Source organism: Pectobacterium carotovorum (assembly GCA_016415585.1).
GTDB classification, from domain to species: Bacteria; Pseudomonadota; Gammaproteobacteria; order Enterobacterales; family Enterobacteriaceae; genus Pectobacterium; species Pectobacterium carotovorum_K.
Genome location: CP066552.1, coordinates 3,920,008 through 4,035,350, shown reverse-complemented (window position 1 = coordinate 4,035,350; position 115,343 = coordinate 3,920,008). Strand labels below are relative to the sequence as shown.

Annotated in this window: 89 protein-coding genes, 5 tRNA genes and 4 pseudogenes (1 of these 98 running past the window's edge); 59 read left to right on the top strand and 39 right to left on the bottom strand. The window is 52.5% G+C overall.

Features of this window, described 5'->3' with window-relative positions:
- Positions 1-79: 79 nt before the first annotated feature.
- On the bottom strand, positions 80-523 hold the full coding sequence (gene rimI / locus JFY74_18010) for a ribosomal protein S18-alanine N-acetyltransferase (protein QQG27938.1): 444 nt from the start codon (positions 521-523) through the stop codon (positions 80-82).
- Entirely contained in the window at positions 474-905 is a 432-nt protein-coding gene (locus JFY74_18005; GenBank protein QQG27937.1) for a DNA polymerase III subunit psi, read from the bottom strand. Before JFY74_18005 ends, rimI begins: the two co-directional genes overlap by 50 nt.
- A gap of 159 nt (positions 906-1,064) precedes the next feature.
- Between JFY74_18005 and rsmC the strand changes: the two genes are divergently transcribed.
- Positions 1,065-2,114 (top strand): 16S rRNA (guanine(1207)-N(2))-methyltransferase RsmC, encoded by a 1,050-nt coding sequence (gene rsmC, locus JFY74_18000; GenBank protein ID QQG27936.1) that lies wholly within the window; start codon positions 1,065-1,067, stop codon positions 2,112-2,114.
- A 21-nt stretch (positions 2,115-2,135) separates the two neighbouring features.
- On the opposite strand, the gene JFY74_17995 is transcribed toward rsmC, so the two are convergent.
- A complete protein-coding gene (locus tag JFY74_17995) occupies positions 2,136-3,128 on the bottom strand; it encodes an aldo/keto reductase (protein QQG27935.1) in 993 nt (330 codons plus the stop codon).
- Positions 3,129-3,241: 113 nt separating this feature from the next.
- Between JFY74_17995 and JFY74_17990 the strand changes: the two genes are divergently transcribed.
- The 4 genes from JFY74_17990 to JFY74_17975 all read left to right on the top strand — a co-directional run bounded on the left by JFY74_17990 (position 3,242) and on the right by JFY74_17975 (position 4,634).
- Entirely contained in the window at positions 3,242-4,147 is a 906-nt protein-coding gene (locus tag JFY74_17990; GenBank protein ID QQG27934.1) for a LysR family transcriptional regulator, read from the top strand.
- Between the two features lie 103 nt (positions 4,148-4,250).
- Positions 4,251-4,337 (top strand) — tRNA-Leu (locus JFY74_17985).
- An 80-nt stretch (positions 4,338-4,417) separates the two neighbouring features.
- Positions 4,418-4,504, top strand: a tRNA-Leu gene (locus JFY74_17980).
- Between the two features lie 43 nt (positions 4,505-4,547).
- Positions 4,548-4,634: transfer RNA gene (locus tag JFY74_17975), tRNA-Leu, on the top strand.
- 140 nt (positions 4,635-4,774) lie between these two features.
- Here the strand turns inward: JFY74_17975 and JFY74_17970 are convergent.
- Both JFY74_17970 and JFY74_17965 read right to left on the bottom strand, forming a co-directional pair.
- Positions 4,775-5,065 (bottom strand): DUF1435 domain-containing protein, encoded by a 291-nt coding sequence (locus tag JFY74_17970; GenBank protein QQG27933.1) that lies wholly within the window; start codon positions 5,063-5,065, stop codon positions 4,775-4,777.
- 105 nt (positions 5,066-5,170) lie between these two features.
- Positions 5,171-6,073: a LysR family transcriptional regulator gene (locus tag JFY74_17965; protein ID QQG27932.1), complete on the bottom strand. Its 903-nt coding sequence runs from the start codon at positions 6,071-6,073 to the stop codon at positions 5,171-5,173.
- 129 nt (positions 6,074-6,202) lie between these two features.
- On the opposite strand from JFY74_17965, the gene budA reads away from it, so the two are divergent.
- Both budA and alsS read left to right on the top strand, forming a co-directional pair.
- Entirely contained in the window at positions 6,203-6,985 is a 783-nt protein-coding gene (gene budA / locus JFY74_17960) for an acetolactate decarboxylase (protein ID QQG27931.1), read from the top strand.
- Between the two features lie 21 nt (positions 6,986-7,006).
- A complete protein-coding gene (gene alsS, locus JFY74_17955; GenBank protein ID QQG27930.1) occupies positions 7,007-8,686 on the top strand; it encodes an acetolactate synthase AlsS in 1,680 nt (559 codons plus the stop codon).
- Between the two features lie 333 nt (positions 8,687-9,019).
- Here the strand turns inward: alsS and JFY74_17950 are convergent, their stop codons facing one another.
- The gene (locus tag JFY74_17950; protein QQG27929.1) at positions 9,020-9,400 is read right to left on the bottom strand and encodes a hypothetical protein; all 381 of its coding nucleotides are present in this window, start codon (positions 9,398-9,400) and stop codon (positions 9,020-9,022) included.
- Positions 9,401-10,156: 756 nt separating this feature from the next.
- Here JFY74_17950 and gcvT point away from each other — a divergent pair.
- From gcvT to gcvP, 3 genes are all read left to right on the top strand, one after another.
- Positions 10,157-11,272, top strand: a complete 1,116-nt coding sequence (gcvT, locus tag JFY74_17945) for a glycine cleavage system aminomethyltransferase GcvT (protein QQG27928.1) — start codon at positions 10,157-10,159, stop codon at positions 11,270-11,272.
- 247 nt (positions 11,273-11,519) lie between these two features.
- Positions 11,520-11,912: a glycine cleavage system protein GcvH gene (gcvH, locus tag JFY74_17940; GenBank protein ID QQG27927.1), complete on the top strand. Its 393-nt coding sequence runs from the start codon at positions 11,520-11,522 to the stop codon at positions 11,910-11,912.
- Between the two features lie 118 nt (positions 11,913-12,030).
- Positions 12,031-14,922, top strand: a complete 2,892-nt coding sequence (gene gcvP / locus JFY74_17935) for an aminomethyl-transferring glycine dehydrogenase (GenBank protein ID QQG27926.1) — start codon at positions 12,031-12,033, stop codon at positions 14,920-14,922.
- Positions 14,923-15,163: 241 nt separating this feature from the next.
- Here gcvP and JFY74_17930 read toward each other — a convergent pair.
- From JFY74_17930 to rlmE, 6 genes are all read right to left on the bottom strand, one after another.
- Positions 15,164-15,250, bottom strand: a tRNA-Leu gene (locus JFY74_17930).
- Positions 15,251-15,274: 24 nt separating this feature from the next.
- The gene (gene secG / locus JFY74_17925) at positions 15,275-15,607 is read right to left on the bottom strand and encodes a preprotein translocase subunit SecG (GenBank protein QQG27925.1); all 333 of its coding nucleotides are present in this window, start codon (positions 15,605-15,607) and stop codon (positions 15,275-15,277) included.
- 249 nt (positions 15,608-15,856) lie between these two features.
- Positions 15,857-17,194 (bottom strand): phosphoglucosamine mutase, encoded by a 1,338-nt coding sequence (glmM, locus tag JFY74_17920; protein QQG27924.1) that lies wholly within the window; start codon positions 17,192-17,194, stop codon positions 15,857-15,859.
- A gap of 7 nt (positions 17,195-17,201) precedes the next feature.
- The gene (gene folP, locus JFY74_17915) at positions 17,202-18,035 is read right to left on the bottom strand and encodes a dihydropteroate synthase (protein ID QQG27923.1); all 834 of its coding nucleotides are present in this window, start codon (positions 18,033-18,035) and stop codon (positions 17,202-17,204) included.
- Positions 18,036-18,156: 121 nt separating this feature from the next.
- Entirely contained in the window at positions 18,157-20,106 is a 1,950-nt protein-coding gene (gene ftsH, locus JFY74_17910; protein ID QQG27922.1) for an ATP-dependent zinc metalloprotease FtsH, read from the bottom strand.
- 47 nt (positions 20,107-20,153) lie between these two features.
- A complete protein-coding gene (rlmE, locus tag JFY74_17905; GenBank protein QQG27921.1) occupies positions 20,154-20,783 on the bottom strand; it encodes a 23S rRNA (uridine(2552)-2'-O)-methyltransferase RlmE in 630 nt (209 codons plus the stop codon).
- A gap of 143 nt (positions 20,784-20,926) precedes the next feature.
- Here rlmE and yhbY point away from each other — a divergent pair, with 143 nt between their 5' ends.
- Entirely contained in the window at positions 20,927-21,220 is a 294-nt protein-coding gene (gene yhbY / locus JFY74_17900) for a ribosome assembly RNA-binding protein YhbY (GenBank protein QQG27920.1), read from the top strand.
- A 128-nt stretch (positions 21,221-21,348) separates the two neighbouring features.
- On the opposite strand, the gene greA is transcribed toward yhbY, so the two are convergent.
- Positions 21,349-21,828, bottom strand: coding sequence for a transcription elongation factor GreA (gene greA / locus JFY74_17895; protein ID QQG27919.1), 480 nt, complete (start codon positions 21,826-21,828; stop codon positions 21,349-21,351).
- Positions 21,829-22,096: 268 nt separating this feature from the next.
- Between greA and dacB the strand changes: the two genes are divergently transcribed.
- Positions 22,097-23,530 (top strand): serine-type D-Ala-D-Ala carboxypeptidase, encoded by a 1,434-nt coding sequence (gene dacB, locus JFY74_17890; protein ID QQG27918.1) that lies wholly within the window; start codon positions 22,097-22,099, stop codon positions 23,528-23,530.
- Positions 23,531-23,597: 67 nt separating this feature from the next.
- Here dacB and cgtA read toward each other — a convergent pair whose 3' ends face one another.
- The 4 genes from cgtA to rplU all read right to left on the bottom strand — a co-directional run bounded on the left by cgtA (position 23,598) and on the right by rplU (position 26,670).
- Positions 23,598-24,770 (bottom strand): Obg family GTPase CgtA, encoded by a 1,173-nt coding sequence (gene cgtA, locus JFY74_17885; protein ID QQG27917.1) that lies wholly within the window; start codon positions 24,768-24,770, stop codon positions 23,598-23,600.
- Between the two features lie 259 nt (positions 24,771-25,029).
- The gene (locus JFY74_17880; protein QQG27916.1) at positions 25,030-25,992 is read right to left on the bottom strand and encodes a DMT family transporter; all 963 of its coding nucleotides are present in this window, start codon (positions 25,990-25,992) and stop codon (positions 25,030-25,032) included.
- Between the two features lie 89 nt (positions 25,993-26,081).
- The gene (gene rpmA, locus JFY74_17875) at positions 26,082-26,339 is read right to left on the bottom strand and encodes a 50S ribosomal protein L27 (protein ID QQG27915.1); all 258 of its coding nucleotides are present in this window, start codon (positions 26,337-26,339) and stop codon (positions 26,082-26,084) included.
- A gap of 19 nt (positions 26,340-26,358) precedes the next feature.
- Positions 26,359-26,670: a 50S ribosomal protein L21 gene (rplU, locus tag JFY74_17870; protein QQG27914.1), complete on the bottom strand. Its 312-nt coding sequence runs from the start codon at positions 26,668-26,670 to the stop codon at positions 26,359-26,361.
- A 256-nt stretch (positions 26,671-26,926) separates the two neighbouring features.
- On the opposite strand from rplU, the gene ispB reads away from it, so the two are divergent.
- Positions 26,927-27,898 carry an octaprenyl diphosphate synthase gene (gene ispB, locus JFY74_17865; GenBank protein ID QQG27913.1) on the top strand — a complete coding sequence of 324 codons (972 nt, stop codon included), beginning with the start codon at positions 26,927-26,929 and terminating at the stop codon, positions 27,896-27,898.
- A gap of 77 nt (positions 27,899-27,975) precedes the next feature.
- Here the strand turns inward: ispB and JFY74_17860 are convergent, their stop codons facing one another.
- Together JFY74_17860 and JFY74_17855 are read right to left on the bottom strand one after the other, a co-directional pair.
- A complete protein-coding gene (locus tag JFY74_17860) occupies positions 27,976-28,350 on the bottom strand; it encodes a putative DNA-binding transcriptional regulator (protein ID QQG27912.1) in 375 nt (124 codons plus the stop codon).
- 249 nt (positions 28,351-28,599) lie between these two features.
- Positions 28,600-28,986: a putative DNA-binding transcriptional regulator gene (locus JFY74_17855; protein QQG27911.1), complete on the bottom strand. Its 387-nt coding sequence runs from the start codon at positions 28,984-28,986 to the stop codon at positions 28,600-28,602.
- 187 nt (positions 28,987-29,173) lie between these two features.
- Between JFY74_17855 and JFY74_17850 the strand changes: the two genes are divergently transcribed.
- Positions 29,174-29,437 carry a helix-turn-helix domain-containing protein gene (locus JFY74_17850; GenBank protein QQG27910.1) on the top strand — a complete coding sequence of 88 codons (264 nt, stop codon included), beginning with the start codon at positions 29,174-29,176 and terminating at the stop codon, positions 29,435-29,437.
- A 61-nt stretch (positions 29,438-29,498) separates the two neighbouring features.
- Here the strand turns inward: JFY74_17850 and mdh are convergent, their stop codons facing one another.
- On the bottom strand, positions 29,499-30,434 hold the full coding sequence (gene mdh / locus JFY74_17845) for a malate dehydrogenase (GenBank protein QQG27909.1): 936 nt from the start codon (positions 30,432-30,434) through the stop codon (positions 29,499-29,501).
- Positions 30,435-30,903: 469 nt separating this feature from the next.
- On the opposite strand from mdh, the gene argR reads away from it, so the two are divergent.
- The gene (gene argR, locus JFY74_17840; protein ID QQG27908.1) at positions 30,904-31,374 is read left to right on the top strand and encodes a transcriptional regulator ArgR; all 471 of its coding nucleotides are present in this window, start codon (positions 30,904-30,906) and stop codon (positions 31,372-31,374) included.
- A 68-nt stretch (positions 31,375-31,442) separates the two neighbouring features.
- On the opposite strand, the gene tsaD is transcribed toward argR, so the two are convergent.
- Positions 31,443-32,456 carry a tRNA (adenosine(37)-N6)-threonylcarbamoyltransferase complex transferase subunit TsaD gene (tsaD, locus tag JFY74_17835; protein QQG27907.1) on the bottom strand — a complete coding sequence of 338 codons (1,014 nt, stop codon included), beginning with the start codon at positions 32,454-32,456 and terminating at the stop codon, positions 31,443-31,445.
- Positions 32,457-32,683: 227 nt separating this feature from the next.
- On the opposite strand from tsaD, the gene rpsU reads away from it, so the two are divergent.
- The 3 genes from rpsU to rpoD all read left to right on the top strand — a co-directional run bounded on the left by rpsU (position 32,684) and on the right by rpoD (position 36,795).
- Positions 32,684-32,899: a 30S ribosomal protein S21 gene (rpsU, locus tag JFY74_17830; GenBank protein ID QQG27906.1), complete on the top strand. Its 216-nt coding sequence runs from the start codon at positions 32,684-32,686 to the stop codon at positions 32,897-32,899.
- A gap of 152 nt (positions 32,900-33,051) precedes the next feature.
- Positions 33,052-34,806, top strand: a complete 1,755-nt coding sequence (gene dnaG / locus JFY74_17825; protein QQG27905.1) for a DNA primase — start codon at positions 33,052-33,054, stop codon at positions 34,804-34,806.
- Positions 34,807-34,959: 153 nt separating this feature from the next.
- Positions 34,960-36,795, top strand: coding sequence for an RNA polymerase sigma factor RpoD (gene rpoD / locus JFY74_17820; protein ID QQG27904.1), 1,836 nt, complete (start codon positions 34,960-34,962; stop codon positions 36,793-36,795).
- A 98-nt stretch (positions 36,796-36,893) separates the two neighbouring features.
- Here the strand turns inward: rpoD and mug are convergent, their stop codons facing one another.
- Entirely contained in the window at positions 36,894-37,397 is a 504-nt protein-coding gene (mug, locus tag JFY74_17815) for a G/U mismatch-specific DNA glycosylase (protein QQG27903.1), read from the bottom strand.
- A 142-nt stretch (positions 37,398-37,539) separates the two neighbouring features.
- On the opposite strand from mug, the gene JFY74_17810 reads away from it, so the two are divergent.
- The 25 genes from JFY74_17810 to JFY74_17690 all read left to right on the top strand — a co-directional run bounded on the left by JFY74_17810 (position 37,540) and on the right by JFY74_17690 (position 76,881).
- Positions 37,540-37,615, top strand: a tRNA-Ile gene (locus JFY74_17810).
- 535 nt (positions 37,616-38,150) lie between these two features.
- Positions 38,151-39,074 (top strand): kdo(2)-lipid IV(A) palmitoleoyltransferase, encoded by a 924-nt coding sequence (gene lpxP, locus JFY74_17805; protein ID QQG27902.1) that lies wholly within the window; start codon positions 38,151-38,153, stop codon positions 39,072-39,074.
- A 1,065-nt stretch (positions 39,075-40,139) separates the two neighbouring features.
- Entirely contained in the window at positions 40,140-41,495 is a 1,356-nt protein-coding gene (locus JFY74_17800; protein QQG27901.1) for an NCS2 family permease, read from the top strand.
- 282 nt (positions 41,496-41,777) lie between these two features.
- Positions 41,778-43,424, top strand: coding sequence for a Na+/H+ antiporter (locus JFY74_17795; GenBank protein QQG27900.1), 1,647 nt, complete (start codon positions 41,778-41,780; stop codon positions 43,422-43,424).
- A gap of 359 nt (positions 43,425-43,783) precedes the next feature.
- Positions 43,784-44,494, top strand: a complete 711-nt coding sequence (locus JFY74_17790; protein ID QQG27899.1) for a response regulator transcription factor — start codon at positions 43,784-43,786, stop codon at positions 44,492-44,494.
- Positions 44,472-45,971, top strand: coding sequence for a HAMP domain-containing histidine kinase (locus JFY74_17785; protein QQG27898.1), 1,500 nt, complete (start codon positions 44,472-44,474; stop codon positions 45,969-45,971). The genes JFY74_17790 and JFY74_17785 overlap by 23 nt, the downstream gene beginning before the upstream one ends.
- Before the next feature lie 313 nt (positions 45,972-46,284).
- Positions 46,285-46,506 (top strand): Flp family type IVb pilin, encoded by a 222-nt coding sequence (locus JFY74_17780; GenBank protein ID QQG27897.1) that lies wholly within the window; start codon positions 46,285-46,287, stop codon positions 46,504-46,506.
- A gap of 7 nt (positions 46,507-46,513) precedes the next feature.
- Positions 46,514-47,065: a prepilin peptidase gene (locus tag JFY74_17775; protein ID QQG27896.1), complete on the top strand. Its 552-nt coding sequence runs from the start codon at positions 46,514-46,516 to the stop codon at positions 47,063-47,065.
- A gap of 46 nt (positions 47,066-47,111) precedes the next feature.
- Positions 47,112-48,056 carry a Flp pilus assembly protein CpaB gene (gene cpaB / locus JFY74_17770; protein QQG27895.1) on the top strand — a complete coding sequence of 315 codons (945 nt, stop codon included), beginning with the start codon at positions 47,112-47,114 and terminating at the stop codon, positions 48,054-48,056.
- Between the two features lie 79 nt (positions 48,057-48,135).
- Positions 48,136-49,575 carry a type II and III secretion system protein family protein gene (locus tag JFY74_17765; GenBank protein QQG27894.1) on the top strand — a complete coding sequence of 480 codons (1,440 nt, stop codon included), beginning with the start codon at positions 48,136-48,138 and terminating at the stop codon, positions 49,573-49,575.
- Positions 49,576-49,596: 21 nt separating this feature from the next.
- The gene (locus tag JFY74_17760; protein ID QQG27893.1) at positions 49,597-50,283 is read left to right on the top strand and encodes a CpaD family pilus assembly protein; all 687 of its coding nucleotides are present in this window, start codon (positions 49,597-49,599) and stop codon (positions 50,281-50,283) included.
- 14 nt (positions 50,284-50,297) lie between these two features.
- Positions 50,298-51,497, top strand: a complete 1,200-nt coding sequence (locus tag JFY74_17755; protein ID QQG27892.1) for a hypothetical protein — start codon at positions 50,298-50,300, stop codon at positions 51,495-51,497.
- A 79-nt stretch (positions 51,498-51,576) separates the two neighbouring features.
- Positions 51,577-52,980 (top strand): CpaF family protein, encoded by a 1,404-nt coding sequence (locus JFY74_17750; GenBank protein ID QQG27891.1) that lies wholly within the window; start codon positions 51,577-51,579, stop codon positions 52,978-52,980.
- A 17-nt stretch (positions 52,981-52,997) separates the two neighbouring features.
- Positions 52,998-53,978: a type II secretion system F family protein gene (locus JFY74_17745; protein QQG27890.1), complete on the top strand. Its 981-nt coding sequence runs from the start codon at positions 52,998-53,000 to the stop codon at positions 53,976-53,978.
- Between the two features lie 14 nt (positions 53,979-53,992).
- Entirely contained in the window at positions 53,993-54,952 is a 960-nt protein-coding gene (locus JFY74_17740; protein ID QQG27889.1) for a type II secretion system F family protein, read from the top strand.
- Positions 54,953-55,056: 104 nt separating this feature from the next.
- Complete coding sequence (locus tag JFY74_17735; GenBank protein ID QQG27888.1) at positions 55,057-55,908, top strand: tetratricopeptide repeat protein; 852 nt, start codon at positions 55,057-55,059, stop codon at positions 55,906-55,908.
- Positions 55,908-56,480 carry a hypothetical protein gene (locus JFY74_17730; protein QQG27887.1) on the top strand — a complete coding sequence of 191 codons (573 nt, stop codon included), beginning with the start codon at positions 55,908-55,910 and terminating at the stop codon, positions 56,478-56,480. The genes JFY74_17735 and JFY74_17730 overlap by 1 nt, the downstream gene beginning before the upstream one ends.
- Positions 56,473-57,105 (top strand): hypothetical protein, encoded by a 633-nt coding sequence (locus tag JFY74_17725; GenBank protein ID QQG27886.1) that lies wholly within the window; start codon positions 56,473-56,475, stop codon positions 57,103-57,105. The genes JFY74_17730 and JFY74_17725 overlap by 8 nt, the downstream gene beginning before the upstream one ends.
- 181 nt (positions 57,106-57,286) lie before the next feature.
- Positions 57,287-58,906: a hypothetical protein gene (locus JFY74_17720; protein QQG27885.1), complete on the top strand. Its 1,620-nt coding sequence runs from the start codon at positions 57,287-57,289 to the stop codon at positions 58,904-58,906.
- Positions 58,907-58,964: 58 nt separating this feature from the next.
- Positions 58,965-68,663 carry a beta-propeller fold lactonase family protein gene (locus JFY74_17715; protein ID QQG27884.1) on the top strand — a complete coding sequence of 3,233 codons (9,699 nt, stop codon included), beginning with the start codon at positions 58,965-58,967 and terminating at the stop codon, positions 68,661-68,663.
- Between the two features lie 129 nt (positions 68,664-68,792).
- Positions 68,793-70,583, top strand: coding sequence for a TolC family protein (locus tag JFY74_17710; protein QQG27883.1), 1,791 nt, complete (start codon positions 68,793-68,795; stop codon positions 70,581-70,583).
- The gene (locus tag JFY74_17705; GenBank protein ID QQG27882.1) at positions 70,583-71,338 is read left to right on the top strand and encodes an efflux RND transporter periplasmic adaptor subunit; all 756 of its coding nucleotides are present in this window, start codon (positions 70,583-70,585) and stop codon (positions 71,336-71,338) included. Before JFY74_17710 ends, JFY74_17705 begins: the two co-directional genes overlap by 1 nt.
- On the top strand, positions 71,335-72,690 hold the full coding sequence (locus tag JFY74_17700) for an HlyD family efflux transporter periplasmic adaptor subunit (GenBank protein QQG27881.1): 1,356 nt from the start codon (positions 71,335-71,337) through the stop codon (positions 72,688-72,690). Before JFY74_17705 ends, JFY74_17700 begins: the two co-directional genes overlap by 4 nt.
- 2 nt (positions 72,691-72,692) lie before the next feature.
- Positions 72,693-74,822: an HlyD family efflux transporter periplasmic adaptor subunit gene (locus tag JFY74_17695; protein QQG27880.1), complete on the top strand. Its 2,130-nt coding sequence runs from the start codon at positions 72,693-72,695 to the stop codon at positions 74,820-74,822.
- Positions 74,823-75,150: 328 nt separating this feature from the next.
- On the top strand, positions 75,151-76,881 hold the full coding sequence (locus JFY74_17690) for a rhamnogalacturonate lyase (protein QQG27879.1): 1,731 nt from the start codon (positions 75,151-75,153) through the stop codon (positions 76,879-76,881).
- Between the two features lie 76 nt (positions 76,882-76,957).
- Here the strand turns inward: JFY74_17690 and actP are convergent, their stop codons facing one another.
- The 3 genes and pseudogenes from actP to acs form a co-directional block, all read right to left on the bottom strand.
- The gene (gene actP, locus JFY74_17685) at positions 76,958-78,616 is read right to left on the bottom strand and encodes a cation/acetate symporter ActP (GenBank protein QQG27878.1); all 1,659 of its coding nucleotides are present in this window, start codon (positions 78,614-78,616) and stop codon (positions 76,958-76,960) included.
- The gene (locus tag JFY74_17680) at positions 78,613-78,924 is read right to left on the bottom strand and encodes a DUF485 domain-containing protein (protein ID QQG27877.1); all 312 of its coding nucleotides are present in this window, start codon (positions 78,922-78,924) and stop codon (positions 78,613-78,615) included. Before JFY74_17680 ends, actP begins: the two co-directional genes overlap by 4 nt.
- A 124-nt stretch (positions 78,925-79,048) precedes the next feature.
- Positions 79,049-81,010: pseudogene (acs, locus tag JFY74_17675) on the bottom strand (acetate--CoA ligase).
- A 900-nt stretch (positions 81,011-81,910) separates the two neighbouring features.
- On the opposite strand from acs, the gene JFY74_17670 reads away from it, so the two are divergent.
- From JFY74_17670 to JFY74_17650, 5 genes and pseudogenes are all read left to right on the top strand, one after another.
- On the top strand, positions 81,911-82,303 hold the full coding sequence (locus JFY74_17670) for a transcriptional regulator (protein QQG27876.1): 393 nt from the start codon (positions 81,911-81,913) through the stop codon (positions 82,301-82,303).
- A 736-nt stretch (positions 82,304-83,039) separates the two neighbouring features.
- Positions 83,040-83,588 (top strand): annotated as a pseudogene (locus JFY74_17665) (TonB-dependent siderophore receptor).
- Positions 83,589-83,684 (top strand): annotated as a pseudogene (locus tag JFY74_17660) (RNA polymerase subunit sigma). It abuts the pseudogene before it with no gap.
- Positions 83,681-84,628: pseudogene (locus JFY74_17655) on the top strand (DUF4880 domain-containing protein). Before JFY74_17660 ends, JFY74_17655 begins: the two co-directional pseudogenes overlap by 4 nt.
- 169 nt (positions 84,629-84,797) lie before the next feature.
- On the top strand, positions 84,798-85,808 hold the full coding sequence (locus tag JFY74_17650) for an AI-2E family transporter (GenBank protein ID QQG27875.1): 1,011 nt from the start codon (positions 84,798-84,800) through the stop codon (positions 85,806-85,808).
- Between the two features lie 451 nt (positions 85,809-86,259).
- Here JFY74_17650 and JFY74_17645 read toward each other — a convergent pair whose 3' ends face one another.
- Positions 86,260-87,786, bottom strand: a complete 1,527-nt coding sequence (locus JFY74_17645) for an MFS transporter (protein ID QQG27874.1) — start codon at positions 87,784-87,786, stop codon at positions 86,260-86,262.
- Between the two features lie 383 nt (positions 87,787-88,169).
- Between JFY74_17645 and JFY74_17640 the strand changes: the two genes are divergently transcribed.
- Positions 88,170-88,544: a hypothetical protein gene (locus JFY74_17640; GenBank protein QQG27873.1), complete on the top strand. Its 375-nt coding sequence runs from the start codon at positions 88,170-88,172 to the stop codon at positions 88,542-88,544.
- Here JFY74_17640 and JFY74_17635 read toward each other — a convergent pair.
- Positions 88,537-90,024, bottom strand: coding sequence for a fructuronate reductase (locus JFY74_17635; protein QQG27872.1), 1,488 nt, complete (start codon positions 90,022-90,024; stop codon positions 88,537-88,539). The genes JFY74_17640 and JFY74_17635 overlap by 8 nt on opposite strands.
- Before the next feature lie 321 nt (positions 90,025-90,345).
- Here JFY74_17635 and JFY74_17630 point away from each other — a divergent pair, with 321 nt between their 5' ends.
- Positions 90,346-91,626 (top strand): aminotransferase class I/II-fold pyridoxal phosphate-dependent enzyme, encoded by a 1,281-nt coding sequence (locus JFY74_17630; protein QQG27871.1) that lies wholly within the window; start codon positions 90,346-90,348, stop codon positions 91,624-91,626.
- Positions 91,627-91,689: 63 nt separating this feature from the next.
- Here the strand turns inward: JFY74_17630 and JFY74_17625 are convergent, their stop codons facing one another.
- The 4 genes from JFY74_17625 to nifJ all read right to left on the bottom strand — a co-directional run bounded on the left by JFY74_17625 (position 91,690) and on the right by nifJ (position 98,074).
- Positions 91,690-92,757 carry a L,D-transpeptidase family protein gene (locus JFY74_17625; GenBank protein QQG27870.1) on the bottom strand — a complete coding sequence of 356 codons (1,068 nt, stop codon included), beginning with the start codon at positions 92,755-92,757 and terminating at the stop codon, positions 91,690-91,692.
- A 184-nt stretch (positions 92,758-92,941) separates the two neighbouring features.
- Positions 92,942-93,739, bottom strand: a complete 798-nt coding sequence (locus JFY74_17620) for a deaminated glutathione amidase (protein ID QQG27869.1) — start codon at positions 93,737-93,739, stop codon at positions 92,942-92,944.
- A 21-nt stretch (positions 93,740-93,760) separates the two neighbouring features.
- The gene (cybB, locus tag JFY74_17615; GenBank protein QQG27868.1) at positions 93,761-94,297 is read right to left on the bottom strand and encodes a cytochrome b561; all 537 of its coding nucleotides are present in this window, start codon (positions 94,295-94,297) and stop codon (positions 93,761-93,763) included.
- A 243-nt stretch (positions 94,298-94,540) separates the two neighbouring features.
- Entirely contained in the window at positions 94,541-98,074 is a 3,534-nt protein-coding gene (gene nifJ / locus JFY74_17610; GenBank protein ID QQG27867.1) for a pyruvate:ferredoxin (flavodoxin) oxidoreductase, read from the bottom strand.
- Positions 98,075-98,450: 376 nt separating this feature from the next.
- Between nifJ and JFY74_17605 the strand changes: the two genes are divergently transcribed.
- Positions 98,451-98,876, top strand: a complete 426-nt coding sequence (locus tag JFY74_17605) for a hypothetical protein (GenBank protein ID QQG27866.1) — start codon at positions 98,451-98,453, stop codon at positions 98,874-98,876.
- Between the two features lie 72 nt (positions 98,877-98,948).
- Here JFY74_17605 and JFY74_17600 read toward each other — a convergent pair whose 3' ends face one another.
- Together JFY74_17600 and JFY74_17595 are read right to left on the bottom strand one after the other, a co-directional pair.
- The gene (locus JFY74_17600) at positions 98,949-100,517 is read right to left on the bottom strand and encodes a glycoside hydrolase 43 family protein (protein QQG27865.1); all 1,569 of its coding nucleotides are present in this window, start codon (positions 100,515-100,517) and stop codon (positions 98,949-98,951) included.
- Between the two features lie 53 nt (positions 100,518-100,570).
- The gene (locus JFY74_17595; GenBank protein QQG27864.1) at positions 100,571-102,007 is read right to left on the bottom strand and encodes an MFS transporter; all 1,437 of its coding nucleotides are present in this window, start codon (positions 102,005-102,007) and stop codon (positions 100,571-100,573) included.
- A gap of 602 nt (positions 102,008-102,609) precedes the next feature.
- Between JFY74_17595 and JFY74_17590 the strand changes: the two genes are divergently transcribed.
- Entirely contained in the window at positions 102,610-103,092 is a 483-nt protein-coding gene (locus JFY74_17590) for a GNAT family N-acetyltransferase (protein ID QQG27863.1), read from the top strand.
- A gap of 91 nt (positions 103,093-103,183) precedes the next feature.
- On the opposite strand, the gene JFY74_17585 is transcribed toward JFY74_17590, so the two are convergent.
- From JFY74_17585 to JFY74_17570, 4 genes are all read right to left on the bottom strand, one after another.
- Entirely contained in the window at positions 103,184-103,810 is a 627-nt protein-coding gene (locus tag JFY74_17585) for a hypothetical protein (GenBank protein QQG27862.1), read from the bottom strand.
- 400 nt (positions 103,811-104,210) lie between these two features.
- Entirely contained in the window at positions 104,211-105,020 is an 810-nt protein-coding gene (locus JFY74_17580; protein QQG27861.1) for a sel1 repeat family protein, read from the bottom strand.
- A 202-nt stretch (positions 105,021-105,222) separates the two neighbouring features.
- Positions 105,223-105,879 (bottom strand): DsbA family protein, encoded by a 657-nt coding sequence (locus tag JFY74_17575; GenBank protein ID QQG27860.1) that lies wholly within the window; start codon positions 105,877-105,879, stop codon positions 105,223-105,225.
- A complete protein-coding gene (locus tag JFY74_17570; protein QQG27859.1) occupies positions 105,867-106,748 on the bottom strand; it encodes an MBL fold metallo-hydrolase in 882 nt (293 codons plus the stop codon). The genes JFY74_17575 and JFY74_17570 overlap by 13 nt, the downstream gene beginning before the upstream one ends.
- A 107-nt stretch (positions 106,749-106,855) precedes the next feature.
- Between JFY74_17570 and JFY74_17565 the strand changes: the two genes are divergently transcribed.
- Positions 106,856-107,764 (top strand): LysR family transcriptional regulator, encoded by a 909-nt coding sequence (locus tag JFY74_17565; GenBank protein ID QQG27858.1) that lies wholly within the window; start codon positions 106,856-106,858, stop codon positions 107,762-107,764.
- A gap of 32 nt (positions 107,765-107,796) precedes the next feature.
- On the opposite strand, the gene JFY74_17560 is transcribed toward JFY74_17565, so the two are convergent.
- Entirely contained in the window at positions 107,797-108,720 is a 924-nt protein-coding gene (locus tag JFY74_17560; GenBank protein ID QQG27857.1) for a LysR family transcriptional regulator, read from the bottom strand.
- Positions 108,721-108,855: 135 nt separating this feature from the next.
- On the opposite strand from JFY74_17560, the gene lysA reads away from it, so the two are divergent.
- Complete coding sequence (gene lysA / locus JFY74_17555) at positions 108,856-110,118, top strand: diaminopimelate decarboxylase (protein QQG27856.1); 1,263 nt, start codon at positions 108,856-108,858, stop codon at positions 110,116-110,118.
- A 19-nt stretch (positions 110,119-110,137) separates the two neighbouring features.
- Here lysA and JFY74_17550 read toward each other — a convergent pair whose 3' ends face one another.
- A complete protein-coding gene (locus JFY74_17550; protein ID QQG27855.1) occupies positions 110,138-111,034 on the bottom strand; it encodes an EamA family transporter in 897 nt (298 codons plus the stop codon).
- Between the two features lie 175 nt (positions 111,035-111,209).
- Between JFY74_17550 and JFY74_17545 the strand changes: the two genes are divergently transcribed.
- The 5 genes from JFY74_17545 to JFY74_17525 form a co-directional block, all read left to right on the top strand.
- Positions 111,210-111,764 (top strand): helix-turn-helix domain-containing protein, encoded by a 555-nt coding sequence (locus JFY74_17545; protein QQG30578.1) that lies wholly within the window; start codon positions 111,210-111,212, stop codon positions 111,762-111,764.
- Between the two features lie 695 nt (positions 111,765-112,459).
- Positions 112,460-113,020 (top strand): NUDIX hydrolase, encoded by a 561-nt coding sequence (locus JFY74_17540; GenBank protein ID QQG27854.1) that lies wholly within the window; start codon positions 112,460-112,462, stop codon positions 113,018-113,020.
- Entirely contained in the window at positions 113,017-114,009 is a 993-nt protein-coding gene (locus JFY74_17535) for a Gfo/Idh/MocA family oxidoreductase (GenBank protein ID QQG27853.1), read from the top strand. The genes JFY74_17540 and JFY74_17535 overlap by 4 nt, the downstream gene beginning before the upstream one ends.
- A gap of 28 nt (positions 114,010-114,037) precedes the next feature.
- Positions 114,038-115,162, top strand: a complete 1,125-nt coding sequence (locus JFY74_17530; protein QQG27852.1) for an aminotransferase class I/II-fold pyridoxal phosphate-dependent enzyme — start codon at positions 114,038-114,040, stop codon at positions 115,160-115,162.
- Between the two features lie 10 nt (positions 115,163-115,172).
- On the top strand, positions 115,173-115,343 hold the 5' end (the start) of the coding sequence (locus tag JFY74_17525) for a DegT/DnrJ/EryC1/StrS family aminotransferase (GenBank protein QQG27851.1). The gene runs 1,758 nt beyond the window's last position; only the first 171 of its 1,929 coding nucleotides appear in the window; it begins with the start codon at positions 115,173-115,175; the stop codon falls past the right edge of the window.

Genomic DNA, 115,343 nt, shown 5'->3' with positions numbered 1-115,343 from the left:
GGCGCACATTATGGCACCCAATGGCACCCAATGGCACCCAATGGCACCCGCCGAGTAGCGAGCGCCGTAGGTAAAGAGGTTAGCCGAGCGGCAGCGCCATGAGAATGGCGTCTTCCCGACCCTGGGCCGTGGGGTAATAATCCCGGCGCACGGAGACTTCGTTAAATCCCAGACTCTCATAAAGCGCGATGGCTCGCGCGTTTGACTCGCGGACTTCCAGCCACAGCGTCAGAATGCCGCGGCGTTCCATTTCGTCGATCAGGTGTTCCAATAGCTGGCGACCCAGCCCTTGACGCTGGTGGTCGGGGTGTACCGCGATATTGAACAACGTCGCTTCATCCAGCACGACCTGAGTGATGGCGTAAGCGGCAAGCTGCCCGTCATGCTCCAGTTTGATGTTGAAATAACGCTCACCTTGATTGCTGACAAACGTCTTTTCCGACCAGGGAAAGGCGTGGCTGACTTGTTCAATTTTAAAGGCTTGTGCCAGATCGGCTGGCGTCAGAGAAGATATCGTGTTCATGTTCACAGATCTGTTGCCACAGCGCCCGTTTGGCGTCGGCATTTTGATAAAGTTCGGAAAGCAGAGGGCTGGAAAGCTGAACACCCTGTAGCGCAATGGGTTCCGCGATGCCCAACCGCCAGCTATGGCAGTGCGCGTCGGCGGGCAACATCTCGATCTGCTGCGGCGTCAGGCGATAGGCTTGCGCGGGAGTGAGCGCCAGACTGTGCAGAACGTCGGTCAGCAGTGGTTCATCATCGGCCAGCGGCTCGGCGGAGACAATCACCAGACGCACCTGTTCGGGCAGACTGACGGCGATTTCGCCTTGCAGCACCGTCGGGCGACGCAGCGTCCACTGCGTAATCCCCAGTTGCTGTAGCAGCCTGTCACGTCTTGATTCCATGCGTTATCCTGTCTGGCGTGCGAGAAAATGATTCGTGCCTATGCTAACAAACCCCGTCAGACTGCGCCAACGTCGGTGCGGTTATTTCCTCTCCGCTCTGCAACTTCGGGGACGAAGCGTATATAATCCCCCGTTCAATGATTAAGGAGCCGTAGCCTGATGTCCGCATTAACCCCCGCCAGTGAAGTCATACTGCGCCATAGTGACGAATTTCTTTCACGCCGAGTTCTGTTTGCCGGTGATTTGCAGGATACCCTGCCCGCACAATTTGAGGCGGCGTCAGTGCGTGTCCATTGCAACCAATATCACCACTGGCAACAGATGGCAAAGCCACTTGGGGATAACGCTCAATATGGTCTGGTCGCGGATGCGGCGCTGGTGGCGGATAGCGACACGCTGATTTATTACTGGCCGAAGAGCAAACAGGAAGCGGAATTCCAACTGCGTAACCTGCTGTCTCTGATGCCGGTCGGTACGGAAATCTTCGTTGTTGGGGAAAACCGCAGCGGCGTGCGTAGTGCTGAAATTGTGCTGTCTGACTTCGTTGAGCTGGTAAAAATCGACAGCGCACGTCGCTGCGGGCTTTACCACGGTCGGATTGATAAGCAGGCCAGCTTCACGCTGGATGAGTGGTGGGACGAGTATGTGACGGACGGCGTGACCGTCAAAACGCTTCCGGGTGTCTTCAGTCGTGATGATCTGGATCCGGGTAGCCGACTGCTGCTGTCTACGTTTGAGCCGCACATGAAAGGCAAAGTGCTGGATATCGCCTGCGGTGCGGGCGTATTGGCATCGGTACTGGCGAAACAGTCGCCGAAAATTCGCCTGACGCTGAGTGATGTCAGTGCAGCCGCTGTCGAATCCAGCAAGGCAACGCTGGCGGCGAATGCGTTAGAAGGCAGCGTGATTGCGAGTAATGTTTACTCAGACATCGACGGCCGCTTCGATATGATCGTGTCTAATCCGCCGTTCCATGACGGCTTACAGACCAGCCTGCAAGCCGCGGAAATGCTGATTCGTGGTGCGGTGACCCATCTACCGATTGGCGGACAGTTACGCATCGTCGCTAACGCCTTCCTGCCTTATCCGGCGCTGTTAGATGCCGCCTTTGGTAGCCATGAAGTGCTGGCGCAGACCGGACGCTTCAAGGTGTATCAGGCCACCGTCGGTCGTCCGCCGCGCACAGGAAGCAAAGGTCGTCGTCGGTAATCCTTATTACTGATACTTCTTCTATTGATTCAGTGCCGCCATGCTCTCCTTGCCGTAGCGTTCACCTGCTGCGGCATCGGGTGGGAAAATAGCATCAATGGCGGCCAGTTCCTCTTTCGTCAGCGTGACATCCAGCGCCGCGACGTTCTCTTCCAGATAGCGGCGGCGCTTGGTGCCTGGAATCGGCACAATATGTTCACCCTGTGCCAATACCCATGCCAGCGCCAGCTGTGATGGCGTCACCTGTTTTTCCTGCGCCAGTTGGTTAATTTTCTCTACCAGTTGCAGGTTTTTGCCGAAATTTTCCCCCGAGAAGCGTGGATTGGTACGACGGAAATCGTCGGCAGCCAGATCGTCCGGGCTGCGAATCGCACCGGTCAGGAAACCGCGCCCCAGCGGGCTGTAAGGCACAAAGCCGATACCCAGACGCTCACAGGTGGGCAGAATCTCGGCTTCCATATCGCGTGTCCACAGTGAGTATTCGCTCTGTAACACCGTAATGGGGTGCACGCGGTGCGCACGTTCCAGCGTGGCGGCGGAGGCTTCACTCAGGCCGATGTAACGAATCTTGCCTTCCTGAACCAGCTCTGCCAACGTGCCGACTGTCTCTTCAATGGGAACTGTCGGGTCGATGCGGTGCTGATAGTAAAGATCGATAACGTCCGTCCCGAGGCGCGTCAGGCTCCCTTCCACCGAACGGCGGATGTAGTCCGGTTTACCGCAGATGCCGCGTGCGTTGGGGTTTGCCGGGTCGCGTACAATGCCGAATTTGGTCGCCAGAAAGACCTGCTCACGCTTGCCTTTTATGGCTTTGCCGAGCAGCAGCTCATTGGTATGAGGGCCATACATATCGGCGGTATCCAGCAGCGTGACGCCCAGCTCCAGTGCGCGATGCAACGTGGCAATGGATTCTTTTTCATCCTGCGCGGTGGAGTAGAAATCACTCATTCCCATGCAGCCTAGCCCAATAGCCGAAACCTGCGGGCCGTCCGCACCTAATTTGCGTTGTTGCATTGTCATCTTCCTCATGTCGTTGGCAGTGAAAGCAGTCTGGTTGTTTATCCAGCAAAGATAAATACCGCTTTTTATGCAACACTATTCAAAAATAACCAACAATGGTGGCGGCGATGGATCACATTCAGGCGATGCGGGTTTTTGTGCGTATTGTCGAACTGGGCAGCTTTAGCCGCGCGGCGGAGCGACTGACGCTGCCACGCGCGACGGTGAGCAACATCATCAAACAGCTTGAAGCACGGCTGGGAGTTCGTTTGCTGCAACGTACGACTCGTCAGGTGCAGATCACCGACGAAGGGCGCGTTTACTATGAACGCTGTCTGCAATTGCTCGCGGAAATAGAAGAGATCGACACGCTGTTCACGCAGCAAAAGCAGCAGCCTATTGGCAAAGTGCGGGTGGATATGCCGCACTCGCTGGCGAGGGAAATCGTTGTTCCGGCGCTGGGCGAGTTCTACGCGCGCTATCCGCAGGTGACGCTGATGCTGAGTGCCAACGATGCGGCGATTAATGTGCTGCGTGAAGGTGTCGACTGTGTGCTGCGCGCTTGGCAGACCGACGATGAAACGCTGGCGACCCGCCATTTGCCGTCAATGCCGCAGGTAACCTGTGCATCGGCCGACTATCTGGCGCGCTATGGCGTGCCGCGTTCGCTTGATGAGCTGTCGGGGCATCAGATGGTCGGCTATTTCTCTCTGCGTACCGAATACCGTTATCCGCTGGAATTCATGTCGGGCGATGAGTGCATTACGCGTATGCTGCCCGGTGCGTTGCAGGTTAACGGCACCGATGCCTACATCGCCAGCGCGCGTGCCGGGTTGGGGATTATTCAGGCTCCGCGTCGTGGCCTGCGCCCGTTTCTGGAAAGTGGGGAACTGGTTGAGATCCTGCCGGAAATGCCGCCGCCCGCGATGCCGCTTTATGTGATGTATGCGCCCGGTCGTTTTCTCGCGCCACGGATTCGTGTGTTCATTGAATGGCTCGATGAGCTATTTACACGCAACGCCGCAGCGAGATGATGATTTTTGCAGCAAACCCCGCATTCCAGAGGAAATAATCATTGACGTGAACGTGAAAACCTCTAGAATTCGGCCCCGTAGTGATATTGCGTAAAGCAGTGTTGCGAAGGTGGCGGAATTGGTAGACGCGCTAGCTTCAGGTGTTAGTGTTCTTACGGACGTGAGGGTTCAAGTCCCTCTCTTCGCACCAACATCGCTACAACGGTTCTGGTTTGTCGAACCGAAGCAGTAAATCAGTGTTACATGACATAGTTATTGCATGACAGAGTTGCGAAGGTGGCGGAATTGGTAGACGCGCTAGCTTCAGGTGTTAGTGTTCTTACGGACGTGAGGGTTCAAGTCCCTCTCTTCGCACCATGTCGTGATAGATTTATTGTATAAGACAAACAACATTCTCAGTGCGAAGGTGGCGGAATTGGTAGACGCGCTAGCTTCAGGTGTTAGTGTCCTTACGGACGTGAGGGTTCAAGTCCCTCTCTTCGCACCATAGATTCCCTCTGTATCTTCCTGATTTTCTTCCCTGTTTATTCTCTTTTATCCCGTTTCTGGCTATGCCGCTTTTTCGCGATTATTTACCATTCTGAGTTGTGTACTCTTTCTCGTTTACTCATCTACATCCACGTACCTTTACAGGGTCGTTAGATTAAACGTGACGGACAGCGCCGCCAAGCCGCCAGCTAGCGCAATGCAGGATGGCAACAGTAAATAGTGGCGCAAACGTTGATGAAACAGCATGACAAGCGTCGCCAGCAGGGCGATGGCGATAATCACTTTTAGGTGCGTCAGGTTCAGGTTGAGCAGCGCCAGTAGCGGCATGATGACACAAGGCAGCAACACGCCCCAGGCGCTGGACAGATGCTTCCCCATACACCAGCTCACACCCCATAGCCCGCAGGCTGTGATCATTGCTGTTAGCATTTTTCCACCCGTCAAAAATGATAATGATAACTAATATCATATAAGAATTTATATCAATTACTAGTTTTTGACGAGCGGATTGTTGGAATTTTCTGCCTAATTTTGTTAATCGGGATGCTGACTGCTCAAATGTTGGCGTATCAGGTGAATCATATTCACGATAACCGGCGATCGTTCATGTTTGCGCCAGATAGCCGCAATTTGTGTATGGATTTCGGGCATGCCGATATCATGATAGGTCACATTATCCGCCTTAATACAGGCGAGAGATTCCGGCACAAGCGTGATGCCGAAGCCTGCGGCGACCATCCCGATGGTGGCCGTTAACTGCGGAGCAAATGGGCTAGGTCTGGGGCCATAGCCTGACAGATAGCAAGTGCGGATTATCATGTCATGCAGCCCTGGACACACCTCGCGTGGGAAAATAATCAGCGGTTCCTGACGCAGCTCGCTAAGCGAAACCTGCGTTTTATGGCTCAGCGCATGCCCAGCGGGTAACACTAATTTCATCGGCTCTTCAGCCAAAATCTCCCCGTTAACCTCATCGCTGAGATCGCAGGGTAAGCGCAGAAAGGCGATGTCGATATTGCGTTCTTGCAGTGCAGTTATGAGCGCCGCCGGATTTTCCTCCTTTGGCAGCGGCTGAACGTGTGGATGCCGCTGACAATAACGATGCAGTAGCGCAAGCACGGTCGGGTGGAACATGGCCGACGGCGAAAACCCTACGTTCAAGCTACCTTTCTCACCTCGCGCAATGCTCCTTGTCCGCGCGATGGCCGAATCGGTAAGCTGCAAAATCTGACGTGCATCTTCATACAGCGCTTGTCCCGCCTCCGTCATTTCTACACCGCGCGTCAGTCGCTTGAACAGCGGCGTACCGATCTCCTGCTCGAATTTCTTGATCTGCTGGCTGAGAGGCGGTTGTGACATCCCCAGATTTTCCGCCGCGCGCGTGAAATGCTTAGCTTGTGCAACGGCGACAAAATAGCGCAGATAACGTAGCTCCATTTACGTGACTCCATATGTTTCCGATCTTGAAATGACCTTAATTGCATATTGGAATTTTGTTCTCTCACGCGTCAATCTTTATCTAAATATTAGCGTTATTTAAGTAATTGGTGCGGTGAGAAGGACAGTATGAAAACGAATGTCAGTGAACAATCCTGTGAAGAATCCTTTGCTAGCTACGCCTATGATTTTCGGCGACAGCATGCAGGCAGTGTTATTTATCAAACCTCATTAATGAGTGGGCTAATAAATGGCGTATATGAAGGCAGCCGAACGATGGCTGAATTACTGGAGCATGGTGACTTTGGATTAGGAACATTTAATAGTTTGGACGGGGAACTGGTTGCCTTGAATAGCCAGATTTTCCAGCTGTTATCCGACGGCAGCGCACGGGCGGCGAAGCCGGAGCAGAAAACGCCGTTTGCGGTCATGACGTTCTTTCGCCCGACGGAAACGATCCGTTTTGATCGCTGGACTTCGCGTGAAGACGTACATCGCCAGATCGATGAGATCGTGGGAACGGACAATCTGTTCTGTGCTTTGCGGATTGATGGGCGTTTTCGCTGCATTGAAACACGTACCGTCCCCCGACAGTGCCGACCTTATAAACCGATGCAGGAAGCGGTTGAAGGGCAACCAACATTTCATTTTGAACACCGTAGCGGCAGCGTTATTGGTTTTCGTAGTCCAGCTTACACTCAGGGAATTAATGTCGCGGGTTACCACGAACATTTCATTACTGACGATCGCCAGGGCGGCGGTCATATTCTGAATTATGACGTCGAGCAGGGCACGCTGACGTTTGGTGTGATTGCCAAACTGATCATCGATCTGCCTCAGGATCGGGAGTTTCTCAATGCCGACCTGTCCTCAGAAAACCTCAACAGCGTAATCCAGTCAGTAGAGAGCTAGTCATTTCATCGGAGTCATGTCATGGAAAAGTCCACCGAACAGCAAAGCTGGAGCAGCGGAGCCGAGCTGATTGTAAAACACCTGGAAGCGCAGGGCGTGAAGCATATTTTTGGTATTCCCGGCGCAAAAATTGATCGTGTGTTTGATGAGCTGGAAGACTCGACGATCCAAACGATCCCAGTACGGCATGAGGCGAACGGCGCGTTTATGGCGGCGGCGATAGGGCGCCTCACGGGGAAAGCAGGAGTGGCGCTGGTGACATCCGGCCCCGGTTGTTCCAACCTCGTCACCGGATTGGCAACGGCAACCGCAGAGGGAGATGCGATAGTGGCGCTAGGCGGGGCGGTTAAGCGGGCAGATAAGCTTAAGCTGACGCACCAGAGTCTGGACACCGTCAGCCTGTTTCAGCCGGTCAGTAAATTCAGTGCGGAAATTACGGCTTCTTCCGCCATATCGGAAGTGTTGGCGAATGCTTTCCGGGCGGCAGAGAGTGGGCGTCCGGGTGCGGCGTTTGTCAGCCTGCCGCAGGATATCGTCAATGAACCAGTCATTAGCCCGGTGCTGGCGTGTCCGAACTTGCCGTTGCTAAACGGCGCGCCGCATAGCGACATTGCCGAAGCGGCCAAACGGCTGCGGCAGGCTAAAAATCCGGTGCTGCTGCTTGGATTAATGGCCAGCCAGCAGGAGAATGCGCAGGCACTGCGTCGTTTCCTTCACCATAGCAAACTGCCCGTGACCAGCACGTATCAGGCTGCTGGCGTGATCGATCAGCAGCAGTTCGATCACTTTGCCGGACGTGTCGGATTATTCAACAATCAGGCTGGCGATAAGCTGCTGCAACAGGCGGATGTGATCGTTACCGTGGGCTACAGCCCGATTGAGTACGATCCGGTGTTATGGAACAGCGGCAAGGCGACGCTGATCCACATTGATGTGCTGCGAGCGGAGATCGACAGCGCTTATCGTCCTGATATCGAGCTACTTGGGAATATCGCAATGACGGTGGACACGCTGAATGCGTGCATCAGCGAACCGTTTATCTTGTCTACTGATACACAGTCCGTGTTGCGGGATCGTCAGCGCCAGCGCCACGATCTCAGTACGCGCGCCATCAACATGGCAGGATTTGCGATCCACCCTTTGCGTCTGGTGCGGGCGATGCAGGATATCGTGAATGAGGATGTCACGCTGTGTGTGGATATGGGGAGTTTCCATATCTGGCTGGCGCGTTACCTGTATAGCTTCCGGGCGCGACAGATCCTGATGACCAATGGCCAGCAGACGATGGGCGTGGCGCTACCGTGGGCAATTGCCGCATCGCTGGTGCAGCCCGGAAAAAAAGTGGTGTCTGTTTCCGGCGACGGCGGGTTTATGCAGTCCAGTATGGAGCTGGAAACGGCGGTGCGCCTGAAAAGCAATCTTCTGCATATCATCTGGGTGGATAACGGCTACAACATGGTAGAAATTCAGCAGCGGCACAAATACCATCGTCCGGCGGGCGTGTCGTTTGGGCCGATTGACTTCAAAGCGTATGCGGAAGCATTCGGCGCGAAAGGATTTGCCGTTGAATCTGCGGATGAACTGGTCAGCAAACTCCGTCAGGCGATGGACGTCGACGGCCCGGCAGTCATTGCGATTCCAGTTGATTATTCCGATAACCATTGGTTGATGGAGAATCTGAATATTAGCGTGCTGATCTAATATGTCAGGATCGCGCCTGTACTTTGGTATCTATTAATATTGTAATAAGACAAGGTAAGCTGGCGGTTTGAAACCATTATTTTATCTTTTTTCCAAAAATAGAGGGTACAACATGGTGCGAGCTTACCAACATCCTTAAAAAGGAAAAGACGATAAATTTTTCGAACGGTAGGGAATGAATTTGGTTTTTTATTAATGCAGACTTACACTGTCTGCCCAGAAGAATCTGGACAGACAGTACAAGTGTAACGTCCAGGAAAGTATTCATGTTAGGACTAATATTTTTCTGTATTTTATGAAAACGAGCTCATTCAATCGTTATTAAATAGCGTACTATCTTTCTCCGTAAGTGTACTCAATCTTGTTAATTATTGATTTGAATCCATATCGTGGAAAAATTTTCTGTTGCGATGCTAAATAACTATCAGCTAACGCTTCAGCCGCAGTTCGGTAAAACTTTTCTTGGTTTTTATTATACCAGGGGTCATCATGCGGGTTGGGGGTGAATTTGTAGGTTTGATCACGTGTAACCGCCATGATACGAATTCCACGGTTAGTACCATATTTTTGCTCTGCGTAAGTAAACTCCACGCCACCTTTGTTGAATTTTCCTTTGACATCCGCCGCGAACGCATTGTCGGCAGTAAACGTCAAAAATAGAAATGCCGATGCAGCGATAGAACGTTGCAATAATGTATTAATGTTTTTTTGCATAGCTTTTATCCTATATGATTTTTAACAGGGTGAATCACATTTAAAATCTAGATGAGCATCTGGATTTATGCAATTAGCAGTCAGATACTATTAACTGCATTTTCTCTTTTTATTAGTTTAATAATAAATAGCAGTTTTAATTTTATAATCAAATCTATTATCATGATCGTCATTTTAATTAATATTAATTTGTCATGTAATTATTAATGTAATGCTGCGTGACGATCCTTCTTTACACCTTAATCCTCGTCATACTTCAAGTTGCATGTGCGTTGGTGGATCAACTTCGTTTCGGACGAATTTGATCTTTTGGCGCGGTCTGGCACTGAGGTAAAGACGCCCGAGAAGCGGTTCACAAAATCGTGATGGCGGCAGCATAAGAGAGGGAGTAAGGCTGGAAGTCGCTGTTGGTTTTTGATTGAAAAAATCTAATTTAAGCTTGTTTTTATCATTATATTATCTAATCCGAATGGTATTTTTAGTTGGGTGTCATTGTCTATGTTATCCAGTTTTAATGTCATTAATTTGTGGTTTACGCTGATTTAAATAATTTACGTGCTTAATTTCGTCAATTAATAAGCATATTACGCTGCTTTGTTTTTTGTGGGCGGCTCGACTTTCTTTGTCTTCTATATAATTTATCTTATGTCTGAGAGAGTGGTTTAGCCTGCGCTTCGGTGGTAAGTTCAGTCATAAGATATCGTTTGCGTAGTGTGTTTTATCGCCTGAACGCCATGCGCTGAAGAGGGATGAGGAATGGCAAAGCAGACCCCGTTGTACCAACAACATCTGGCCGATGGTGCCAAAATGGTGGATTTTCATGGTTGGATGATGCCACTGCACTACGGCTCCCAACTGGACGAACACCATATTGTGCGTCGGGAGGCTGGCATTTTTGATGTCTCCCACATGACTATCGTCGATTTACACGGCGCGAGAACGCGTGAATTCCTGCGTTATCTGCTGGCGAATGATGTCGCCAAACTCACACAGCCGGGCAAAGCCCTGTATACCGGCATGCTGAATGCCTCCGGCGGCGTCATCGACGATCTGATCGTTTATTTTCTCACGGAAGACAATTTCCGACTGGTCGTGAACTCCGCGACCCGTGAAAAAGATCTCGCCTGGATCGGGCAGCACGCTGCACCGTTTGGGGTTGAAATCCGCGAGCGCGACGATCTGGCGCTGGTTGCGGTGCAAGGTCCGCAGGCGCAGGAAAAAGTTCAAGAAATCTTGAAGGCAAAAGGCCTGAGTGATGCCGACGTGGCAGCGATTGCCAGCATGAAGCCGTTTTTTGGCAAGCAGGCGGGCGACTTCTTCGTCGCCACGACGGGTTATACGGGTGAAGCGGGTTATGAAATCGCGCTGCCGAATGAGCAGGTGGTCGATTTCTGGCAACAACTGCTGGCGGTTGGTGTGAAGCCATGCGGGCTGGGCGCACGCGATACGCTGCGGCTGGAAGCGGGGATGAACCTGTACGGTCAGGATATGGATGAAGGCATTTCGCCACTGGCGGCCAATATGGGCTGGACAATCGCCTGGCAGCCGGAGGATCGCGAGTTTATCGGGCGTGAAGCATTAACACATCAGCGTGAAAAAGGGACCGATCAACTGGTTGGTTTAGTGCTGACGGAAAAAGGCGTATTGCGCAATGATTTACCTGTGCGCTTTACTGATAGTGATGGCGTGGTGCGCGAAGGGATGATCACGAGTGGATCGTTCTCGCCGACGCTTGGCGTGAGCATCGCGCTGGCGCGTGTTCCGGTGGGGATTGGTGAACAAGCGATAGTACAGATTCGTAACCGCGAACTGCCTGTCCACGTGACCAAACCCGGCTTTGTCCGCGCTGGAAAAGCCATCGCTCAGTATTGAATAACTTCTTATGTAATACCCTAAATAATTCGGGTTGCAGGAAGGCGGCGACGCAGTGAATCCCCAGGAGCTTACACGAGTAAGTGACTGGGGTGAGCGAGGACAAATTGGCTTAGCCAATTTGAACGCCGCTTGCGGCGGCCCGTCAGGGCGAGGCTCAGCGATGAGCCGAGTATTGCCAACGCACATGCAGCTTGAATTATGACGGGTCGCGCGCAGGATTAACGACTTTAGGAAAGGGGATGCAATGAGCAACGTACCAACAGAATTAAAATACACTACGTCGCACGAATGGGTGCTGCATGAGGGCGACGGTATCTACAGCGTGGGCATTACCGAACACGCGCAGGAACTTCTGGGTGACATGGTCTTTATCGATTTACCGGAAGTGGGCACGGTTGTCGACGCAGGTGATGACTGCGCGGTGGCGGAGTCGGTAAAAGCGGCGTCGGATATTTATGCGCCCATCAGCGGTGAGATCGTAGAAGTTAACGACGATCTGGAAGGTTCCCCTGAGCTGGTCAACAGCGCACCTTATACCGACGGCTGGCTGTTCCGCATCAGAATTTCTGATGAGTCTGATTTGGACGAATTGCTTGATGCTGAAGGCTATCAGGGATTGTTAGAAGAAGACGAGTAGTTATCGCGCCCCCGATTTTGTCAAATCAGGGGCGTTTTATTTTGTTCGCCCGCGTCATATTTCGGCGCGGCAGCCAGCACGATTAATGCAGGCACGATTGATCAAGGAAAGTACTGTAATGGCTCAGACACTCAGTCAACTCGAACATGACGGCGCATTTATTGAGCGCCATATCGGTCCTTCCGTCAGCCAACAGCAGCACATGCTGTCGGTGGTGGGGGCTACGTCGCTGGATGCGCTGATCCGCCAGATTGTCCCAGTGGACATTCAATTGCCCAGCCCGCCAGCGGTGGGAGAGGCGGTGACGGAACATGAAGCGTTAGCTGAGCTGAAGGCCATTGCAGGACGCAATCAACGTTACAAAAGCTACATCGGCATGGGCTACAGCGCGGTGCTGATGCCGCCAGTAATTTTACGTAACGTGCTGGAAAACCCTGGCTGGTACACCGCCTATACGCCGTATCAGCCGGAAGTTTCTCAGGGGCGTCTTGAGGCGCTGCTGAATTTCCAGCAGGTCACACAGGATTTAACCGGTCTGGATTTGGCCTCTGCATCGTTGCTGGATGAAGCAACCGCCGCGGCGGAAGCAATGGCGATGGCGAAACGCATTAGCAAACTCAAACAGGCCGAACGCTTCTTCGTCGCTGACGATGTGCACCCACAAACGCTGGACGTGGTGCGTACCCGTGCGGAAACTTTCGGTTTTGAAATTGTTGTCGGTAAGGCGGAAGAAGCGCTGAAAGACGATGCGGTGTTTGGCGTGTTGCTGCAACAGGCAGGGACGACGGGTGAACTGCACGATTACAGTGACCTGATGGCGGCACTGAAAGCACGTAAGGTCGTCACCTGCGTCGCGTCGGATATCATGGCGCTGGTACTGCTGACCGCGCCGGGCAAGCAGGGCGCGGATATCGTCTTCGGATCTGCACAGCGCTTTGGCGTGCCGATGGGCTACGGTGGGCCACACGCGGCATTCTTCGCCTGTCGTGATGAACATAAACGTGCCATGCCGGGCCGTATTATCGGCGTGTCGCGCGATGCAGCGGGCAATACCGCGCTGCGTATGGCGATGCAGACGCGCGAGCAGCACATTCGCCGCGAGAAGGCGAACTCCAATATTTGTACCTCGCAGGTGTTGCTGGCCAATATTGCGGGGATGTATGCGGTGTTCCACGGGCCGGAGGGGCTCAAACGTATCGCAGGGCGCATCCATCGTCTGACTGATATTCTGGCGGCAGGATTAACGCAGGGCGGGTTGTTGCTGCGTCATCGCTGCTGGTTCGACACGTTGACCATTGAAGTCGCCGACAAAGACGCGGTACTGAGCCGGGCATTAAGTTTTGGCATCAACCTGCGCAGCGATTTGGCGAGTGCGGTAGGCATTACGCTGGATGAAGCAACCACGCGTGAAGACGTGCTGGCGCTGTTCTCGGTTCTGCTAGGTGACGATCATGGGTTAGATATCGGCGCGCTTGATGCGGCCATTAGTCAGAAATCTGCAACGATCCCGGCCGGACTGGTGCGCCACGACGCGATCCTGTCGCATCCGGTTTTCAACCGCTATCACAGCGAAACCGAGATGATGCGCTACCTGCACCGTCTGGCACGTAAGGATCTGGCGCTGAATCAGGCGATGATCCCGCTCGGTTCCTGCACCATGAAGCTCAACGCGGCGGCGGAAATGCTGCCGATTACCTGGCCGGAATTTGCCGAACTGCATCCATTCTGCCCGCCGGAACAGGCGCTGGGCTATCGCCAGATGATCGAACAGCTCTCAGGCTGGCTGGTGCAACTGACGGGCTATGACGCGATTTGCATGCAGCCCAATTCGGGTGCGCAGGGTGAATACGCGGGGCTGCTGGCGATTCGTCGCTATCATGAAAGCCGCAATGAGGCTGGCCGTCATCTCTGTCTGATTCCTAGCTCCGCCCACGGTACTAACCCAGCATCAGCGCAGATGGCGGGGATGGACGTGGTGGTGGTCGCCTGTGACAAACAGGGCAATATCGATCTGCACGATCTGCGTGAGAAAGCGCAGGCGGCGGGCGAACAGCTTTCCTGCATTATGGTGACCTATCCATCTACCCACGGCGTCTATGAAGAGACGATCCGCGAAGTGTGCCAGATCGTGCATCAATACGGCGGTCAGGTGTATCTGGATGGCGCGAACATGAACGCGCAGGTTGGCATCACCACGCCGGGCTACATCGGTGCAGACGTGTCACACCTGAACCTGCATAAAACCTTCTGTATTCCGCACGGTGGCGGCGGGCCGGGCATGGGGCCGATTGGCGTGAAAGCGCATCTGGCACCGTTTGTGCCGGGTCATCAGGTGGTAAAAATCGAGGGTGTACTGACGGAGCAGGGTGCAGTCTCTGCGGCACCGTTCGGCAGTGCTTCTATTCTGCCGATTAGCTGGATGTACATTCGTATGATGGGGGCTGAAGGGCTGAAACAGGCTAGCCAGATGGCGATCCTGAACGCCAACTACATCGCGACGCGCTTGCAGCAGGCCTATCCGGTGCTTTACACCGGCCGTGACGGTCGCGTGGCGCACGAGTGCATTCTGGATATTCGTCCGCTTAAAGAGAGTACCGGAATTAGCGAGATGGATATCGCCAAGCGCCTGATCGACTACGGTTTCCATGCGCCGACCATGTCGTTCCCGGTCGCGGGTACGCTGATGGTGGAGCCAACGGAATCGGAGAGTCAGGTCGAGATCGATCGCTTTATTGATGCGATGCTGGCGATCCGTACCGAAATCAACCGCGTCGCGCAGGGCGAATGGCCGCTGGATGACAACCCGCTAGTGAACGCACCGCACACGCAGGCAGAGCTGGTGGCCGACTGGGCGCATCCATACAGCCGCGAGCTGGCGGTATTCCCGGCAGGCAGCGAACATAAATACTGGCCGAGCGTGAAGCGTCTGGACGACGTTTACGGCGACCGTAACCTGTTCTGCTCGTGTGTGCCGATGAGCGACTATACGCTTTCACCTGCGTCGGTGTAGAGGGAACAGCATGCTTTATGATGATATAGTAGACAAAAGGCGATGAAAATCGTCCAAATGTTTACGACGAGGATTGAGTATATGAGCATCCATAATGCCAAAAGATATACTCACAAACCTGTTGATATGAGCTGAGTCAGGTCAGGTTGACGCGAAGAAAGAAGAAATAGAAGGGAAAGCCAGTAAATCAGTAGGATTTAGATAAAAAAATAGACGTCAATCGACGTCTATTTTTTTATGTTGGTACCGAGGACGGGACTTGAACCCGTAAGCCCAATCGGGCACTACCACCTCAAGGTAGCGTGTCTACCAATTCCACCACCACGGCATCACAATTACTGCTTTAAAACGCTTACTTCGGAATGTCACTCGCCGGCGTGGAAGGCGCAGCAGGCGTTGTCGTCTGCTCGGCTTTTTCTGGCTGGCTCAGATTATCCCATGCACCACCTTTTTTCTGCAGCGAACTTAAGTTGCCCAGAATGAGACTGATGATGAAGAACAGGGTCGCCAGTATCGCCGTCATGCGGGTCATGAAATTACCAGAGCCGCTCGAACCGAACAAAGTGGCAGAAGCACCTGCTCCGAACGACGCTCCCATATCAGCACCTTTACCCTGCTGAAGCATGATCAAGGCAACAAGCCCGATCGATACTAACAGGAAAATCACTAATAGAGCTTCGTACATAGTCGTACCCGTTAACCGTTTTCCCCATGAACCATGGAGATGCTATATTCTGGCGGTAAACCGCGCGTCATTCCGCTAAGCAGGATGTAGAACATCCCTTATCAAGCGGGTCTGAATACTAACCAAAGGATGTGGCGTACGCAAGGGTAATTTAGTCACCACAGGTTGATTGCAGAAAAAAACAGCGGCTTTCGACACAAGATACCTATCGAAAGCCATATCTACCTGATTGGCGAATCAAAAAAGCTCTCAGCCGACGGTTTTCACTGCATCAGCAATACGATTCGCCAACGCGATGACCGTCTCTTCGTGCTCACCTTCAACCATGACACGGATGAGTGGCTCAGTACCGGATTTACGCAGTAATACTCGCCCGCGTCCGGCCAATTCTTTTTCCACATCTTGCGTAATCTGCTGCACGTTTTTATCTTCCAACGGATCGTGTTCACCCGTAAACCGCACGTTAACCAGAATCTGTGGAAACAGCTTCATACCGCTGCATAAATCATGCAGGCTCATATGGTTTTTCACTATCGCGGTAAGGACTTGCAAACCGGCAATCACACCGTCGCCCGTCGTGGTTTTATCCAGCAGGATCACATGACCGGAGTTTTCTGCCCCGATACGCCACCCTTTTGCCTGCATCATTTCTAATACATAGCGGTCACCCACTTTGGCACGAGCAAACGGGATACCCAGCTGCTTTAACGCAACCTCAAGCCCCATGTTACTCATCAGCGTGCCAACCGCGCCACCGCGCAGTTGCCCTTGGCGTAAACCTTCACGGGCGATGATATACAGAATCTGATCGCCATCGACCTTATTGCCTAAATGGTCGACCATGATGAGCCGATCACCATCACCGTCAAACGCCAGCCCAACGTCCGCTTTTTCAGCCAGTACACGCGCCTGTAGCTGTCTGACGTCCGTGGCCCCGCACTCTTCATTGATGTTCATCCCATCCGGCTCACAGCCAATCGCGATGACTTTAGCGCCAAGCTCGCGCAATACGCTGGGAGCGATATGATAGGTAGCGCCATTGGCGCAATCGACGACAATCTTTAAGCCATTAAGGCTCAGCTCGCTCGGGAATGTCCCCTTACAAAATTCGATGTAGCGTCCGGCAGCATCAACAATACGACTGGCTTTACCTAATTCAGCCGATTCAACACATGTCAGCGGTTTTTCCAGTTCAGCTTCGATTGCCTCTTCTACGTCATCCGGCAGCTTGGTGCCGTCAATTGAGAAAAATTTAATGCCGTTGTCGTAATACGGGTTGTGAGAAGCAGAAATCACGATACCTGCTTCAGCACGGAATGTGCGGGTAAGATAAGCAACCGCAGGCGTAGGCATTGGGCCGGTAAAAGAAGCGGACAAACCCGCAGCAGCCAGTCCAGCCTCCAGCGCAGATTCCAGCATATAGCCAGAAATACGGGTATCTTTGCCGATGATAATCTTACGAGAACCGTGTCGCGCTAGCACTTTCCCAGCAGCCCAACCCAGTTTAAGCACAAAATCAGGGGTAATCGGCGTATCGCCAACTTTTCCGCGTACGCCATCGGTACCAAAATATTTGCGGTTATTCATCTCGTTTTTATTCCTTCGCAGAAAGGGTGGCCTCAACAATGCGCATGGCATCAGCCGTTTCTTTAACATCATGAACGCGAATAATCTGTGCTCCTTGCATCGCTGCGATCACCGCGCAGGCAATGCTCCCGTGAACACGCTGCGCAGGAGGAACGTTGAGGAGTTGACCAATCATGGATTTCCTCGACATCCCTACCAGAAGGGGCAGTTCAAAACGATGTAACTCGCTCAGATGAGCCAGAAGCGCATAATTATGGGCAAGATTCTTACCGAATCCGAACCCCGGATCCAGTAATAGCTTACTTTTCGGAATATTGGCGTTCACACAGCGTTCAATCTGCTGTTGCAAGAAATTGCCGATGTCCTGCATCAGATCATCATAATGGGGCTTGTGCTGCATGGTTCTCGGCATACCCTGCATATGCATCAGACACACTGGCAAGCCTGTTGCCGCCGCCGCCTCCAGAGCTCCCGGCTCTTGCAAAGCGCGAATATCATTAATCAGGTGCGCACCCGCCTGCGCCGACGCCATCATCACTTCCGGCTTTGAGGTATCGACTGAGATCCATACGTCAAAGCGTTTAGCAATGGCTTCCACCACAGGCACCACACGGTTCAGCTCTTCTTCCGTGCTCACGTCAGCTGCGCCGGGGCGCGTTGATTCACCACCAATATCGATCAGGGTCGCACCAGCGGTAATCATCTCCTGAACGTGCAGTAATGCAGTATCGAGTTTGTTGTGTTTGCCGCCATCGGAAAAAGAGTCCGGTGTGACGTTAAGAATGCCCATGATGTGTGGGCAGGAAAGATCCAGCGTTGAGTCTCTGGCAACCAGTTGCATGATTTACCTCCGCATTCTGGTGTATGTAGTTAGCGTGAAATGTGATTCGAAGAACATTCCCAGTAAAAAACCCCAGCCTGAGCTGGGGTTTCGTAAGTTACAGATGTCAATCGCAGGCGAATTACTTATCGTCCACTTGCTCAGACATTGTATTACCAGGATTAGGCGTCTGTGGCTCATCTACTGGCGTAGGGGCTTTAGGTGTACCGCCACCGTTACCAGAATCGTTGTCAGAGCGGGACTCTTCCCAACCCGCAGGCGGGCGAACATCTTTCTTACGTCCCATCAGATCGTCGATCTGCGGCGCATCAATGGTTTCATACTTCATCAACGCATCTTTCATTGAGTGAAGAATGTCCATGTTTGCCATCAACAGTTCGCGAGCACGCACGTAGTTACGTTCAACCAGAGATTTTACTTCCTGATCGATAATACGCGCGGTTTCATCTGACATGTGCTTGGCTTTTGCCACGGAGCGACCGAGGAATACCTCGCCTTCTTCTTCCGCATAAAGCAAAGGACCCAGTTTTTCAGAGAAGCCCCACTGCGTTACCATGTTACGAGCAATCGACGTGGCCACTTTGATGTCATTGGACGCGCCTGTTGAAACATGTTCCACGCCGTAAATGATTTCTTCGGCCAGTCGACCACCGTACAGCGTAGAGATCTGGCTTTCCAGCTTCTGACGGCTGGCGCTGATCGCATCACCTTCAGGCAGGAAGAACGTCACGCCCAGTGCACGGCCACGCGGAATGATCGTCACTTTATGGACTGGATCGTGCTCTGGCACCAGGCGACCGATGATGGCGTGTCCTGCTTCATGATACGCCGTCGATTCTTTCTGCTTTTCCGTCATTACCATGGAACGGCGCTCTGCACCCATCATGATTTTGTCTTTCGCTTTCTCGAACTCGACCATCGACACAACGCGTTTGTTGCCACGCGCGGAGAACAATGCGGCTTCGTTAACCAGGTTAGCCAAATCCGCACCAGAGAAGCCTGGAGTACCACGTGCAATCACTGACGCATCGATATCTGGAGACAGCGGTACACGACGCATGTGAACTTTCAGAATCTGTTCACGACCGCGAACATCCGGCAGGCCAACCACAACCTGACGGTCAAAACGGCCTGGACGCAGTAACGCGGGGTCAAGCACATCGGGGCGGTTAGTTGCCGCGATGACAATAATGCCCTCGTTACCTTCGAAGCCGTCCATCTCAACCAGCATTTGGTTCAGCGTTTGTTCACGTTCATCGTGACCACCGCCCAAACCTGCGCCACGCTGACGGCCAACGGCGTCGATTTCATCGATAAAGATGATACAAGGCGCGGCTTTCTTCGCTTGTTCGAACATGTCACGAACACGGGAAGCACCAACACCCACAAACATTTCAACGAAGTCAGAACCGGAAATCGTAAAGAAAGGCACTTTCGCTTCACCAGCAATCGCTTTTGCCAGCAGCGTTTTACCTGTTCCCGGCGGGCCGACCATCAGAATGCCTTTCGGAATTTTACCGCCCAGTTTCTGGAAACGGCTAGGCTCGCGCAGGTACTCGACCAGTTCGCTAACCTCTTCCTTCGCTTCGTCACAACCGGCTACATCAGCAAACGTCGTCTTGATCTGATCTTCAGTCAGCATACGCGCTTTGCTCTTGCCGAAGGACATGGCACCTTTACCGCCGCCGCCTTGCATTTGACGCATGAAGAAGATCCAGACGCCAATCAGTAACAGCATCGGGAACCAGGAAATAAAGATAGAAGCCAGCAGGCTCGGCTCTTCCGGTGGCTCACCAACGACTTTCACGTTCTTCGTTAGCAGGTTATCCAGTAGCTTGGGGTCATTGACAGGAATGTAAGTCGTGTATCTGTTGCTGTCTTTTTTGATAACACTGATCTCACGCCCGTTAATACGTGCTTCACGGACCTGATCCTGATTCACTTCAGTCAAGAAGGTTGAATAATCCACCCTACGGCCATTCGACTCGCTGGGCCCAAAGCTCTGGAAAACAGACATCAGCACAACTGCGATGACTAACCAGAGAATTAGGTTTTTCGCCATGTCACTCAAGGGATTAACCTCATATTACAACTGTGTTAAAAAACAGCGTTAGGGTACTACAGTTTGCGCCCTGTCGCTACAATATACACTTCACGAGACCGGGCACGTGAGGCGTCTGGTTTACGAATTTTCACCTTCGTAAACAGGGAGCGAATTTCCCGAAGGTATTCATCAAAACCTTCTCCCTGAAACACTTTCACCAGGAAACTTCCGCCTGGTGCTAATACATCCCGACACATACCAAGTGCTAATTCAACCAGATACATCGACTTCGGAATATCAACGGCTGGTGTACCACTCATGTTAGGGGCCATGTCAGACATCACCACCTGAACTTTGCTATCGCCAACCCTTTCGAGCAAGGCTTTGAGGACCAGTTCATCACGAAAGTCCCCTTGCAGGAAATCGACGCCGACAATCGGATCCATCGGTAAAATATCACACGCGATAATTCGACCATTTCCACCAATTTGCGTGACCACATATTGTGACCAGCCGCCCGGTGCTGCGCCTAAATCCACAACTGTCATACCGGGTTTAAACAGTTTGTCGCCTTGCTGTATTTCGTCAAGTTTAAACCAAGCACGTGAGCGCAGCCCTTTTTTCTGGGCTTGCTGCACATATTTATCGCTAAAGTGTTCCTGCAACCAGCGACTGGAGCTTGCAGAACGCTTTTTATTCGCCATCGATTTTCCAACTATTCTCAGTAACACGCTCGTGGTGGGGAGAAACTTCTCACATATTACCAATCAGAACAGTCAAATTGGTTATAATCATGAGATGGCGGTAGAATGAACCGTTTTCAATCCCAACCTAAGTAAAAAAGACAATGAACCTAAGTAATAAACAAAAACAACACCTGAAAGGCTTGGCACATCCGCTAAAACCGGTTGTCATGCTGGGCAATAACGGTCTCACCGAAGGTGTTCTGGCTGAGATCGAACAAGCATTAGCGCATCACGAACTGATCAAGATAAAAGTAGCGACAGAAGACCGCGAAACCAAAGCCTTGATTGTTGAAGCGATTGTTCGTGAAACGGGTGCCGCTAACGTCCAGGTCATCGGCCATACGCTGGTGCTCTACCGTCCTGCGAAAGAACGTAAAATTGTGTTACCACGATAACACTTTTTATTTCAGGATACTCGGTTTTAACGGAAAGGTGCCATGCCTCTCGGTTAGAGAAAAGGCCGCAAGCGGCCTTTTTCTTTTCTTTACAATTTTTGCTGTTTTAATCAACAATACGGCAAAATTTATAGATATTCGACCTTCAGGATCTCATATTCCACGTCGCCACCCGGCGTACGGATAACCACGACGTCATCTTGCTCTTTACCGATCAGGCCACGCGCGATAGGGGAATTCACAGAGATCAGATTCTGTTTAAAATCCGCTTCGTCATCACCAACAATCCGGTAGGTTTGCTCTTCTTCGTTATCCAGATTCATCACCGTCACGGTCGCACCAAAAATGACGCGCCCATTGTTCGCCGCCATTTTCGTGACATCGATAACCTGTGCGTTAGACAGTTTTGCCTCGATATCTTGGATACGCCCTTCACAGAAGCCCTGCTGCTCACGTGCAGCATGATATTCTGCGTTTTCTTTCAGATCGCCGTGCTCACGCGCTTCGGCAATCGCCGCAATAATTTCGGGTCGACGCACAGATTTCAGGTGGTCAAGCTCTTCGCGCAATTTTTCAGCGCCACGCAATGTCATCGGAAATTGTTTCATATTGTCTATACCTCTAAAAAAGTCCGTAAGACTCAAATAATCGTCATCCTGACGCGCTAAAAATCAAAGGCGACGGAGTCTCTGCAACGTGCAAGTCCTCACTGGACATAAAACAAAAGCAACCAGTCCCAGAACAAAATTTCCAGGCTAGCAGCAGTTTTGCATTTTGATACGCATTTTACCCCAGAGTTCAATGAGGGTCATCGTTTACTTTAGCCCTTGTTGCGCCGTAGTATGACCACACGTTGCCCCGTTATTAGCTGAGATTATGCGTTTTTCATCAATTGTTACCGGACTTGCCTGTGCTTTTGTTCTGCATGCCAATGCAGCTTCTGTTGAGGATCATCGCCAATATTTACCAGATGGTGCCAATTTGGCGCTATTGGTACAAAAAGTTGGCGCAACAACACCCAGTATGGCCTTCAATAGCCAGCAAATGGCGCTTCCGGCCAGTACGCAAAAGGTGATAACCGCATTAGCGGCATTACTGCAATTGGGTCCAGATTATCGATTCATCACCACGATAGAAAGCCACGGGCCTGTCACCAGCGGTATTATGAACGGTAACCTCATCGTACGGTTTAGCGGCGATCCTACGCTTAAGCGCCAGCAAATACGGAATATGGTGCAGGAATTAAGAAAGCGCGGGATACAGGAAATCGCCGGGGATGTACTGATCGACACCTCAGTGTTCGCCAGCCACGATAAAGCGCCAGGCTGGCCCTGGAACGACATGACACAATGCTTCAGCGCCCCGCCGGGTGCCGCGATTGTCGATCGCAACTGCTTCTCCGTTTCCCTCTACAGTGCGCCTAAAGCAGGTGATAATGCGTTTATCCGCGTTGCATCCTATTATCCGGTGCAAATGTTCAGCGAGGTCCGCACGCTGGCTAAAGGCTCCTCCGATGCCCAATACTGCGAGCTGGATGTGGTTCCTGGGGAATTGAATCGCTTTACGCTTACGGGCTGTCTGACCCAGCGCACAGAACCGCTTCCGCTGGCGTTCGCGATTCAGGATGGAGCCAGCTATGCCGGCGCTATCGTTAAAGATGAACTACAGCAGGCAGATATCCGTATTAAAGGCAGCCTTCGTCGCCAGACGCAGCCAGGTCCGGCAGGAAGCGTACTGGCTCAAACACAATCGCCTCCGATGCACGACCTGCTCACTATCATGCTGAAAAAATCAGACAATATGATAGCCGATACGGTTTTTCGTACCATTGGACATGAGCGTTTTAGCGTGCCGGGAACGTGGCGCGCTGGCGCTGATGCCGTGCGACAAATCCTGCGTCAGAAAGCGGGTGTAGATTTAGGAAACAGCATTGTTGTAGATGGTTCAGGCCTGTCAAGACACAACCTGATTTCACCGGAAACGATGATGCAGGTATTGCAGTACATTGCACAGCACGATAATGAACTGAATTACATCACGATGCTTCCGCTTTCCGGCTATGACGGCACATTGCGTTATCGTGGCGGCCTGCATGAAGCTGGCGTTGATGGCAAGGTTTCGGCTAAAACCGGGGCATTGCAGGGCGTATACAATCTGGCAGGCTTCATTACTACCGCGAGCGGCCAGCGTATGGCATTCGTCCAGTTCCTATCCGGCTATGCTGTGCCGCCAGAAGACCAGCGCGCCCGTCGCGTCCCTCTGGTGAGATTTGAAAGCCGTCTCTACAAAGATATTTATCAGAGCAATTAAAACAACAACGCGGCCTTACTTTGAGGGTAAGGCCGCGTTGGTGAGAGCTGACTAGCAGAAGAACGAATTATTTTTGATAGATGATTTCAACACCTTCATCATCTTCATCGTCCCAGTCATCATCCCACTCTTCTTCGGCTTCTTTTTCTATTTCAGCCAGCTGTTCGCGGTGATAATCATCCCACATGAACTCCACTTTTTCCGGTGCGCTTTCGGCAATCGCCGTCACTTTCGGATTGGCTTTCAGGAAGTTCATCACGTCCCAGCAAAGTGGGTTGACGCCTTCACGGTTCGCTGCAGAAATCAGATAATACTTATCATCCCAGCCAAGCGCAGCCGCAATATCTTTGGCACGTTTTTCCGCTTCAGCCTTATCGATCAAATCAACCTTGTTGAAAACCAGCCAACGCGGCTTTTCTGCCAAACCTGCGCCATACTGCTCTAGCTCATTGATAATGATTTTGGCATTTTCAATCGGATCTGACTCATCAATCGGTGCTAAATCAACCAGATGCAACAGTACACGGCAGCGCTCAAGGTGTTTCAGGAAGCGAATCCCTAACCCAGCGCCTTCGGATGCACCTTCAATCAAACCTGGGATATCCGCCACAACAAAGCTCTGTTCGCTATCCATACGGACAACACCAAGACTCGGCACCAGCGTAGTAAACGGATAATCAGCCACTTTCGGCTTCGCTGCAGATACCGCACGGATAAAGGTCGATTTACCTGCGTTAGGCAGGCCAAGCATGCCCACGTCAGCCAGCAACAGCAGTTCCAGCGTCAGCTCACGTTCTTCGCCTTTCGTACCGCTGGTCTTCTGACGAGGGGCACGGTTGACAGACGATTTAAAACGCGTGTTACCTAAACCATGCCAGCCGCCTTTCGCCACCATCAGACTCTGCTGATGACGCGTCATATCACCTAGCACTTCGCCAGTTCCCTGATCCAGAACACGGGTACCAACAGGGACTTTAATCGTAATGTCTTTGCCGCGTTTACCCGTACAATCACGACTTTGCCCGTTTTGTCCACGCTCAGCGCGGAAGGATTTCTCAAAACGATAGTCAATCAGCGTGTTCAGGTTTTCGTCTGCCAGCAGATAAACGTCACCGCCATCGCCGCCGTCACCACCGTCCGGACCACCGTTGGGAATATATTTTTCACGGCGAAAGCTGACACAACCGTTACCGCCATCGCCTGCCACAACGAGAATTGTGGCTTCATCTACAAACTTCATTGATTCTCTCCGCAAAAAACCAATAGAGAATATCTACGTGTTTTAGGCTTGTTATTGGTTCTTCTTGGCGTAACTTTTTGATTTTACGGTATGTAGCGTGTTTCTACTCACCATTAAAAAACCGACGCACCAGAACGCATTCCAGCAAAGGAGCGGATTGTACCTGCCTGCTCCAATAATTTCATCTGTATTAAAAATAAACAACACATGCAGGCTGTCAAAAGATGTCAGTGACCGCTGCAATACGCTTTCTCTTAAGCTACTTTTTCGCTACCAATGGCAGCACAGGCTCTTTTTTTCCAGGAAGGAAACGATGTCCAATAGCGGAAAACATGGCACCTGCAACAACTACAAACGCACCGACATAGCCAACCCAATTCAGTACGGGCGCAGCAAAGAAAGTCGGCCACCCTAACGCCAGCAGATCGGAAAACAGCAGCGTAAACAACGGCGTCAGCGTAATGACTGCACTAACCTGCGACGCCTGCCAGCGAGCCATTGCCTCAGCCAGCGCACCATAGCCAATCAACGTATTCGCACCGCAGAATAGCAGGCAAATAAGCTGCCAGTTGCTCAGTTGGAAAATAACCTCAAGCTTGGCAAAAGGCGTGATAAAGACGACGCACAGCACATATAACAAAAACAGAATCTGCTGCGATGTCAGACGTCGCAATAGAACTTTCTGCGCTACACCATAGGATACCCATACCGCCGAGGCGCAAACACCCAGCAATACGCCCAACGTGTAGTCCGTCAGTCGGGTAAAAATCTCAATCAGGCTGGTATTAAAGAACAGGATCAGACCACAGATCAGCATGATCGCGCCGATAACCTGCGTACCGCGCATCTTTTCCTTTAGGATAAGTACGCTGGCGAACATCATGCCTACGGGGGAAAGCTGCCCGATAACCTGAGACGCCGTCGGGCTCAGATATTGCAGGGATGAGCTAAAGAAAACAAAGTTACCCAGTAGTCCAGCCGTCGCAATCAGTAGCAGAACCCACCAACGCCGATGCCGGAAAACCCGCATTGGCGGCAACGTCTTACGGGATGACAGAATAATACCGAGTCCAATCGAAGCGATAAAAAAGCGATACCAAACAATCGTATAAGGTTCCATCACCACCAGAACCTGTTTCATGGCTATCGGTAACGCCCCCCAGCAAACAGCCGTAGTCAGCGCCAGACAAAGACCGATGCCCGTCTGTTGTTTAGTATTCATACTTATCCAGATGGTTTACTCAGAATCAGAATGTAAAAAGCCCCGCAAAGAATTGCGGGGCTTAAATCCGTAAGACCTAACGCGAAAAATTATTCAGCAACGATGCTGATAAATTTACGGTTTTTCGGGCCTTTAACTTCAAACTGAACTTTACCATCAGTCAAAGCAAACAGAGTATGGTCTTTCCCGCAGCCAACGTTAGTTCCTGCGTGGAATTTAGTACCACGTTGACGAACGATGATGTTACCAGCCAGTACACTTTCGCCGCCAAAACGTTTTACGCCCAGACGTTGTGCGTTAGAGTCACGACCGTTACGGGTTGAACCGCCAGCTTTCTTGTGTGCCATTTAATCCGCTCTCCTAATCTTAAGCGCTGATGCCGGTAATTTTCACGTCAGTGAACCACTGACGGTGGCCTGCTTGCTTACGGTAGTGTTTACGGCGACGGAACTTAACGATCTTCACCTTTTCGCCACGACCATGAGCAACAACTTCAGCTTTGATTTTACCGCCATCGACAAAAGGAACGCCGATTTTGATTTCTTCACCATTGGCAACCATCAGAACTTGGTCAAACTCAACGGCTTCACCAGTTGCGATGTCCAGCTTTTCCAAGCGAACGGTTTGACCTTCGCTTACTCGGTGTTGTTTACCACCACTTTGGAAAACTGCGTACATATAAAACTCCGCTTTCCGCGCACCCGTTAATAGGTTTCAGAGCGCGCTATAAATATTCATAATAGGGCGCGAATTCTACGCAAAAATACTGAGGATGACAAGTGCATAATCAACGGATGTGAAGAAAAAGAATACAACGTATCAACTGCCGTTTATCTCTCTCATTTTTCAAGTACAATCGGCGCAATAAGTTCCGTCTTGCCGATATGCAACAGCAATCTTACGGCAGTGTTGAAGACATACGTTGGCACAAACCATGAATCTAGAACAAATTACAGCATTAACTACGCAGGATATGGCGGCTGTTAATAACGTCATTCTTGAACAGCTGAATTCCGACGTCGTTTTGATAAACCAGCTTGGACATTACATCATCAGCGGTGGTGGAAAACGTATACGCCCGATGATTGCTGTACTTGCCGCCAGAGCCCTCGACTATAACGGTGATAAGCATGTCACTGTCGCAGCACTGATCGAATTTATCCATACCGCAACACTGCTGCATGATGATGTGGTAGACGAGTCAGACATGCGCCGAGGTAAAGCGACAGCAAATGCCGCCTTTGGCAACGCAGCGAGCGTGTTGGTTGGGGATTTCATCTATACCCGCGCTTTCCAGATGATGACCAGCCTCGAATCGTTACGCGTGCTGGCGCTGATGTCAGAAGCGGTAAACGTCATTGCTGAAGGTGAAGTCTTGCAGCTAATGAACTGCAACGACCCGGATATCACTGAAGAAAGCTATATGCGTGTCATTTACAGTAAAACGGCGCGTTTATTTGAAGCCGCAGCGCAATCTTCATCCATCCTTGCCGGCGCGACCCCAGAGCAGGAAAAGGCGCTTCAGGACTATGGCCGCTACCTGGGCACCGCATTCCAGTTAATTGATGATCTGCTCGACTACAGCGCAGACGGCGAAACGCTGGGTAAAAACACGGGCGATGACCTCAATGAAGGCAAGCCAACGCTGCCGTTACTGCACGCGATGCGTAATGGAAATGCAGAACAGAGTTCGCTGATTCGCAAAGCGATTGAAGAAGGAAACGGGCGCCATCTACTGGAACCGGTGCTTGCAGCCATGCAGCAATGCGGTTCACTTGATTATACGCGTCAGCGTGCCGAAGAAGAGGCAGATAAGGCAATTAGCGCACTACAGCTGCTGCCAGAAACGCCGCACCGTATGGCGCTCGAAGGCCTCGCCCACTTAGCCGTACAGCGTGATTTCTAACGTGGTGTAAGGTTCTTATCAGATAAGATCATTGATTCATAAGTAGCGCTGCTTTGCAGCGCTACTCGTTCGCCAGACTAGGCAGTCTGGTCGATGGCGACATCATCCAGCCGAGACAGCATCGCTATTGTCCCTTCACGCAAGATGAAATTAATCAGCCGGGTTCGTTCATCAACGGAAAGTTGATGGAAAATATGCACCCACGATGACAGCAGGGTCGGCTCATTATCAATACGATAATATTCGGTTGGCGGGTTTTCTCTCACTAAAAGAGAGTTCCTGACTTCGTTCGGCAAACTGCGAATAGAATATTCGACACCGCGCCCTTGAACCCCTTTCCGCCTACGCTTTTCCCAACCGTCGTCTCGTGCCCGTTTATTCAGCCCCTGTGGCGACTTAGGCAATCCACCTACGCCAACCAGCTCACTTGTTGCAAACCATTCTTTGTCCATACTCGTCACTCCCTTGTTTGTTTTGAACATGCATTACATCAATTAGCCCAAAAGTTTCCATATAATAGACTATAATTACCTAAATCGCTAACTTTTACACGTTACTGATACACCTAAGTAATAGAAGAAATGATTAAATCCGGCGCAGTGCCTGCAAAACATCGCGGAAGTGCAATGCTACAAGGTGAAAAGAAATACAGGTTCCTTTTCATCGCCAAGGTTAGCCATCACAGAGGTTGCTGAGATGGCTCAATCAATCTCGAACGATGAGACAGGTTCCTTATCCGATGGCGTTATACCCAGTTGGCTCAACGTAGTAGATACCCCGACCCGCAGAATATAAGTGATTAGCTCATCTCTTTCTTTTTCAGATAGTTGCTGGTAAATTTTCATCCAGACCGCCAATGCCGCAGGCTGTTTAGCCGCGTAGGCGGAAGGCTCGATTTCGAGTAACAGGGATTTTTTTACCGTATCCGGCAAGCTGTGAATTGAGTACTCCACTCCTCTTCCCTGGACGCCTTTACGGCGACGCTTCTCCCATCCATCCTCACGGGCGCGCTTATTCAATCCTTGTCTTGATTTCGGAAGGCCGCCGACTCCAACCAATTCGCTGGTAGCAAACCACTCTTTTTTCATTGCCTTTCATCCTGATAGTGCCATCCCTAACAAAAACGCGCTTATTTGGAAGTTAATTGATAATTTTAAGGAAAATTAATGCTATATTATTTCCAAATAATAATGTCATGTTAGCTCGACATATAACTAACATCCGTTATTTATACCACTAATCTACAGTCGTCTTATAGCAAATAAGGGAAGGATTATGATTTTAAGGAAACAAGACTGGCATCCCGCTGATATCATTGCTGCACTGCGCAAGAAAAATACGACGCTGGCGGCGGTATCGCGAGCGGCCGGGTTAAGCTCATCCACGCTAGCTAATGCGCTCTCACGCCCTTGGCCCAAAGGGGAATGGCTTATTGCCGATGCGCTGAATATTCACCCATCTGAGATTTGGCCCAGCCGCTATTACAATCCAGAAACCAATGAGCTTATAGACAGAAAAAAACTTATCCGTCCCGATTAAAAAAGAAAAGCCGGAGATCGACATCTCCGGCTTTTCACTCTGCGTATTGTAACAATTGCAATTACTTAATGAACGTCTCGCCCAGCTCAATATCGTGCTTCAGTGTATCCAGCATGCTGTTCAGTGCATTTTTCTCGAAAGCACTTAATGCGCCGATGTCTTTACGCTCGGTGACGCCGTCTTTGCCTAACAGAACTGGCTGAGCGAAGAAGCGGGCGTGTTCACCATCACTTTCAACGTATGCACATTCTACCACTCCGCTTTCACCTTGTAGTGCACGCACCAGAGACAGACCAAAACGTGCAGCAGCCTGACCCATAGACAGCGTTGCCGATCCGCCACCCGCTTTGGCTTCAACAACCTCAGTACCCGCATTCTGGATACGCTTGGTCAGATCGGCCACTTCCTGCTCGCTGAAGCTGATACCAGGAACCTGAGACAGCAGTGGCAGAATCGTCACACCAGAGTGTCCACCGATAACCGGCACATTAATGTCCTGCGGCTGTTTGCCTTTCAGCTCAGCAACGAACGTGTTGGAACGGATGATATCCAGCGTTGTGACGCCGAACAGTTTGTTTTTGTCATATACGCCAGCTTTTTTCAGCACTTCTGCTGCGATGGCAACGGTCGTATTCACTGGGTTGGTGATGATACCGATACAGGCTTTCGGGCAAGTAACCGCAATTTGCTCAACCAGATTACGCACAATGCCAGCATTGACGTTGAACAGATCGGAACGATCCATACCAGGTTTACGTGCCACACCCGCGGAGATCAGCACGATATCTGCACCAACAAGCGCTGGTTTAGCATCTTCACCGCTATAGCCTTTGATCTTCACTGCTGTAGGAATATGGCTCAGATCGACGGCAACACCCGGCGTTACTGGGGCGATATCGTAAAGGGATAGTTCTGAACCTGAAGGAAGCTGGGTTTTGAGGAGGAGTGCGAGTGCCTGACCGATACCACCTGCTGCTCCGAGAACTGCAACTTTCATCCTAAACTCCTTATTATCATAAAATAAAAAAGTGCCGTGAATTCATTTGGTTATAAACAGAATATAAAAATGGGGATACGAGCAACCTACTTATCTTTCCACAAATGACACGAGAGACAAAAAATACGCTATGTCTCTAATAATAAATCAAAAACAACCATTCGTTTGAAAGGTAAGTAAAGTTAATAAGCTATTGAGCTATAACGCGGTGTTCATTCACGTGCGTTTAACCAGTGCGCTACATTACACCGATCAATGGCGTCCGAACAACATCATTCTGATAACATTTGATTTACTTTTATGTGACGTAGGACGCATTTTTCGGACTACCCGAGAGTCGATTTTTTTTGAAAACAGCGACTAACGCATACCTGGTGAAAGGGACTGGAATTATACGCGATTTAATTGCATAAAAATTCACACAACTGCATAATAGGAAGATTAACCATAACAATTAATCCGGTGCAGAATGCGAAATTCGACAAAACAAGAAGACCTCGTTAAAGCGTTCAAAGCGCTGTTAAAGGAAGAGAAATTCAGTTCTCAAAGTGAAATTGTTCAGGCATTGCAAGACGAAGGATTTGAAAACATCAACCAATCCAAGGTGTCACGCATGCTAACGAAATTTGGCGCCGTGCGCACACGCAATGCCAAAATGGAGATGGTGTATTGTCTCCCTGCCGAGCTTGGCGTCCCGACGACGTCCAGCCCGCTGAAGAACCTTGTACTGGACGTGGATTACAATGATGCCGTCGTCGTGATCCATACCAGCCCTGGCGCCGCGCAGCTCATTGCTCGCCTGCTGGACTCACTAGGTAAGTCAGAAGGCATTCTCGGCACCATTGCAGGGGATGACACTATTTTTACCACCCCAGCAAGAGGCTTCAGCGTCAAACAGCTTTACGAAGCGATTCTGGTGCTATTCGAACAAGAGCTATAATCCACTCGTTCGCTACGTATTCATCGCTCCGCGTAGCTAGCTACACGGAGCGATTGTCGTCCGAACACTCACACCGCGGGCAATTCAGCCAACGGCCAACGTGGTCGAACGGATACGCCCAGCGTCTGGCTTGCGCCATGGGTCAGACGAACACTGCCCGCATAGGCAATCATTGCACCGTTATCCGTACAGAATTCAGGACGTGCATAAAACACTCCACCACCGCGTTTCGCCATCACTTCGCCTAAACGCTGCCGCAATGTTCTGTTGGCACTTACGCCACCAGCCATAACCAGCCGTTTAAAACCCGTTTCATCCAACGCACGGCGACACTTGATCGCCAGCGTATCCACAACAGCGTCTTCGAACGCGCGAGCGATATCAGCACGCGTTTGTTCGTCATTGCCGTTGCTACGAATCGTATTGGCAGCAAACGTTTTTAGCCCAGAGAAGCTGAAATCCAAGCCTGGGCGATCGGTCATCGGGCGCGGAAACGTAAAGCGCTGCGAATCACCCGCCTGCGCCATTTTCGACAGCATTGGACCACCGGGATAATCTAATCCCAGTAATTTCGCCGTTTTATCAAACGCTTCACCCGCCGCATCATCAATCGACTCGCCCAGCAAACGGTACTCTCCAATGCCTGTCACGCTGATGAGCTGCGTATGACCACCAGAAACCAGCAACGCCACGAAGGGAAACGCTGGCGGGTTATCTTCCAGCATCGGTGCCAGCAAATGCCCTTCCATATGGTGTACAGGAATCGCCGGTACACCCCAGGCGAATGCCAACGATCTACCTATCGTCGCGCCCACTAATAGCGCGCCAACCAAACCAGGGCCGGCGGTGTAAGCCACGCCATCGATATCGTCAGCCTGTAACCCAGCTTCGCGCAGCGCCGCCTGAATCAACGGAACCGTTTTACGCACGTGATCGCGTGAGGCTAGCTCAGGCACTACGCCGCCGTAATCAGCATGTAATTTGACCTGACTGTATAGCTGATTGGCGAGCAAACCAGCTTCCGTGTCATAAATAGCTACTCCGGTTTCATCACAGGATGTTTCGATACCCAATACGCGCATTGCTGTTCCTACTTTGATGACGATACAAGCATTCGTAAAATGCCGCTTGCTTCAAACTGCGGATAGTCTACCATAAGCGGCCTGATTTCTGCGCTGGCAGCGGTTGGGTGTTTTATGATCACCGCAATGCTTTACAAAGGCGTCACGTTTGCAGTAGAATTCCGCACCATTTTGAAAAGGCTGGCACAAGGCCAGCGGCAAACCGAATTTATTGAGGTGAGAGGCACATGCCGGTAATTAAAGTACGTGAAAACGAGCCGTTCGACGTAGCTCTGCGTCGCTTCAAACGTTCCTGTGAAAAAGCAGGCGTTCTGGCTGAAGTTCGTCGTCGTGAGTTTTATGAAAAACCAACGACCGAACGTAAGCGCGCTAAAGCTTCTGCAGTGAAACGTCACGCGAAGAAATTGGCTCGAGAAAACGCACGCCGAACTCGTCTGTATTAATTTTCAGGAGGGTTTCCCTCCAACGCGTGATTAATCCGCAGACTTAGCAGTTGCATACGTAAGGCCGTGCTTTCCGAAAGGAAGCGCGGCTTGTTGTCGTTTAAAGCTATATCCAATGTAACCGCCTTACAGAGGGTATGCACTAGGGGCTTATGGCTGGACGAATCCCACGCGTATTTATTAATGACTTGCTGGCTCGCACCGACATCGTCGATCTCATTGACGCGCGCGTCAAACTGAAAAAGCAGGGCAAAAACTACCATGCGTGCTGTCCGTTCCATCACGAAAAAACCCCCTCATTCACCGTAAACGGTGACAAACAGTTCTATCACTGTTTTGGCTGTGGCGCACACGGCAACGCCATAGATTTTTTGATGAATTACGATCGTCTCGAATTCGTTGAAACCATTGAAGAACTGGCTACCCAATACGGCCTAGAGGTGCCTTATGAAACCGGCACTGGCCCAACCCAGTTAGAGCGTCACCAGCGACAAAATCTGTACGAATTGATGGGACAGCTCAGCGGGTTCTATCAACAAGCACTAAGCCAATCAGTCGGTTCGCCGGCGTTGCAGTACCTGCAACAGCGCGGTTTAAGCGCAGAAGTGATCAATCATTTTGCAATTGGCTTCGCCCCGCCCGGCTGGGATAACGTTTTAAAGCGCTTTGGCCGTAATAATGACGACCGCAGCACATTGAACGATGCCGGCATGCTGGTGACTAACGATCAGGGGCGAACGTATGACCGCTTTCGCGAGCGTGTAATGTTCCCCATCCGCGACAAACGGGGGCGAGTGATTGCCTTCGGCGGACGCGTATTAGGCGACGGTACCCCAAAATACCTTAACTCGCCGGAAACAGAAATTTTTCATAAAGGTCGCCAGTTGTATGGCCTGTATGAAGCGCAGCAAAACCACGCTGAGCTCAAGCGACTCTTGGTTGTTGAAGGCTATATGGATGTGGTGGCGCTGGCGCAGTTTGGAATTGACTATGCGGTGGCCTCGCTGGGTACGTCCACAACCGCCGATCACATTCAGTTACTATTTCGCGCCACAGATCTGGTGGTGTGTTGTTATGACGGGGACCGTGCCGGACGCGAAGCGGCATGGCGCGCGCTGGAAACTGCGCTACCCTATTTGAATGATGGTCGTCAGCTACGCTTTATGTTCCTGCCGGACGGTGAAGATCCCGACACGCTGGTGCGTAAAGAAGGCAAAGTAGCCTTTGAACAGCGCATGGAACAGGCCCTGCCGCTATCGCAGTTTCTGTTTGAGACGCTGCAACAGCAAGTGGACATGAGTTCACCCGATGGCCGTACCAAGCTCAGCACGCTGGTGCTACCGCTGATAGGCCAGGTACCGGGAGAAACACTGCGGCTGTATTTGCGCCAGCAGCTCGGCAACAAGCTAGGCATTTTGGATGACAGTCAGTTGGACAGACTGCTCCCAAAAATGGCAGAGCAGGCTCAGTCCTACCAACCGCCGCAACTAAAAGTCACAACTATGCGTATACTTATAGGACTTTTAGTACAAAACCCAAGACTGGCGGCTGAGGTGCCTGACCTCGCGCTGGAAGGCATTGAAGAAGACAAAGTGGCTGGTTTATCGCTGTTTCAGGACTTGGTGAAAACCTGCAATGTCAGCCCTGGAATGAACATGGGCCTGCTGTTGGAAAAATATCGCGACAGCAAGTACCGCAAACAGCTTGAAACCATGGCTTCATGGAACCATATGATCGTAGAGGAAGAGCTCGACGAGAAGTTCAGAATCAGTCTGGCAGAGCTCTACGATCAGCTGTTGAAACAGCGACAAGAAACATTGATTGCCCGTGACAGAACGCATGGGCTCAACGCCAAAGAAAAAAAAGAGCTTTGGTCGTTGCAACTGGCGTTGACCAGAAAACACTGATACAGAGGCTTAATTGCCGATAAATAGCAGGGTTGAGCCCTGCAAAGAGCCGCTACAGGGGCGCGGCGATAAGAAAAATACCCCTAATGCTATTGTTAGCGAACTACGCTGACCGACACCAACCCAAATACTCTGAAGTGTGGATACCGTCTTATGGAGCAAAACCCGCAGTCACAGCTGAAGCTGCTTGTCACCCGTGGTAAGGAGCAAGGCTACCTGACCTATGCTGAGGTCAATGACCATCTGCCGGAAGATATCATCGACTCGGATCAGATCGAAGATATCATCCAGATGATTAACGACATGGGCATCCAGGTGATGGAAGAAGCACCGGATGCAGACGATCTGTTGCTGGCCGAAAACACCAATGATGCCGATGAAGATGCGGCAGAGGCTGCTGCGCAGGTTCTATCCAGTGTTGAATCGGAAATTGGTCGCACAACCGATCCGGTTCGCATGTACATGCGTGAAATGGGTACCGTTGAGCTGTTGACGCGTGAGGGCGAGATCGATATCGCCAAGCGTATTGAAGACGGCATCAATCAGGTTCAATGCTCTGTCGCGGAGTACCCTGAAGCCATTACTTACCTGCTGGAACAGTATGACCGCGTCGAAGCGGGCGAAAGCCGCCTGTCCGATCTGATCACCGGCTTCGTCGATCCTAATGCGGAAGAGGATATTGCCCCTACCGCAACTCACGTTGGCTCCGAACTTTCGACCGAAGAAATGGATGATGACGACGAGGAAGAAGACGACGAGGAAGAAGAAGACGACAACAGTATCGACCCTGAACTGGCGCGTGAGAAGTTCACCGAGCTGCGTGAGCAATATGAAACGACTCGTCAGGTTATAAAAGCCCACGGTCGTAGCCATACGCTGGCAGCACAAGAAATCCTGAATCTGTCCGAAGTCTTCAAACAGTTCCGTCTGGTGCCGAAACAGTTCGATTTCTTGGTTAACAGCATGCGATCCATGATGGATCGCGTCCGTACTCAGGAACGTTTGATCATCAAATTGTGTGTTGAACAGTGCAAAATGCCGAAGAAAAACTTTGTCACCATGTTCACTGGCAATGAAACCAACAACACCTGGTTTGCAGCAGCGGTAGCAATGGGCAAACCTTGGTCTGAAAAGCTGAATGATGTTGGAGAAGACGTCACCCGCAGCCTGCAAAAGCTACAGCAGATCGAAGAAGAAACCGGTCTGACGATCGAGCAGGTTAAAGACATCAACCGCCGTATGTCGATTGGTGAAGCGAAAGCTCGCCGCGCCAAGAAAGAAATGGTGGAAGCCAACCTGCGTCTGGTTATTTCTATCGCGAAGAAATACACCAACCGCGGTTTGCAGTTCCTCGACCTGATTCAGGAAGGCAACATCGGTCTGATGAAAGCGGTAGATAAGTTCGAATATCGCCGTGGTTACAAATTCTCGACCTATGCAACTTGGTGGATCCGTCAGGCGATCACCCGTTCTATCGCCGATCAGGCACGTACCATCCGTATTCCGGTACACATGATTGAGACGATCAATAAACTGAACCGTATCTCTCGTCAGATGTTGCAGGAAATGGGTCGCGAGCCGACGCCGGAAGAATTGGCTGAACGTATGTTGATGCCGGAAGACAAGATCCGTAAAGTGCTGAAAATCGCGAAAGAGCCGATTTCAATGGAAACCCCAATTGGTGATGATGAAGATTCACATTTGGGCGATTTCATCGAAGATACGACGCTGGAGCTGCCGCTGGATTCCGCTACATCGGAAAGCCTGCGTTCTGCGACACACGACGTACTGGCTGGCCTGACCGCACGTGAAGCGAAAGTACTGCGCATGCGTTTCGGTATTGATATGAACACCGACCATACGCTGGAAGAAGTGGGCAAACAGTTTGACGTTACGCGTGAACGTATTCGTCAGATCGAAGCAAAAGCGCTGCGTAAACTGCGCCACCCAAGCCGTTCCGAAGTGCTGCGTAGCTTCCTGGATGATTAATTTGTTCCCCCGCTAATCCACACGTTAAATAGCCCTATGATAAATAACCCCGGTTCGACGGGGTTATTTTTTGCCTGTCAGAACGCCCAGCCCTGAATTTACACGCCATCCTGCAATGCCTGATACAGTTCCTGATACGACGCAACCAGCGACTCCAGCGTTGCACGATTCAGCCCGCTAGGGTTCGGCAGCACCCAAACCTGTGTCTCACCAATACACCGCACCTGACGCCCCCAGGAAACCTTCTTGATACCAAACGCTTGGCTGAACGCCTGCTTCCCTAACACCGCCAGCGCACGCGGCTGATAGCGTTCCATCTTCTCAATAATCGCATTCCCGCCTTGCAGCAACTCGTCTCGCCCTAGCTCGGTGGCTTCAACCGTTGGGCGATCCACCAGCATGGTGATACCGCATCTAGTGTCCAGCAGATGCTGTTCTTCCGTAGGTGTCAGCAAGCGTTCAGTAAAACCTGTCTGATGAATCACTTTCCAGAAGCGATTACTGGGGTTAGCGAAGTGGTAACCGTGATGGGCCGTCGACAGCCCGGGGTTAATGCCGCAGAAAACCACCTGAAGATTCATGGCCAGAATATCGGTGATCATGTCTTCCCCTACTTCCATTGACTACGCGCATCGTAAATTCTGATAATAATAACAACAAGCTATCTTGAGTACATAAAATAACCATCTGGCAGATAGACTATAGACCTCCCCCAGCACATTACCGTATAATTGCCGCCCACTCGGCCCCTTAGCTCAGTGGTTAGAGCAGGCGACTCATAATCGCTTGGTCGCTGGTTCAAGTCCAGCAGGGGCCACCAAATTTTAGCTTTAAAATCATATAATTAAGCCACCTTTCGCAAGGTGGTTTTTTTGTTGTCAGCTTTAAACCACCTCTTCAAGAGGTGGATTTTTACTAATTGTGGCCATTGCCCCCTTTTTGTCCCCCTGCATTTCAGACTGAACCTATAAGTAGGCGGGTAGACCTGCGACGCAGGGGGTTATTAACGATGCCCCACTTCAGCGGTAGGGAAGCCAGTCGCTTTCTTTGACGTATGCCAGAATGTTAACTTCAGGCATGCATGCCTGACATGGCGAATATTTCTTATCCAGCTACTCCATTATTGAATGTTAATCAGGTATGATGGCACCGTTGTTAGCCGTCCATCGGCTGTTCAAAATCCCCTCTGCGTTATCTGTATGTTTGTTCTGTTTTTTAACTTCATGCGAGAGAACGGTCAGAAGAAGTTTTCCACACAGCTGAAACAATCCCTATAAATAAGTGTCATGATAGATGTAGCGCAATGAGAACGATTCTTTATGCGGTACGCTGTTAATCACTTAAAGATGAGTATCATGAAAATTAAGCAAACATTTACCAGGGCATTACTCCACCCGCGCTATTGGGCGACTTGGTTTGGCCTTGGCTTGCTGTTTTTATTAGTTCAACTCCCTTACCCGCTGTTGATGAAAATCGGGAGCAGCGCGGGTCGTCTATCTCGTATCTTCCTGAAACGCCGGGTGTCGATCGCCAGACGCAATCTTGAGTTGTGCTTTCCCACGATCTCCAATGACGAACGAGAAGCGATGATCGATAGCAACTTTGCGTCGCTCGGAATGGCGTTGGTCGAAACCGGTATGGCCTGGTTCTGGTCCGATCGCCGCGTGCGTCACTGGTTTGATGTGTCGGGGCTGGAACATTTACAGCACGCTACCGCAAAAGGTCAGGGCGTAATGGTAATTGGCATTCACTTTATGTCGTTGGAATTAGGCGGCAGGGCGATGGGGCTGTGTCAGCCGATGATGGCGATGTACCGCCCACACAATAATAAAGCGATGGAAATGGTACAAACCTGGGGGCGTTCTCGTTCGAACAAGGCGATGATCGACCGTAAAGATCTGCGTGGCATGGTACAGGCGCTGAAGCGTGGCGAAGCGGTATGGTTTGCTCCCGATCAGGACTACGGCCCTAAAGGCAGCGTTTTTGCCCCATTCTTTGCGGTGAAAAAGGCGGCGACAACCAGCGGCACGTTCACCATCACGCGTCTGGCGAAGCCTGCGATGATGACGACAGTGTTGATTCGCAAGCCCGATGCTTCGGGCTATCAATTGGTAATTCAGCCTGAATTACAGGATTACCCTTACCACGATGAGCAGGCTGCGGCGTGTTATATGAATAAGGTGATTGAGAAAGAAATCATGCGTGCGCCTGAGCAGTATCTTTGGCTGCATCGTCGCTTTAAAACCCGCCCGGTAGGGGAAGTGTCGCTCTACGCCTGATGGATGACCAGAAACATTCGCTGTGTGAAGTGACGCTAGCGGGTGTGAAATAGGATGGTGCTTGTGCCATCCAGCATATTGGGAAGATATTCGTTATGCGTGGCGCAGAAACGAAAGATGCAGAAACAAAAATGGCTACCGGATGGCAGCCATTTTATGGTGGTTAACGTACTTAAGTACGATTAACGGAAGATAGCGTGGGGGTTAACACCGCGATAGGTTTTGCCCAACGCTTTTAATATTTGATTGATTTTGCGGACAACGCGCATCTTTTTTATCCCCACGATTCTTAAATAATTATTGGTTGAAAGTACCAAAGTTGATGTTGATGTTTTCAAACATAGCGATGATTTTGTTCAGCAGTTTCATGGTCATTTCCTCGTTGTTAGTTGATTTGTTTTCTGTGATGCTGTTCACGTTTTTAAGAATACTCGCACTGATACGGGTGGTCAACTTTTTTGTGATGCGAATCACAAAAAATGAACGATCAGTTTGTGAGGAGTAAACCGCTGTTTTGATTTCCGTCTAAAAACCCTTTCTGCTTTTTCTTCATACTGACCCACTTTCAGCGAGTTACCTGATTGAGCATTACCTGTACTGACTGGGCGCTTCTTTATCGGACAGATGAAGTGAGATAGGTAAATTGTCTCGATTAGCAGTTGAAATAAGCGCGGGTGAAGCGGGATAATCACGCGCTTCTATTGCCTAGCGCCGTTTTGTCCAGCTTGTTTTAGTGCCGCCTGTTTAATACAGCAGTGTTTTATACGTCAATATCTTGATACGACAACGTTTTCCAGCTTTGCATCTAGCAAGTTAATCGTTTGCGTGCGGGGCTATACCCTAAATAATTCGAGTTGCAGGAAGGCGGCAAGAGAGGGAGTCCCGATGAGCTTACTTGAGTAAGTGATTCGGGTGACTGAACGCAGCCAACGCACGTGCAGCTTGAAGAATGACGGGTATATACGGTTCATGATGCGCCAGCGATGTTGGTGCATTCGCGGAGCAAGGCCGCGGGAATCGTCAGAATCGATCTTAAATAATAATGGCATTTCAGGGGATACCACCATGTCAAACACCACCCGTCAGGCAGGCTCGCAGGGCCCTCTTGATGCTTTTTTCAAAATCACACAGCGCGGCAGTAACGTACGTCAGGAAGTGTTAGCTGGCCTGACGACGTTTCTGGCTATGGTTTACTCCGTCATTGTGGTTCCGAGTATGTTGGGCAAGGCTGGTTTCCCGCCTACCGCTGTGTTCGTTGCAACCTGTCTGGTTGCCGGGCTGGGGTCGCTGCTGATGGGATTGTGGGCTAATCTGCCAATGGCGATTGGTTGCGCGATTTCGCTGACGGCGTTCACCGCGTTCAGCCTGGTGCTGGGGCAACAAATCAGTATTCCTGTAGCGCTAGGAGCGATCTTCCTGATGGGTGTGCTGTTCACCATCATTTCCGTCACGGGCATCCGCTCTTGGATCTTGCGTAATTTGCCGATGGGCGTAGCGCATGGTACGGGGATTGGTATCGGTCTGTTCCTGCTGATTATTGCCGCCAACGGTGTAGGTCTGGTGGTAAAAAACCCGATTGACGGCCTGCCGGTTGCGCTGGGTAATTTCACTTCTTTCCCTGTCATTATGTCCCTGCTGGGGCTGGCGGCGACTATCGGTTTAGAGAAGCGTCGCGTGCCGGGCGGTATTCTGCTGGTTATCATTGCGATCTCTATTCTGGGACTGATTTTTGACCCGAATGTAAAATACGCTGGCTTCTTTGCGTTGCCGAGCCTGACAGCGGCTGACGGTTCATCGCTGATCTTCAGTCTGGATATCATGGGCGCATTGCAGCCGATGGTTCTGCCGAGCGTACTGGCGTTGGTGATGACCGCTGTGTTTGATGCCACTGGTACGATCCGCGCTGTAGCCGGACAGGCGAACCTGCTGGATAAAGACGGGCAAATCATCAACGGTGGTAAAGCCCTGACCGCAGACTCCGTGAGCAGCATTTTCTCCAGTCTGGTCGGGACATCTCCGGCGGCGGTTTATATCGAATCCGCAGCGGGTACGGCAGCCGGTGGTAAAACGGGCTTAACGGCAACCGTAGTCGGTGTGCTGTTCCTGCTGCTGCTGTTTGTGTCTCCGTTAGCGTATCTGGTGCCTGGCTATGCCACTGCACCTGCGCTGATGTACGTCGGCCTGCTGATGTTGGGCAACGTCTCCAAACTGAATTTTGATGACTTCGTGGATGCCATGTCCGGTCTGGTGTGCGCCGTATTCATCGTGCTGACCTGTAACATCGTGACCGGTATCATGCTGGGTTTTGGTGCGCTGGTATTAGGCCGCATCTTCTCCGGCGAATGGCGTAAACTGAACATCGGCACCGTGGTGATTGCTGTCGCGCTGGTCGTGTTCTACGCTGGCGGCTGGGCGCTGTAATTCTTCCCAACAGACCTTCTGGCTCCGTCCAGAAGGTCTGTCATTCCTCGGTCTTTCCTTCTTCTTTCCCTTCTTTATTATTTCCCACGCCAAACGCGATTTTATGTGCCCTTTTATTGGCTTTGGGTTGATGTTACTTGTGTGATAATCAGAGGAGTAATTACTTTTCTTCTCCACCCAGAAATCCATTTTCATACCGAGCTAAATGCGTTAAATATGGAAGAGCCGTTTGCTCGCTAACAGGTAGAGTTTTTTTGATTTAGGAGTACGTCTAAGGAAAGCATGGAAATATTTTTTACGATTCTTATTTTGACCCTGGTTGTATCCCTGTCCGGGGTGATTACCCGCATTTTACCTTTTCAAATCCCTCTGCCTTTAATGCAAATCGCACTGGGTGCCATCCTTGCCTGGCCTCAGTTTGGTTTGCATGTTGATTTCAATCCCGAGCTGTTTATGGTGCTCTTCATTCCGCCGCTGCTGTTTGCCGACGGCTGGAAAACGCCGACGCGTGAGTTCCTGAAACACGGTCGGGAAATTATTGGGCTGGCGCTGGTGCTGGTCCTGATTACCGTCGTGGGCATCGGCTATTTCATCTACTGGATGGTGCCGGGTATGCCGCTGATTGCCGCTTTCGCGCTGGCGGCCGTGCTGTCGCCGACGGATGCCGTCGCGCTGTCTGGTATCGTGGGTGAAGATCGTATTCCGAAAAAGCTGATGGGCATTTTGCAGGGCGAAGCGTTGATGAACGATGCGTCCGGTCTGGTGTCGCTGAAGTTTGCTGTCGCGATTGCGATGGGGACGATGGTGTTTACGGTTTCTGGCGCGACGCTGGAATTCATGCAGGTTGCGCTGGGCGGGCTGCTGGCGGGCGTCGGCGTGACCTGGCTATTCGGTAAATCGCTGCGCGCTATCAGCCGCTGGAGCGGCGATGATGCCGCAACGCAGATCGTACTGCTGCTGCTGTTACCTTTCGCGTCGTACCTGATTGCAGAACACATCGGCGTGTCGGGCATTCTGGCGGCGGTGGCGGCGGGGATGACCATCGGTCAGTCGGGCGTGATTCGCAGTGCACCACTCACGATGCGGCTGCGTGCAAACGGCGTGTGGTCGATGTTGGAATTCGTGTTTAACGGCATGGTGTTCATCATGTTGGGTCTGCAATTGCCGGATATTCTGGAAACCTCAGTGACGCAGGCAGAACTGGATCCAACGGTTGAAACCTGGATGCTGTTTACCGATATCGCGATCATCTATGGTGCTCTACTGCTGCTGCGTTTCAGCTGGCTGTGGGTGATGAAAAGATACAGCATGCACATCCAGAAAAAGCGCCCGATGATCTTTGCCGAATTTTCCACGCGCGAGCTGTGGATCGCGTCCTTTGCCGGCGTGCGAGGGGCGATTACGCTAGCGGGCGTGCTCTCTATTCCGCTATTGCTGACGGACGGCACTGCGTTCCCATCACGCTATCAACTGGTGTTTATCGCTACGGGCGTTATTTTGTTCTCTCTGCTGTGTGGCGTGCTGGCGTTGCCGTTTCTGCTGCGTGGTGTGGTGGTCGCAGACAAGGCCGCGCATGCCAAAGAAATTCGCATGGCACGTATGGCGGTGGCAGAGGTGGCGATCAAAAGTATGCACAAAATGGAGGAGCGTCTGGCCGCCGATCGGGAGGAAAACATTGATGAGCAGGTGCTGAAAGAAGTCAGCGCACGCGTCATCGGTAATCTGCGCCGACGGCTCATTGATAAAGACGATCCTGAAAATGGCCTGTTGATTGAGAATCTGGAGCGGCGTTTTCGTCTGACCGCACTGAATTCTGAACGTGCGGAGCTGTATCACTTGCGTGCCACGCAGCAAATCAGCAATGAGACGTTGCAAAAAATGCTGCGCGACCTCGATCTGATGGAAGCGCTTCTGATCGAAAATGAGTAAGACGCGGTAAGACGATCCCCGTTACCGCGTTGATTTCTTTCTCTTCTCTTTTCTTCCTCTGCATCCCCATGGCGTAAGCGATGGGGATGTTTTTTATGCGCCCAGTCTAAGAACGACGTCAGGCGATTGTAAACTGCTTGTCACTAAATGATAATGATTGTTATTATCCGTAGGATTTTTCTCATAAGTGAAAAGCAGAGAAGTAAAAAACCAGAGAAGTAAAAAAACGAGAAGCAAAAAACGGCCCGCACGGTATCAACATCGTGTGGGGTGAATGGCTGTTTGAAGGACCAGATAAAAATAAACGGACATTAACCCTGAATTAATTAGGTAATAAGCCACGTTTATAGGGGAAAATTATGCGTGTATTAGTGGTTGATGATGATTCTGTGCTGTGCCATTGGCTGGGGTCTAAATTACATTCCCACGGCCATTCTTGCCGAATGGTGCACGATGGCGCACACGCATTAAAAGCGATCAAGGATGAAGTTTATGATGTCGTTCTGCTGGACAGAATGTTACCCATCATGGATGGATTTACGGTATTACGTGAATTACAAGGCTCACGTCATCCGCCTATTATGCTGCTCTCTGCGCTGGATCGTGATGTCGATCGGGTAATGGGTCTGGAGCTTGGTGCGGAAGATTATCTCGGCAAGCCTTTTAATTTTAATGAGCTTAGATTACGTCTGGATATTATGGCGCGGCGCGGTAAACGCCATGTTGATAATCCTTCCATGCTGAGCTTTGAAGATCTGCAACTTGACCGTATGCAGCGCGTTGCATGGCGCGGCGGCAAGCGTATCGATTTGACCGATAAAGAAATCAAGTTACTGATTATATTAATGGAAAATCCGGGTCAGGCGATTACGCGTACGATGCTATTAGAGCGCGTATGGGGCTACAATTTTGATCCGCAGACCAATCTGATCGACGTTCATATGTCAAAACTGCGGGCAAAAATTGATAAAGGATTCCCGCGTCCATTAATTAAAACGCTGAGAGCGATGGGCTACGCATTAGGCGCGGTAGATAAGGACAAAACCGATGTTGGTAGCCACGCTGAATAAAATAAAAATAAAGAAGCTCGGGCAGCGCTGGCAGGTAAAAATAAAACACTGGCAATTACTGGGGGCAAGCCAATACCCTGGCTTTTTATGCACCTCTAATTTTCGCCAGGCAATAACCATTGTTTTTCTGTTCTTATTGATGATGCTGATGTGTATTGTCGGCTTCAGTTCATTAAGTGAAACGCTGATTAGAACGCATGTCCGCGAAGTTATTCTGGGTAATATTTACGATTACTCGAGGCAGTCGCGTTTAACGAATGCTGATAGCCTGATTACGCAATTACGGCAGGATAATCGAGCGAAAGGGGATGAATTACCGCTGTTTCTGGTAATGGATAAACACGGTGATATTCTGTATCACAATCATCCTTTAAGAACGCATCTTTTAACCCCTCATACTGCAAACTCACACCCTCTGGAAATGCGGCAGCATACCGATTGCCAGATGGATGTCAGCTGTCTTAAAGCCGAAATTTCCAGCCCTGACGACCCCAATCTGATCGGTTTGTCCGTGATGTTGGATGACGGGGGCGTGCTGTTTACCGCTTACAACATTCGGCCCATGTTAGAACGGGTGAGGACCATCCCGCTCGTGGCGGGTGCGGGACTGTTTGTCGTGCTGCTTTTCTGCCTGTTTGTCAGCCGTCATTTCAGCTTACGTAGCTTACGTAGCGTGGAGAAAATCCGTGCGGCGCTGCATCGCTACAGCAGCGGTGAGCAACAGGTGCGTATGCCGCTGTCGCCTTACGACGATGATTTTGACAGCCTGAGCGCTGATATTAACCAGAATCTGGAACGGATTGAGCGGCTGATGGAGCAGGTGCGCAACACCTCGAGCCATGTCGCGCATGAACTGCGTACGCCGCTGACGCATCTGCAAAATCGCTTGTTCAACCTGACGGAGCGCGCAGGGCTGGATAACGATATTCGCGATGAGTTGAATCTGGCGGTGGACGAGGTGCATAAAATCCTTGGGCTATTCCGTACCGTGATGCGCATCGGTGAAATCGAAAGCGGACGCTGTGTGCACCAGTTTGAGAATATTGAGGCGCGCCAACTGCTGGAAGAAGTTGCCGAATATTATCAGCCGCTGGCGGAAGAGCGCGGCTGTCGCCTGAGGATTGAAATCAAAGCCGGCATTCAGCTCTTTGGCGACCGGGCGCTGCTGTTTCAGGCGCTAGCCAATCTGGTGGAGAACGCACTGAAATACGCGGCACAGGGAAAATACATCACGTTGAGCGTGACGCTGTATCGCGGCTGGATCGCCCTGAGCGTTGCTGACCGTGGTCCGGGCATTCCGCCTGCGCTGCACGCCAAAGCGCTACAACGCTTTCAGCGGCTGGATACCTGGTTTCAGTCCGGCTATGGGCTGGGATTATCTCTGGTGCAGGCGATTACCGACCTGCACGGTGGCAAGCTCTATCTGGACTCCTCAGAGCCGGGTCTGAACGTTTACCTGTGCCTTAATCGCTTCTAATCCTCTCTTTTCGCGATGAATACGACGCGCGGTAAGTGGGTTTTTCCTGCTTACCACGACCGTTTTCTCTTGAGTATTTATGAATATCCCTGCAAAAAACATGAATATTTATTAATTTTATCTGCAATGTAAAGTGTGTTAATTATTGATTTATATTGATAATTTTTTGTATGGAAAGATTAACGAATATTAATGTTCTACTGCTTGCGGCTCTTGATAATAAGTCTCATTATTAATCTTATTATCATCATGGCACCCCCCGAATTTCCGAGTAGGCCATGATTTCTTTGCCTGCGGATTAGAGAGTCTTCCCATGAAAAATATGAAAGCAAAACTGCGTTCTTTCCTGCGTGACGAGAGCGGTGTAACGGCTATCGAGTACGGTATTCTTGCAGCGGCAATGGCGGCAGCCATCGGCGCTATTTTCGGCGGCGACGGTATCTTCGTGAAAGCGCTGAATGAGAAATTCACCCAAATCGCCGATCAAATTACCGGTACCGGCACCAGCGGCGGTACATCCGGCGCCGCGAAATAAGCGCGAGATGGCGGATTACGCGCACTGGCCGCAGACGGCACTGCTGATGGGGTGCCTGCTGTGGTGTATCAGTACCGACCTGTTAGTACGCAAAATTACGAATCAGGCGGTACTGATTTTATTGTTGGGCTGGCTGTTTTTCAGCGCTTCACATGTCCTGCAATCCGGTGCGTTAGATATGTTGGCACTACGGAAAATGCTCTGGGCGCTGCCTGGCGCGGTGGCAGTACTGGTTGTGGGATTTGTGCTTTTCCTCACCGGCAGATTAGGCGCTGGGGATGTCAAGCTGATGAGTGTGCTGTGCCTGTGGGTTGGGCAAGGACACCAGATCGTTTTCGTCATGGTGACGGCGCTGGCTGGCGGTGTTCTGGCGCTCAGTCTGCCGTTGCTGAATGCCGTACCCACAGCGGTTGCGATGGGCATTCAAACCACCAACCGGATATTCAAGAGTCGGCTGCCTATGCCACCCGCGTTGCCCGCCGATCTTTCTCAAGGCATACCTTACGGCGTTGCCATTGCGTTCGGCGCGATGTATGTCCTGATTTTTCCCTTGTTTTAATTCTGTCGCAGCTTTAAGACACACACGCTAGGGTAGGCAAGTTGAAATGAAAGTGAACTCTACATACGTACTGTCAGGCGCGCTCGTGCTGGCAGGCATTGTTGCGCTGATGGTGCGTAGCCATCTCTCTTCTGAACCCCCTGCGCCGCCTCCGGTTGTGGTTAAAGCGCCGGAAAAAACTGCTGTTTTGGTGGCCGCGAAAGATCTGCATCCCGGTGATTTTCTGGATTCATCCTCCCTGCGCTGGCAGGAGACAGATGAATCGGTTTCTCGTTCATTTAACTTTGTTCGCGGTAAAGACAGTCAGTCGCTACTGTTCGGCTCAACGTTGCGTGAAACAGTGGCAGAAGGTGAGCCGTTAAACAGTAATGTATTAGTAAAGCCTAATGAACCGGGTTTTGTTGCTGCGGTGCTTGGTAAAGGGATGCGTGCTATCTCCGTTCCTACCAGCGCTATTGCGAGCAATGCTGGGTTAGTGTCCGCTGGCGATCGTGTTGATGTGATCCTCAGCATGAAACGAGACGATCAGTCAGAGCTACCTGCAAGCCGTAATCAGCCTGTTGTGATGCCGCTGCTGGCATCACAAACGATCGTGCGCGATTTACGCGTATTGGCGCTGAACGATAAAACCGGTACGCCAGTATACCCACGCTTTGATACCGCGGAAGACGGTACGGTGCTTGATGCCACCGCCAAAAGCCGTGAGTCTGCCGTGCGTTCTCGTCCTGCGACCTATCAAACCGTGACGCTGGAAGTGACGCCTCAGCAGGCTGAAGCGCTGGCGGTTGCCAAAGAACTGGGCATTCTGCACTTGGCACTGCGCAGTGCCGATCTGGATGACGCGGCCGATCCGGCCACAGGGCGACCACACGTGACCACGGTTCCGCTGGCGACCGATATCTACGGAGCGCTATCTGCCGGATCCGGCGGACACAAAGTGAAAATCTATCGCGCTGAGCAAAAAGACGTGGTGACGTTCCCCTCCCGATAGGAAGAACACGCAATCTGACAGCCTGCGGGATGCCGCAAGTTGCTCATGGAAAAATGAAGCCCATTACGGAATTAAGTAAATGACGATGTTTTCGCTGTTTTTGAAATCGGACTTTCGGGGTACGTGCAAACGATTGCTGGCCGCTGGCCTGTTTAATGCAGTATTGCCTGTCACGCTGACGACGATGATGTTGCCTGCGACTACGCTGGCTGCCGGTGTATCAGTAGCACCAGTCACCGATGAGGTGCGACTGACCGTGAATCAGGGACGGTTACTGCACCTTGATGCGCTGCCGGACAGCGTGCTGGTGGCCGATCCGAATATTGCCAGTTTTGAACTGCCTTCACCGGGTAATCTGTTTGTCTACGCTAAAAGCGTCGGTACTACTACGCTCTACGCGATGGATGAAAATGGCAATGTGATCAACGCCATTCGTCTAGTGTCTGAGCATGATTTGAAAGCGCTGGGTGAACGCATGAAGCGTGAATTCCCCGGTGCGGATATCCAACTGGAAGCCTCGATTCCCAGCGGCGTGATTGTGCGCGGCAGCGTCGATACCCCGCAGGACGCCAAGCGCGTGATCGACAGCATACAGGCTTATATCAGCGCGTCCTCCGGCGGCGGCGGGCAGGGTGGTGGAGGCGGTGGCGAAAGACTGCCAGGCTCCAGCGAATCCTCCGGCAAAGTCATCAACCAGCTCAAAATCAAAACGCCTTCGCAAATCAATATTCAGGTGCGCGTGGTGGAAGTGTCCCGCAAGTTAACAAGCGAACTGGGCTTCAACTGGGCAGCATCGCTGAGCACCGGTAGCGGCAACATGACCGCAGGCAGCGGATCGCGTCTTAACTTGTTCAACGCCACGACGGGGAGATTTGCTAACCCAACGGATGCGGGCTTCCTGAACTTCGGCCGTTCCAGACTGAGCGGATTGTTAACCGCGATGAACCAGCAGGGCATGGCAACGGTATTGGCTGAACCTAACCTGACGGCGATGTCAGGCGAAACGGCGGCGTTTGCGGCAGGTGGTGAAGTGCCAATCGTTCTGATCACCAATAACAGCGTCAGCATCGATTACAAATCCTACGGTGTGATTCTGCGCATGACGCCAACGCTGCTCTCTGCCAATCGCATCAGTCTGCACATTGCGCCGGAAGTCAGTGAGCTGACCGACGTCGGTTCCGTACAGTTGGAAGGTGGATCGCGTATTCCGGCATTAACGGTACGCCGTGCGGATACCACGGTAGAGCTGGCCAGCGGACAGAGCTTTGCACTGGCGGGCATGCTGCGTAGCGCCGGTAGCCAGACGATCAACGGCGTGCCGGGATTAAGTAGTGTCCCGATGTTTGGCCGCCTGTTTGAAAGCGAATCCACCAGTCAGGAAGAAACGGAATTGGTGATTATCGCGACCGCCTATGTCGTTGAGCCCGTTAACGCGGGCGATCTCCAGACGCCGGGACAAGGCGTAAAAATGCTGGATTCGTCTATGCCGCGTTCTGCATCTATCGGCTATCTCTACTGAGTCCGCGAGGGGCAATAAAACATGAAAACGATCAACAACCGTCACCCTCTGCTCCGCCCACTGCACATGCGTGTGGCAGTGCTTACCGCCGTTGTTCTGCTGGCAGGATGCGGATGGAATAAGCCGATTAACGACGTACGTATGCAGCGCTTTGATCAGCCAGGGCTTCAACCTATTGCCGTTCAGCCTTCATCGGTGTCAGTGCCGTTACTGGTTGCACCGAACGGGCGGGGTTTCCTTCCTGAATCCCTGAGACAACTCAATATCATGTTGAAAGATCAGGGACGGCTCTCCGCCCAGACGCTGACGCTTATCCCACACAGCGCGAGCGGCGAGCAGATGGCAGGGCGACTGGTTACCGTGCTGAAAAACGCCGGTGCTAATGCACAGAATGTGAAACAGATGCGCCGTTCTACGGCGAGTGGACAGAATGGCGATTTGGAAGTGATCTCCGAGGCGCTGGTGGTCAAAACCACCCGCTGCACGATCAATGACCCCAATCAGTTGATGGTGAAGCCCTATGAGGCGATGGGTTCTCTCGGCTGCGCTACGCAAAACAATCTGGCGATGATGGTCGCCGAACCACGCGATCTGATTCAGGCGAAAGCGCTGGATAGTGCGGATGGCGTGGCGGCGGTCAATAGCATCGAACGCTATCACAAAGATGAAGTGAAAGAGCTCATCGACATTAACTTTGAAGAAGATTAAGGGCGTGACATTCCATGAGTGAAATTACCCCTAACGATGGTGAAGAGCTGGCGCTACCGCTGGTGGCATTCGCCAATGACGTACGCGATGTGGCTGACCTCAGCGATCTCTTCACCCGTCTGAAACAGCTGGATGTTCCGGTGATGTCTGGCGGTATCGCCGCGGCTCGCCAATGGTGCGAGCTGAATGTCCCGCCGCGTATTTTACTGGTGGACCTGGAAGGAGCGCACTGGCCACTTCCGGCACTGGAAGAACTGCTGAGCGTTTGCGGCCCCACCAGTCAGGTGATTGCGATAGGCAAAGAGCAGGATGTCGGTTTGTATCGCGCACTGCTTCAGGCGGGCGTGGTGGACTATCTGGTGAAGCCGCTCACGCTGGATCTGCTGGCGGCAACGCTGGCGAAGTGTGAAGGCCAACAGGCTGGGCCAGAATATGCCCGCATGGGCAGAACGATTGCTATCGTCAGCGCCAGCGGCGGAAGCGGCGCAAGTACCGTGGCGATGGGGCTGAGTCGCCTGCTGTCCGGCGAGCGTCACTTGCCTGTGGCACTGGTGGATTTTGACCGTCGTAACGGCGACCAACTGCTGTTGCAGGGGCAAACCGATGACGCGGGTCTGGCGGCGGTGTTGGGGACGCAGGAACTGGATACCCGACTATTACAGCGTGCCATGCTGCGCGTGGATACCCGTCTGCACCTGCTGGCACAGAAGCCGGAACTGGGGGAATTGGCTCCGGTTGACGTGGATAACGTGCTTAATCTCGGTGGTGCGCTGTGCCGCATGTTCAATCAGGTGATTTGGGATCTGCCTAGTAGCTACCCAACCGGTGCGCTGGACGTGCTGACTTACGCGGATCTGCGCATCATCGTGACGGAATTGACGCTTCAGGATGCGCGTAATGTGCGGCGCGTGCTGAATGAGATCGGCGATGAAAGCGAAGGACAACGCCTGTTGCTGGTGCATAACCAGAGCCGTTTTGCTACGACCGCGCCGTTAAGCCGCGATCAGTTTGAACAATTTACCGGCCGGAAGATTGATGTCGTGCTGCCGAATGCGGGCCACGCGCTGTCGCAGAGCCTGACGCTCGGTGCACTGAATCTGGCTGTGGCACCTGCTTTCCAGCAGGGATTACGCCAACTGGTCGATCTGGCCTGTGGCGTACGCGCTCGACCAGCAGAAAAACGCTGGTTTTCGCGTTGGTTAAAACGCGCGTGATGATGTTTAGCGTGCACCGTTTTCTTAAAGGTTAACGGACTATTTTAGGGTTACGGACTGTTTTTTGGGGTTCAGGATTATGTTGATTCGCAAGAATAACCTGCAAAAAAGTGAAGCAGGAAAAAGTACGCCTCAGCCTGCGCCTGCTGCCAACGTGGCAGAACTGAAAACGCGTCCGGCTGCGGAGAACCGCACACAGCCTGCGGCGAACACGTCTTCTGGAGCTTCACCGGCTGCCCGCCAGACGGACAACCGGACCAGCCAGCGTCGGATTATCCGCGCACAGCTCTACGATCAGATCGACGCGGGTAAAGCGGCGATGATGGGGCGTGACAAGCTGTTAGTGCAGATCGAAACGGTGATCCGCCGCATCTGTGATGAGCAACGCTTACAGCTTTCCCGGCAGGAAGAAGAAGCCATCGCCGCCGAAATGCTGGATGAAATGACCGGGATCGGGCCGATCCAGCCGCTGCTGTCGGATGACACAGTCAACGATATTTTGGTCAACGGTGCTGGTCAGGTGTTTGTTGAGCGCTTTGGCAAGCTGGAACTGTCGCCGATTACCTTCATTGATGAAGAGCATGTGTTTAACACCGCGCAGCGTATTGCCGCCGCGGTGGGGCGTCGTATCGACGAAGCCAGTCCGATGGTGGATGCGCGTCTGCCGGACGGTAGCCGCGTTAACGTCATCACCTATCCGCTGGCGATCGACGGCACCACGATATCAATCCGTAAATTTATGCGCCGCAACCTGTCGCTGGAAATGCTGGCAGAGCGCCGCTGCATGTCTTACGCGATGGCGGATGTCTTGAATAAAGCGATGCAGGCGCGCGTTAACGTGATCGTCTCCGGCGGAACGGGGGCGGGTAAAACCACCTTACTGAATGCGCTGTCGCAGAAAATCGGCATCACCGATCGCATCATCACCATTGAAGATGCCGCCGAACTGCAATTGCAGCAAGAACACGTGGTGAGGCTGGAAACCCGTCCTGTCAGCGCCGAAGGCACTGGCCGCGTCGACCAGCGCGATCTGATGCGTAACGCCCTGCGTATGCGCCCAGACCGTATCATTCTGGGTGAGGTGCGCGGCGGTGAGAGCTTCGACATGTTGCAGGCAATGAACACGGGCCACGACGGTTCGCTGTGTACGGTGCACGCCAATACCTCGCGTGACGCGATACAGCGTCTGGAAAACATGGTGATGATGGCCAACATGCAGCTGCCGCTGATGGCGATCCGCCGTCAGATCGCCAGCGCGGTGCACCTGATCGTGCAGATCGAACGTATGCGCGACGGCATGCGCCGCGTGGTGTCCATTACCGAAGTGTGTGGCATGGAGAACGAAGTGATCCAGCTTCAGGATCTGTTCAGCTTCAACATTCAGGGGATGGATGGACAAGGTCTGTTGACGGGTGAATATGTTCAGCACATTCAGCGCCCGCAGTTCTACAGCGATAAAGCGCATCTGTTCGATGCGCAGTGACGGGCTGAGGAGACGCGATGAGTGATTTACGCCTGAATCTGATTACGCTGCTGGTGTTTGGCAGCGTGCTGATGCTGCTGTTGGCGGCCAACGCCTGGAGAAAATCACGGCAGCAGCGCATGCAGCGTGAACAGCGCTGGCAGCAGATTTTGAACGAGGTCAGCCCATCGGCTGTCGCCGTGGCGTCTGATTCCATTCTGCGCGATGAGATCGCCACGCCGCTGATGGGTGTCCCTGTGATTGGGCGCTGGCTGGCGATCCTCTGGGCGCAGATGACGTTCATCGGCTGGAAAAAGAACCTGCTTCAGCGTTCCCTTTCGCTGGCGGCGGTGAGCCTGATACTCGGCATGATCCTGGGGCAACGAACCCTGCTGCCGCTCACGATGGGGCTGATATTTACGCTGGTGCTGTTTATCAGTATCGGCATGCTGTTATTTCGTTCGACGCTGCAAAAACACCTGAAAGCGCTGCGCGAGAGCTTGCCGGAAGCCATTGATGCCATTACCCGCAGCTGCCGTGCCGGTGTGCCCGTGGCAAATACCTTCTCGATTGTCGCTGAGCACCTGACTGGGCCGCTGGCGAATGAATTCAAGACGATCGATCACTGGCTGCGGTTGGGGATTCCGCTGCGTCAGGTGATCCAGGCCTCGGCGACACGGGTGCCGATGTCCGAATACCGCTTTTTCGTGGTGATTCTGATCATCAATCAGGAAGCGGGTGGGCGATTGGGGGAAACGCTGGAGCGTCTGTCCGCTACGCTGCGTGAACGGCGGGAACTGCAACTGAAAGTGCAATCCAAAACGTCGGAAGCGCGTGCGTCTGCCAAGATTGTCGCTGCGCTGTTCCCAGGCTGTCTGGCTTATCTGTACATGAAGTCACCGGAGGATTTCAGTTTCTTGTTCTCCGATCCGGTGGGAACGACGGTACTGATTTACGCCTTGTGCAGCGTCTCGGCCGGCATGTTGATCACGCACGTTATGGTTAAGCGGATAGGGTAAAGGGAGAGCCATTCATGACGGTATTTGACGACCCCTTACTGCTGCTGGCGCTCGTGCTGATGGTGGCCGGGATTTACCTTGCACGTACACAGCATAAAGCGCAGCAATACAAGCAGTTGGAAATTCGTATGCGTGGGCATCTGCCCGTTGCCTCGACAGAGGCGGCTTCTCAGGAAAATATCCTGAGAGGCCAGGGAGCAACACTCTCTCCCCTGCTGGAAAAGCTGTTGCAACCAATTGCCACGCAGGGCGAGCGTTTGTCGGGATCGGATCGCGATCGCCGCAATCTGCGCCGCCTGCTGGATCTGGCCGGGATCCGCCGCAGCGAAGCGGTAGGCTGGCTGGTCATGGGAAAATTTGCCGCTGGGGCGTTGTTCGCTATCGCGCTGGTGTGGGGATGGTTGCCACCTGCTGACCGTGCGGGCCTGACGGGCGTAGCTGCGGGGCTGATTGGCTTCTTTGTCGGTTCGATGGTGCCCGAGTGGTGGCTGAAATGGCGCGCGGCAAGCCGGGGCGAAAAGCTGGCGCGTGCGGTGCCGGATGCGCTGGATCTGATGGTGGTCTGCGCCGAAGCCGGTCTGCCTATCGGACGCGTGTTGCAGGTGGTATCGAAAGAACTGGGGCTGTCTTCACCGGAAATGGCAGATGAACTGCATTACACCGCTGCCGAATTGCAGATCCTGTCAGATCGTACGCTGGCGATGAAGCATCTGGCAGAGCGTACCCGCGTCAGCGAGATCGAAAGTATGGTGGCGACGCTGATTCAGGCGGAGCGCTACGGTACACCGCTGTCTCAGGCGCTGCGTACGATTGCGGATGAAAGCCGCAAGACGCTGATTCTGGGGCTGGAAGAGAAAGCGGGTAAATTGCCTGCGCAGCTGAGCGTGCCATTGATGGCGCTGATTCTGCCACCGATTATCGCCATTATGGCATCGCCTGCACTGGTGCGAGTGATCCGCCTGCTGGCGCAGTAGCATTTTATTTTTAACCAATTGATTTTAATGCATTTATTTTAAAAGCATCGATTCCCGGTATCAGCCGGAAATCACAACGGTTACAACCGATGGAGTTATCGAAGATGGTTGATCTGGTAGCAAAACTTAAGCGCGGCGCGCCCATGCTGGCACTGCTGATTGTCAGTACCGTGCTGGCGGGATGCAGCAGCTCGATGGCGATTAAAGGCAGTAAAGATGAAGGCCTGCGTTTAGCACGCTTGCTGCGCGATCAAGGGCGTGTTGAAGCCGCGACGGAAGTGTACGCGCGCCTCGACAGCCGCGATGCGCTGAAAGGCGCAGAGATGCTGGAGTATGCCAGCGTTGCGGCTCTGGCGCGTTCACCGCAGCAAACGCTGGAGCTGTACGGACGAGCACGTCAGGCGCTGGGCGGTGATACCAATAAAATGACGCCGGAAGAAGCGTTGGCAGTGTGTTTGGGAATGGGCCGTGCGCAGCTGGCATTGGGACGTAATGCGATGGCGCAAACCGACTTTGCCTGTGCACTGAAAGCACAGCCGAATGACGCGGGTGCACTCAATGGTATGGGCGTGGTGATGGATGCCTCAGGCAAACATGCAGAAGCGCGTCAGCTGTTTGAAAAAGCGTTGCAGATAAACCCGGCAGATGTCGCGGCACTCAACAATCTGGCGCTCTCATGGCTGGCAAGTGGCAACGCAGACAAGGCGATTTCTCTGCTGCGTTCGGTGGATGAGAGTAACGCAACCGGCAGACTGAATCTGGCGCTGGCCTACCTCTCTGGCGGCAGAGACGATGACGCACGTGCCGCGCTGGCAACCATTGCCCAGCCACAGCGTATTGATGGCCTGATCGACGAGCTGAATCAGCGTTTACAGCAGATGCAGCAGGATAAATCCCGCGGTGAAGCGCTGTTGTTATCCAGCCGTCAACGCCTGCAATTGAGTATGCCTGAGTAATGGCATGGCTTCGTAACCTCGGCCCGTGGCGTGATAAGGGCATAGTGCAAGGCCGAGTGCAATGCATCGTGCCGCGCCATGAACGCCACTGGCGCAGCACGTGCGGTGTGATTGCGACGGAAGTGGCGTTTCTGGTACCAGTGGTGCTGGTCGGGGTGATGATGTTGTTTGAACTGGCGCGTATCGGACTGGTAATCGCTGCCGGCAGCGCCGCGCTGGATAAAGCCGTGCAGGCTTTCCGCCTCGATAACCTCGCCTCGGACAGTGCGGAACAGATGGGAACCCGTCTAAAGGCGCGCATGGTTGAAGCGGGATACGGCTACCTCAAAGAAGATGATTTAACCGTCAGCGTGTTGCACTTCGACAATCTGAGCCAGCTTGGCGGGCTGACGAACGGAAATGGCAGTCAGGACAACCCCAATGGCGAGGAAACGACGACGCTGCCAGTGTGGTCCGTGACGGTGCAGATTAAAAAGGCGTTTATTACGCCGTTGCCGGAAGTATTAACGCTGGGTGACACCTTCCGCTATCAGTACAAACATGTGTTTGGGACGGAACTGCGCAATGACTGATCGGTTACTGAAAACCAGTCGTGTATCGAAAACCAGCCGTTTTCTGAGCGTGATACGCCACTTCTGTTTTTCTCACCGTGCCTCCACGGCGGTAGAAACGGCGTTAGCGTTCCCGATTGTGTTGGCGATTGGGTCGCTGTGCGCAGATATCTACACCGTCGGGCTTGAACGTACGCGCATGGAACAGCGTGCGGGCGCTATTTCGTCAATATTAGCGATGCAGCAGAAGCTGGATGAGAAAGGTCTACAAGGGCTACTCGATACGATGTTGCCAACGGAAGGTGCAGGAAATTACCAGCTGTTAATCAGCAACGTGCGTCAGACCGGTGAGCTGCACTGGCAGTTGAGCAGAGGCACGGCAGAAGCGCTGTGTACGGAAAGTGAAACGCTGCCAGGTGAAGAATATCTCCCTGAACTGCCGGAAAGAGATCGTGAAGAGGGCAGCAAGAATATCTCCATGATCGTGGTTGAGATCTGCCGTCAGGGAAAGGATGTGGGTCTGTTGGGCGGCCTGTCGCTGGGCGGCCTGCTGCATGCATCGTCAGTCAATCGGGTCGCTATCGACGTGGTTGAGCTGGATGAGGTACTCAGAAAAGAGGCCGGTCTGGAAGAAGAAGAGCAATAACGACGGGCTTTATATAAGACACAGAAGCGGCAAATAGACCGCAAACGGCAGCGAGCTTCTCGTTACCGGAATAACGAAACGATTAAAAAATCTATAGGCATACGAGCAATGTCGTTTTTATTTTCCCGCTTTATGGGCGGGTTGAGTACGCGCTGAATCCAGGAATACAGGATAGGAAGGAATGAAAAAAACCTTACAGAACAGAAGAGTAAAAAAAGACGCTACCGGAATCACTCTGTTCTGGCGTGAACGCCTGTCTGCCTTTATTCAGCAGGAAAAGGGCGCGGGCACGGCATTCTATACGCTGGGTGCCATGGCGTTATTGGTGACGGCGGCTTTTATTGTCGATACCTCCACGGCAACCGGCGATGCAACGCAAATCAAGCGCGCGACGGATGCCGCTGCGTTGGCCGTCGGGCATCAGGCGACCATTAATGGCGAAGAATACAGTCAGGAAGAGACCAATAAGCTGGCGTATGACTACGTCAAAAACAATCTGGGGATGAATAGTGCTCTGAGTGAAAAACTGGCAGCAGGTGACGTGGCCGTCACGGAAGGGCGCAACAGCGAGACGCGTAAAACTTATACCGTCACCGTTGCCTTCGAAACCAAGCCCAGTTTGCTGAGCCTCGGTGCGAGGAAACAAGAAGTGTACTCGACCTCCGAAGTCATCAACCGCCCGACCGAAATTGCCTTCGTCATGCCGGTGACGGGGGATATGAGTGAGGGGGATATCCGTTCGCTGAAAAGCGTTAGCCGCAGTTTTGTCGAACGCATGCTGAGCAGCGCAGACGGCAAACGTGACAACCTGTGGCTATCGCTGGTGCCGTACAGCCAGTCGGTTAGCGTATACGATGCGGAAGACGCCAACCGCATTCGGCGCTGGGCTGCACCGGGTGCGTTGAACCCGCCAGAACTGCGCTCGTTGTTTGCCAGTGGCGTGGTCAGTAGCATGGCCGACCGCCGTTTCCCTGATCGTCGCGCTAACCTGCTGTGCATGTATCGTGGGCTGGGTCGGGAAGAAAACTTCTTCTGGGATGAACCGCCCGTCGGCCAATTCAAGGTCTATTACCGCCACGATTTGCCGCAAAACGGCAGTCCCGGCGCACCACCTATCTCCTGGCGCGGCCCGAATCCCGATTTTGACGATACCAATGCGGTAGATACCCGCTGGATCGTGGCAGACAAAGGGTGCCCGAACGCCGCGCTGATGCCGCTGACCAATGAAGAAAGCAGGCTGAATCAGCGTATCGAACAGTTTTCTGCCCGTTTCAACGTGAACTACGCCATCGGCATGTCATGGGCGGGCGCGGCGCTGTCACCCAACATGCGCGGTTCAGACGGCTGGGGCGATGCCAAGCTGCCGCTGGATTTCAATCTGGACGGCAACGGTGACGGGCAAAAGGTGATCGTGATGATGGCTAACACGATTGGCAACTGGTTCGACACCGACAGCTACAACTTCAACCGAAATGCATTTAGTGGTCAAACCGGCTCGGATCCCGCCCGTACCTTTGCTGCGCAGCGTTTCCGTGACCTGTGTTCCAGCTTCCGTGCGCGCAATATCAAATTTTATTTTGTCGGCATTCGTCCCGGCGACCCAGAGGATTTTGGCCGCAACCTGTTTGACGCCGAAGCGACGCCAGGCCTGCTGATTTGCACCGAAGGTGAAAAACGCATGAGCTTTATCGATGGTGCAGGCTTCGGCGCAGAGGGCGTTGAGGATCAATTGATTCAACGGTTGAATCGTATTGCCGGCCAGATCGAAACCGAGGGCGGCTATGTTCGGTTGGTTGAATGACCGCTGAAGGTAGCCAGGAATGACGCGATTTGCCCCTTTCATTACAGGACATGACACGATGACTTTTTCCCGCTCAAAATCTGGTTCAGGCTTAACGCGCACACCGCGTCAGGCGTGGGTATTGGAACCGCGCATGATGTTTGATGCTGCTGCTGTCGCGACGGCGGCAGATGTCGCGGTGGCTGTCGCGGCAACGGACACCGCCCCCGGCGTTGATGCTACGCCGGTTAAGGCGACGGTCACCATTACCGACAGCAGCGACAGCTTCCAACCGGTCGATCTGTTCCGCGACGTTCGCGTATCGGCGGATAACGGCGGACAAGAGCTGAAAGATTTAGTGATCACCGTCAACCGCACGGGCGCGAATCAGGCATTAGTCATCGATGGTAAAAGTATTACTCTGGAATCAGGGAGTGGGACGACGCGCGCGGAAGGGGATGGCTTTTCATACCGCGTGGCAGTGAGCGGCGAAACCACGACGGTGACCGTTAATATCGACGGTTTCACCAATAACCTCGCGGATACAAGGGCGATGATTGACAGTATCGCCTACCAGCCGCTGGATAAAACCGTAGCCGGCGGTGACGTCGTGGTGACGCTGAAAAGCCTGAGCGATGAGGGGGGGGGTGATACCGATACTGCCGATCTGGATATTCACGCTACCGTCACTATCGACAGCAAGATCAACGTGGCACCGGTAGTATCCGCATCGGATGCGCCGGAACTGACTGAATTAATCATCGTGCCTGGTATGGAATCCCCGCAGGACGTGCGCTATTCCAGTAATGGTAATTATGCCTATGCCATAGGAAGCGATGGCACGCTGGGGGTCTTTACCGTCGGTGAACATGGCAAACTGACGTTGAGCCAGACGCTGAGCGGCATAAGCGCACTCAAGGATGCGAAAGAAGTCGTACTGAGCGCTGACAACCGTTCTCTGTACGCTATCACTGGTAATAGCAATATTGTTGCGCTGAGCCTCGACAGCAATGGGCAGGTGGTTCGGCTCAGCGGCAGCGACGAGCAGCCGGTATATACCCAGACGATTGCTTCGCAAAACGGCAATACCACTGGGCTGGCTGTCTCCAGTGACGGTACCCAAGTTTATGTTGCCACACAGTGGAATGGCATGATCATCTTTACTCGCGATACGACGACAGGGGGGCTGACGCTCCTTCAGCGCGTAAGTGACAGCGGGATTGATCGTAGCGGTATTGTGGCAAGTAGCGGTGACTATGTTGTCACTGTTGGGATGGGGGCGAAGCATACGCTATCGGTTTTCCAGCGGAGTGAGAGCGGGACATTAACGTCTGTCGCCAAGCTGGAAACGTCTGGGGAAGGATATGGCGCGGTAGAGTACCAATTAGCGATCTCGAAGGATCAGCAGTTCATCTATGTTGCCGATCCTGACAGCGGTGAGATCAGCGTCTATCAACTGCGTGGCGGTACTGAAGGAAAAACGCTGGTTCACACGGACACGAAAACGCTGGAAGGCGTTAACGCGCTCTATCTTAACGCCGACGGTAGCCAGCTTTATGCGCTGAGCAGCGAAGGCGAGTTGCAGATTTATAGTGTAAGCACGTCGACAGGGGCGCTGAAGGAAAGCGGCCAGATTCAGAATATTGGCGATACGCGTGGCATGGTGTTGTCACCTGATGGGCAATCACTCTTGATCGCCGGTGAGGCCATTCAGCGCTTTAGCGCATTACGCACTTATCTCTATGGCAGCGAATTACCCTTTGCCGACCATATCGCGCTTTCTGATAACAATCTGGATGTGTTAAACGGCGGTGCAGGCAACTATAACGGTGCCACGCTGACCATTGGGCGTGAAACGCCTTCCGTAGACGATAGATTTGGCCTAAGTGCAGGCAACAATCTGACGCTGCAGAATGGAAAAGTTCTGCAATTAGGCACGGAGATTGGGACATTCACGCAGAATCAGGGCGTACTCAGCGTGACGTTTACCGCCGAGGTGACGAAAGAAACTGCCAATGCCGTCCTGAAACAAATTACCTACCGCAACATCAGCAACCAGAGCGTCACCGAAACCGTCGCGCTGACGGTGATCGCGAACGATGGCGAGCTGAACAGTACGGTAACCACGGTCGCGCTGCTGCTGACCGCCAACAGTGCGCCAACGCTGGTCAGTCAGGGCGGAAGCAATCTGACGCTGGATACGCGCGGCTCCTCCGTCACGCTGTTCAAAGACACCGCGATTAACACTGGGGAAGCTGGACAGGCGCTGACAAAATTGTCGATTGGTATTGATGGCCTAAACAACCCGAATCAGGAGTATCTGACGGTGGATGGCACAGTCATCGATCTGAGTAAGGACAACGCGGGCACCACGGCTAGCGGTTACCAGTATACCTACACCTATAACGCCCTGAGTGGTGAGTCTTCACTGGTGCTGAGCAGCATTCAGGGCATTAGCAGCATGGCGATGATGACGCTGGTCGACGGTCTGAGCTATTCGGCTGGCAAAGAGAGTACCAGCGCCAGCGGCTTGCGTACTATCACGTTAACCGAATTGCAGGATAACGGCGGCACTGCCAATGGCGGGAGTGACACCGCGACGCTGACGATCTCCAGCAGCATCAATCTGGCCTTAAACGACGTGCCGACGATCGAGGCGACCTATTCTCCTGACGCCACGCTGTTTTACAACGCGGGTACGCTAAGCGGTTACAACGAGCGCGTTTCGGCGATCAGTGTCTCTCAGGATGGTAAAACCCTGCTGGTCACCGGTAGCGAAGGGAACAATAACAGCGGCAAGACTTATCTACGCGTTTACGCCCGCGATGCAGAAACCGGCGAATTGACGTTGCTACAAAGCTTCACGCAGGGCGAACAGGACGATCCGTCCACCCCTGCGATTGAGGTTAACGGTCTGAACACCATCACTACGCTGGCGCAGTCGAAAGATGGCACCAGCGTGTATGTCGCGGGAGGAAGCGGAAGCGCCTACTCGCTGGTGCAATTTAGCCGCGATACCACGACAGGCCAACTGAGCTATGTCGGGATTGTCGCTACGCAGGGTGTGGATGGCGTAAGTGGTCTGGATGCGGCAGTGTCTGAGATTGTGCTGTCCGATGATGGCACGTCGTTGTATGCCATTAACGGCGTGACGCCAGTCGATGGCGCGACCACTAAAAACGCCGTTGTTTTCTTCTCGCGCGATACCACCTCCGGTGCGCTGACGTTTGTCGGTTCACTGGTTGGTAGCGATACCATTCCGCTGAAAAGCCCAAGCGGTATTGTGCTGTCCAGCGATGGCACATCGGCCTATCTCTCTAACCTAGGGAATCACAGTATTACCGTGCTGTCGCGCGATGCGGAGTCGGGTTCTCTGGATTACGTCACCACGATCAATAAAAGCACCATAGCGGCTGATGTGAACAGCGCGGAGATTCCGCAAAACGACCGCTACCTTGAGGGGTTGCAGGATATCGTTATCTCACCGGATAACCGTTTTGTGTATGTGTCATCAAACTCGCAGGGCACTGTGTCGATTTTCAGCCGTGATGCAGATACAGGGGCGTTGACCTACGCCGGGACGTTGAATCTGTATAGCGAAGGGCATATTGCCGCGAATGCGCTGGCGTTACGTGAACTGGTGATTTCCGAAGACGGTTCGGCGCTGTATGTTGCGGCGTTCGGCAGTAAGTCACTGCTGGTGTTTAGTCGCGATAACGATTCCGGTGCGTTAACGTACCGCAATAGCGTTGAACTCTCGGTTAACACCGTCAACCATCTCGCCGTTAGTGCGGATGGTAAGAATATCTATGCTGGGGTCAGTACGTTCTTTGCTGGACTGAACGTGCTCAGTGCGGCAGCAAATGCACCTTATAGCCAGACGGCGGACATGCCGTTTGCCACGAGCGTCACGCTGTCAGACCGAGAACTGGATGCTGCCGATGACTACAATGGCGCGACGATCGCGATTAGCCGTAATGGCGACGCATCGGCAAATGACCATTTTGCCTTCCAGAGCGGAGACGGCCTGACGCTGTCCGGTAGCGACATTCAGTATCAGGGCGCGACAATCGCCACTTTTAGCGTGAGCGAAGGCGAGGCGAAGATTGTCTTTACCGACAGCGTCACTAAAACGGTAGCCAATCAGGTTCTGCATCAGGTGACTTACCGTAATGATGGTGATGCGGCGGGGGCATCAATTCCACTGAATATCGTCTTTAGCGACGGCAGTAAGGAGACTAGTCTGCTATTGACGCTGGTGCCGAATAAGCCGCCAGTGGTGGATAATGACGAGTACACCCCGCCATCTGGTACCGCAGGGCAATCGTATTCTGTCACGCTACCAGAAGATCTGTTCCGCGATCCTGAAAATGGTGCGCTGACGCTACAGGTCAATGGCCTTCCGGCTGGTTTAACCTTCGATTCAGACACACGCACGATTTCCGGTACGCCAGCACTCAATGGTGCGGGAAGCTTCTCTATTACCGTCGTGGCGACCGATGCATCGGGTGAACAGGCGGAGCAGACGATTACGCTGACTATTGCCTCCGATCCTGCACAAATGCCGGCGCTCGGCGGTGAGTCCAGCTCTCTTCAGAATGACTATGCCCTTGATGGCTATGACTCCAATAATTATGTTGATGTGCTGACAGGCGTAAAAGACAGCCAACTGTCCGCGGATGGCAAAACGCTCTATGTCGTGAGCTCACCTGATAGTGGGTCAGCGGTACTGAGCGTCTTTGTGCGCAATGCGGAAGGGAAATTCACCCTGTCGCAAACCTTCTTCAACTACCGCTCCGTCTATAACAATGAGACAGAGCAAACCGATAACGTTGTGGATAATGCCGGATTGGCCGGTGCATCAGATGTGATTCTGTCTTCTGATGGACAGTACCTGTATGTGGTGGGTAGCGAAGGCAATGCAGTCACGATCTTCAGCGTTGGCAGCGACGGTGAACTGACGCAAGCCGGTATCCTTGATCAAACGTTGCTGGGCGATCATTCGCTGGACGTGCGCTCCCATATTGTTTCGCAAGGCGATTACCTCTATATAACGGCTGCTCAGTCCAACAGCGATACTGACGGCCGCAGCGTGCTGGTGTTTAAGCGCGGGGCGGACGGTACGCTAGCGGTGGTTTCTCAGGCCGATAATCTGATCGGTGCGAGTCGTCTTGTGCTGGATCCAACCGGGCGTTATTTGTTTGTTGCCGGCGCTGGGGATGCGGTCGGAGTCACCGCGTTCAGCATCGATGTGGAAGGCAAACTGAGCCAGCTTTCCCAGATTCGTGCAGAAGGTGACAACCTGTACTACATCCGTTCGCTGGCTCTTTCTCCTGACGGTAAAACCCTATATGCGATTAATTCCGATGGGGAAAATCACACGCTGAATACCATCACGGTGGGAGCTGATGGGGCGCTAACGCTTGCAGAAACAACGGCAATCACCGATGACGGTGGCGATTCCGGCGAGGCGTTAGCGACCGATCTGGTCGTTTCTGCCGATGGCACAGCCCTGTTCGTGATCGGGAAGAACATTTCTGTATTCTCCCGCGCGGACGATGGCAGCCTGACGCTGAAAGACACCCTTAGCGGTGGTTGGGATAGCCCGATTGGCATTTCTTTCTCCGATCTGCAAAAGGTGGAACTGAGTGCCGATGGCAAGCAGCTCTATCTGACTGGTGGCGATAAGGTCCATGTTCTGAATGTCGGCATCGCCGGTGCAAGCTATACCGAAGGTAACGATGCCACAGTGCTGCTGCCGTCTGGTCGTCTGTCCGATCCGCAGTTAGATGCGTTAAATAACGGTGTGGGTGATTATAACGGTGCCAGTATCACCGTTGGTCGGGAAAATGGTGGGCTACCGGAAGATACCTTTGGTTTGAAGGCCGAAAACGGTTTAACGCTTGATGGCAACACTATCCTGAAAGATGGCGTCGCGATCGCGACCTTTACTCAAGTGGATGGGGCGCTGACGATTAAATTTATCGCAGTGGTAACCAAAGCCGAGGCGCAAAATGTGCTGCGCCAGATTACTTACCAGAACACCAGTCAGGATCCTGAACAAGCAGGATCGTCGCCGACCTTCATCTTCAGTATTAATGACGGCGACAATAACACCGCTAACATGGATATCACCGTCAATCTCGTTGGTGTGAACGATCCGGCGATATTGAATACAACGGTGCTCAACCCACAGGTTCCGGGCAACGGTGAGTTCGTTAAGCTGTTTAAAGATACCCAAATTGACACGATTGAGAGCGGACAAACCCTCTGGCAGGTCGTGTTAACGTTTGATGTCTCAGGGCCTAACGAAACGATTAGCGTGGATGGCAGCACGATTGTGCTCGAAAAATCCAACGGTGTTCCACGCACCGCCAGCGGCTTGCAATATTCTGTTGATGTGAAGGACGGTAAAGCGACGGTCCTCCTGTATGTCGGGAGAGGCGCGAGTGGAACCGCAGAGATTATTGACAGCATCGGCTACAACTATCTGGGCAGCGCTCCCAGTGGTGAACGCCATGTCACCTTGATGATCAAGGAAAATGATTATAACGGCACTGCACCGGAAACCACGCTGGAACAGGCGATTACGCTGACGCTAGTGCCTGCGGCAGAAACCAATACCGCGCCGATTATCACGGTTCCGGGGACGACGCCGACGTATACCGAACGCGCTGACCCTATAGTGCTGGCACCGGACGCGACGGTGTCTGATGCACAGATGGACAAACTCAACGGTGGCAAGGGCAACTACGACGGCGCGACGCTGAAGATTACGCTGGGCGACGGTAAAACGGCGCTGGATAAGCTGGGCTTCAGTGCTGAAAACGGTCTGACGTTATCCGGCAATACGCTTCAGAAAGACGGCGTCACCATTGCTCAGGTTAGTAATCAGGATGGCGTACTGACGATTCGCTTCAACGCGAATGCAGGCACAATTCCGACCACGGAAGACGTGCAGAATACGCTGCGCCAGATTACCTACGCCAGCGACAGCCGTACGCCAGCCGCGCAGGTTGCAGTGACGGTGACGCTGTCCGATCGCTATCTGGAGTCTCAGGTGACGGCCTTGTCGGTAGCGATTACCGCGATCAACGACACGCCTGTCGTGGCGAACGATCCAGTGCTTTCTGCCGATGAACTGCGTTTGGTGAATACCTACACCGCGATTAGCGGGCTGGGCACGTTGACGGCTGCCGCCCGTACGACCGATGGGCTGTCGCTGTATGTCAGCGATGATAAAGGCGCGATTGCGTTATTCCAGCGAGATGCAGACAGCGGCGAATTGACCTATGTGCGCACCTTCGCGGCGGCAGAGGGCGTGACAGGAATAAGCCAGCTACAGGTTTCTGCCGATGGCAACAGTGTGTATGCGCTGCGTGCCGACGGCAATGCGATTGTTTGGTTTAGCCGGAATAGTGAAGGCAATCTGGAACATAAAGAAACCATCGTTGATGACTACGAGATACACAATAGCAACCTTTACGACATCCAAGGGATCGCTCTGTCTGATGATGGCAAGACGCTGTATCTCATCAACAACTACAACCTTCTCTGGTTTACCCGCGATTCAGCGACAGGCAAGCTTGCTTATGCTGGGCTTATCGAAGGCGGTATGTGGAGTGAACCTTACCTGTGGCAATCCAGCGAAATAGTCAGCCGTGGCAATCTGGTATTTGTTACTACGAATGCTAATGATGGTTCATCGCTGATTGTGTATACGCGTGGCGATAGCGGTGAGCCGACGCTATTGGGATATGTGCGCCAGTTTACGGATGCGCAAGGAAATTCGGTGACGTTATCCGGGCTGGAGCAACTCACGGTCAGCGCCGATGGCCGCAGCATCTTTGTCGCCAGTGCAGGGCAGATCGATGCCTTCTCGCTGGACACCGCTACGGGAACCTTTACACACCTTGCTCGCGTGGCGGCAGAAGGCACCGTGAATCATATCGCCCTTGCTGCGGATGCGCGGGTGCTGTACGTCACGCAAAGCGACGGGGCGCTCACTCGCTATGTATTGAACGGCGAGACGCTGACAAAACTCGATACGCTGAAAAACGAGGGTACAGGCTTCACTCATCTGCTGCCGGTTGACGGTGGTCTGATTACGCTCGGCAACGGCGTGTCGGTGCTGGATGAGGCTTCACGCCTGCCGGTTTATCGCGTTGATGGCCCAGCGGTGATTGTCGCGCCTTCTATCGTTCTCAGTGATGCAGAACTGGATGCACTGAACGGCGGGGCGGGAAATTATCAGGGTGCCTCCATCACGCTACAGCGCGGTGAAACGGCCTCAACAAGCGATCGCTTCGATTTTACTGCGGGTAACGGTTTCACCTTGGCGAATGGCGTCATTAGCAAAGACGGGCAAGCGGTAGCCACCTTCGCGCAGGCGGACGGTAAGCTCACCGTGACCTTCACTGCTGCCCTTTCTCGTGCGGATGCGACAGCGCTGGCTCGCCAGATTAGCTGGGCGACGAGCGCACAGCTGACGGGGAGCGCGACATCGCTGACGCTGGTGCTTAATGACGGCGCAGCTGATTCCGCTCCGCAGGTGCTCGACGTTACGCTGTCGAGAGAGGTGAACCTGCCGCCAGTTGGTCATGCAGAGCAGTTCACACCGCCAACGGCACAGGCTGGCACCAACTGGTCTTATACCTTACCGAGTACGCTATTTACCGATCCTGAAAATAATGCGCTGACGTTTACCGTTGATGATGCGCAACTGCCAGAAGGCGTGCGTTTTGATAGTGCAACACGGACGCTCAGCGGCACGCCGTCAACGGCGGGAACGTTCAACCTGACGATTACCGCCAGAGACAGCGCGGGTAACGCGACGGCACTCAATGTGGTGCTGACGATCAATGCTGCCTCGACGCCAGTCGATCCTGGTACACCAACAGAGCCAGTGAACCCCGATAACACCGCAACCGCGGCACCGGTGATACTGGTGCAGCAGGGCGCAAACCTGTCCGTTGATTCGAGTGACAGAGAACGCGAACAGCCGTTGGGGGCGATTGTCGCCGATCTGTCTCGCCCAGAAGCACAACCGCTACCAAGCAACATCGTCACTGAACCTGTACGCCAACGTGATGCCGATACGTCACGCCAGTCGGATGCTCCTTGGGTGCTCGATCCGGTGATGTCATTGCTGATGCCGACGCTGGAGCAGGTCAACTTCTCTTCACGCGCTGAGGCGTCCCTTCGCGATAACGCCGCGCTGCGTTCGGCTGATTCCAATCTGTTCCTGAGCGTGCGCGGTCAGACAACGTCGCTGGAATCGGCTTTCAGCAGCGTGCAGGGCACGTTACAGCCGGATGCCTCCGGCGCACTCGCCTTTAGCCTGCCGCAGCGCATGTTCAGCGTGCGTGAAGGCAATGCCACGCTGACGCTGCAACTGGCGAACGGGCGTCCTCTACCTGCGTGGGTGCAGTTCGATGCCCGCAGTGGCGTGGTGCGCATTACCGATGCCAGTGCAGTGCAGGTTAATCAGATCCAACTGGCGCTGAAAGCGCAGGCCGCAGACGGCACCAGCCGGATCGTACCGATTACGCTGCAAACCGGGCAGGGCGATGGCGCAGAGATGACAACTGACCGTGGCGCGATGCAATTACCTGCACACTCTGTTGTTCCCACTGCCGCAGACCCGGCTGAAAACCGGGATGCAGAGCGGTTAGTGCCAGCGGGGAAAACCGCCTTTACCGAACAGCTGCGTCAGCATCAGCCTGAACAGGATGCCCTGCTGGCGGCGCTCAGTGAGCTGAGCAGCCTGCGCGCGTAACGCTGTGCAGATCGAATACCGAGACGAGATTTTATTACTTAACCACTAACCCGGGCGTTTGCAGGCGGTAACCAACCCACCGCCTGCAAGATGAAGGGAACAGACAAATAGAAGATGGGGAGAACCCGGGTGAATCAGCACATAGCGCATTTCTGGGATAGCCAGCAACACGACAGTCAGCAGCAGAACGTTCAACACGAGGCTACACCACGCACCGCGGGTTCTCGGGCGTTACGGATCGCAGTAGCTCTTGCCTGTCTGGGGCTGGCTGGCTGTGCCGTCAAACCTGAGCCGGTTACGATAGAACAGCAGGTCGCACAGGCGCTGAGCGACAGAACGCAGATGTTCGCCAATCAAGAACCGGTACGCGGTACGATCACGCTGGATGAGGCGATTGCCCGTGCGCTGAAATATAACCTGCAACAGCGGGTCGCGCTGATGGAACAGGCGATGGAAGATGACCTGTTGGGCGTACAGAATCTGGATATGCTGTTACCAAAACTGACCGCGCGCGCTGGGTTACAAACCCGCGATAACGTGGCCGGTTCCAGCAGCCAGTCGGTCACCACTGGACGGCAGTCACTGGAAGCGTCCACCAGTCAGGATCAGACCATGCGCACCGCCGATCTGACGATGAGCTGGAACGTGCTGGACTTCGGTATCAGCTATTTCAACGCCAAAGTACAGGCGAACAAATCGCTGGCGGCGGAAGAACGTCGTCGTCGCGTGGTGGCCGATATTACCCGTCAGGTGCGTACCGCTTATTGGGAAGCGGCCACGGCGCAGCGTTTGCAGCCGGAAGTGACCACCGCGCTGACGCAGGCGCGTCAGGCGCTGGAATATGCGCGTCAGACCGAACAGCAACGCCTGTTGGCACCGGTTGAAGCGCTGCGTTTCCAGAAGAACATGCTGGAGATGGTGCGCCAGTTGGAGATTGTCGACAGCGATCTGGTAGTGGCGAAATCCCGTCTGGCCGCGCTGATGAACCTGCCACCGTCGAGCAAATATGACGTCGTCGTGCCGAGCGAAAGCAGCCTAGTCGCGCCGAAGATGGCCTACTCGCTCGACGATTTGGAAAACTTCTCGATGGTTAAACGCCCGGAAGTGCGTGAAGAGAGCTATCTGGCACGCAATAGCGTACTGGAAACCCGTAAATCGCTGCTGCGCCTGCTGCCAGGCGTGTCACTGTTTGCCGGTATCAACGGTGATAGCAACAGCTATCTGGTTAATCACCAGTGGGCGAACGCGGGCGTTCAGGTCAGCGGCAACCTGCTGAACGTGTTGTCGTGGTCATCGGTGAAACGTGCCGGACAGGCGAATGAAGATCTGGCGGAGGTGCGCCGTCAGGCACTGCGCATGGCGGTATTGACGCAGGTGAATGTCGCCTGGCAGGAATATCAGCAGAGCACGCGGATGTTCGGTCGCTATCAGGAACTGGCACGAATTCAGCGTGGCATCCTTAATCAAACCACGCTCAGCGTACAGCATCGTGCCGAAACGCAGATGGAGCAGGTGCGCGTCAGCACGGAAACCATTCTGACCACCCGCGCGCGTGACCGTAGCTTTGCCGATGTGCAGAACGCGCTGGGCGCGGTGTATCAGGCCGCTGGGTTGGATGTGCTGCCGGATAACGTGAACGATGTCAGTCTGGCGGCGCTGAGCAGCTCAATTGCCCTCACCACGGGTAACCTTGAGAAAGGCGGCGTTGCGGTACCTCGTTTGTCCCTGTCTACACCAGCTACGCCTGCTACCACGACGGCTTCGGCTAAAACAGCATCCACTCCATCCGTAGCACCTGTTGTGACGCCGATTGCCTCGTCTGCTGCGACATCATCGGCTGGCGCGGGTAAGCCTTATCGCGTGGTGAACACGGATATGTGGGATAACCTGCAATCCCTACAGGCGGGAGGTTCGCGTTAATGGCTTTCGGCATAATGCGTCCGCTATTGCTGGTCAGTGTGTTAGGTCTGCCCCTGTTGGGGCAGGCTGCGACAACGGGAGACATTCGCGTACAGCTTAGCGCACAGCGCTATACCGTGTTATCCAGCGAAATTGCGGGGAAAGTGACGGATATTGCGGTGAAAGAGGGTGAACACTTCAAGCAGGGCGATACGCTGGTGACGTTTGACTGCACCGTGCTGCGCGAAAAGCTGAACTACTCAAATGCCGCAGAGAATGCCGCGCGTAAGAAGCTGGCGATTGCCGATCGGCTGGATAAGCTCAATTCGATCAGCCTGTCGGATGTCGATCAGGCGCGATCGTCGGTGTCGATGGCGCAGGCCGAAAGCGGCGTCAATCGCGCCATGCTGCAACGCTGTGCCATCAAAGCCCCATTCTCTGGTCGCGTAACGGAAACCAAGGTGAAGCGTTGGGAATCCGTGCCGGAAGGCAAAGAGCTGCTGGCGATTTATGACGACAGCGCGTTTGAGCTGGAAATGATCGTGCCGTCGCGCTGGCTGGTATGGTTAAAGCAGGGCAGCGCCTTTCAGGTCACGCTGGATGAAACTGGTCTGAGCTATCCGGCGGAAATCAGCCGCCTTTCTTCGGCGATCGATCCGGTCAGTCAGTCGGTAAAAGTCTTTGGTCGGATTACCCAATCCACCGCTGGATTGTTGCCGGGCATGAGCGGTGTGGCGCAAATTGTACCGCCTGATGCCGGCAGCGTATCGCCATGACCGAACGGAACACGACAGCAGCACAAACTGAACAGGATACACGACTGGCACTGCTGGCCGAGCTGTTGCAGCTGCAAAGCCGTGCCAGAGCGCGTGAAACGCTGGATGAGCTGGCGTTTTTCATCGTCAACGAGACGCATAATTTAGTGAAGTATCGGCAGGCGCTGCTGTGGGACTGTGATAAACGGCGCTTGCAGGCGGCTTCCGGGCTGGCCTCGCTCGATCACAACGCGCCGTTTTGTACCGAATTTAGCCGCCTGTGCCGTCAGTGGCAGGAAGAGGGGCGTCAAACGCAGGCGCTGCAATGCCGCGAGCTGCCTGCCGATGATCAGATTTTGTGGCAGGAACATCTGCCGGAATTTTTACTCTGGCTACCGCTGCGTTTAGCGCAGGGCGAGACGCCGCTTGTACTGGTGTTAGCACGGGACAACGCGTGGCTGCCAGCCGAGATCGTGCTGCTGGAAAAACTGGCGGAAGCGTATGCTCACGCGTGGGCGAGTTTGCAGAAACAACGTCGGCGGCAGACGAATACCAGCCCGAAGAAGCGTCGTTTGATTCTGGCTGGGATCGTGGCGCTGGCGCTGATCTTATTGATCCCCGTTCGCCAGTCGGTGCTGGCTCCGGCTGAGATCGTCGCGCATCGTCCGGTGATGGTGCGCGCCCCCGTGGCGGGCGTGGTGGATGACATTCTGGTACGGCCTAATCAGGCCGTTAGCGCCAATCAGCCGCTGGTGCGACTGGACGTGCGCGAACTGGAAAACCGACTGGAATCGGCCCGACAGGCTTTTGCTACCGCTGATGCTCAGTATCGTCAGGCACAGCAGCAGGCGTTGTTCGATGCCAATAGCAAGGCCAGTCTGGCCGTGCTGCAAAGCCGCCGCGAACAGGCGCAGAGCGAGATGGACTTTCTGCAACGTCAGCAGGAACGCATGCAGCTTGTTTCTCAGCGTGATGGTGTGGCGATTTTTGACGATAGCAGCGACTGGATTGGGCGCTCGGTGGCGGTGGGGGAACGTATCATGATGATCGCCGATCCGCACGATGTTGAGCTGGAGATCCAATTGCCAGCGGCGGATGCGATTGCGCTGGAAAACGGCGCGTACGTGCGCCTGTTCCTCAATGTGGCGCCGAATTCGGCACAGGACGCGCGGCTGGAGCAGATTGGCTATCGCGCCGCGCCGACGCCGGACAATGTGATGGCCTATCGGTTGCGCGCACGCTTTACACAGGATGATCCGCAGCTGCGCGTGGGCCTGAAAGGGACCGCCAAGCTGTACGGTAAACGCACGGTGCTGTTCGTTTACCTGCTGCGCAAACCGCTGGCGTCAATGCGCGTCTGGTTGGGCGTCTAACGATGGCCGGAGGTACGACGCCGGCCGCTGGGCTCAGCCCGCTGCGCGATGAACTGATCCTGCATGCTGGGCCCGCTAACCGTGACGGATCGCCTAGCTGGACGCTGGAAGATCCGCTGCGTGGCCTCTATTTTCGTATCGGTTGGGCGGAAATGGCGATGCTATCGCGTTGGTCGATGGGGAACGCCGCGCAAATTGTTGCCGAGGTTAACCAGACTTCTGCGCTGATACTTGATGACAGCGATGTGCAGTACTTCAATCGTTTCTTGCAGGCCAACAGCCTGACGCGGGTTTCTGGCGATGAGGCAATGGCGCAGTTTTCTCGTCAGGTGGAACAGTCGCGCGTTTCGATCTGGCGCAAGCTGTTGAAGAACTATCTATTTTTTCGCATTCCCTTATGGCACCCCGATCGCTTTTTGGGCGCGACACTGCCGTGGATCGAGCCGTTTTTCAGCCGGACTTTTCTCAAGCTGACGCTGCTGGTGGCCGTGCTGGGGCTCTTCCTCGCCGGACGCCAGTGGGAAACGTTCAAGCATACGTTTCTGCACTTCTTCACGCTGGAAGGCGCAGCGCTGGCGGGGCTGACGCTGTGCTTTACCAAGATTCTGCATGAGTTCGGCCACGCCTACACCTGCAAGCGCTTTGGTGCGCGGGTTGCCACCATGGGCGTCGCGTTTCTGGTGATGATGCCGGTGCTGTACACCGATACGTCCGGCTCGTGGAAACTCACCCGCCGTCGGCAGAGGATGGCGATTGGTGCAGCGGGCATGATGACCGAACTGGTGCTGGCAGCATGGGCGACGCTGGCATGGAGCTTCTTGCCGGACGGCATGCTGCGCAGCGCCGCGTTTATGCTGGCGACGACAACCTGGATTATGACGCTGGCGATTAACCTCAGCCCGCTGATGCGCTTCGACGGCTATTTCCTGCTTTCCGATGGATTACAGATGCCGAACCTGCAAAACCGAGGCTTTTCTATCGGCCGCTGGCAGATGCGGGAATGGCTGTTCGGCTTAGGTGATGCACCGCCGGAGCATTTTCCCCGCTGGCTGCAACGTACGCTGGTGGGCTATGCCTTTGCAGTGTGGATATACCGTTTCTTCCTGTTTACCGGTATCGCGATTTTGGTTTACCACATGACGTTCAAACTGCTGGGGATGCTGCTTTTCGCGATTGAAATCGGCTACTTCGTGGTGATGCCAGTGGTGAATGAAGTACGCGAGTGGAGTAAACGCCGTAAGGATTATCGTATGAACCGTAATATGACGACAACGCTGACTGTGAGCGCTGTGGTTCTGCTCTTGCTGATGATTCCCTGGCAGCGCAGCGTGTACGCCCCGGCGCTGCTGCGGGCAGAACAGCAAAGCAGCCTGTATATGCCCGTACCTGCGATGATTCAGCGCATTGACGTACGGGTTGGTCAGGCCGTGAACGCCGGGCAGACGCTGTTTACGCTGTCGTCTGATGCGCTGGCGTATGAACGGCAACAGCTGGAACGTCAGATTGCTACATTGAACTGGCAAAGCACCTTTCAGGTATTCAACAAGGAAGCGGCTGGCGATCATCAGCGGGTGAAGCAGGAACACGAAGCGGCGCTGAAAAAGCTACAGGTATTGCAGCGTCAGTCGGAACAACTGACGGTGCGTGCGCCTATAGACGGCGTGGTGGCCGATATGGCGACGCCGCTGGAAACGAGCGAGTGGCTGGGGCAGGGCGAATGGCTGGCGGTCGTCACCAAGCCAACCGGCGGGCTGGTGGAAGCGTTCGTGTCGGAAAAAGACTGGCAGCGGCTCCGCACGGGCGCAAAGGGGACGTTTTATTTACAGGACGTGAGCCGCTCGTCGCTGCCGCTCACTATTGTGGAGATTGCCAGCACGGCAACCCGCGATCTGAACGCCGCGCCGGAGTTGGCATCCATTTACGGCGGTGATATTGCCACGTTGAGCGACGCACAGCGCAAGCTGCATCCTGAACAGGCCGTTTATCGCGTGCTGCTCAGTCTGCCTGACGATTATCGTGCTCAGCCGCAGGTGCTGCGCGGCACGGTGGTGATGGACGGTGAGGCGCAAAGCCTGCTGATTCGCGGCTGGAAAGTGGTGTCCGCCGTACTGATTCGCGAGCTGTCATTCTGATCAGTTTTAATTTCTGCGATGTCGATCCTGACTTTCTTCCCGCTATTGCCAGATTCTTGTTGTTGCTGGCAGTGGCGTGAAGGAGGGCGCTTATCCCCTCGATTATGTTGTCCCTGCTATCTCCATTCTATCTGTTTAAAATAGCTGATTTTTTTACATTAGTGGCAAGGCAGCGACGTGACATCGAGATACACGGGGCTACCACGGTGCGAGGTGTCCCTGCGGGAACCTCATCACCGTGTTTCCCCTAATATCTGGCATTGACCGTTACCTTGAACCGCCGCGATGAAAATTATGATTTAACTGACTGAACACAAGAGGGCTGACTGTGAAGCGATCTGTCTTGTTGTTGGTGGGGGCCATGCTGGCACCCTATGGCTATAGCGCGCAGGATAATGCGGTGTCGTTATCCGTTTCTGGTCTGAATACCGTTCTGGATAACGGCTTACTAAAAGTCGCGTTCGGGGAGGATGGCAGCGCGGTGAGCATGGTGACGGGAGGCAAGAATATCGTCACCAACCTGTCTGGTGCGGCGCGTGACCCGAGTAAAACGCGTAGCGCTTACCTCGATTACTATATTAACGATGCTCATGCTAAAGGCGTCAAAGATTTTGTCCCCGAGCGGGTAGAGGTGCTGCGCAACGATCGAGATATAGCGCATGTGGCCTATATCGATGACCGGGACGGGCTGTTACGGCTTGAATATCACCTGATTATGCACCGCGGCATTAGCGGGCTTTATAGCTATGTGGTGGCCGAGAATAGCGGAAATCAGGACGTTAAAATCAGTGAATTGCGTAACGTCTATCGCTTCGATCCCGCCCGGTTAGATCATCTCTACAACGGTGATCGTCAAGGAAAACCGCTACTCTACAGCCAGCTTGAAGCGTCGCCGAAAGTGCAGGATGAAACCTGGCGATTGCCGGATGGCCGCATTTATTCCAAATATGATTTTGCTGGCTATATGCGTGCTGCGCCTTTCTGGGGCGTTTTTGGCAATGGCGTAGGGGCGTGGCTGATTCACGGCAATCGGGAGTATTTCTCCGGCGATGCGCTCAAGCAGGATCTACTGGTACATCAGGATGCGATCATTCTGAACTACATGACGGGCTCGCACTTTGGTACGCCGGATATGGTCGCCCCGCCGGGCTGGAAAAAATTCTACGGTCCGTGGCTGCTGTATATCAATCAGGGCGATACCGAACAAATGCTGGCGGATGCTCAGCGTCAGGCACTGACGGAAGCCGTCAACTGGCCGTACAGCTGGGTCAACGATTCCCGCTATGCGCGCGATCGCACGCAGGTGAGCGGACGCATTGCCAGCCAGCAGTCGGTGACCGTCGTGCTTTCGTCATCGCTGGATGAACCGTTCGATGTGCAAACCCGTGGCTATTCGTATCAGGCAACGACAGACACGCAGGGGAATTTTGTAATCCCTCATGTTCGCCCGGGCAATTACCATCTGGCGGTATACGCCAACAGCGGTACGCAGCCGGGAATATTGGCAGAACAAACGCTGTCCGTTTCCGGTGATAAGCAAGCGCTGCCTGTGATAACCCTGCCCAAAGCCGAACCGGTTGTTTGGGCGATTGGGCAGGCCAATCGGCAGGCGAGTGAATTCCGTTTTGGCAATGAGGCACGCAACACCCGCTGGCAGCATGAGGTTCCGGCAAATCTGACGTTTGATATTGGCCGCAGCGACTATCAGCACGACTGGTATTACGCGCAGACCAAACCGGGAAAATGGGACATCCGTTTTGCCCTGCAACCTGAGAAAAAAACCTATTTCCTGAATATCGCACTGGCGGCAGCGAGCAACAGCGGCATGAGTGAGCCGACCATGCCACAGCTGGCGATAGCAGTGAACGGCAGCACGCTGGAAACGCTGACTTACGAAAACGACAAAACCATTTATCGCGGCGCGCTACAGAGTGGGCGTTATCACATCGCCCGCATCCCTGTGTCATCCCACTTTCTGAAAAATGGCAACAACACGATCACGCTGCAATTAAAAGGCGGCAGCGTGATGTATGACGTGGTGACATTAAGCGAGGAATAAATCCAGTTTTAACAATGTGAGGCATTTGGGTTTCAAAGAAGAGCTGGCCCGCGAATGCGGGCCAGAGAGAGGAAGATTAGTGGGAACTGCCTTTTGATGCGCCGACGCCGGTTTGTGAGCGGACAAACTGCGCATGGAAGCGTGCGCGTTCCTGCTGTCCGGCTTCGGAGCGATCGGTGATGGAGAAGAACCAGATACCGATAAACGCGACCAGCATGGAGAACAATGCTGGATAATCATAGGGATAAATAGGGGTGGCATGACCGAGGATTTTCACCCAGATCGTCGGCCCCAATATCATCAAAATTACAGCCGTCAACAGACCCGCCCAACCGCCAATCATCGCTCCGCGTGTAGTCAACTTAGACCAGTACATGGAGATGATAATAATTGGGAAGTTACAGCTCGCAGCGATGGAGAACGCTAACCCAACCATGAAGGCGATGTTTTGGTTCTCAAACAGGATACCGAGCGAAATAGCCACCACACCCAGCACCAGTACGGTGATTTTTGAGACTCTCAGCTCATTGCGCTCCGTCGCTTTTCCTCTCTTGAACACGTTAGAGTAGAGATCGTGGGACACGGCAGACGCACCTGCTAGTGTCAGCCCAGCAACGACGGCCAGAATGGTGGCAAAGGCCACGGCAGAGATAAAGCCGAGGAAGAAGTTGCCGCCGACGGCATCGGCCAAATGCACCGCTGCCATGTTATTCCCACCGATGAGCGCGCCTGTCGCGTCTTTAAACGCTGGATTGGCGCTGACCAGCAGAATAGCGCCGAAGCCGATGATGAAGGTCAGGAAGTAGAAATAGCCCATGAACCCCGTGGCGTAGAACACGCTTTTTCGTGCTTCTTTCGCATCGCTGACGGTGAAGAAACGCATCAGAATATGCGGCAGACCGGCCGTACCGAACATTAGGCCCAGCCCGAGAGACAGCGCGGATATCGGATCAGAAACCAGTCCTCCAGGACGCATAATTGCTGCCCCTTTTGGGTGAACTGCTACCGCCTGTTTGAACAGCTCGTCAAAGCTGAACCCCACGGATTTCATCACCATGACGGCCATGAAGGTGGCACCGAACAGCAGCAGGACCGCTTTGATAATTTGTACCCATGTGGTGGCGAGCATACCGCCAAACATTACGTACATCACCATCAGAATCCCGACCAGCACCACCGCGACATGGTAGTTGAGGCCGAACAGCAGCTCGATGAGTTTCCCCGCGCCCACCATCTGCGCAATGAGGTACAGAGCCACAACCACCAGCGAACCACAGGCGGAGAGGCTGCGGATCGGGCGCTGTTGCAAACGGTAAGATGCGACGTCAGCAAAGGTGTAGCGCCCGAGGTTACGTAGCCGCTCTGCGATAAGAAACAGAATAATCGGCCAGCCAACTAAAAAGCCGAGTGAATAAATCAGGCCGTCGTAACCGGAGGTGTAGACCAGCGCAGAAATACCGAGGAAGGATGCAGCGGACATGTAGTCACCTGCAATCGCCAGTCCGTTCTGGAAACCGGTGATGTTGCCGCCTGCCGTGTAGTAATCACTGCGTGAACGTGTTTTCTTCGATGCCCAGTAGGTGATATACAGCGTGCCGCCAACGAACAGCAGAAACATCACGATAGCCTGAATATTCAACGGCTGGCGCTGGACATCCCCCGTGAGTGCATCTGCTGCCCATGCAAGCATTGGCAGCGTCAAAAGTCCGAACAGCATCATAAAGCGTATTTTCATTGCTTTACCTCATCCAGTAACTGCTTGGTCAGACGATCAAATTCACCGTTAGCGCGATACACATAAACGCCTGTCAGAATGAAGGAAATCGCAATCAATCCCACGCCAATTGGAATACCACGGGTAATGCTGGAACCTGGAGCAATCGGCGTTCCCAGCCAGCCAGGTGCAAAGGCGATGAGCAGAATAAAGCCGACATAAAGCACCAGCATGATCAGTGAAAGAAAAGCGGCAAAACGCTGTCGCTTGTTGACCAGTTCTCTGAATAAGGGGTGACTTTCAATCCGTTGATAAATGGCATCATTCATCGTAAGTCTCCAGTAATCTGTAGGGTTGAGTCTTGCCGCGACGTTACCGCCTGATTTATCGCCAGCCGCATCCCCGCAAGCCACGTCATGGCTTACGGGAATGAAGAGTGCGGTGGGTCAGGGGTTATTGAGAGGCGGTACTCATGGCCTGCTTTTCTTCGAGCAGTTTTTCGACGACGCCAGGATCGGCCAGCGTTGAGGTATCCCCCAGATTGCTGGTGTCACCGGCGGCGATTTTACGCAAGATACGACGCATGATTTTGCCGGATCGCGTTTTTGGTAAAGAGTCAGTCCAGTGCAGGATGTCCGGTGTGGCAATCGGACCGATTTCCTTACGCACCCAATTGCGGACTTCCGTATACAGCTCGCTGGATGGCTCTTCGCCGTGATTCAGCGTGATGTAGGCGTAGATGGCCTGCCCTTTCATATGGTGAGGAATGCCGACCACGGCTGCTTCGGCAATCTTGGGGTGTGCAACGAGTGCGGATTCGATTTCCGCCGTCCCCAGACGATGCCCAGAAACGTTCAGCACGTCGTCAACGCGGCCCGTGATCCAGTAATAACCATCTTCGTCACGGCGGGCACCGTCCCCGCTGAAGTACATGCCTTTAAAGGTAGAAAAGTAGGTTTGCTCAAAGCGGTCGTGATCGCCAAACAGGGTTCTTGCCTGACCCGGCCAGGAATCCACGATGACCAAATTGCCTTCCGCAGTGCCTTCTTGCGGGTTGCCGAGGTTGTCGACGAGCGCTGGCTGTACACCGAAGAACGGGCGCGTCGCGGAGCCGGCTTTCGGCTCAATCGCGCCGGGCAGAGGGGTGATCATGAAGCCGCCCGTCTCTGTCTGCCACCAGGTATCGACGATAGGGCATTTGCCATTGCCGATTTTGTTGAAATACCACTCCTAGGCTTCTGGGTTGATCGGCTCACCGACGGAACCCATGATCCTAAGCGATTCACGCGATGTACCCTCAATCGCTTTATCACCTTCCGCCATCAGCGCACGGATCGCAGTGGGGGCGGTATAGAGAATATTGACCTGGTGCTTATCAACCACTTGTGCCATGCGGCTGGCGTCCGGCCAGGTTGGTACACCTTCGAACATCAGCGTAATCGCACCGCATGCCAGCGGACCATAAAGCAGGTAACTGTGCCCCGTGACCCAGCCAACATCCGCCGTACACCAGTAAATGTCGCCGGGATGATAGTCGAAGACATATTTGAAGGTCAGTGCAGCATAAACCAGATAGCCGCCAGTGGTGTGCAACACGCCTTTGGGTTTCCCCGTCGAACCTGACGTATAAAGAATAAAGAGCGGATCTTCCGCGTTCATCTCTTCTGGCGGGCAATGGTCGTCTGCTTTTTCAACCAGCTCGTGCCACCACAGATCGCGTCCGTCCTGCCATTCATTGATCTTACCTGTGCGGCGGAAAACGATAACGCTGGTAATGGTGGTGACGTTCGGGTTCTTTAACGCCTCATCAATATTCTTCTTCAGCGGGATCACACGTCCGGCGCGTACGCCTTCATCGGCGGTAATGACCAGTTTGGCGCTGGAATCGATGATACGCCCAGAAATCGCTTCGGGAGAGAAGCCCCCGAAGATCACCGAATGAATCGCTCCAATTCTGGCACAGGCCAGCATTGCCACGGCTGCTTCTGGCACCATCGGCATATAAATAGCAACGACATCGCCTTTTTTGACGCCCTGTGACTTCAGCACATTGGCGAAGCGGCACACGGACTGATGCAGTTCACGGTAGGTGACTTTTTTACTTTGTGTTGCGTCATCGCCTTCCCAGATGATGGCAGTTTGATCGCCACGCTCGACCAGATGGCGATCTAGGCAGTTTGCTGCCACATTGAGTGTACCGTCTTCAAACCAGCGGATACTGATGTGACCGGGGTCGAATGAGGTGTTCTTGATCGTTTTATAGGGTTTGATCCAATCGACGATCTTTCCCTGCTCGCCCCAAAAGGCGGCAGGATCGTCAACGGACAACTGATACATATTTTTGTATTGCTGAGCATTTATCAGTGCATTTTCCGCAATGGCGGCGGGAATGGCGTGTTTATTATGTTGTGTCATAGCGCTTCTCCTTAAACATGTTAATGCTATGTCAAATAACGGTTAATTCTAGTTAACAACTTATCTTTGTTTCTTTTTTGCGCGATTGATCACGCAATGCAGGAAAAGCAATGAGGCGTTACTTAAAAGATAGTCTTTTGGTTCAGAAAGCAGGCAGTTTTTTAGTGGTAGCCAAAACGCGATAAGTGATGTATGTCACAATATGAAAGTCAGCAGAGTTATCTATGCTGTTATAATGTCATTAACGATCAATTCATTGTTTTCAATAGATTATATCTATTGTTATCAGGTTTTTGATCGCCCTTTACGATCAAAAGGCATAAAGATCCCGCTTATTCAGCCGATAGTAAAAATCCTGTTCAGAGTATATTCCTACATACGGCAGCTATTTAGCGCGTGCAACTATGATCTATGAGTTGAAATTTTGTTCTAATTGTTAATTATATGTAGGCTATTAATGAAATAGATTTATCTGACTATCAACGGGCAGACAAGTGTGAATAATCTACACTCTAGGTGGGTTCTGTAGCACAGGTGCAGGTTTTTCTTAAAAAGAGTAAAGATGTCGTGTGTTAACTGCCGATAAAAAGAAAAATTAATTGTTATTTTTGTGTCTTATTCAGAAATATCCGGTTTCCAAAAATAAATAACATAGATATACCCAACATCACTGACGCAGAGTAAGGCGGCAGATGTTTGAGTCCCGGTAGCCTGAGAACGTGTAAACGGTTCCGGTTAGCGAATTTCACTATTTTCATTAGGTGATTTTCTGGGGTGGGGAAGAACACTATTAGTCCGGAAACCTTTTAAATTCCGGTAGGTTGATTGCTTATCAATGGTGTGCCGTGGGTATGGTGCGCTGTGAGATATCTTTTTACATAGCATGATGCAGAGGAAACAATGAGTCTGATATTTGGCCGGAATGAGATTTTAGGCATGCTTTCTCAACCAGTTCAGAATGATCGGCGTGCTGTGGCGGTGATTGACGAGAAATGTAAGGTCGTCTGCGCGAATTCTGCCTTCAACGCCCATTTTGGATTACGTGCTGAAATGAATACGCCCGTCTCGATTGATGATGTACTCCCTATCAACGTGAAGTTTGCTTATCACGACTTTATGACGAATTCCAACGTGTTGAGTACGCGTGTGGTCTCGGATCTGCTGTCTGATGGCTTTACAAAAAAGCAGTTAAGTACGCTGTCTTTTTCTAAGCTGAACGTTGAAAATCGGGTGCTTTCTCTGCTGATCCTGAATCAGGATGCGGTTGAGTCGCCGACAAATTTAGCGTCATAAGCTTGAATAGTCGTAGATTATCTGGCCGAAAGAATAGAGATGTGTGTTTTTCAGTGAAAAATAACGACAGAAGAAAAATTGTTGTTATTAATAAATTTGTTAGCACTGATCTAACTACATTTAATCGAGAGCGACCGATTGCGTGGATTACTCTCTGACATATGCTGACGGTCAGTAGAACTGATAAAGCAGTATCGGTTTTTCATAAATGAAGAATAAAAGGTGTTTTTATTAGTCAGGATGGTGTTAAAAATCAAGAAAAAACAGAGGGATAACTATTTTATTGCATATAATATGCTTGTTTGAAATGGATAGCGAATCGTTTCGATTTCATTATATTTTTCTCTTTGCCACCCCACTTTTTGCCCGCCTGCTCGTGAATTATTCTTTTAGACATCACCATTTATTAAGTAAGAATAATAAGCTCTGTAAATTTTCTTTATTTTTAGCGCATTAAATCCTAAAGAATGACAACTGAATAAGTAGACGCTCGTCTAATTATTGATGCAGTTGAGCCGATGCCGTGCTTATCGCGATATAGCACGTTTTGATAAATCCGACGTCAATTTTTATTAGTCATCGTATCGGTTTACCAATAGCGGCAACGTATTTTCCCTAATATTTCTGATTGATAACGGATTACTTTAATTATTTTCGATTTCTGGTTCCCCTTTTTACTCTCTCAATTGGCATAGCTTCTGAAAACAAGCGTTTCTTATGCGATAGGGGATAAATAATGGTTAAATTCCGTACCCACCTGTTAGCGCGTACTTTACGCGCCGGGGTACTTGGGGCATCGTTTGCCTCAGTGCTGCCAATGGCAGCGGTCTATGCGGCATCTGTGGCTCCTGTCCAGCAATACACGGTATCGTCTGGCCCGCTCAATCAGGTGCTCAATCAATTTGCCCAACAGGCTGGTGTATTACTTTCTTACGATCCGGCAGTCGTGACGGGTAACGACTATCGCCATCTGGCCGTCGACAGTGCGGGTCCGTTAAACGATGACGGCTCGGTGCTGTATCGGGTTGTTGCGCTAGCGCGTGACACCTCGGGTGAGATGGATTTCTCGAAGAGCAAGCGTCTTTATCTGGCACCGAGCGTCACGTTCCTTGGAGAAGACACGGAACTGACCGTATTAGCCAGCTACATGGAGACGAAGTCCGACACAACCAACGGCTTTAAGCTGCCGTACGGTACGTTGCATAACACGCCGTTCGGTAAAGTTGGCTATAAAACATCGCTGGGCGAACCGGGCATCAACCGCCACGATACCCGCCAGTTCAACCGGCAGGTTGCTGAACAATTAGCCGTTTCCGAGCGGATGGTGAAAAAATATATGGCACAGGCAATGCTGAATTGTCTATTGTGTCAGGACTTATGATTTCCTCTATTACTTCTTCTATTCCGAAAGATGTTCTTTATGCCGCCTCCGAGTGGTATGCCACGCTGTATGACGAAGACTGTTCTGTACACGAGCGTCAGGCATGGCAGCGATGGTTACATCAGGATGAAACCCACCAGCTTGCCTGACAGCAGGTTGAACAGATTCATGCCCGTTTCCATGCGGTAGATAGCCAGTTAGCCTCTTCGGTGCTGAGTAAGCGGGGCGGGGAACGTCGGCGCATGCTCAAACTGTTGGCGATCGTCAGCCTTACCGGAGGCGCGGGTTTTAGTCTGCCGTGGGAAAGCTATGCTGCCGATTACCGTACGGGCAAGGGAGAAAACCGTGAGCTCAGCATCGAAACGGGGCTAACCGTCTGGCTCAATACGGATTCGGCACTGAATCAGCAGGGCAACCCCGCGTTGTCTCAGCCGCTGACGTTTCAGTTGATCAAAGGTGAATTGATGCTGGACAACCAAACGGCGCATGCAGCCCGGTTAACCACGCCCCATGGCGATCTCGCCGCTTCTGCGCATTCCTGCCAATTAGCGCTGCGCTATACGTCCGCCCATAGTGTGCTTTCCGTTTTTAGCGGTGAGGTTTTGCTACAAACGGCAGTCCCCGCTGCGCGGCGGGTAACGGCAGGGCAGCAGGTTATCTTTACCCGCGGCAGGTGCAGTGAACCCGCACCCGTTGAGAACTTCCGCCAGAGCTGGCGCAAAGGACAACTGGTCGCGGATAACATGCCGCTAGGACAGTTTGTTAATGAAATTGCCCGCTATCACAATGGCTATTTTCATGTTGATTCTGTGGTAACGACGCTACGGATTTCGGGCGTTTTTCTACTACATGAAACCGATCGCCTGCTTGAGGCTGTTGCTTGGACGCTGCCAGTGAAGGTGACCCGGCGTTTTTCCTGGTGGGTGGATATCCGGCCGAGCTAAAACACTGCTGGTATTTCACTGGTAAAACACCAAAAATATCCCTCGTTTGTATCACTCGCAAAATAGACGTAAATCTGGCGCATATATATCAATCTGTTAGCATCGAAAAAGGCGTAGCATACTCCACAAAGAGTATCCTCGGTGTTGCCTCTTCATACGGGATGTCATCATGCAGTTACTGAACCTGAAACAAGCTCGCCTGTTGAGCTTTTTCTTTATTATGGGTGGCCTGCTTATATTGCTGCCTTTACGCCTGCTAGCCTGCTTTATTGCTGGTTTTTTGGTGTATGAAATTGTGAATTTACTGACGCCCTACTTTCAACGGGTCATCAGCGGTAAGCGCGCCCGTTGGATGGTGGTCGCGGTAATCAGCACGCTGGTCGTCAGCCTGTTAAGTCTATTATTTGGCAGTTTGGTCGGGCTGTTGATGCAGGAAATGAAAGATACGGCGGCCTTCAATGTTCGCATTGGCTACATCCTCAATGACATTCAACAGCAGATCGCCCACTACTTACCGGGGTATCTGCCGGTCAGTATTGAAGAGCTTCAGCACGAGCTGTTGCAATGGGTTCAGGCGCATATTGTGATGTTGCAGAACATGGGGAAAAATTTTCTGCATGGTTTTTTGACAATGCTGATTGGTATGGTGCTTGGGGCGATTGTCTCGCTGTATAACGTCGATCACGACAAGGAGAAACCGTTACTCAAAGCGGAGTTACTGCGGCGGGTTACCTTGCTGTCGGCATCATTCCGCAACATTGTTTTTGCTCAGGTTAAGATCTCTGTGGTTAACACGGTGCTGTCTGCCATTTTTATTCTTGGCGCTCTGCCGCTGTGCGGCATTCATCTACCGTTTGCCAAAACGCTGGTGGTGCTTACCTTCGTTTTTGGCCTACTACCGGTGATTGGTAACCTGATCTCCAATTCGATCGTTTTCCTGTGTGGCTTATCGCTTTCATTGCCGATTGCGCTGGTCGCGCTGGTGTATTTGATGCTGATTCACAAGTTGGAATACTTCCTGAATGCACAAATCGTTGGGACGAGGATCAAAGCGCACGCGTGGGAAATCCTGCTGGCGATGTTGGTGTTTGAAGCGGCGTTTGGCTTGTCCGGTGTGATTGCTGCCCCGATATACTACGCTTACCTGAAAAGCGAATTGAAAGAAGCCTCGTTGATTTAATCCTGCATTTTGGCAGGTGATTGATGCGATCGCCTGCCTATCCTACCCGTTCTGTTAATCAGTAAACGCAGGCCTAAATGAATCAGCCCAATACGAGATTGGGCTGATTGAGGTTGCTGACAAAGGCCGCCGAGCGGTAGTAACGGATAGATCGTAAAGACGCTGTGAACACTTCCCTGTGCGCTCGGATTGCGCAGATATGAATCTCATCCATGAGATTCACCCTTTCAGGGCCGTCGCAAGCGACGTTCAAAAGCGTTCCTGACGCTTTTGTCCCTGGCGCAAACGCTTTACTCTTCTATTCCGTTACTCCCGTTTTCGTTCGGCAAAAAGGTTCGTCAACATTCTGAGTCAGTCCAATATGAGATTGGGCTGATTATTTTTAGTTGATAACAGTTAATTGATGCCTGTTTTCAATCGATGCTTGTTTCCAATAAACGAACGTCTTCAATTAATGCTGTGCAGTCGCAACCTGCGGTTTAGCCTCTTCTGACTGAACGCCTAACGGGTTGTTACCCCAGCACTTCTCATATTCCCAGCCCGTCAGTTCTTCTGCGACAGCACGAGCATGAGCCGGGACATCGGCAATCGCGCCGCCCGCTTTGATACGTGCGATCTCTTCCAGCAGAATGGCGTGGTTCTTACGATCCAACTTCATCTGCGTGGTGTAGTAAATTGCAACCAGCGCAAGACCGATAACACCCAGCGAGAACACGCCAACAATTGCCTGTACGGCAGATTCCGGTTGCACTGACTGCCCGGAGACAAAGCCGAATTGGCTCAGCGTCCAGCCCATCGCGAAGACAATCACAGAGCGAACCATTTTACCGGCAAACGTCATGGCACCAGCGTAAATCCCTTCACGACGACGCCCGGTCAGCACTTCATCCACATCGGCCAGGAAGGTATAAACCGTCCAGGGAATGTAGTAGATACCGCCCGTGCTCAGGCCAAATACGGCGGTAATGGCGAACAGAACAAAGATGGTCATCTCTTCTGACCAGTTAGCGAAATAGAGTGCGGCATAGGCTATCACGCTGACAATTACTACCATCAAGGCCAGACGGAACGGCCGCGCAAAGCCCATTTTGACGCAGATACCGATAAAGGCTGCGGTAGAAATGAGCTGCATAATTGAGCTGAAGCTATTGAGGTGTGATACCAGCGCCGTGTTCTGCTTCAGACCAAAGACGATGAAGTAGGTGAACGCGGAAGCGAACAGCCACTCAGCACCAAAGCCAAACAGGTACATCCCCAGATGCTTGCGGAAAATACGCAGGCGGAAGGTGGAAACCATATCCACGCTCAGCTTTTTCATCGCTTGCCACAGGCTGGACGTGCTTTCACGGACGATTTCGTTGACCGGACGCTCCCAGGATGTCATATACAGCGCGATCATTGCCGCACACATAATGGCACCGTAGACCAGACCAGTGTAGAAGAATGGTGTTGCGGAATCTTTACCGTAGATAGCAATAAACTGCCCTGGAATGAACGCCGCCAGGAAGTTGGCGATTTTACCGAAAATGGCTTTAGAACCTGTCAGCTTAGAGCGCAGTTTAAAGTCAGAGGTCATTTCGGTAGCCAGCGTTTCATACGGCACCATGATCGAGGTGTAAATCAGCTCGAACAGCACGTAGGTTGCCAGATAGTACCAGAAGCCAAAGCCTTCAACCCATAGCATGGGGTAGACCAGAACCAGCGGGACACCCAGCAAAATAAAGAAGCGGCGGCGGCCAAATCGGCGACCAACACGGGTGTTGTAGAAGTTATCGCTGATGTACCCCATGATGGGGTTACTGACGGCATCAATGATGCTGGCAACGGAGAAGATAGCAGCAGCCTGAACCAATGTTAACCCACAGAATGTGGTGTAAAAATACATCAGCCATGCGCCGCTGATAGCAAGCGCGCCACTGCCAAGCAGGTTCGCGCTGCCGTAGCAGAACGTGTGTTTAAAAGAGATTGGTTTATTCATGATCAGCCTAATTACAAAGATGAAACAATATTTCAGTTCTATTGAACTATCATTTCTTTATCATTTGCTCTATTGAAAAGAAAGTAAACTGGCGATCACGCTTTAGGGCGATTTTAATGGTGATCTGTCAGACAGATCATGAAATAAGATATTTTAATTTGCTTTTTATAATTATTTGATCGTGCGTTTATGTTCTTAATTTACAAAGTATGTAAATTTATTACGGGAAAGCATTATACGTGCAGATTGGCGACGAGGCGATAGTGGGCGCTGCCCCACAAATCGATAGCATGATGTGAAATAACGCATTGACCGCAGAGAGGAAATGTCGTCATCATCCCGCCCAGTTCAATCTACTGTATTCCCTCATCAGGAGCCGTAACGTGAGTCATTTGCTGGCCTATGCCATTATTTATGTGATTTTTATTGCCGTAGTTGGGTTGTTTGCTTTTCAGGCCTGGTTACCGTCTTCCGCGCCGCGTGGGCTAAGAGATCGTGCGGGTATTTTGGTCGGGGTATTGCGTTGCGTTACGCTGTTTCTCGTCGTTTCCGCAATGCAAATTTTGTTTCCCAATTCGCTGCTGGATAAGCTTGTCTGGCTGGTTGCCGCAGCGATGCTGGTGATCGCGGTTATTGGTGCGGGAATGAGTTGGTCATCGCTGCCGTGGCTGGATGAAAAAAAAGGTAAAGGCCGCACTCTGTCGCTGGGTGCGCAGAGTGCGGTATATCTTGCGCTGCTTGGATTTATCGTTATTTAAAGTCTTGTACCAGTGCGGCCACGGTGTTCTTCGCGCCGTGATCGCGCAGCTTCAGATAAGCCTGTGCGATAGCGTTGAAGACATCGTGGTTTGCTGACAGATCCTCGCCGAAAATAGAACGAATATTGAGAAACGCACTGACCCGCTCGGGGCTATCTGACGTTTCCGCAACGAGCTGTCTGAGCTTATCAGCCAGCGGATCGCGGATCTCGATAGGGTTGCCCGCATCATCTTTTCCGCTGACATAACGCATCCAGCCAGCGACCCCTAATGCCAGACAGCGATAGTCTCCGCCATTACGCAGATGCCAGCGTAGCGATTCCAGCATGCGCTGGGGCAGCTTTTGTGAACCATCCATCGCGATTTGCCAGGTTCGATGCTTGAGCGCGGGGTTGGAAAAACGGGTAAGCAACTGAACGGCATAGTCTTTCAGGTCGATATCCACCACGCTGAGCGTCGGTGCCTGTTCCAGCAGCATGAGATGAGACACGGCGCGGCGATAGTTTTCGTCATTCATACAGTCGCTGACGTGATCATAACCGGCGAGATAGCCCAGATAGGCCAAAAACGAGTGGCTGCCGTTCAGCATGCGCAGTTTCATTTCTTCAAACGGCAGTACGTCATGCACTAGCTGCACGCCCGCTTTTTCCCACTCAGGGCGTCCGGCAGTGAAATGATCTTCGATCACCCATTGAATAAAGGGTTCACAGGCTATCGCACAGGGATCGGCGACGCCGAGGTGATCGGCAATTTCCTGCAACGCTTCTGGCGTCGCGGCAGGGACAATGCGATCCACCATCGTATTCGGGAAAGAAACCTTAGCCTCGATCCAATCGATCAGACTCTGATCGTTGAGCCCCGCAGATTCCAGCACGGCGGCTTTGGCCGTTTTGCCATTCTCCGGCACGTTATCGCATGAGAGGACGGTGAACGGCGCAATCCCGCGCTCGTGACGCAAGCGCAGCGCTTCCGCCAGCAACCCCGGCACCGAGGCGGGATGACGAGGATCGATGAGATCCTGTTGAATCAGCTTATTGGTACGATCCAGCTTGCCGCTCGTACCGTCCATGCAATAGCCTTTTTCGGTAATCGTCAGGGAAACGATGGCGGTTTCTGGCGCAGCGAGTTTCTCAATAATGGCAGTAATGCCTTCTATTTTTGCATGTAACGATTCACACACGGCACCAACGACAATCGGCTGATTGTCCGTCGCTGCTTTTTCCAACACGGTAAACAGATGATCCTGCTGACGTAGCGCAGTGATCATGGTGTCGTCGCTGAACAGCACGACTTCACAAATACCCCAGTCTCCTCCCACCATATTCAGCACACGATCGGTGAGCAGTGCCTGATGAGCGCGATGAAAAGCACCAAAACCGATATGGACGATGCGCGGCTTCAGCGCCTTACGATCGTAGTGGGGGAATTGGACGCTAGCAGGCGATTCGCAGGTAGCGATATTTTTTATTTTATCAGTCATTTATTGCGCTTCGGGTGGGGGGATTCATAACGTTAAAAGTAGCTGTGATTTGCAGGCGGTGCAATACGTGACGTGCAGATAGGTTACGGTGCGCACGTTTTTTTCTCTGCGCAAATTTTATCGCTTTTTCAGATTTGGTTCAGCGGCGGATCACGGTTTTGTGAGGGGGCTTCAGCGTAATAATGTAACGCTGAAATTTAGTCTTGTTTTTACTAACTTATCTCCATTTCTTCTACATCATCAAGTGCTTTTCCCGATCGCTGTCTGCTATTTTGTCTGGATATTTTCCTCACTCCAACGATCAACAAAAAGGTCCGTAAGATGAAACTTGAATCCCTCGCGCTACATCATGGTTATGAATCTGAAGCGACAACGAAGTCCGCCGCCGTGCCGATTTACCAGACGACCTCTTACACATTTGACGACACGCAGCACGGTGCAGATCTGTTTGATCTGAAGGTGGCGGGCAATATCTATAGCCGTATTATGAACCCGACGAATGCGGTGCTGGAACAGCGGCTGGCGGCCATTGAGGGCGGCATCGGTGCGCTGGTGCTTTCATCCGGTATGGCGGCGATTACTTATTCGCTTCAGGCGCTCACGCAGGTTGGAGACAATATTGTCAGCACCAGCCAGCTGTATGGCGGCACCTATAACCTGTTTGCCCACACCCTGCCGCGTCAAGGGGTTGAGGTGAGGATGGCCTCTTTCGATGATTTTACGACGCTGGAATCGCTGATTGATGAGCGCACTCGCGCTGTTTTTTGTGAATCTATCGGGAATCCGGCGGGAAATATCGTCGATATTGCCAAAATCGCGGAGATTGCGCATCGCCACGGCGTTCCGGTGATTGTTGATAACACGGTGGCGACGCCCGTGCTGTGCCGACCTTTTGAGCACGGCGCAGATATCGTCGTCCATTCACTGACCAAATATATCGGCGGTCATGGCACCACCATCGGCGGGGCGATTATCGATTCCGGCAAGTTTGACTGGGTTGCGAACAAAGCGCGTTTCCCGTTACTGAATGAGCCCGATCCTTCTTACCACGGCGTGGTGTATACCGACGCTTTCGGCCCGGCGGCCTATATTGGGCGTTGCCGCGTGGTGCCGCTACGCAATACCGGTGCGGCGCTTTCTCCTCACAGCACGTTCTTGCTGTTGCAGGGGCTGGAAACGCTCAGCCTGCGCATCGAACGCCATTGCAGCAATGCTGAAGCGTTGGCTGGCTATCTGAATCAGCATCCGTTGGTTACCTGGGTCAACTATGGCGCGTTGCCAGATAGCCCTTACAAAGCAAACTGCGACAAAATTACCTCGGGTAAGGCGTCTGGGATTATCAGCTTTGGCATTAAAGGCGGGAAAGCATCTGGGGGGCATTTTATTGATGCGCTGAAGATGATTTTACGACTGGTGAATATTGGCGATGCCAAATCGCTTGCGTGCCATCCGGCAAGTACCACGCATCGGCAGTTGAATGCGGAAGAGTTAGCGAAAGCGGGAGTGAGTGAGGATCTGGTCAGAATTTCGGTCGGCATTGAGCACATTGACGACATCATCGCGGATGTGGCGCAGGCGCTGGAAGCCTCACAGAAAAAGTAAACGGTAGGGATAGTAGAGAAACGCGTTGGAAACCTGAATGGGTTTCCAACGCATCATAGACAATTACGAACGGTTAGCGTCGGCTGCGGTCGTCGTCTGTGCTTCAACAGGTGCGGCATTTTGCACGGCATTGAGGCTGTCTTGCGGCTGTGCTTCTGGTGCAACAGGTGCCGCAACAGATTCAACCGGAATAGCTGGCGTGGCTTGTTCTATCAGACCATTGATTTTGGTCGGCATACCAGAACGTCTCTGGATTGCCTGATCGACTTCGCTGGTGTTCACGCTCGCGTCGGCCAGAACTTTGCTCACTTTTGGCGTCATGCTGATCGGTGCCGGAGAATCAGAATGGAATTCTTCTACCGTGCGAGACAGCGGATTGTGAACTTCAACATAGCGTGAACCATCTGGCTCAACGGTGGCTTTCACTGGCTCATTGATGAACTGAACGCGAGTTCCGACCGGAACGTTGTTGAATAGATACTTGATATCATCGGCGCGCAGACGGACGCAGCCGTGGCTTACGCGCAGACCAATACCGAAGTTGGCGTTGGTGCCGTGGATCGCGTACAGGTTACCGATGTACAGCGCGTACAGCCCCATTGGGTTATCTGGGCCCGCCGGGAAAACTTTTTGCAGGGTTTCACCGCGTGCCGCATATTCTGCGTGCATCTTCGCGGTTGGTGTCCAGGTTGGGCCCGCTTTCTTGCGCTGAACGGAGGTCGTCCAGTTAATCGGTGTATCTTTACCTAACTCACCAATGCCGATTGGCAGCACGACTACGGTCTTGGAGCCTTTCGGGTAGTAGTACAGACGCATTTCTGCGCTGTTGATGACAATGCCTTCACGCGGTGCATCTGGCAGAATCAACTGATGAGGAATAACCATTTTGCTGCCGGGAATCGGCAGGTAAACGTCCGCATCTGGGTTGGCTTCCATCATGTTGCTCAGACCCATTTGGAACTGTGCTGCAAAATGTTCCAACGGCTGTGTGCTATCTTCCGGTACAGTGATTTCGATATTCTCGCCTATCAGTCGGCTGTTAGCCGCAGGCAGAGGATAAACAACGGCAAAAGCGGCCTGGCTGAATGCGGCGGCTGCAAGAACTAAAGTAAAGATCGCGCGAATACTCATTTTCGTTTCTTTATTTGAGTGGTAAATGCACCCCCCGAATCAGGAGGCTGGTCTGCTAGGGTCGCCATGACGACCGGATGCGCATTATATGTGCAGAATGGTCTCTGAGGGAAACAACATGTGTAACTAATCACACTTTTTGGCGCCCGAATGAGAAAGAAAACCCCTTAGGGTGAGGTGCGACTCAATTTTCCCCGTCTAACGTGGGCTTTTGAAAGCGGCGATTAGCCAGTACCGGAAGAATCCGACGGGCATACGTCAGTCGTTCTGGGTCAATGTCGGCATAGATGAGAGCCGGTGTTTCCGGTGCCTGAACCACGACAACACCTAAAGGATCGACCACCATGCTGTTGCCGATATTCTTGACGCCGCACTCGCCAACGGCGACAAGATAGGTCGTGTTTTCCAGTGCTCTGGCGCGCACCAATAATTCCCAATGCGCTTCTTTCAGCGGCCCCTTAATCCAGGCCGAAGGAAGAACGAGTACGTCTGCGCCGTCCAGTACCAGACGGCGTGCAAGCTCAGGGAAGCGGATGTCATAGCAGGTCATCAGCCCGACGTTAAACCCAGCGATGGTCAACAGCGGTGGAATGTCTTCGCCTGCCAGCACATTCTCCGATTCCTGTACGGAAAACGCATCATACAAGTGCAGCTTCCGGTACTGAGCAACGATCTCGCCGTTGCGCAGCGCCAGCAGCGTGTTCCAGACTTTCCCTTCGCCATTCGGGATATGCACACACAGCATGGTCGTCAGGTTGTTGCCTTTGCTGGCTTCCAGCAGTTGCGACACAAACGGGCCATCAAGCGGTTGAGCAGCAGTGAGCACCATGTTTGGATTGGTGATATCGCGAGCCAGCACGCCTTCAGGCAGTACCAGCAGGTCGGCACCGTTTTGCTGTGCTGCCGACATGAACTCAGTGATGGTCGTGGCGTTTTGCTGCCATTCTCGGTCAACGGCGAATTGTCCCAGTGCGACTTTCATGCTTGCTCCTTCGTGGCCCGATTAATCGCGCTTGGCTGGCATCATGCGCAGCAGCGTGTTGTCTTTCATAACATAGTGGTGGAACAGGGCGGCTGCGGTATGCAGGGCAATGAGCCAGTACCCTAGCGGTGCCAGCGTTTCATGCCAGCCGATCAGCGTTTCAGCCAGGTCAAAATTTGGTGTCGCGGCTGTTGGCATGCTGATACCAAAAAGCATCCAGTCCCGACCGCTGTAATAGCGCGAGGCAACGCCCAGTATCGGCAGCGTGATAAACAGCAGGTAAATAACGGCGTGGGTAAGTGAGCCCAGCGCACTTTGCCAACGAGATGGCGCTGGCGTAATGGCTGGCGAGGTATGCCGATGGCGCAAGAACAGGCGAGCCAGCATGAGAACCAGTATGGCTACGCCGCAGCTAAAGTGCGTCACCATCATCACGGTGCGCAGCAGCGAACCGCGTTCAGCAAATCCGCGTAGCTCGATGGTGGCATAAGTCACAACGAGCAACAGAAAAACCAGCCAGTGCAATGCAATCTGCGATGGTGCGAACTTTCCTTTCATGTTTCGTCCTCTGCGACGTTGAGAGCGGTTTGACACCGTAACGAGCGAATAATCTCATAAAGTATAAGGTAACTTGCGTCTTGTCAGCCCCTCTTTACCATGCCTGACAAACTGGACTATCCGCGTTGGATTCTTCGGTATTCAACCTCGTTTGGATAGGGGAAAACGCAACGGCCCGTAAGGGTGGCGGCCAGGGATGGCACGCCATAAAAAACCGGCCGAAGCCGGTTTGGAGCGGAACGATTATTCCTGCGGGTTTTTCTCTGCCTTGCCTGCCATCATCGTCAGGAAGTCAAAGCGGCGACGCAGATCCAGCTCCGCTTCTTCATAGAGCTGTGCGGTTTCTTCCGGCATCATGCTATTCAGGCGGCGGAAGCGTTGCTCTTTCATCAGCGTTTCACTCAGGCTGCTTGATGGCGGACGAGAATCGGTGACCAGCGCGGCTTTCCCTTCTTCTGCGCGACGTGGGTCGAAGCGGTAGAGCGGCCAGAAACCCGTTGCCGTCAATTGACGCATCTGATCGTGGCTGAATGCCAGATCGTAGCCGTGTTCTTCACACGGGCTGTACGCGATAATCAGCGATGGACCCGGCCAGGCTTCGGCTTCCTGAATCGCTTTCACCGTCTGGTTCAGCTGTGCGCCCAGTGAGATCTGCGCGACATACACGTGGCCGTACATCATGACGTTGATACCGAGATCTTTACGCGCTTTGCGTTTGCCTTTCTCGCCAAATTTGGTGACGGCGCCCAGCGGTGTCGCCTTGGACTGCTGTCCACCGGTGTTGGAATAACATTGGGTATCCAGTACCAGCACGTTGACGTTTTCGCTCAGGCTCATGACGTGATCCAGCCCGCCGTAGCCGATATCGTACGCCCAGCCGTCCCCGCCGATAAGCCAGATGGATTTATCGACAAAGTGGTCGGCTTCGCTCGCTAGCACGGTGGCGTCGTTATCATTGATAGCTGCTAGCAACCCACGCAGCTGTTCAATCTGCTGACGGCGCAGATCGGGGGCGATGGACTCTTCCTGCAACGCGTTAACCAGATCTGGCGGCAATTGCGGTGCCAGCTTGTTGAGCAGGCGCACGGCACGCTGACGGTGTTGATCGACGCTCAGGCGGAAGCCCAGACCGAATTCGGCGTTATCCTCGAACAGCGAGTTAGCCCAGGCCGGACCGCGACCGTTGGCATCCGTCGTCCACGGCGTGGTGGGCAGGTTACCGCCATAAATAGACGAACAACCTGTCGCATTCGCGACCAGCAGACGATCGCCATAGAGCTGTGTCAGCAGCTTGATGTACGGTGTTTCGCCACAGCCGGAGCAGGCACCGGAGTATTCAAACAGCGGCGAAATCAACTGAGAAGTACGGATATCGATACGTTCCAGCGTGGATTTGTCGATTTCCGGTAATTGCAGGAAGAAATCGAAGTTCTCTTTTTCCGCCGTCAGATTATCCAGACGGGATTCCATATTGATGGCTTTGATTTCTGGGTTCTGACGGTCTTTAGCCGGGCAGACTTCCACGCATAGGTTACAACCGGTACAGTCTTCCGGAGCGACCTGCAACACGTATTTCTGACCGCGCATGTCGCGCGCTTTTACATCCAGCGATTGCAGTGAGGCTGGTGCGTTTTCCATTGCGTCTGGCTGAACAACTTTGGCGCGGATAGCCGAGTGCGGGCAGGCGGCAACGCAGTGGTTACACTGCGTACAAAGCTGCGGCTGCCACAGCGGAATCTCTTCCGCGATATTGCGTTTTTCCCACTTGGTGGTGCCAGTCGGCCAGGTGCCATCGGGCGGCAGGGCAGAAACGGGCAGCGTATCACCCAGCCCAGCCAGCATCGCGGCCGTGACGGTCTTGACGAAATCGGGTGCGGCGTCGGAAACCACAGGAGGCCACTGCGGGCTGTCTGGGTTGACGGCTTCCAGCGGCACTTCTGCCAACGCTTCCAGCGTGGCGCTCAGCGCCTGCCAGTTACGCTCAACCAGCTCCTGACCTTTACTGCCGTAGCTCTTGGCAATGGCGGTACGCAGTTTTTCTACCGCCACATCGGCCGGCAGAATCTGTGACAGGTGGAAGAACGCCATCTGCATGACGGTATTAATACGCGCGCCCAGATGACACTCGCGGGCAATCTTGGCTGCATTGATGCAGTACACGCGGGCATTGCGCTGATTCAGTCCTGCCTGCACTTCCTGTGGCAAACGGTGCCACAGATCGTCGCTGCTATACGGCGAGTTGATCAGGAAAACGCCGCCGGGCTTCAGCCGTTCGACCATGCTGTACTTGTCGATAAACTGCCATTGATGGCAGGCGACGAAATCGGCTTGATCGATCAGGTAGGCTGAATTGATCGGGTGCGGGCCCACACGCATGTGGGAAACGGTCAGGCTACCGGCCTTTTTCGAGTCATAGACAAAGTAGCCCTGCACAAACATCGGCGTGGTCTCACCAACGATTTTGATGGCGTTCTTGGTCGCAGAAACGGTGCCGTCACTGCCCAGACCGTAGAACAGAGCTTCGAGTGACGCGCTGCTGGGAAAATGTTGTTCCGGCAGTGGCAGAGACAGGTTGGTGACATCGTCATAAATCCCGACAGTGAAGCGCGGTCGTGGGTTGGTAAGTGCTAACTCATTAAAGATCGCCTGTATGCACTGCGGGGTAAATTCTTTGGAAGACAGTCCGTAACGACCACCAATCACGCGTGGCATAAGTGAACGCTCACCTGCGGAGAACGCCTCGGCCAGCGCGGTCATCACATCGAGATACAGCGGTTCTGCCAGCGCACCCGGCTCTTTCGTGCGGTCCAGCACCGCGATGCTCTTCGCCGTTTGCGGAATGACGGCCAGCAGATGCTTGGCAGAGAACGGACGATACAGGCGGATTTTCACCACGCCGACTTTCTCGCCGCGCGTCAGCAGCGTATCGATCACTTCTTCGCAGGTGCCGACGCCGGAACCCATCAGGACGACGATCTTGGTCGCTTCCGGGTGGCCGTAGTATTCAAACGGCTGGTACTGGCGTCCTGTCGCGGCAGCGAAATCGTTCATCGCCTGTTCAACGTGCTCATAAGCCGCGTCATACCAGCGGTTGGTTGCTTCGCGCGCCTGGAAGAAGGTATCCGGGTTAGACGCGGTACCTCGAATCACCGGGCGTTCCGGTGTGAGCGCTCGCTCACGGTGTGCATCAATGGATTTCTGTGGCAGAAGCTGGCGGATCACGTCATCGCTCAGCGGCTCAATCTTATTGATTTCGTGTGAGGTACGGAAACCGTCGAAGAAATGGATAAACGGCAGACGGCTGTTCGGGCTGGCGATTTGCGAAATCAGCGCGAAGTCCTGCGCTTCCTGCACATTGCTGGCGCACAGCATGGCACAACCTGTCTGACGCACGGCCATGACGTCCGAATGATCGCAGAAGATAGAAAGCGCATGCGTCGCAACCGTACGGGCAGCGACGTGTAGGACGAATGGAGTTAGCTCACCGGCCAGCTTATACAGCGTGGGGATCATCAGCAGCAGACCCTGCGATGAGGTAAACGTGGTGGCGAGCGTACCCGTCTGCAATGCGCCGTGGACGGTAGCGATCGCGCCGCCTTCTGATTGCATTTCAACAACGCGGGGCGTATCTCCCCATATATTCAGCCCGCCATCGCTCGACCAGGCGGCTGCGTGTTCAGCCATGCTGGAACTGGGCGTAATCGGGTAGATGGCGATGACTTCATTGGTTCGCCACGCCACAGAGGCGACTGCATTATTACCGTCGGTGGTGATCATGACTTATAGCCTTCTTGCTCACTAAGCCTTTCATTTTACATGGTCTTTTGAGGCGATGAAAATGACTGGGCATAAACGAAGATACGATTTTTATCGGAGGATTATCGCATTTTAGGAAAAAAGAGGGTGGAACGATGTACGCGGAGTTGTATCAAACTGTGTTTTATCCCCACCATGCCTCACACTACTCATGGTGAGGGAAAGCCGCGTTTCTTAAAGACGGATGTTATTATACACTTCGGAGCGGATTGATGTCTTTTTGTACCTATTGAAGGGTATCGCCGTATGATTTTATTTGCTCATTACTGCCATGACAGGTAGCGTGCTTATACTAAAATAGTATCTGTAATCAATGAATGTATGAAGGAACCGAACGATGGCAAATGATGAAATAAAAAATAAACTGGTTTCCGTACTGGCTTCACAACAGGCGCAGGGAAAAACGCCAGAACAGGCCGTCGAACACATCCTTCAGGCATTGGGTGGAAGAGCGGGTGATGTGTCCCGTATTTCGGTTTTGACGTCGACATTAATTGCTGATGTGCTTTATACCGTGTATCAGGAGGCGATCACCCATCAGCAGATTGCGGTAATTTTACGCAAGTTGTGTTACGCCGCTCGCGATATTGCCGTTGCATCACACGCCATCTATCCCCAGCTAACCGTTCAGGAAATCGCCCAGCTTTTGCAGAGTCCAGAGATCTATCCGACGATCGATCGCGCAGCGCTGCTCGATGCACTTACCTACGCACACTTTTCTAAAGCGGAAAGCGAGCAGGCTGCTGATGCGCTCGGTGTGTAATACCAGAACCAGAACGGTACCGAAGATCACGCAGCCAGCCCGAGTCGTGGCTTTCCTATAGCCGCTAGCGGACTATTGATCGATAGCGGTGACTTTCACGTCTTTAACCTGAACGTGACTCCTGCTATTTCCTGATGCTGTTGTCAGTGCGTACAACCCCACTTTAGCGCCCACCCACTTGCCAGGGCCAGCGGCGAAGCAATCGTCAAGCATACAATATTCCCCGTCATCGCCTAGCCAAGCGAACTGGCAAATGGCATTCTGCCGCACGGTGACGCGCAGGGTGATGTTTTGCTGCTCGGACAACACAGCCAGAGACTTCTGGTGTTGCTCCAATTGCTGTGCATCACTCATCCAGCCGAATCCGGTTACTAATTCAAGACCTTTCGCGCTTTTCTCAACGCCGAGGAAAGCGAAGCGCTCGCCATAAATAATCAGGCCGCAGCGATCGCCTATCTGCTCAAAAACCGGCGTCAGGTGTACGGTCACCTCGAATTCCTCTGCCGGAAATTTTTGCATCAGCAAATTAGGTACGTCATACCATGACGGTTCGCCCGCGCGAGTAGGCATGGGCTGGCAGAATAGCTGGAGCCCCGGCTGAGTGAGCGTTAGCCAGCGTGAGTCTGGGTTAGCTTGCCACTGCCATTGCCGCCCCAGCGTGGCCGATGAGAAATCGTCGGAGGTTGAGGGGGACTGTATGACAACAGGAGTATTAACACGAGGTTTAGCTGCTTCCTGCACCGGTTGCCCCAGCCCCTGCGAATTATGTTGTTCGCCGATCAGCGGCCAGTCATCCTGCCAGCACATTGGCTGTAGATGGACGACGCGGCCATAAGCATGACGATCCTGAAAATGTACGAACCAGCTTTCACCGTTATCTAACTCGACCCACCCGCCCTGATGTGGGCCATTAACCGATGTAGTCCCCTGATGCAGGACGATTCTGCTTTGCCATGGCTCATTCAGTGAACGCGTGCGTAGTACGGTTTGCCAGCCGGTAGGAACGCCACCCGCTGGTGCAAAAATGTAATACCAGCCATGGCGCTTATACATCTTCGGCCCTTCGATGGTTGGCTGCGTCGCTCGGCCATCGACAACGATTCTGCCTTCATCAAGTAAGGATCGGCCATCTTCTGCCATTCTGCACAGTTGCAGCAGGTGTTTCTTACCACTGCGGCTGAAGGCAAAAGCGTGTATTAACCAGGCTGTGCCATCGTCATCCCAGAACGGGCAGGGATCGATCCAGCCTTTAGCCTGCTTCAGGCAATGCGGTGCACTCCATTCGCCTCTGGGATCGTCAGTCTGTGACATAAAGATCCCTTCATCAGGCGTACTGAAGAACACCCAGAATTTTCCCGAATGATAGCGAATACTGGGTGCCCAGATGCCTTTACCCGGCTGAAATTGTTCATATCCTGGCAGATCGAATCGGCTCAATACGTGGTTGATTAGCGTCCAGTTCACCAGATCCTGAGAATGCAGGATTGGTAACGCTGGCATGTGGTTAAAGCTGGACGACACCATGTAAAAGTCGTCGCCGACACGCACGATGTCAGGATCGGAATAATCGGCGCATAAAATCGGATTTTTATAACGTCCGTTACCCAAATCTGGGTTCCAGGGAGAATGTGCTGTGCTCATGTTATTATCCTGATAATAAAGAACGGGCAACGTATTGCCCGCCGGTATCGCGATCAGGCTGCGCCTTTTGGCGTCAGACCTTGATCGACAGGAAGTTCACTTTCTGCTGTGCGGTCAGCCGTGCTGTGACGTTTCGCCAGATCGGCCTGAATGGTTGCCATCGTCTTATCGTCCAGTTTGTAAAAACGTACCAGCCAATAAAGTACCAGGTAGGAAAGTGAGGGGCCGATGCTCAGCAGGCCGATAATACCAGCGGTGGCAAGTGGCGTTTGTGTCGGTGAACCCGCGACATAGCCGAACCAGCCGAGTGAAAAGCCGACGATAGCTCCCGCAATTGCCATACCCAGCTTCAGCGCAAACAGGTTGCCAGAGAATGACAGGCCGGTAATCCGGCGGCCTGTTTTCCACTCACCGTAATCGGCGGCATTTGCCATCATGTTCCATTTGAAAGGTTGGTACATCTGGTGGAAAAAACCGATCAAAAAGTAGAGCGGGAAAACAACAGCCAGCCACTGTGGCGGCACCATAAACAGGATGGCGCCGACAAACACCAGCAGCAGGTTGATGTTTTTAAAAAGACTTATGCTGCTGAATCGCTTGCCAAAGTAACCCGCCATCATTGCACCAATAATGGTGCCGACAACGCTGGTAGTAATAAATGCGGATTTCATTGCCGTTCCGGCGGCACTGTCTTGCTCCGGCCCCACCATCAGGTAGGTTGCATAATAAAGCGTTGCCGCACCGCGCATGACGCCAGCCATGCTGGAAAAGAAAGTAATGATGGCTACGATGCGCCACTGATCGTTGCTTAGCAGATTTCTGACATCGTCCCAGACGTTCTGATTTTTATCTACCGCAGGATTGATGCGTTCGTTTGTAGTGAAAAAACAGAAAAACAGCATCACGACAGCTAGGCTGCCCATGATCATCATCGTGCCCTGATAGCCCAATTGCTTGTTCGTGCCGCCAATCCAGTCAACCAGCCACAGCGTGCCGACCGACACCAATAACCCGGCCATTGAGGAGATGGTAAAACGGTAGGACTGCGCGGAAATTCTGTCCTTTTCATCACTGGTGATCACTCCGCCGAGTGAGCAGTAGGGAATGTTGATAAAGGTATAGAACAGCATCAGCAACGTGTAAGTGATGTAGGCATAAACCAGTTTTCCGGTGCCATTCAGCTCTGGTGTGGTGTAGGCCAACACGGCAATCACGGCGTAGGGAACGGCAAACCAGACCAGCCACGGGCGAAAATGTCCCCAGCGGGTTTTGGTCCGGTCTGCAATCAGGCCAATCAGTGGGTCGACGATGGCGTCCAGCACGCGAGTAACCAGAAACATCACCCCCACTGCGGCTGCGGAGATGCCATAGATATCCGTATAAAAGTAGGTAAGAAACATGGTTACGGAAGAATAGACGATGCCACAGGCGGCATCGCCCATGCCAAAGCCGATTTTCTCCGCAACGCTCAGCTTATTATTGTTGGTCATTGGAAACTCCAGATGATGATTGAGGAACTTCTTGCCAGGCTCGCGGCTATTGTTATCCCCTTGCTGGGGATTAACTATTGCGGATTTTATTAAGAAGGTTACGTTTCTTGGTATGTGTTAGACAGGTCACAAAAAAATGATAATAAAAGTGGCGTGAATCAGAAACTATGTGGAGTTATTTCCATTTTATATCAATTAATTAACGTGGTCTTTTTTCTTTTTTATTTGTATGACAAGTTATCTTGTAGGGTTATTTATTGAGAAAGTGGCTGTCGATGGGTGGCTTGCTGAGCCCGAGATAGGGGAAATAGTGGGGACGGGGAGATGGATTTTGTCACATGGAGAGGAAGCCTATCGCGCTAGTGCGCGGAGGGATGAATCAGGCTGTGTAACAGGTTTTTAATCCACTGGCTGGCTTCCGAGCAGTTATTGCTGCGGTGGCTGTAAATCTTCACGCGATAGGATTAGTCACTGTAGAAAATACAGTTCATACAGTATTTTTAATCCGGTAGCATGGCAAGTCTTGGTTATTGTTAGCACTGGAAAAATTAGCACCGGAGAAGAGAGACTTTATGAACTCAGCCCTTATGGAACCAGAATTTATGAACATAGTTATCCGCCCCGCGCAGAAATCAGATGCGAGCGTGATTCTGGATTTAATCATCGAACTTGCCGTGTATGAGAAAGCGCGCCACGAAGTGCTGGCTTCGCTTGAGGATATTGAGCGCTCGTTATTTGGCGAGGGGGCGACGGCTGAAACGCTGATTTGCGAGATTGGTGGTAAGCCTGCCGGTTATGCGATTTTCTTCATGAGCTACTCAACCTGGCTGGGGAAATACGGCATCTATCTGGAAGATCTCTACATCGCGCAGGCGTATCGTCAGGCGGGAGCGGGCAAAGCGCTGCTGAAACAAGTTGCGCGTCTTGCGCAGGAAAGGCAGTGCGGACGGCTGGAATGGAGCGTGCTGGACTGGAACCAGCCTGCGATCGATTTCTATAAAAGCATTGGTGCGAAGCCACAGGGTGAATGGGTTCGTTATCGGATGGATGAGAAAAGCATTGCGGATTTCGTTACGGCAGCGTAACGGTGCGGCTCCTGAAGCTTGAAAGCTTCAGGAGCCTGTCAATTAGCGAGTTGACGCCGCCAGCGTGGTGTCAGTCAGAATTAAGATACCGTCAGTTGAACGATTCAACAGTCTTATGCAGCGTGGGGTAAAAAACAGGTTCAATATTTATTTTTGCTATTTCAAGGTTTATTTGAATTTTTCTTGTTGCAAGCTTTGGCTTCGGGGGGAGAGCCGGTTTTGCCCGCGGTAGCTGAGCTTGGCGCCTTTTTGTTTGGCTTACCTGTTCTACGATGCTGTCCTTGGCTGGAATCCATTTCGCTCTTGCCATTTCAGGATTCAATTGAAAGTCTTTTGTTGCCTCTTTTATCTTATCGTTCATTTCAGAGGACACTGACAAACCTTTCATTACTATTTTTAACTTATCGTTCATTTCAGAGGAGGCTGGCAAACCTCCCATTATTATTTTTAACTTATCAAGCATTTCAGGAGGCACTTGAAAACCTTTAATTTCCAAGCTTGTATCTGGTTGCAGCCGACATGGTTGGTCTTGGTACTTTACTGTCTGGCTTAACTGCTTATTCCCGTTGTGAGAGGAAGTGTGCGCTTTACCAAGATTACTGCTCCCCACATTCTTTAAATTAAAAAGAAAGGATTTTATACCTTTGGGTTGTTTTTTTGTATTTGAATTACATTCCTGTAATCTATTAGTTAAATTAAAACCATTAAATTCTATCATCTTTACCTCTCCAACTAATTTTAATTTTTATTATCCTATCTTTAATAACGCTTTGTCTTTCAAAGAACGATTAAAAATTAGCAAAGGTTCTACATCGTTTTGCTCTTTGAGCTGCTGCTTCGAGGTCCCTGTTCTGACGCTTATCTGGGTCAACAAAAAGTCGCTCTGGAGGTAAAAGCTGAGTAGGGTATGGACATCAGTCTAGAGGTGTTCGTAGCATCTGGTCTTGGAAAGATATGAATACGACTGTGTTACGTGTCGCCAGAGCAAAATCAATCAACCAAACGGCCTGATGCCCGTTTGGTTGATGAAATGATGGGGAATGGGCAATTTAATTACGTTAAAATTGCTTGGTAATTATCCTGCTGTATTCTTTTTTCATCACAAAAACAAAACGTTATTAGTCGTTATTATGCTGTCTCTTTATAAATTTATCCTGTAAGCGTTTAGACTCCTGAAGCTCACTTTGCGACATGTTTTTCTCAATTTCCTGTATTCCTTTCTCGTGTATCTGAATGGCTTTTTGGATATCTGGGATTGAGCTCCATTCCAGATCTTTCTCGTTTCGATTGAATACCGAGAACCAAAAATAGGCCTGAGAGTCATTCTTCTTAACACCAATGCCGTCAGCGTACATTGCTGAAGTCATGAACTGTGCTTTTTGCATATTTTGTTCTGCTGCGTTTTTAAAATGCGTAAACGCCGTTCTGGCATTTACTGGAGTGCCCACTCCATTTAGATACATTACAGCCAGGTCGAAATGTGCGTCAGGCATGCCTTGCTCGGCCGCTTTTTTAAACCATGAGATCGCTTTAGCTGACTCTTTTTCGTCAAAATACATGGTACCAAGTTCATATTGTGCTTCAGCACTGCCTTGCTCCGCGGATTTCGTGTACCACGCTTTTGCTTGCGCATAATCTTTCTCTACGCCGTCACCGTTATAGTACATGTCACCCAGCATCAATTGTGCGTAGGCATTGCCTTGCTCTGCTGCTTTCATGTACCACGTTTTGGCTTGCGCGTAATCTTCTTCTATGCCGTCACCGTCATAGTACATGTCGCCCAGCGCCAACTGTGCGTCCACATTACCGTTGTTCGCTAGCTGCTGCATTTCTGCGAGCGTTTTATTCTCAACGTCGCTGGCTACGGCGTGTGCCGTTGGCAGGACAAATGAGAGTGCGATGACAAAAAGTAATGAAATAAATTTCATGTGCAATCCTTCACATTTTTAATAATAAAAAGCGCCTGTTACGACGCAATAAATAAACCATAACGTTTATAACGTCGCTGCGTACTGGTTTATCGAGAAGGGGATACTTTAACGGTTTAAGGGGACGAGATACAGACAGTATCGGAAACGAAAAAGGGAGCAGGCCGTTGGCGTGCTCCCTTATTAAGGTTGATGCGGACGATTATGCGGTAGCGCGGCTGACCATCTGTGTCAGCACCTTGCGCCATGCGTCTACCTGACCGAGGTAGTTTGCCGCCGGGATTTGCTGGAAATTCCCGTTAGCGTCTTCCAGCGCAAACGTGGGGAAGCCTTGTCCACGTACTTTTGCCAGTAATTCCTGGCTAGCGCTGATGTGTTTTGACAGCGTTTCTGCCTGAATAATGGTGAACTCGGTGCTGAACGTCTCACCATCCAGACCGATCGCTTCTGCACATTGACGTAGCACGGCGGCGTCGGCGATTTTTAGCCCAGAAACGTAATGCGCCCGCTCGATCTGGTGCAACATCGCCATGCCTTTGTCAGCCATCGCTTCTGCCGCGAGTACGGCAGCTGTTGGCGGCGCGGAATCCAGCACGACGCTGGTGTCACGCAGTAGCCCTTCGTAATACGCTTCCCCGAAGGTCTGCCCGGTCATTTGCGCAATACGACGATCGTGGGGGATTACGTAATCGTGCCACTCTGGGGTGATGGTGCGGCTATTGCTGCCCGTCATCATACCGCCGCCGTGGAGGATCAGATCCAACCCGTCAATCTCCTGCGCGGCCAGCGCGAGTGGGGCGGCGCCGTAGCACCAGCCGCACAGCGGATCGTAAATGTAATGCAGTCTTACTGTGGCCACTTCATTTCACCTTTCAGGACTTTGGCGCTCAGTTCAAGACCCGATTCTTCTTTCAGGGTCGGGTAGTGTTTTTTCATTGCGGCGATCAGTTCGGCAGAATCTTTCGCTTTTGCCAGCTCTTTTTCCACCGTATCCAGATATTGCAGCGTAAACGTCACGTTTTTCAAGGTGTAATCCGTTGGCGCGATAAAGTGACCCGGCACGACGGTGGTTGGCTTCAGCGCTTCAATGGATTTCAGCGTGTCACGCCAGTGCACGCGAGATTCTGGCGTTTGGGTATCGGCAAGCCAGACGTGGATGTTGGCAGATACCGGAACACCGCCGACCACGGCTTTTAGCGAAGGGATCCAGACGTACGTGCGATCCGGCGTTGGCCCTTTCAGACCTTTCACTTCCAGCTTTTTGCCATCAATGGTAAAGCTATCGCCTGCCAGCGCTTGAGGAACCACGATCTCTTTCGGCGCATTTTCTTTCAGAATTGGGCCCCAGTGTGCCACTTTGCCGTCTTTGCTGGCGTTGATCGCATCGATGGTCGCCTGGGTCGCAACGATTTTAGCGTCTGGGAACGCGGCTTTAATCACGTCCAGACCGAAATAGTAGTCAGGGTCAGAATGGCTGATATAGACGGTAGTCAGTTTTTTTCCGGTGGCTTTGATGCGATCAACCAGCGTTTGAGCATCGTTACGCTGGAATTGCGCATCGATCAGCGCGACTTCTTTATCGCCGCTGATAATTTCAGAAGAAACGGGGAACATACTGGCTTCACCTGGATTAAACACGTCGATGTTTAACTCGGCGGCGTTAGCCGCAGAAGCCAGACTCATTGATGCCGCGAGTAAAGAAACAGTAAAAACGATAGATTTAGACATGGTGATACTCCACAGGTAGGACAGAAAGTGGGTTCATGTTATGTTGCATTAATCGTACGAAAAACCGCAAAACGGGCAATTGTTTGTTGCATAAAACGGACTAATTTATGGATCGTATTACGGCTGCTGAAGTGTTTGTCACGATTATCGATCGCGGCAGCATGATTGCGGCGGCGGACACGCTGGATATGTCTCGGGCGATGGTGACGCGCTATCTGGCAGAAATGGAAACGTGGGCGGGGGCGCGATTATTGCACCGCACCACGCGCAAGCTGAGCCTGACGGATGCCGGTGAAAAAACGCTGGCGCGCTGTCGGGAGATGCTGGCGCTGACGGCGGATATGCGCGTCGAGGCCGATACCGACGATGCCACGTTAAGCGGTTTGCTGCGCGTCAGCTGTTCGCAATCGCTGGCGCAGGGCGCGCTCGGTATGGCGATAACCGCTTTCCTGCGGCGGCATCCTCGGGTCGCTATCGATCTGCAAATGAATAACCGAACGGTGAATCTGGTCGAGGAACGTATCGATCTGGCACTGCGCATCACCAACGAACTGGATCCCAATCTGATTGCCCGACCGCTTTCACGCTGTGAGTCGGTGCTGTGTGCATCGCCTTCTTATTTGAATGAGCATGGTATTCCACGACAACTGACCGATCTCTCGATTCATAACTGCCTGACCTACACCTATTTCGGCAAAAGCCTGTGGCATTTTTCCCGCGATGATGAAAAGTTTACGATTCCCGTTAGCGGTAACCTGAGTGGCAATGAGTCGCTGGTGCTGCTGGCCGGTGCGCTGGAAGGCGCGGGGATCGCCCTGCAACCGCGCTATTCGGTGGCGCCTTATCTCGCTAACGGACAACTGGTGGCGCTGTTGCCGGAATACCGTCCGCAGGCGATGGGGATTTATGGTATTTACACCTCGCGCCGCCAGATGCCCGCCGCGCTGCGTACCTTGCTGGATTTTCTGGTGGAATGGTTTGCTCACGATCCTCGCTGGCGGGCGCTAGCGCTGTAATCGATGAAGTGAGCCGAACCAAGGCCGGAGTATTACTGCTGCAAAACCTGCTCCAGACGTGAAGGAACGCCCGCGGCGTACTGCTTGAGTTGATCAATCACGGTATCGACCAGCGCCGAAGCAGGGCGGTGCAACGGACGAATCAGGCTGACCGTAAAAGGTACGTCGATGCTGAAAGGCCGCACGACCACGCCGGAGGCAGCATAATCCAACGCGGTGAGCGGGTTGACGATCGACAGCCCGATCCCCGCTCGCACCATCGCACACACCGATGCCGCGCTGTGAGTTTCCAGCACCATCCGGCGCGACACGCCCTGTTCCTGAAACAGCTTGTCCAGCAACTGGCGATAGCTGTCGGCGCTCGACAGGCTGATGAAGGGTTCATTGGCAAAATCCTGCGGTGTGAGCACCGCTTTTTGCGCCAGCGGATGCCCGGCAGGCAGCACGCACACTTCATTGAGTAACATCAGCGTTTGCCGCTCGGTACCGGCTGGCGTGAGGCTGTTTTCCGTTAGGCCTAAATCGTGGCGCTGGGCTGACAGCCATTCTTCCAGCAGCGGCGATTCTTGTGGGATGATGTGCAGATTAAGCAGCGGATAACGCGCCAGTAGCGGTTTGCAGGCATCAGGTAGCAGCGACTGTGAGAACACGGGCAGACAGGTAATAGAAAGTTGTGCCTGCTGAAAACGGCGAATATCGCTGGCGGCGTTGATGATCCGATCCAACCCATAATAAGAGCGCTGGACTTCTTCAAACAGCTGTAGCCCCTGTGCGGTGGGGTAAAGCCGGCCGCGCAGTCGCTCGAACAGCGTCATCTGAATCAATTTCTCGAAGCGGGCCAGCTCACGGCTGACGGTCGGCTGCGACGTGTTCAGCAGATCCGCCGCTTCTGTCAGATTCCCAGTGGTCATGACCGCATGGAAAATCTCGATGTGTCGTAGGGATACTGCCGCCATGTCGCCTCCTTCATTTATTTTTATAAACCATATCAGAAATGAATAGAGTCTGCCTAAAACGATATTTGTTTACCTGTTGGGGTATTTTTATAGTGTTTCTCAATTCCGTTTAACCCTGTAAATCGGTAACTTTTTATGCCACACGATCTGAATGACGTAACACATGCTCTGAACGCACAAAGCCTGCGTGAACTGCCTGCCCGCTTTGGTTGTCCGGTTTGGGCCTATGATGCGCAGACCATCGTTAACCGCATTGCCCAACTGCGCCAGTTCGATACGATCCGCTTCGCGCAGAAGGCGTGTTCCAACACGCATATTTTGCGCCTGATGCGTGAGCAGGGTGTGAAAGTGGATTCGGTATCGCTGGGTGAGATCGAGCGTGCGCTGATTGCGGGGTTTGTACCGGGCACCGACGCGCATGAGATCGTGTTTACCGCCGATCTGCTGGATCGCCCGACGCTGCAACGCGTTTCCGAACTGAACATTCCGGTGAACGCCGGTTCAGTCGATATGCTGGAACAGCTCGGGCAGCAGTCACCGGGGCATCCGGTGTGGCTGCGTGTGAATCCAGGGTTTGGTCATGGTCACAGCCAGAAAACCAACACAGGCGGCGAGAACAGCAAGCACGGTATCTGGTACGGCGATTTGCCGCTGGCGCTGGCACACATTCAGCGTTATCAGTTGAAGCTGGTGGGGATCCACATGCACATTGGTTCCGGCGTTGATTATGGCCATCTGGAACAGGTGTGTGAGGCGATGGTGCAGCAGGTCGTTGAGCTGGGTCAGGATATCGAGGCGATTTCAGCGGGCGGCGGGTTGTCGATTCCGTATCGCCACGGCGAAGAAGCGATTGATACTGAACACTACTACGGGCTGTGGAACGCGGCGCGCGAGAAAATTGCTGCTCATCTCGGCCATCCGGTGACGTTGGAAATCGAACCGGGACGTTTTCTGGTCGCCGAATCTGGCGTGCTGGTGGCGGAAGTTCGGGCGATAAAATCGATGGGAAGTCGCCACTTTGTGCTGGTCGATGCCGGATTTAACGATCTGATGCGTCCGGCGATGTACGGCAGCTATCACCATGTTTCTCTGCTGCCGGGTGATGGTCGTGATATCAGCCAGTCCACGCTGCGCGACAGCGTGATTGCCGGTCCGCTGTGTGAATCCGGCGATGTGTTCACCCAGCAGGCAGGCGGCGGCGTGGAAACGTTCGCGCTGCCGGATGCGCAGGTTGGCGACTATCTGGTATTCCATGACACTGGTGCGTACGGCGCATCCATGTCTTCTAACTACAATAGCCGCCCGCTGCTGCCGGAAGTGCTGTTTGAAAACGGAGAACCGCGCCTGATTCGCCGTCGCCAGACGTTGGACGAGCTGCTGGCGCTGGAAGCGCTTTAATCGGTTTTATTCGGTGGTATCAGGGGAGAAGCGCTCTGCTTTTCCCCCAGAACGTGATGCGCCAGCCGAACGTCATTCCGGCGGCGGACAGCAGAATCGCGACCGCTCCGGCAAGCTGCATCATGTCCAGCCGATGTCCAAAGGCTGCCCAATCGACCAGCGCCGCGATAACGGGATAGATGAACGACAGTGCGCCAACCAGCGCGGTCGGGATCTTCTGGATCGCGCTGTACAAGAGCGTCGACATCAGGCCGGTATGGATCACGCCAATCGCCACAAGCATTCCCCACTGTGAAGCCGTAGGAGAAGCCGGTATTGCCGCGAAGGGCGCAAGAACCACAACGCCAACGAGCAGCTGTATCAGCACAAGCACATGCGGCGGAGTTCCTGACAGCTTTTTCGTTATCGCGGCTGCAATGGCATAAAAGAACGCAGCACCCAATGCCATCAGTACGCCAGATAGATAACCGTTACTATCGCTGTCGGCCCCGGTTTGAGCGCTGACGATCAGGACGATGCCGCCAAAGGCGCACAGTAGCCAGCAGACTTTGTTGAAGGTCAGCGCTTCCCTGAAAAAGAGCGCGCCGAGCCCCACTAGCATAAAGGGCTGCGTGTGATAAACCACAGTGGCGACGGCAATAGAGGCTTGCGAGTAAGCGCCGAACAGCAGTGTCCAGTTGAACACCAGCGCCAGGCCGCCGAGTACGGCAAGGCCAACCTGTTTCCTGTTCATGATGCCCCGCCGCAACAAGCCCAATAGCCCGCAGACGATCAGCATCGTCAATGCGCCGAACGCGCAGCGCCAGAAAACTACCGTCATAGGGGGCTGCTCTGCCGTAAGGACGAACCAGCCAACCGTACCGGAAATGATCATCGCAATAGCCATTTCTATCGTGCCGCGCGTCTGGGGTGTCATCTTTTTTTCCTGTCTGTCAGTGTGAAAAGTGTGCTGCTATAGCGAACAAAATTTTTTATAATGAACAACAGAGCGAAATAATGAACACGAATCAAATGTTCGTCAAGTCGAACGATTGATTGTTATGGTGAACGATATGAAGAGCGATAGTCAGGAAAATGGTGCACAAGATGTTATGCAGGTCGCTACGCCTATCGCACGGCTGGCTGTCTCTATTCGGCGCGAGCGTGAGCGGTTAAATCTGTCAGTGACCGAGCTGGCAAAGCGTGCGGGGCTAGCTAAATCAACGCTTTCACAGCTGGAAACTGGGATCGGAAATCCGAGCCTGGAAACGCTCTGGGCGCTGGCGATGGCGCTAGATGTGCAGGTCAGCCAGTTGATTGGCCAGTCTCGTCAGCATGTGCAGGTGATCCGAGCTAACGAAGGCGCGGCCACCTATTCGGAGCTGGCAAACTATGCCGCTACGCTGTTGGCTGCGTGTCCGGCTGGCGTGCAGCGTGATATCTATCGGCTTAAGGTGCAGCCGGGCGAGGCCAGAATCTCGCAACCGCATATGCCGGGAACGATAGAGCATGTGATTCTGAGCAGCGGCCGCGCCATAATCGGGCCTGTCACACAGCCCGTTGAACTGAGCACGGGGGATTACATCAGCTATTCGGCGGATGTCCTGCACCTGTTTGAGGCGCTGGAAGCGGACACGAGTGCGGTGATGTTGATTGAACATGGCTAAAGAGCAAGCCCCGTGCGTACTGCTCGTACGGGGTAAACGGTTACAATTTTTTTTGCAAAAATGTTAATAAAAATCATTAAATTAGTATTTTTTATGTTTTCTTATAGTGAAAATAAGTTGCGGCGCCATTGTGTATAGATTGTTTTCTGATATTTTAATCACGTATTGATAATCAGGTAACAGTGAGCGTATAGCATATCTTATATTCGTCATATGATATGTTGAGTATTTAATATGCATCCTATTCATTTCTTTTTTATTTAATTCAGAAAATAAGTTTTCGTCTTTATCATGTCATTGGTTTTATTGAATTATGTATTTTTTAATTTAGCTGTCTAATTATTAATTTAATTATAATAAATCTATCTGATGTGCCTTGCAGTTTTTATGTAATAACGAAGTAGTCAGTGATATGGAAAGACTGATGCGGGGTTTTATAGAACTCGCGGATAAATAATACGTTTTATACTCGTCATACTTCAAGTTGCATGTGCGTTGGCCGCGTTACTCGGCCCACTTTCGTGGACCTCGCCCCGTTGGGGCCGCTGCAAGCAGCGTTCAAACCTGCCTCTGGCAGATTTGTCAGTCACCCGAATCACTTACTTGGGTAAGCTCATTGGGATGTCTTCTCTTGCTGCCTGCCTGAAACTCGAATTATTTAGAGTATATGTCATAAGACGCTTGAGGGAATAAACGTGCAAGATGGCAGAAGTGTAATCCTGAAACTTAATGCTGATATCAGCTATAGGTTTCCTATCACAACAGATAGAGATGATGTGAATGCTAAACGTCTTCAATATTTTATCGATGCGACGTCTCGCCCCTTTGAACGGTCCACATTAGAAGGTCATGTTACTGGAACAGCTTTTATTGTGGATAAAGAAAGAAAACACACTCTTCTTTTAAGACATAAAAAACTGAATATGTGGTTACCACCCGGTGGCCACTGTGATGGTCATGCCGATATTATCGATACCGTATTACGAGAAACACAGGAAGAGACAGGCATCGAAGACGTTAATGTTGTCTCTAACGAGATATTGGATATCGATATTCACCTCATTCCAGCCAATGCCAAAGAGCCTGAACATTACCACTATGATATTCGTTTTTTGCTACAGGCTGACAGGTATGTATCGCTGGTTATCAATGAACAAGAGGCGACAAATCTACAGTGGGTAAGCATTGACAGGCTTGAAGATTACACGCAGCTCCCATCGCTTTTAATACTGAGAGAAAAAATGGAGGTATTATGAAAATCGGATTCGTTGGATTTGGTGCACAAGCTCGTGAGAATCTTATACCCGCGTGTAATGCATTATTTGGTGTGGAAATAGCTGCGATTTGTGATACTGATCCTGCAAAGTGTCTTGAAGCGGCGACCTTGTTTAAATTTGATGAAGCAAAGGTATTCAGTAATCATTGTGAAATGATGGATAAATGCAAACTCGATGCCATCATCGTGGCCTGTTATCCTTCAGCGCATTATCGGATTGCCTATGATGCGATAGAACGTGGCATCCCTGTCTTATTAGAAAAACCCGTTGCGGCCAGTTCTGAAGACGTTATTCGCCTTGCTGAAATGGCTAAGCGCAAGGGAGTGATTACCGGTTCCGGGATGAACTTTCGTTTTGCAGATGTAACTGAACGTATTAAACAAATCTATAACGATAAAATACAAATGATCAGTTTACGGCAGATGGCTAATAAGCCAGTCTCTGTACTCTGGGATTATAACAGCGTGTTAAAATCCTTTTTGCATGCACAGACTATTCACGGCCTTGATCTCCTGATACATCTCTGTGGTTCGGTTAAGAAATTATCGGTGGCGGATAATAGCAGCGACGGAAATATTATATTTAGCGTATTGCTGGAATTTGTGAGTGGCGCTCACGGTACGCTCATTACCAGTAATACCTCGCCACACTTCACTTTTGATTTAGACGTATTAGCCGATGACCGGCTTCATATTAAGAGCACATCACTGAGTACGATTAGCGTTGCGGATATGGACAAAACGTATCTGAAAGGTGAACGCAAACGCTGGTGTGACACCTGGGCTGCTAGCCCGCTGTCCTCAGGGTATTCGAGAGCGGGGTATACGGGTGAGATTCTCGATTTCATCGATGCCATTCAGTCAGGCAATAGGGATTCCAAGACGGCTCTGTCAACGCTGATTGAAACCTATCGCTGCATGGATGCTATCGAAGAACAGTGCAAACATGCGTTAGCAGTTAATTATTAAGTTTAGGTTAACATTAAGGGATGATCTTATGACCGAAAAAACTTATCAGAACCTTCATATCAATTTCGACCAAAGCGATTATGACGCTGTACTTTCCGCTTTTAATACCACGAGTTTTTCGGGTAAATCCCCTATATTGACGGAATACGAACACGCGCTCGCCAGCTATTTTGGCACGACCAAAGCGTTACCGTGCTGCAATGGCACCGTGGCGATTGAATTGGCGATCCGGGGGCTAGGTTTGCAGCCAGGCGATCGTATTGCGCTGCCGCCTACCGCGCCGATTATGACGATCCTGCCGATTATCACGACAGGCTGCGTCCCTGTTTTCTGCGATGTCTCACCTCTGTCTTTTTCACCGGATCTCGATCACTTGTGCAAACTTGTGCAGGAACAGCCGATTAAGGCATTGATTGTCGTGCCAATGTGGGGTTACCCGATTGAAATGCGCGCCGTGGTGGATTTTTGCAAGACGGAAGGGATTCGACTTATAGAAGATTGCGCTCACGCGTTTGGAACCACCTCTGACGGGCAATATCTGGGGACGTTTGGTGATGTTTCCTGTTTCTCGACCCATGAGCGCAAGCTGATGAGCACGGGCGAGGGAGGTTTCTGTCTGACCAATGATGAGGATGTCTATGAGCGGATGCTTAGGTGGCAGCACCACGGGCTCAAAGCATCCAGCAGGAATAGCAGTTACATCTTGGGTGAAGACATCGGCACTAACTTCAAATTGCCACCACTGTGTGCTGCACTGGGTATTAATCAGTTAAAGAAACTCGATGGGAAAATTGCGGATCGCCGTGAGCGCGTGCAAAAAGTTCGGCAGGCGCTGTCGGCTATCCCGACAATACAGGAGTTTCCCCGCTATCAGGGGGCGGAGATCAATGGCTATTCCATGGTCTACCACCATCTCAACGGTGCGAGCGTTGAGCAGGGTAACCGCATGTTTTCTCAGGGAGTGATGTCCGACACCACCCGATACAAATACAAACCGCTTTATCGCGAGCCTGCTTTTACGCCATATGCAGAACCTTGTCCCAACGCGGAGCACATCATTGAAACCATTTTCACCGTTCCCTGCCATGAAGGGCTCAACGATCGCGATATTGATTACATCGTCAGTGTCGTGAACGACAATTTTAATGCCTAAGGAAGAGGTAATGGACGACGCGATCTTTGCAAACGATTTCAATGATCCTGTACAAGCCAGAAAGCGTGAACTGGATGCCGTTATTGCCGTGGCGGCGGGGAATATGGAGACCTCCCTTGCCACGGTCGCGTGCTTCGAATCCGAGTTGGCCGACTGGGCTGGGTTTGCTGCATGTGTAGGG

Excerpts from the sequence above, each read along its gene's own strand:
- rimI (QQG27938.1), bottom strand. The coding sequence starts at position 523 with ATGAACACGATATCTTCTCTGACGCCAGCCGATCTGGCACAAGCCTTT.
- JFY74_18005 (QQG27937.1), bottom strand. The coding sequence starts at position 905 with ATGGAATCAAGACGTGACAGGCTGCTACAGCAACTGGGGATTACGCAG.
- rsmC (QQG27936.1), top strand. The coding sequence starts at position 1,065 with ATGTCCGCATTAACCCCCGCCAGTGAAGTCATACTGCGCCATAGTGAC.
- JFY74_17995 (QQG27935.1), bottom strand. The coding sequence starts at position 3,128 with ATGCAACAACGCAAATTAGGTGCGGACGGCCCGCAGGTTTCGGCTATT.
- JFY74_17990 (QQG27934.1), top strand. The coding sequence starts at position 3,242 with ATGGATCACATTCAGGCGATGCGGGTTTTTGTGCGTATTGTCGAACTG.
- JFY74_17970 (QQG27933.1), bottom strand. The coding sequence starts at position 5,065 with ATGCTAACAGCAATGATCACAGCCTGCGGGCTATGGGGTGTGAGCTGG.
- JFY74_17965 (QQG27932.1), bottom strand. The coding sequence starts at position 6,073 with ATGGAGCTACGTTATCTGCGCTATTTTGTCGCCGTTGCACAAGCTAAG.
- budA (QQG27931.1), top strand. The coding sequence starts at position 6,203 with ATGAAAACGAATGTCAGTGAACAATCCTGTGAAGAATCCTTTGCTAGC.
- alsS (QQG27930.1), top strand. The coding sequence starts at position 7,007 with ATGGAAAAGTCCACCGAACAGCAAAGCTGGAGCAGCGGAGCCGAGCTG.
- JFY74_17950 (QQG27929.1), bottom strand. The coding sequence starts at position 9,400 with ATGCAAAAAAACATTAATACATTATTGCAACGTTCTATCGCTGCATCG.
- gcvT (QQG27928.1), top strand. The coding sequence starts at position 10,157 with ATGGCAAAGCAGACCCCGTTGTACCAACAACATCTGGCCGATGGTGCC.
- gcvH (QQG27927.1), top strand. The coding sequence starts at position 11,520 with ATGAGCAACGTACCAACAGAATTAAAATACACTACGTCGCACGAATGG.
- gcvP (QQG27926.1), top strand. The coding sequence starts at position 12,031 with ATGGCTCAGACACTCAGTCAACTCGAACATGACGGCGCATTTATTGAG.
- secG (QQG27925.1), bottom strand. The coding sequence starts at position 15,607 with ATGTACGAAGCTCTATTAGTGATTTTCCTGTTAGTATCGATCGGGCTT.
- glmM (QQG27924.1), bottom strand. The coding sequence starts at position 17,194 with ATGAATAACCGCAAATATTTTGGTACCGATGGCGTACGCGGAAAAGTT.
- folP (QQG27923.1), bottom strand. The coding sequence starts at position 18,035 with ATGCAACTGGTTGCCAGAGACTCAACGCTGGATCTTTCCTGCCCACAC.
- rlmE (QQG27921.1), bottom strand. The coding sequence starts at position 20,783 with ATGGCGAATAAAAAGCGTTCTGCAAGCTCCAGTCGCTGGTTGCAGGAA.
- yhbY (QQG27920.1), top strand. The coding sequence starts at position 20,927 with ATGAACCTAAGTAATAAACAAAAACAACACCTGAAAGGCTTGGCACAT.
- greA (QQG27919.1), bottom strand. The coding sequence starts at position 21,828 with ATGAAACAATTTCCGATGACATTGCGTGGCGCTGAAAAATTGCGCGAA.
- dacB (QQG27918.1), top strand. The coding sequence starts at position 22,097 with ATGCGTTTTTCATCAATTGTTACCGGACTTGCCTGTGCTTTTGTTCTG.
- cgtA (QQG27917.1), bottom strand. The coding sequence starts at position 24,770 with ATGAAGTTTGTAGATGAAGCCACAATTCTCGTTGTGGCAGGCGATGGC.
- JFY74_17880 (QQG27916.1), bottom strand. The coding sequence starts at position 25,992 with ATGAATACTAAACAACAGACGGGCATCGGTCTTTGTCTGGCGCTGACT.
- rpmA (QQG27915.1), bottom strand. The coding sequence starts at position 26,339 with ATGGCACACAAGAAAGCTGGCGGTTCAACCCGTAACGGTCGTGACTCT.
- rplU (QQG27914.1), bottom strand. The coding sequence starts at position 26,670 with ATGTACGCAGTTTTCCAAAGTGGTGGTAAACAACACCGAGTAAGCGAA.
- ispB (QQG27913.1), top strand. The coding sequence starts at position 26,927 with ATGAATCTAGAACAAATTACAGCATTAACTACGCAGGATATGGCGGCT.
- JFY74_17860 (QQG27912.1), bottom strand. The coding sequence starts at position 28,350 with ATGGACAAAGAATGGTTTGCAACAAGTGAGCTGGTTGGCGTAGGTGGA.
- JFY74_17855 (QQG27911.1), bottom strand. The coding sequence starts at position 28,986 with ATGAAAAAAGAGTGGTTTGCTACCAGCGAATTGGTTGGAGTCGGCGGC.
- JFY74_17850 (QQG27910.1), top strand. The coding sequence starts at position 29,174 with ATGATTTTAAGGAAACAAGACTGGCATCCCGCTGATATCATTGCTGCA.
- mdh (QQG27909.1), bottom strand. The coding sequence starts at position 30,434 with ATGAAAGTTGCAGTTCTCGGAGCAGCAGGTGGTATCGGTCAGGCACTC.
- argR (QQG27908.1), top strand. The coding sequence starts at position 30,904 with ATGCGAAATTCGACAAAACAAGAAGACCTCGTTAAAGCGTTCAAAGCG.
- tsaD (QQG27907.1), bottom strand. The coding sequence starts at position 32,456 with ATGCGCGTATTGGGTATCGAAACATCCTGTGATGAAACCGGAGTAGCT.
- rpsU (QQG27906.1), top strand. The coding sequence starts at position 32,684 with ATGCCGGTAATTAAAGTACGTGAAAACGAGCCGTTCGACGTAGCTCTG.
- dnaG (QQG27905.1), top strand. The coding sequence starts at position 33,052 with ATGGCTGGACGAATCCCACGCGTATTTATTAATGACTTGCTGGCTCGC.
- rpoD (QQG27904.1), top strand. The coding sequence starts at position 34,960 with ATGGAGCAAAACCCGCAGTCACAGCTGAAGCTGCTTGTCACCCGTGGT.
- mug (QQG27903.1), bottom strand. The coding sequence starts at position 37,397 with ATGATCACCGATATTCTGGCCATGAATCTTCAGGTGGTTTTCTGCGGC.
- lpxP (QQG27902.1), top strand. The coding sequence starts at position 38,151 with ATGAAAATTAAGCAAACATTTACCAGGGCATTACTCCACCCGCGCTAT.
- JFY74_17800 (QQG27901.1), top strand. The coding sequence starts at position 40,140 with ATGTCAAACACCACCCGTCAGGCAGGCTCGCAGGGCCCTCTTGATGCT.
- JFY74_17795 (QQG27900.1), top strand. The coding sequence starts at position 41,778 with ATGGAAATATTTTTTACGATTCTTATTTTGACCCTGGTTGTATCCCTG.
- JFY74_17790 (QQG27899.1), top strand. The coding sequence starts at position 43,784 with ATGCGTGTATTAGTGGTTGATGATGATTCTGTGCTGTGCCATTGGCTG.
- JFY74_17785 (QQG27898.1), top strand. The coding sequence starts at position 44,472 with ATGTTGGTAGCCACGCTGAATAAAATAAAAATAAAGAAGCTCGGGCAG.
- JFY74_17780 (QQG27897.1), top strand. The coding sequence starts at position 46,285 with ATGAAAAATATGAAAGCAAAACTGCGTTCTTTCCTGCGTGACGAGAGC.
- JFY74_17775 (QQG27896.1), top strand. The coding sequence starts at position 46,514 with ATGGCGGATTACGCGCACTGGCCGCAGACGGCACTGCTGATGGGGTGC.
- cpaB (QQG27895.1), top strand. The coding sequence starts at position 47,112 with ATGAAAGTGAACTCTACATACGTACTGTCAGGCGCGCTCGTGCTGGCA.
- JFY74_17765 (QQG27894.1), top strand. The coding sequence starts at position 48,136 with ATGACGATGTTTTCGCTGTTTTTGAAATCGGACTTTCGGGGTACGTGC.
- JFY74_17760 (QQG27893.1), top strand. The coding sequence starts at position 49,597 with ATGAAAACGATCAACAACCGTCACCCTCTGCTCCGCCCACTGCACATG.
- JFY74_17755 (QQG27892.1), top strand. The coding sequence starts at position 50,298 with ATGAGTGAAATTACCCCTAACGATGGTGAAGAGCTGGCGCTACCGCTG.
- JFY74_17750 (QQG27891.1), top strand. The coding sequence starts at position 51,577 with ATGTTGATTCGCAAGAATAACCTGCAAAAAAGTGAAGCAGGAAAAAGT.
- JFY74_17745 (QQG27890.1), top strand. The coding sequence starts at position 52,998 with ATGAGTGATTTACGCCTGAATCTGATTACGCTGCTGGTGTTTGGCAGC.
- JFY74_17740 (QQG27889.1), top strand. The coding sequence starts at position 53,993 with ATGACGGTATTTGACGACCCCTTACTGCTGCTGGCGCTCGTGCTGATG.
- JFY74_17735 (QQG27888.1), top strand. The coding sequence starts at position 55,057 with ATGGTTGATCTGGTAGCAAAACTTAAGCGCGGCGCGCCCATGCTGGCA.
- JFY74_17730 (QQG27887.1), top strand. The coding sequence starts at position 55,908 with ATGGCATGGCTTCGTAACCTCGGCCCGTGGCGTGATAAGGGCATAGTG.
- JFY74_17725 (QQG27886.1), top strand. The coding sequence starts at position 56,473 with ATGACTGATCGGTTACTGAAAACCAGTCGTGTATCGAAAACCAGCCGT.
- JFY74_17720 (QQG27885.1), top strand. The coding sequence starts at position 57,287 with ATGAAAAAAACCTTACAGAACAGAAGAGTAAAAAAAGACGCTACCGGA.
- JFY74_17715 (QQG27884.1), top strand. The coding sequence starts at position 58,965 with ATGACTTTTTCCCGCTCAAAATCTGGTTCAGGCTTAACGCGCACACCG.
- JFY74_17705 (QQG27882.1), top strand. The coding sequence starts at position 70,583 with ATGGCTTTCGGCATAATGCGTCCGCTATTGCTGGTCAGTGTGTTAGGT.
- JFY74_17700 (QQG27881.1), top strand. The coding sequence starts at position 71,335 with ATGACCGAACGGAACACGACAGCAGCACAAACTGAACAGGATACACGA.
- JFY74_17695 (QQG27880.1), top strand. The coding sequence starts at position 72,693 with ATGGCCGGAGGTACGACGCCGGCCGCTGGGCTCAGCCCGCTGCGCGAT.
- actP (QQG27878.1), bottom strand. The coding sequence starts at position 78,616 with ATGAAAATACGCTTTATGATGCTGTTCGGACTTTTGACGCTGCCAATG.
- JFY74_17680 (QQG27877.1), bottom strand. The coding sequence starts at position 78,924 with ATGAATGATGCCATTTATCAACGGATTGAAAGTCACCCCTTATTCAGA.
- JFY74_17670 (QQG27876.1), top strand. The coding sequence starts at position 81,911 with ATGAGTCTGATATTTGGCCGGAATGAGATTTTAGGCATGCTTTCTCAA.
- JFY74_17650 (QQG27875.1), top strand. The coding sequence starts at position 84,798 with ATGCAGTTACTGAACCTGAAACAAGCTCGCCTGTTGAGCTTTTTCTTT.
- JFY74_17645 (QQG27874.1), bottom strand. The coding sequence starts at position 87,786 with ATGAATAAACCAATCTCTTTTAAACACACGTTCTGCTACGGCAGCGCG.
- JFY74_17635 (QQG27872.1), bottom strand. The coding sequence starts at position 90,024 with ATGACTGATAAAATAAAAAATATCGCTACCTGCGAATCGCCTGCTAGC.
- JFY74_17630 (QQG27871.1), top strand. The coding sequence starts at position 90,346 with ATGAAACTTGAATCCCTCGCGCTACATCATGGTTATGAATCTGAAGCG.
- JFY74_17625 (QQG27870.1), bottom strand. The coding sequence starts at position 92,757 with ATGAGTATTCGCGCGATCTTTACTTTAGTTCTTGCAGCCGCCGCATTC.
- JFY74_17620 (QQG27869.1), bottom strand. The coding sequence starts at position 93,739 with ATGAAAGTCGCACTGGGACAATTCGCCGTTGACCGAGAATGGCAGCAA.
- cybB (QQG27868.1), bottom strand. The coding sequence starts at position 94,297 with ATGAAAGGAAAGTTCGCACCATCGCAGATTGCATTGCACTGGCTGGTT.
- nifJ (QQG27867.1), bottom strand. The coding sequence starts at position 98,074 with ATGATCACCACCGACGGTAATAATGCAGTCGCCTCTGTGGCGTGGCGA.
- JFY74_17605 (QQG27866.1), top strand. The coding sequence starts at position 98,451 with ATGGCAAATGATGAAATAAAAAATAAACTGGTTTCCGTACTGGCTTCA.
- JFY74_17600 (QQG27865.1), bottom strand. The coding sequence starts at position 100,517 with ATGAGCACAGCACATTCTCCCTGGAACCCAGATTTGGGTAACGGACGT.
- JFY74_17595 (QQG27864.1), bottom strand. The coding sequence starts at position 102,007 with ATGACCAACAATAATAAGCTGAGCGTTGCGGAGAAAATCGGCTTTGGC.
- JFY74_17590 (QQG27863.1), top strand. The coding sequence starts at position 102,610 with ATGAACATAGTTATCCGCCCCGCGCAGAAATCAGATGCGAGCGTGATT.
- JFY74_17585 (QQG27862.1), bottom strand. The coding sequence starts at position 103,810 with ATGATAGAATTTAATGGTTTTAATTTAACTAATAGATTACAGGAATGT.
- JFY74_17580 (QQG27861.1), bottom strand. The coding sequence starts at position 105,020 with ATGAAATTTATTTCATTACTTTTTGTCATCGCACTCTCATTTGTCCTG.
- JFY74_17570 (QQG27859.1), bottom strand. The coding sequence starts at position 106,748 with ATGTCTAAATCTATCGTTTTTACTGTTTCTTTACTCGCGGCATCAATG.
- JFY74_17565 (QQG27858.1), top strand. The coding sequence starts at position 106,856 with ATGGATCGTATTACGGCTGCTGAAGTGTTTGTCACGATTATCGATCGC.
- JFY74_17560 (QQG27857.1), bottom strand. The coding sequence starts at position 108,720 with ATGGCGGCAGTATCCCTACGACACATCGAGATTTTCCATGCGGTCATG.
- lysA (QQG27856.1), top strand. The coding sequence starts at position 108,856 with ATGCCACACGATCTGAATGACGTAACACATGCTCTGAACGCACAAAGC.
- JFY74_17550 (QQG27855.1), bottom strand. The coding sequence starts at position 111,034 with ATGACACCCCAGACGCGCGGCACGATAGAAATGGCTATTGCGATGATC.
- JFY74_17545 (QQG30578.1), top strand. The coding sequence starts at position 111,210 with ATGCAGGTCGCTACGCCTATCGCACGGCTGGCTGTCTCTATTCGGCGC.
- JFY74_17535 (QQG27853.1), top strand. The coding sequence starts at position 113,017 with ATGAAAATCGGATTCGTTGGATTTGGTGCACAAGCTCGTGAGAATCTT.
- JFY74_17530 (QQG27852.1), top strand. The coding sequence starts at position 114,038 with ATGACCGAAAAAACTTATCAGAACCTTCATATCAATTTCGACCAAAGC.